Source organism: Nodosilinea sp. FACHB-141 (assembly GCF_014696135.1).
GTDB lineage: Bacteria > Cyanobacteriota > Cyanobacteriia > Phormidesmidales > Phormidesmidaceae > Nodosilinea.
The window spans coordinates 857,647-952,016 of the sequence record NZ_JACJPP010000007.1; the positions used below are offsets into that span (position 1 = coordinate 857,647).

Annotated in this window: 73 protein-coding genes, 1 tRNA gene and 1 pseudogene (1 of these 75 running past the window's edge); 26 read left to right on the forward strand and 49 right to left on the reverse strand. The window is 56.8% G+C overall.

Features of this window, described 5'->3' with window-relative positions; translation table 11 throughout:
• On the reverse strand, window positions 1–454 hold the 5' portion of the coding sequence (gene nadA, locus H6F59_RS07330) for a quinolinate synthase NadA (RefSeq protein ID WP_190696986.1). 509 nt of this gene lie to the left of the window's left edge; the window shows 454 of its 963 coding nt (coding positions 1–454); it begins with the start codon at window positions 452–454; its stop codon lies beyond the left edge, outside the window.
• A 225-nt stretch (window positions 455–679) separates the two neighbouring features.
• Window positions 680–1,429, reverse strand: a complete 750-nt coding sequence (locus H6F59_RS07335) for a response regulator (protein WP_190518099.1) — start codon at window positions 1,427–1,429, stop codon at window positions 680–682.
• 378 nt (window positions 1,430–1,807) lie between these two features.
• On the opposite strand from H6F59_RS07335, the gene H6F59_RS07340 reads away from it, so the two are divergent.
• Both H6F59_RS07340 and H6F59_RS07345 read left to right on the forward strand, forming a co-directional pair.
• Window positions 1,808–2,197, forward strand: coding sequence for a hypothetical protein (locus tag H6F59_RS07340; protein ID WP_190518097.1), 390 nt, complete (start codon window positions 1,808–1,810; stop codon window positions 2,195–2,197).
• An 88-nt stretch (window positions 2,198–2,285) separates the two neighbouring features.
• Window positions 2,286–2,582, forward strand: coding sequence for a hypothetical protein (locus H6F59_RS07345; protein WP_190518094.1), 297 nt, complete (start codon window positions 2,286–2,288; stop codon window positions 2,580–2,582).
• Here H6F59_RS07345 and nagA read toward each other — a convergent pair.
• Window positions 2,562–3,821: an N-acetylglucosamine-6-phosphate deacetylase gene (gene nagA, locus H6F59_RS07350; RefSeq protein ID WP_190696989.1), complete on the reverse strand. Its 1,260-nt coding sequence runs from the start codon at window positions 3,819–3,821 to the stop codon at window positions 2,562–2,564. The two genes, H6F59_RS07345 and nagA, sit on opposite strands and share 21 nt — an antisense overlap.
• Here nagA and H6F59_RS07355 point away from each other — a divergent pair.
• On the forward strand, window positions 3,820–4,251 hold the full coding sequence (locus tag H6F59_RS07355) for a VOC family protein (RefSeq protein WP_190696992.1): 432 nt from the start codon (window positions 3,820–3,822) through the stop codon (window positions 4,249–4,251). The two genes, nagA and H6F59_RS07355, sit on opposite strands and share 2 nt — an antisense overlap.
• Before the next feature lie 33 nt (window positions 4,252–4,284).
• Here the strand turns inward: H6F59_RS07355 and H6F59_RS07360 are convergent, their stop codons facing one another.
• The 4 genes and pseudogenes from H6F59_RS07360 to H6F59_RS26290 form a co-directional block, all read right to left on the reverse strand.
• A complete protein-coding gene (locus H6F59_RS07360; RefSeq protein WP_190696994.1) occupies window positions 4,285–4,680 on the reverse strand; it encodes a hypothetical protein in 396 nt (131 codons plus the stop codon).
• 150 nt (window positions 4,681–4,830) lie between these two features.
• Window positions 4,831–4,903, reverse strand: a tRNA-Glu gene (locus H6F59_RS07365).
• Window positions 4,904–5,032: 129 nt separating this feature from the next.
• The gene (locus tag H6F59_RS07370; RefSeq protein ID WP_190696998.1) at window positions 5,033–5,995 is read right to left on the reverse strand and encodes a sensor domain-containing diguanylate cyclase; all 963 of its coding nucleotides are present in this window, start codon (window positions 5,993–5,995) and stop codon (window positions 5,033–5,035) included.
• 558 nt (window positions 5,996–6,553) lie between these two features.
• Window positions 6,554–11,809 (reverse strand): annotated as a pseudogene (locus H6F59_RS26290) (choice-of-anchor I family protein); the annotation flags it as partial.
• Window positions 11,810–12,227: 418 nt separating this feature from the next.
• Between H6F59_RS26290 and galE the strand changes: the two are divergent.
• Window positions 12,228–13,226, forward strand: a complete 999-nt coding sequence (gene galE, locus H6F59_RS07380; protein ID WP_190697004.1) for a UDP-glucose 4-epimerase GalE — start codon at window positions 12,228–12,230, stop codon at window positions 13,224–13,226.
• A gap of 129 nt (window positions 13,227–13,355) precedes the next feature.
• Here the strand turns inward: galE and H6F59_RS07385 are convergent, their stop codons facing one another.
• The 9 genes from H6F59_RS07385 to H6F59_RS07425 all read right to left on the reverse strand — a co-directional run bounded on the left by H6F59_RS07385 (window position 13,356) and on the right by H6F59_RS07425 (window position 20,788).
• Window positions 13,356–14,306 (reverse strand): F0F1 ATP synthase subunit gamma, encoded by a 951-nt coding sequence (locus tag H6F59_RS07385; protein WP_190518080.1) that lies wholly within the window; start codon window positions 14,304–14,306, stop codon window positions 13,356–13,358.
• Between the two features lie 69 nt (window positions 14,307–14,375).
• Window positions 14,376–15,893 carry a F0F1 ATP synthase subunit alpha gene (atpA, locus tag H6F59_RS07390; protein ID WP_190518078.1) on the reverse strand — a complete coding sequence of 506 codons (1,518 nt, stop codon included), beginning with the start codon at window positions 15,891–15,893 and terminating at the stop codon, window positions 14,376–14,378.
• A gap of 73 nt (window positions 15,894–15,966) precedes the next feature.
• Window positions 15,967–16,524: an ATP synthase F1 subunit delta gene (gene atpH, locus H6F59_RS07395; RefSeq protein WP_190518075.1), complete on the reverse strand. Its 558-nt coding sequence runs from the start codon at window positions 16,522–16,524 to the stop codon at window positions 15,967–15,969.
• Between the two features lie 2 nt (window positions 16,525–16,526).
• Window positions 16,527–17,048 (reverse strand): F0F1 ATP synthase subunit B, encoded by a 522-nt coding sequence (locus H6F59_RS07400; RefSeq protein WP_190518073.1) that lies wholly within the window; start codon window positions 17,046–17,048, stop codon window positions 16,527–16,529.
• Window positions 17,049–17,114: 66 nt separating this feature from the next.
• Window positions 17,115–17,606, reverse strand: a complete 492-nt coding sequence (locus H6F59_RS07405) for a F0F1 ATP synthase subunit B' (RefSeq protein ID WP_190697007.1) — start codon at window positions 17,604–17,606, stop codon at window positions 17,115–17,117.
• Between the two features lie 114 nt (window positions 17,607–17,720).
• Entirely contained in the window at window positions 17,721–17,966 is a 246-nt protein-coding gene (atpE, locus tag H6F59_RS07410) for an ATP synthase F0 subunit C (RefSeq protein ID WP_190518068.1), read from the reverse strand.
• A gap of 161 nt (window positions 17,967–18,127) precedes the next feature.
• Window positions 18,128–18,877, reverse strand: a complete 750-nt coding sequence (gene atpB, locus H6F59_RS07415; protein WP_190518066.1) for a F0F1 ATP synthase subunit A — start codon at window positions 18,875–18,877, stop codon at window positions 18,128–18,130.
• Window positions 18,878–18,947: 70 nt separating this feature from the next.
• Complete coding sequence (locus H6F59_RS07420; RefSeq protein ID WP_313887141.1) at window positions 18,948–19,433, reverse strand: ATP synthase subunit I; 486 nt, start codon at window positions 19,431–19,433, stop codon at window positions 18,948–18,950.
• A gap of 128 nt (window positions 19,434–19,561) precedes the next feature.
• Entirely contained in the window at window positions 19,562–20,788 is a 1,227-nt protein-coding gene (locus H6F59_RS07425) for a bifunctional 2-polyprenyl-6-hydroxyphenol methylase/3-demethylubiquinol 3-O-methyltransferase UbiG (protein ID WP_190697009.1), read from the reverse strand.
• A 542-nt stretch (window positions 20,789–21,330) separates the two neighbouring features.
• On the opposite strand from H6F59_RS07425, the gene H6F59_RS07430 reads away from it, so the two are divergent.
• The 7 genes from H6F59_RS07430 (at window position 21,331) to H6F59_RS07460 (ending at window position 30,126) form a co-directional block, all read left to right on the forward strand.
• Window positions 21,331–24,549 carry a phycobilisome rod-core linker polypeptide gene (locus H6F59_RS07430; protein ID WP_190697012.1) on the forward strand — a complete coding sequence of 1,073 codons (3,219 nt, stop codon included), beginning with the start codon at window positions 21,331–21,333 and terminating at the stop codon, window positions 24,547–24,549.
• A 396-nt stretch (window positions 24,550–24,945) separates the two neighbouring features.
• The gene (gene apcA, locus H6F59_RS07435) at window positions 24,946–25,431 is read left to right on the forward strand and encodes an allophycocyanin subunit alpha (protein WP_190518058.1); all 486 of its coding nucleotides are present in this window, start codon (window positions 24,946–24,948) and stop codon (window positions 25,429–25,431) included.
• Between the two features lie 64 nt (window positions 25,432–25,495).
• Window positions 25,496–25,981, forward strand: coding sequence for an allophycocyanin subunit beta (gene apcB, locus H6F59_RS07440; protein ID WP_073606651.1), 486 nt, complete (start codon window positions 25,496–25,498; stop codon window positions 25,979–25,981).
• 250 nt (window positions 25,982–26,231) lie between these two features.
• Window positions 26,232–26,435 carry a phycobilisome linker polypeptide gene (locus tag H6F59_RS07445; protein WP_035986291.1) on the forward strand — a complete coding sequence of 68 codons (204 nt, stop codon included), beginning with the start codon at window positions 26,232–26,234 and terminating at the stop codon, window positions 26,433–26,435.
• Window positions 26,436–26,670: 235 nt separating this feature from the next.
• A complete protein-coding gene (locus H6F59_RS07450; RefSeq protein ID WP_190697015.1) occupies window positions 26,671–27,861 on the forward strand; it encodes an FtsW/RodA/SpoVE family cell cycle protein in 1,191 nt (396 codons plus the stop codon).
• Window positions 27,862–27,961: 100 nt separating this feature from the next.
• Window positions 27,962–28,705, forward strand: a complete 744-nt coding sequence (locus H6F59_RS07455; protein WP_190697294.1) for a cytochrome c biogenesis protein CcdA — start codon at window positions 27,962–27,964, stop codon at window positions 28,703–28,705.
• Between the two features lie 38 nt (window positions 28,706–28,743).
• Window positions 28,744–30,126 (forward strand): cytochrome c biogenesis protein, encoded by a 1,383-nt coding sequence (locus H6F59_RS07460; RefSeq protein ID WP_190697018.1) that lies wholly within the window; start codon window positions 28,744–28,746, stop codon window positions 30,124–30,126.
• Here H6F59_RS07460 and H6F59_RS26710 read toward each other — a convergent pair.
• Both H6F59_RS26710 and H6F59_RS07470 read right to left on the reverse strand, forming a co-directional pair.
• Entirely contained in the window at window positions 30,119–31,243 is a 1,125-nt protein-coding gene (locus H6F59_RS26710; RefSeq protein WP_190697021.1) for a DUF1517 domain-containing protein, read from the reverse strand. The two genes, H6F59_RS07460 and H6F59_RS26710, sit on opposite strands and share 8 nt — an antisense overlap.
• A 244-nt stretch (window positions 31,244–31,487) precedes the next feature.
• A complete protein-coding gene (locus tag H6F59_RS07470) occupies window positions 31,488–33,023 on the reverse strand; it encodes an N-acetylmuramoyl-L-alanine amidase (RefSeq protein WP_190697023.1) in 1,536 nt (511 codons plus the stop codon).
• A 368-nt stretch (window positions 33,024–33,391) separates the two neighbouring features.
• Between H6F59_RS07470 and H6F59_RS07475 the strand changes: the two genes are divergently transcribed.
• Window positions 33,392–35,803, forward strand: a complete 2,412-nt coding sequence (locus tag H6F59_RS07475) for a glycoside hydrolase family 9 protein (protein WP_242021298.1) — start codon at window positions 33,392–33,394, stop codon at window positions 35,801–35,803.
• Between the two features lie 226 nt (window positions 35,804–36,029).
• Here the strand turns inward: H6F59_RS07475 and folE are convergent, their stop codons facing one another.
• The 4 genes from folE to H6F59_RS07495 all read right to left on the reverse strand — a co-directional run bounded on the left by folE (window position 36,030) and on the right by H6F59_RS07495 (window position 40,062).
• Window positions 36,030–36,752: a GTP cyclohydrolase I FolE gene (folE, locus tag H6F59_RS07480; protein ID WP_190518053.1), complete on the reverse strand. Its 723-nt coding sequence runs from the start codon at window positions 36,750–36,752 to the stop codon at window positions 36,030–36,032.
• Window positions 36,753–36,834: 82 nt separating this feature from the next.
• On the reverse strand, window positions 36,835–37,572 hold the full coding sequence (locus H6F59_RS07485) for an SDR family oxidoreductase (protein WP_190518052.1): 738 nt from the start codon (window positions 37,570–37,572) through the stop codon (window positions 36,835–36,837).
• A gap of 303 nt (window positions 37,573–37,875) precedes the next feature.
• Window positions 37,876–38,856 (reverse strand): acetyl-CoA carboxylase carboxyl transferase subunit alpha, encoded by a 981-nt coding sequence (gene accA / locus H6F59_RS07490; RefSeq protein ID WP_190697025.1) that lies wholly within the window; start codon window positions 38,854–38,856, stop codon window positions 37,876–37,878.
• A gap of 153 nt (window positions 38,857–39,009) precedes the next feature.
• Window positions 39,010–40,062 carry a long-chain acyl-[acyl-carrier-protein] reductase gene (locus tag H6F59_RS07495; protein ID WP_190697027.1) on the reverse strand — a complete coding sequence of 351 codons (1,053 nt, stop codon included), beginning with the start codon at window positions 40,060–40,062 and terminating at the stop codon, window positions 39,010–39,012.
• 293 nt (window positions 40,063–40,355) lie between these two features.
• Here H6F59_RS07495 and H6F59_RS07500 point away from each other — a divergent pair, with 293 nt between their 5' ends.
• The gene (locus tag H6F59_RS07500; protein WP_190697029.1) at window positions 40,356–40,502 is read left to right on the forward strand and encodes a hypothetical protein; all 147 of its coding nucleotides are present in this window, start codon (window positions 40,356–40,358) and stop codon (window positions 40,500–40,502) included.
• A gap of 182 nt (window positions 40,503–40,684) precedes the next feature.
• Here H6F59_RS07500 and H6F59_RS07505 read toward each other — a convergent pair whose 3' ends face one another.
• The 5 genes from H6F59_RS07505 to H6F59_RS07525 form a co-directional block, all read right to left on the reverse strand.
• The gene (locus tag H6F59_RS07505; RefSeq protein ID WP_190697030.1) at window positions 40,685–41,572 is read right to left on the reverse strand and encodes an acyl-CoA desaturase; all 888 of its coding nucleotides are present in this window, start codon (window positions 41,570–41,572) and stop codon (window positions 40,685–40,687) included.
• A 357-nt stretch (window positions 41,573–41,929) separates the two neighbouring features.
• Window positions 41,930–42,862 carry a DUF6208 family protein gene (locus H6F59_RS07510; RefSeq protein WP_190697031.1) on the reverse strand — a complete coding sequence of 311 codons (933 nt, stop codon included), beginning with the start codon at window positions 42,860–42,862 and terminating at the stop codon, window positions 41,930–41,932.
• Window positions 42,859–49,377, reverse strand: coding sequence for a type I polyketide synthase (locus H6F59_RS07515; RefSeq protein ID WP_190697032.1), 6,519 nt, complete (start codon window positions 49,375–49,377; stop codon window positions 42,859–42,861). The genes H6F59_RS07510 and H6F59_RS07515 overlap by 4 nt, the downstream gene beginning before the upstream one ends.
• Before the next feature lie 24 nt (window positions 49,378–49,401).
• Window positions 49,402–51,678 (reverse strand): AMP-binding protein, encoded by a 2,277-nt coding sequence (locus H6F59_RS07520; protein WP_190697033.1) that lies wholly within the window; start codon window positions 51,676–51,678, stop codon window positions 49,402–49,404.
• Between the two features lie 188 nt (window positions 51,679–51,866).
• The gene (locus H6F59_RS07525) at window positions 51,867–52,049 is read right to left on the reverse strand and encodes a hypothetical protein (protein ID WP_199325630.1); all 183 of its coding nucleotides are present in this window, start codon (window positions 52,047–52,049) and stop codon (window positions 51,867–51,869) included.
• Window positions 52,050–52,278: 229 nt separating this feature from the next.
• Here H6F59_RS07525 and H6F59_RS07530 point away from each other — a divergent pair, with 229 nt between their 5' ends.
• Complete coding sequence (locus H6F59_RS07530; protein WP_190697034.1) at window positions 52,279–53,265, forward strand: ABC transporter ATP-binding protein; 987 nt, start codon at window positions 52,279–52,281, stop codon at window positions 53,263–53,265.
• Window positions 53,266–53,331: 66 nt separating this feature from the next.
• On the opposite strand, the gene H6F59_RS07535 is transcribed toward H6F59_RS07530, so the two are convergent.
• From H6F59_RS07535 to H6F59_RS07545, 3 genes are read right to left on the reverse strand one after another with little or no spacing between them, the layout of a single operon-like run.
• Window positions 53,332–54,780 carry a glycoside hydrolase family 13 protein gene (locus H6F59_RS07535; RefSeq protein WP_190697035.1) on the reverse strand — a complete coding sequence of 483 codons (1,449 nt, stop codon included), beginning with the start codon at window positions 54,778–54,780 and terminating at the stop codon, window positions 53,332–53,334.
• Window positions 54,781–54,833: 53 nt separating this feature from the next.
• A complete protein-coding gene (locus H6F59_RS07540; RefSeq protein ID WP_190697037.1) occupies window positions 54,834–55,244 on the reverse strand; it encodes a nuclease A inhibitor family protein in 411 nt (136 codons plus the stop codon).
• 1 nt (window position 55,245) lies between these two features.
• A complete protein-coding gene (locus H6F59_RS07545; RefSeq protein WP_190697039.1) occupies window positions 55,246–55,707 on the reverse strand; it encodes a peroxiredoxin in 462 nt (153 codons plus the stop codon).
• Between the two features lie 197 nt (window positions 55,708–55,904).
• On the opposite strand from H6F59_RS07545, the gene H6F59_RS07550 reads away from it, so the two are divergent.
• The gene (locus tag H6F59_RS07550; protein WP_190697041.1) at window positions 55,905–57,362 is read left to right on the forward strand and encodes a DASH family cryptochrome; all 1,458 of its coding nucleotides are present in this window, start codon (window positions 55,905–55,907) and stop codon (window positions 57,360–57,362) included.
• A gap of 523 nt (window positions 57,363–57,885) precedes the next feature.
• Here H6F59_RS07550 and ptsG read toward each other — a convergent pair.
• Both ptsG and ptsP read right to left on the reverse strand, forming a co-directional pair.
• Window positions 57,886–59,739, reverse strand: coding sequence for a glucose-specific PTS transporter subunit IIBC (gene ptsG / locus H6F59_RS07555; RefSeq protein ID WP_190697043.1), 1,854 nt, complete (start codon window positions 59,737–59,739; stop codon window positions 57,886–57,888).
• A 385-nt stretch (window positions 59,740–60,124) separates the two neighbouring features.
• Window positions 60,125–62,686, reverse strand: a complete 2,562-nt coding sequence (gene ptsP, locus H6F59_RS07560) for a phosphoenolpyruvate--protein phosphotransferase (RefSeq protein WP_190697045.1) — start codon at window positions 62,684–62,686, stop codon at window positions 60,125–60,127.
• Window positions 62,687–63,002: 316 nt separating this feature from the next.
• Here ptsP and H6F59_RS07565 point away from each other — a divergent pair, with 316 nt between their 5' ends.
• From H6F59_RS07565 to H6F59_RS07575, 3 genes are all read left to right on the forward strand, one after another.
• Entirely contained in the window at window positions 63,003–64,058 is a 1,056-nt protein-coding gene (locus H6F59_RS07565; protein WP_242021300.1) for an ABC transporter permease, read from the forward strand.
• Window positions 64,059–64,071: 13 nt separating this feature from the next.
• Window positions 64,072–64,374 carry a hypothetical protein gene (locus H6F59_RS07570; protein ID WP_190697047.1) on the forward strand — a complete coding sequence of 101 codons (303 nt, stop codon included), beginning with the start codon at window positions 64,072–64,074 and terminating at the stop codon, window positions 64,372–64,374.
• 83 nt (window positions 64,375–64,457) lie between these two features.
• A complete protein-coding gene (locus tag H6F59_RS07575; protein ID WP_190697050.1) occupies window positions 64,458–65,327 on the forward strand; it encodes a hypothetical protein in 870 nt (289 codons plus the stop codon).
• Between the two features lie 31 nt (window positions 65,328–65,358).
• Here H6F59_RS07575 and H6F59_RS07580 read toward each other — a convergent pair whose 3' ends face one another.
• The 3 genes from H6F59_RS07580 to H6F59_RS07590 form a co-directional block, all read right to left on the reverse strand.
• A complete protein-coding gene (locus tag H6F59_RS07580; protein WP_190697053.1) occupies window positions 65,359–66,543 on the reverse strand; it encodes a bifunctional sterol desaturase/short chain dehydrogenase in 1,185 nt (394 codons plus the stop codon).
• 131 nt (window positions 66,544–66,674) lie between these two features.
• Window positions 66,675–67,712, reverse strand: coding sequence for a hypothetical protein (locus H6F59_RS07585; protein ID WP_190518021.1), 1,038 nt, complete (start codon window positions 67,710–67,712; stop codon window positions 66,675–66,677).
• 69 nt (window positions 67,713–67,781) lie between these two features.
• On the reverse strand, window positions 67,782–68,561 hold the full coding sequence (locus H6F59_RS07590) for an RNA polymerase sigma factor SigF (protein ID WP_190518020.1): 780 nt from the start codon (window positions 68,559–68,561) through the stop codon (window positions 67,782–67,784).
• A gap of 688 nt (window positions 68,562–69,249) precedes the next feature.
• Between H6F59_RS07590 and msrP the strand changes: the two genes are divergently transcribed.
• Window positions 69,250–70,239: a protein-methionine-sulfoxide reductase catalytic subunit MsrP gene (msrP, locus tag H6F59_RS07595; protein WP_190697056.1), complete on the forward strand. Its 990-nt coding sequence runs from the start codon at window positions 69,250–69,252 to the stop codon at window positions 70,237–70,239.
• Window positions 70,240–70,243: 4 nt separating this feature from the next.
• Here msrP and cobW read toward each other — a convergent pair whose 3' ends face one another.
• The 5 genes from cobW to H6F59_RS07620 form a co-directional block, all read right to left on the reverse strand.
• Entirely contained in the window at window positions 70,244–71,299 is a 1,056-nt protein-coding gene (gene cobW, locus H6F59_RS07600; RefSeq protein ID WP_190697058.1) for a cobalamin biosynthesis protein CobW, read from the reverse strand.
• A gap of 88 nt (window positions 71,300–71,387) precedes the next feature.
• Entirely contained in the window at window positions 71,388–71,822 is a 435-nt protein-coding gene (locus tag H6F59_RS07605; RefSeq protein ID WP_190697060.1) for a VOC family protein, read from the reverse strand.
• Between the two features lie 83 nt (window positions 71,823–71,905).
• Window positions 71,906–72,550 (reverse strand): hypothetical protein, encoded by a 645-nt coding sequence (locus H6F59_RS07610; RefSeq protein ID WP_190697062.1) that lies wholly within the window; start codon window positions 72,548–72,550, stop codon window positions 71,906–71,908.
• 133 nt (window positions 72,551–72,683) lie between these two features.
• The gene (lepB, locus tag H6F59_RS07615; protein WP_190697300.1) at window positions 72,684–73,307 is read right to left on the reverse strand and encodes a signal peptidase I; all 624 of its coding nucleotides are present in this window, start codon (window positions 73,305–73,307) and stop codon (window positions 72,684–72,686) included.
• A gap of 74 nt (window positions 73,308–73,381) precedes the next feature.
• Window positions 73,382–78,883 (reverse strand): translocation/assembly module TamB domain-containing protein, encoded by a 5,502-nt coding sequence (locus H6F59_RS07620; protein ID WP_190697064.1) that lies wholly within the window; start codon window positions 78,881–78,883, stop codon window positions 73,382–73,384.
• Window positions 78,884–79,136: 253 nt separating this feature from the next.
• On the opposite strand from H6F59_RS07620, the gene H6F59_RS07625 reads away from it, so the two are divergent.
• Genes H6F59_RS07625 through murQ form a run of 3 tightly spaced genes read left to right on the forward strand, consistent with a single transcriptional unit; the run spans window position 79,137 to window position 81,446 of the window.
• Window positions 79,137–79,538 (forward strand): DUF3110 domain-containing protein, encoded by a 402-nt coding sequence (locus tag H6F59_RS07625; protein ID WP_190518009.1) that lies wholly within the window; start codon window positions 79,137–79,139, stop codon window positions 79,536–79,538.
• A gap of 11 nt (window positions 79,539–79,549) precedes the next feature.
• The gene (locus tag H6F59_RS07630; protein ID WP_190697068.1) at window positions 79,550–80,443 is read left to right on the forward strand and encodes a DUF4870 domain-containing protein; all 894 of its coding nucleotides are present in this window, start codon (window positions 79,550–79,552) and stop codon (window positions 80,441–80,443) included.
• Between the two features lie 52 nt (window positions 80,444–80,495).
• The gene (gene murQ / locus H6F59_RS07635; RefSeq protein ID WP_313887144.1) at window positions 80,496–81,446 is read left to right on the forward strand and encodes an N-acetylmuramic acid 6-phosphate etherase; all 951 of its coding nucleotides are present in this window, start codon (window positions 80,496–80,498) and stop codon (window positions 81,444–81,446) included.
• Here the strand turns inward: murQ and H6F59_RS07640 are convergent.
• Both H6F59_RS07640 and H6F59_RS07645 read right to left on the reverse strand, forming a co-directional pair.
• A complete protein-coding gene (locus tag H6F59_RS07640; protein ID WP_206755195.1) occupies window positions 81,443–82,009 on the reverse strand; it encodes a pentapeptide repeat-containing protein in 567 nt (188 codons plus the stop codon). The two genes, murQ and H6F59_RS07640, sit on opposite strands and share 4 nt — an antisense overlap.
• Before the next feature lie 454 nt (window positions 82,010–82,463).
• Window positions 82,464–83,195 (reverse strand): rhomboid family intramembrane serine protease, encoded by a 732-nt coding sequence (locus H6F59_RS07645; protein ID WP_190697078.1) that lies wholly within the window; start codon window positions 83,193–83,195, stop codon window positions 82,464–82,466.
• Between the two features lie 402 nt (window positions 83,196–83,597).
• Here H6F59_RS07645 and H6F59_RS07650 point away from each other — a divergent pair, with 402 nt between their 5' ends.
• A complete protein-coding gene (locus H6F59_RS07650; RefSeq protein ID WP_190697081.1) occupies window positions 83,598–85,103 on the forward strand; it encodes a hypothetical protein in 1,506 nt (501 codons plus the stop codon).
• 16 nt (window positions 85,104–85,119) lie between these two features.
• Here H6F59_RS07650 and H6F59_RS07655 read toward each other — a convergent pair whose 3' ends face one another.
• From H6F59_RS07655 to mtnA, 4 genes are all read right to left on the reverse strand, one after another.
• The gene (locus tag H6F59_RS07655) at window positions 85,120–85,743 is read right to left on the reverse strand and encodes a molybdenum cofactor guanylyltransferase (protein ID WP_190697085.1); all 624 of its coding nucleotides are present in this window, start codon (window positions 85,741–85,743) and stop codon (window positions 85,120–85,122) included.
• A gap of 12 nt (window positions 85,744–85,755) precedes the next feature.
• A complete protein-coding gene (locus H6F59_RS07660) occupies window positions 85,756–85,980 on the reverse strand; it encodes a DUF167 domain-containing protein (RefSeq protein WP_190697088.1) in 225 nt (74 codons plus the stop codon).
• Window positions 85,977–86,693, reverse strand: coding sequence for a hypothetical protein (locus H6F59_RS07665; protein WP_190697091.1), 717 nt, complete (start codon window positions 86,691–86,693; stop codon window positions 85,977–85,979). Before H6F59_RS07665 ends, H6F59_RS07660 begins: the two co-directional genes overlap by 4 nt.
• A gap of 107 nt (window positions 86,694–86,800) precedes the next feature.
• The gene (gene mtnA, locus H6F59_RS07670) at window positions 86,801–87,853 is read right to left on the reverse strand and encodes an S-methyl-5-thioribose-1-phosphate isomerase (RefSeq protein WP_397193123.1); all 1,053 of its coding nucleotides are present in this window, start codon (window positions 87,851–87,853) and stop codon (window positions 86,801–86,803) included.
• A 349-nt stretch (window positions 87,854–88,202) separates the two neighbouring features.
• Between mtnA and H6F59_RS07675 the strand changes: the two genes are divergently transcribed.
• Entirely contained in the window at window positions 88,203–88,892 is a 690-nt protein-coding gene (locus H6F59_RS07675) for a DUF2834 domain-containing protein (protein ID WP_190697095.1), read from the forward strand.
• 74 nt (window positions 88,893–88,966) lie between these two features.
• The gene (locus H6F59_RS07680) at window positions 88,967–89,632 is read left to right on the forward strand and encodes an SDR family oxidoreductase (protein WP_190697098.1); all 666 of its coding nucleotides are present in this window, start codon (window positions 88,967–88,969) and stop codon (window positions 89,630–89,632) included.
• A gap of 52 nt (window positions 89,633–89,684) precedes the next feature.
• On the opposite strand, the gene H6F59_RS07685 is transcribed toward H6F59_RS07680, so the two are convergent.
• From H6F59_RS07685 to H6F59_RS07695, 3 genes are all read right to left on the reverse strand, one after another.
• Entirely contained in the window at window positions 89,685–90,758 is a 1,074-nt protein-coding gene (locus H6F59_RS07685) for a tocopherol cyclase family protein (protein ID WP_190697101.1), read from the reverse strand.
• Window positions 90,759–91,103: 345 nt separating this feature from the next.
• Window positions 91,104–91,862 (reverse strand): M48 family metallopeptidase, encoded by a 759-nt coding sequence (locus tag H6F59_RS07690; RefSeq protein WP_190697104.1) that lies wholly within the window; start codon window positions 91,860–91,862, stop codon window positions 91,104–91,106.
• A 21-nt stretch (window positions 91,863–91,883) separates the two neighbouring features.
• A complete protein-coding gene (locus tag H6F59_RS07695; protein WP_190697107.1) occupies window positions 91,884–92,333 on the reverse strand; it encodes an NUDIX domain-containing protein in 450 nt (149 codons plus the stop codon).
• 601 nt (window positions 92,334–92,934) lie between these two features.
• Between H6F59_RS07695 and psaA the strand changes: the two genes are divergently transcribed.
• On the forward strand, window positions 92,935–94,370 hold a 1,436-nt coding region (gene psaA / locus H6F59_RS07700; protein WP_190697110.1), incomplete at its 3' end, for a photosystem I core protein PsaA.

A 94,370-nucleotide genomic window follows, 5' to 3' on the forward strand; every position in this document is an offset into this window, starting at 1 on the left:
CAGACGGCAGCTGCTGTACAATGCTGACCGCGTTGGAGCTAGTGCAAATAATGTCGCTCATGGCCTTGATGGCGGCCGTGCAGTTGATATATGAAATCACTAGGTGGTCAGGATGCGCGGCTTTAAACGCCGCAAAGGCATCGGGAGGGCAGCTGTCAGCTAAAGAGCAGCCTGCTTTGAGGTCGGGTAGCAAGACTTGCTTATCGGGGTTGAGAATCTTGGCAGTTTCAGCCATGAAGTGCACCCCGGCAAACACGATTACATCAGCACTGGTATCGGCTGCTTGGCGAGATAACCCCAAAGAATCGCCAATGTAGTCAGCTACATCTTGAATATCAGACTCTTGGTAATAGTGCGCTAAAACAACGGCATTCAGCTCTCGTTTAAGAGCATTGATGGCGTCAACCAAATCGTGGGTTGGGGATGCGGCAACGGGCGAAAGAGTTGTGAACACAGGGTTGGCAGGGCAGCATGAAAGGATTTCTGAATTATAGTCCAATTCACCAAAACTCGCCACAGCTGACTTTGGGGCCTATTTCTTTAGGCCGCCTGGGTACTCAACTAACCAGTCGCCCTAAGTGAATCCCAATCGCGATGCAATGGGGATTTAACCATAGTTTTATGGTGCTTGAGGCGTTGCTTTGGCTCTGCTAGCTAATTCAAGCCGCTCTAAACTGTCTCAACTCAAATAGGAAGAGGCTAAGGAGGCGCCAACCCGAGGGCTATGGCCGTTAGACTCGGCGGAAACGCGCTCAACATTGAAGCGATAGCCTACGTTGCGCACTGTTTGAATGATATTAGGCTGCCTCGGGTCAACCTCGATCTTCTTGCGCAGGGAGAGAATGTGGGTGTCGACGGTTCTAGGATTGTCGATCGCATCAGGCCAAGCGCGCCGCAGTAAATCGGTACGGCTCAGGGGAGAGCCGGCCGCTTGAGTCAGCACGTATAGCAGGCTAAATTCCTGGGGGGTCAAATCGATGTAGTCGCCGCGAAAGTTGACGCGCCGCTGCACTAGGTCAATGTTCAAGTCGCCATAAGTGAGAGATGCTGGCGCACTCATCAGCCGTACGCGCCGGGTTAGCGCCTCGACTCGGGCCAAAAATTCCTGCATGCCGAAGGGCTTGGTCATGTAGTCGTCGGCTCCGGCTCTTAGTCCGGTCACGATATCGGTTTCTGTATTGCAGGCCGAGAGAATCATAATCAGGGGTTGCCCCTGGCTGTGCAACCACTTACACAGCTCAACACCGTCCCCGTCGGGAAGTTGCGAGTCTAAAATGACTAAGTCTGGCTGTCGGCTCTGAAAAAGGTCACGAGTGCGGACAACATCTGCCGACTGAAAAACCCTGTAGCCAGCTTGCTGAAGATGCCAGCCCAGGAGCGATCGCAAATGGGGGTTGCCCTCAATAATCTGTACCGATACAGCGCCCACTGGGTTTCGTTATAAACGGCAAATTTTACTTGCTAAACATAGCAAAGGCCCCTAGGGGTTTTTGTAGCTAGGGTTACCCAACCATGACCTAGGGTGTGTGGCGAAATCGAGGGCTAATCGTACAGAACGTTATTAATAGCTGAATGGCCGGTAATTTTTGGCTCAATAATTTGCATAACTTAATTATAGTTTTGCTTTTGCAATGTGAGGGCTTTGGCATGCCTTTAGACAGACTAAAAAAAACGGAAGATTGAAATAAGTCTAAGTTTCTAAAATGGCGTGAAAACCCTAGTTTATAGTCCAAAAAAAGCGGCCTTATGTTGATAAACGCTGTTTTTGGACTAGCTAAGATGGAAGTCAATTGCGTCGTTTGCAGCCATGACCTTAACTCGTGACTATATCCTTGTGCTCGACCCAGAGTGTGATCACCGTGACGACGCTCATTCTTTAGAGACTGACCTGCAGTACCCCGTGTTTGTGGCTAGTTCTGCCGAGCAAGCGGTTACCCGCGTCAACCAGGGAGCACCCTGTCTCGTTATTTTGGTCGGCAATAATTTTCAAGATTGGTCACCACCGTTAGTGAATCACCTGCGACAGCATGGGCAGGCTCCTGATATGACGATCGTGGCTTTAACAGACTCGACCAGCCCGCAATGGAACTACAGCGAAGATACTCCAGGGCTAGATGGATTGCTGGTGCAGCCGCTCAGTATGGACATTTTGCGATCGCTAGTCGAATCTGCCTTTGCCCGCACTATTTGTCAATAAAGCGAGTAGCTATGCCCTTACATTTACCTAGTTTCAGCATTCCCTAGACCAACTGGGTATGCTGAAACTAGGTCAAGAGAGAGCTTCAATGCTGCCAAAGGTTTTGCCCGAAAATCGAGTTCAGGTATTTAAGTTTTGGTTTAATGGCGCCCTGCAGGATGGCACCCATCACTACAATGAACTGTACTATCGGGCCTTAACTGTCGAAGCCGACAAACGTACAAGGCTATATCACCTAGCCTGTAAATTTTCAGAGCAGCGAGCTGGGGCGTTGGTGTCTGTTGCCGAGGACCAGTGCAGCCTGTGGATTAGCTTGCGCAGCCAGAAAATGGCCGCTCAATTGCTTCAGCAGCGAGTGGCAGGCCTACCTCGTCCTCACATCTAAGGGTTCTGACTGTTTTTCCAGGTCTGTTGTAGACCAAGCCAGTACGCCTTGATCAATTACCCCTTTTACGGTGAACGTGTCAGCGTCAAATAGGGTTATGTTGGCCTGGTAGCCCGGAGACAATAGCCCAAGACTGTGGTCAACTCCGATGGCTCGGGCTGGGTACAGGGTCGCCATCCGCAGGGATTCTGCCAGGGGAATGCCCACTCGACGCACGCAGTTTTCTATGGCAGCTATCAGTGTCAGCGCTGCTCCCCCAAGGGTGCCATCGGCGGAGACGCACTTGCCGTCTCGATAAAACACTTCCTGTCCGCCAATGACGAAGGATTCTAGAGTAGTGCCTACGGGGGGTGTAGCGTCGGTAACGAGCACCAGATGGTCTTGTTTGATCCGATGCGCTAGATCTATAGAGCTGTAGTGAACATGGTGTCCATCCACAATGACGCCGGCATAGACATCGGACTGGCTCAGCGCCGCCCCAACCAGCCCAGGACTACGCCCTTGCCATCCAGACATGGCATTAAACAAGTGCGTGACCATGCCAACTCCAGCCTCAAATCCGACCAATGCCTCCTCAAAGCTAGCCTCAGAGTGCCCAGCAGATACCAAAATGCCTGCTTCAGCCAGCTGCCGAATGTATTCTGGGGAGACAACTTCAGGGGCCAACGTGACCAGCTTGACCACCTCTGGCCCAGCCTGGACTATGCGATCGATCATGGCCCTGTCAGCAGATCGAATATGGGCTTGACTGTGAATCCCTCCCCGCTTGGAGTTGAGATAGGGGCCTTCTAAATGGAGCCCCAAGACTTGATACGGCTGCTGTTGACGGTACTGAGCTACTAAGGCCATGGCGTCGTCCATCGCCTGGTCGGTAGTTGTGATTAATGTGGGCAAAAAACTCGTAGTGCCGCTCTGGAGGTTGGTGCGGTGCATGATTTCAAGGGTGTCGGCGGTGATGGCGTCATTGAACATCACGCCGCCGCAGCCATTGAGCTGTAGATCAATAAAGCTGGGGGCCACCGCCCAGCCCTGACCGTCGAGACAAGGTAAGTCTGACGGCAGTTGGGCCTCAGGTACAAGGTCTAAAATACGGCTACCCTTTATCACCAACGCGTAGTTTTGCAGCACCCTCCGGCCGGTGTAGAGAGTACAGTGGTTGAGGGCATAGCGAGGGTAGATGGCTTCTGTGGCGGGCCTAGAACTATTAGCGCTAGGCTCAGTCGTAAACCTAGAGGACATGGCAATGCTTCGCCCCTTTCATGTGGCGTTTCCAGTGTACGACCTGAACAGCACGCGTCACTTTTATGAAACCGTGCTGGGCTGCTCGGTAGGGCGCACGTCATCGACCTGGATTGACTTTAATCTGTTTGGCCACCAGATCACGGCTCATCAAGCTGACCCCCAATCCATCGTGTCTACTAATGCGGTGGATGGTCACAACGTGCCGGTTAGCCACTGGGGCGTTATTCTCACCCCGGCTGAATGGCACGCCTTGGCCGATCGCCTGCGCCAAGCCCAGGTAGAGTTTTTAATCGAGCCCTACCAACGGTTTGCGGGCGAGGTTGGGGAGCAGTTTACGCTGTTTATCACTGACCCCAGCGGTAACGCCCTAGAATTCAAGGCTTTTGCCCAAGACGAAAGCATTTTTGCCCCAGCTGAGGTGTCGTAAAGTGGGAAATATTACAGCTGATGAATTCTAGGCCTAGCGCTTCCAAGGCCGCCCTCGATAAATACCCTCGATTTTCTTGTCGGACAGCGGTGGCGGATTCTCGGGCTGACTGGCACTATATCGAATGCCTCGATAAATCAGCTCCTTGCTCTCAGATTCTAGGGCTGAGGAACTGTCTGTGATGCTTACTTCTGCCTGCTTTGGCTGAGGCGAAGTCGCAGTTTTCTGGGCACTCACATCGGTAGGCACTACGACACTGCCCACCTCGGCAACTGATTCAATGGCCAAAATTTGCCGCTGCAATCCATAGAGGGCGGCTAAGAGACCAAACAGCAGTAGCTGCCAAGGAGCCTCCACTAATCCCACGACAATTAGCGCGATCGCCGAGACAATGCCGACAGCGGTTGCTAGTAGCGTAATGAAGGTCATAGATTCCCCTCTGCAAAAGGTTGAACCCGTTGGGTGATCCTTACAGTACTGGAAGTGATAGAGCTTGTCACCTGACCTAGAGTCAGGTCTATACCGTAAAAAACAAAGCCTTGCAGTAAAAACTGCAAGGCTCTAGCGCTATTAAAGCTATACCCCCAGGGGAATTCGAATCCCCGTCGCCTCCGTGAAAGGGAGGTGTCCTAGGCCTCTAGACGATGGGGGCCTATTTTTCAACACTCCCCAGTATAGATAACAGGTGTGCCCTTGTCAAACTGGTTTGTGTTGTTGTGGCCAACGGTGGTGACCAGCTGAATATTACTATAACTGCCTGTGGCCACTTTTAATCACGTAGTTAATGGTTTTTTTGTTGGCTGGCAGGCTTGCAGCTGTACATGGCGCGATCGGCGTTAGCCCAGGCCCATCGCAGCCCTTGGCTAGGGTGGCGGCCCGCAATTCCCACCGTGGCATGAAGCTGGCTTTTGCCTAAGGCTTTTTCGAGTTGGTGTTTAATCAGTTCTCCCTCAACTAAAGGACACTCCACACAGAGCATGGCAAACTCATCGCCACCAGTGCGGGCGACGGTGTCCTGTTTGCGGGTGACTTGCTTAAGCAGCTCCCCAGTGCGCTGTAAAATCTGGTCTCCAGCGGCGTGGCCTTGGCTGTCGTTAATTGCCTGGAGACCGTCGATGTCAACGACGATGATGCTGGCGGGGTAGCCATAGATGGCACAGCGTTCTTCTTCGCTGTCTAAAAGCTGGTCCCAACCGCGACGGTTGTAGAGCCCGGTGAGCCCATCGGTCAAGGCTTCTGTTTGCAAATGCTCGGCTAGTCGTGCTTGCTCTGCGGATTTTATATCGGCGTGAAGAATGCGGCTGAGTAGCTGGGCCAAAAGCTCGATTAAGGGCAGCTCCTGCTGAATAGCTTGGGGCTGAGGCAAAGGGTCGATGGCGCAGAGGGTGCCAAATAGGGTGCCATCCTCTTTTAGCAGGGGTACGCCCACGTAGGCCCCAATTTTGACTTGTTGCCCAATGGGGGCTTCGGCGTAGGCCACTACCGCTTCAGAAGCGGGGGCAATGCGAGGGCCTTCTCCTTTGATCATGCGAGAGCAGAAGGAGTCAGACCAGCGAAAAACGTCTCCGGCTTTGACACCATAGCCTGTGTCGTCGGCTTGTAAGACAATCCAGTCTTCACCCTCAGTGCGCGTTACCATCCACAGGTCAAATCCAAGCCGATCGTGAAGATGGTTTAAAACGGCTAGGGCTGCGGTATTAAAGTCGAGCAGTTGACTAGCATCAATACTAGGTATAAATGTCATCAATGGCGCTTTTAAAGTGGATTCTCAAAGCTCTATTCTCTATCAAAATATTGCCCATTGTTCAGGTAAGTTATCAAGAACAGAATCTTTTAGGCGGGCTTGCCTAAGCGTTGAAATAATTAGTAGTTGAAGCTACAGCTTTGAGTGGTTTTTGTTTTGAAATGCCTACTCAAGAAGAATTGTGATTATCTATCAGCGCTAATTTGGGCTTAGGCAAAGGTGTAAAAGCGGTAGTCGAAGATGGGGCGATCGCCAGCATAGTTTGCTGCTTAGCGGTAAAGCTAATGACTTAAGTTAAAGATAGATATGCCAAATTGAAGAAATATTTCTCCTATAGTGTATATCTTGGTAATGGTGTAATGATTTGTTGCGATCGCCTAGATTTTAGAGCTGTTGCGCCTTGGCCAAATCTTCCTAATCTAGCCGAGGCGGGGTGCAGAACTGTGTTGTAACGGCAATACAAAAGCAGGCCCAAAAACTGAGCCTGCTGCTTTCAAGATTTACTTAACCAACCAATTAGCGGTTAGCTAATTGCTAACACTAAGTTGCTACTGACTTTCAGACAGATACGGCAACCTTCACAACGATGTCGTTAAAGTCATTGTCGCCACCGCCAAATAGATCCTCAAACCCGATCGCGCCATCGATAACGCGGATGTGCTCAACCCCATCGGCGTTGGCGCTGCCAAAGGCGAAGTACACCTCGTCAGAGTTGAATCTGTCCAAATTGCCGTTGGCGATCAGGAAGGGAGCGTAGAGGCTACCCCCCGCTACCGTAGACTCAAAGACCGACGTGGTTAGGTTAGCAGTGGTTAGGGCCACAGCCTCGGCGCGGTTGACCAGCGCCGCCTCGGTATACCCCGATTGACCGGGTGTCACGTCAGCACCACCATCACCGTTGAGGTCAATGCCGCCGTTGAGATCGGCAATCTGGTAGAAGCCCACAAAGTTGTCGAAAGCTGCCTCCCGGTTGACGGAGAAGGTAGTGGCTACATCCCCAGTAATGTCGCGCAGGTCAAGCAAAAAATCAGATACCTCCTCGCCAGGGACATCGGGTGCCAAGGCTTCGAGGGCACTGGCGTCAAACACCGTGGTGCTGCCGCTGACCTCGTTGGCCACAATCACCAGAGGGCTACCGTTGGGACTCTCGGCAGCGGGGATAAACACCAGTCCCTCAGCGCCTAGATCGCCAGCAGTGCCGGCTTCGGCATCGCCTGCAAAATCGCGATTGTTGACGAAATCAACGAAGAACGCTTCAGCAGGGTTGGTGATGTCGTAGGTCATGACGCCGCCAAGCCGCTCTAGGCCGATGAAGGCATAGGTGCGTCCATTGACCTCGCCAATAGTGACACCTTCGGGCTCAGGCCCTTTGTTGTCGCTGCGGCTGTCAAAGGAGTCGTTCTCAGCATTATCAGAGTTGAAATCGTCCGGAAAACGTGCGGCAATCAGCGTTTCAAACTCCGCGCCGCTGTCATAGACCAGGTTGCCCTGGGTATTCCAGATGGAGAAGGATCGGCCCCCAAAGGCGTAGAGTTCGTCGTAGTCGCCGTCGCCGTCGGTGTCACCCAGGGTGGTCGTCACGGTGAGGCGACCCAAAACCTCATCAGCCTGAAGTTCAGCGGCGTTGGGAAATGCTACCGGATCTAGGGCTAAATCCTTCACCCGCGCTTCTTCGGCCAAGGTGTCGTACTCACGGGCATCCCCCTCATTGGCGGTGACGATGTAGGTTTCGCCACCAGCTTCATAGAGGGAAATGGCATCGGGTAGATACAGGCCAAACACAGGGAGGTTCTGAATGTTGATGGCATCGTCGCGATCGCTGGCATCGAGACCGTTACCTCGCAGGGTGAGCAGCCCCAGAGTTGGCGTTTCCGCGTTGGGATCGGGGGTAAATGTGCCTGTGGCAGGGTCGATAGTAATACCTGCAACGGTAAAGTCGTTGTCATTGACAACAGCTAGGGTGTTGCTGTCGACAATGGTCAACCCCTCCACCTTCTCCACTGTGTTGTAACCCGCTGCCGCTAGGTCGACGTGCAGGGTTTTGTTGATGGGTTTAATCCCTGCTGCAGCTAGTTCTGCCGCAGTCATTTGATCTGCAGTCTTGCCGTCAATCGAGTCATCCAGCCCGGTAATATCGGTGGCATCACCCAGGCTAAAGCGATAGATCTTTTTCTGAATATCGCTCAAGGGGTCGCTGTCGATCGCATCATCATCCCGCTCTAGCACCAGAAATTCTCCATTGCCGATCGCCACAGCATCGCCGATTTTATCGGCCCGGCTATCCGTCTCACTCACCGCTGGCCCGTTGTCCATCTGGTAGAGAAACTGGCGCGTGGTTTGGGTGGTGGGGTCGAACTCCACAATTCGAATATTGGTCGAGCCGTTGAGTACGCCATTGCTCAGGGTGTCCGGGTTACGGATTGGACTTTGCATAAAGGCGTACACCTTACCGTCCTGGAAGGCAACCCCTTCAAACCCTCGGTTCTGGCGGCGTTGCGCCAAAACTGCGGGTAGTGCCTCGGTGCCAAAGGTACCTGCGGGTTCTCCGGCGGCAGCCGCTGTTCCTTCAGGCACGAAGCGATCGATCAAGACCCCGCTGCTGTCAAAGTGGTAGATCGCTGGACGGTATTCATCCACCATCCAGAAGGTGCCATCCGGGGCCGTAACAATGCCCTCCAGGTCTGCCCCTAGGGCATCGCGCTCCAGAACGTTGCCTTGGAGATCAACCGGCACTTCGTCGTTGTATGGCTGGCTGGCATTGTTGCTAATGGCGGTGTTGGGCAAACCAGTGAGCAAATCGCCCGGTGCCGCTTGCAGCTGAATGCGCTCGGTGAGGGCAAGGGTGCCGGTGCTGCGATCGAGCTCAAACCGGATGATTTCCGGTGCAAAGTCGGGCAGCAGAAAAGGACGGTTGATGCCGGTCGGTTCGCCGTTGGGGCCGCGGTCGGTATGGGTAATGAACTTGAGATTGCCGTTGTCAGCGTAGCCCTCAAAGGTGAGGCCAGAGAAGCCCCCTAGCGGAATCTCTTGGCCAGCAGCCGTGGTGCCTAAAACCGGCAGATCGGTGAACTCGTAGGTCTCTAATTTGGTCACTGTGGGCTGGTTATGGTTCTTCACACCCAGCGGCAGAATATCGGTGATAGTGCCCGATGCAGTGTCGACTACCGCCAAGGCATTGTTCTCCTGCAGCGCCACGTAGGCTGTGCTAGAGTCGCCAGTCACCGCAATGTACTCAGGCTCAACATCCTGGGCAACGGTGGCGTTGGGGCCAAAAATCCGCACGCCGTCGGCCACCAGGGCGTCACGCTGAGCGTTGAAGACGGTGAAGTCGGCGGTGGTGACATTGGCCTGCGTGAGGTTATCGACACCTCCAGACAGGTCGATGATGCTGATCGAACCCTCGGGGTCAATGGTGTAATCAGCGTTTGGTTCCCCTTCATTGGCTACCAGCACCCTAGTGCCATCGGGGGTAAAAGTCAGCATGTCGGGCAAAGCACCCACGGTAACGGCGTTCAAGAAATTGCCGTCGATGTCAAAGAACACCACGCTGCCGGGGTCGGTTTTTTCAGCGCTTTCAATGGCTACGGCTACGATACCGTTGCTAATTGCCACGCTGTTGGCCCCACCCCCGTAGGCCGAGGGGTCAATGTCAAACAGCTTGGTGGGGTTGGTAGGATCGCTAATATCCAAAACCTCCACGGATGGAACCTGGGCATTAACTACAAACAGCCGTTGGGAGTCCGGATCGTGGACCACGATTTCAGCGGCGCTGGCGTCAAACACTCCAGTCTTGTAGGTGCCCAAGGGTACCAGCAGCGATGCGGGATCGACGCCGGGTTCAGTGGGTTCAGTAGGATCCGTTGGATCGACAGGGCCAGCATCGTCAACCACGCCATCGCTGCGGAATGCCAGGTTTTGAATACGGCTGTCTAGCTCGCGGCCTGTCTCAGCGGCGGCAAAAGGCGTTTCTGCACCAAAATTGTCGAACAGATACTCCGCTAGAGCATCCTGCTCGCTGAAATCGGGGGCGAAGGTAGCGTTGCCTGTGGCCGTGGCCGTCTCATTCACTAGGTCAACCCGGCTGGTGGTGTCGCCCGTGGGGAAAGGATAGCCATCGCCTCCGTCAGCCAAGAAGCTGAGGGTTACCATGCGAAAGGTGCGGCTAGGGTCGCCCACAATCTCGCCGTTTTGCACCACTACATCAATGTCGGTGCCGTCTTCAGCCTCGATCGCCAAAGATTGAACGCGGTTACCGGGCTCAGCCGTAACATCAAAGCTAAAAGAAAACCCGCCAATTTGGGGGAACTGACCGGGAGACGCGCTGTCATTCAGGCTGCTGGCCGAAACGCCGTGTTCAACTAGCGCCAGCAGTTCCTCTGCGGTGACTGTGATCAGCGAGAGCGCGTTGTTAAACGACAGGGCATTGGCCACGTCGTTTTGAGAAATACCGCCGGCGGGTTTTACTCCAGGGATTTCTTCATTGGGCAACAGCTCAGCGTTGCCCGTACCGCCTGCGGGCACCAGCGTTTGGCCAATGTTGTTGCGGATGCCGCCGCCGTTTTTGAGCGAAATGACTGCCGCCGGGTCAACTTCCTTAGCGATCGCCAGGTTGGCATCGGCGGTGAGATTGCCGAGATTGGTTTCCTGGGTACGTACCGCACCCCGGTTGCCGTTGAGAAATACTTCGCTAACGCCAAACACGTTGCTTTCGGTGGCAATAATTGTCTCGCGCAGGGCAGCGGTGATAGCCGCGATCGCCGGATCCGCCAGTCCTTCACCGCCTACGGCGGCAACGCCTGCCTCGTCGGTGGCGTAGGCTCCGCTGACAGTTGGGTCGTAGCTCTCGGGCAGAAGCACGCCGTTTTCGTCGAAGTCCATCACCAGGCGACCGACATACTTGTAGTTGCCGTCGGTGTTGACTACGGCGATAGGGTTGCCGTCGGCACCGGTTTGAATAATAGGGTAAGCACCTTGGCTGGTATCGTTGGCGCGGGGGCGATCGTTCTCGTCAAAGAGACGAGTGTTGGAGCCACCGGCAACGATGATATCGACATTCGATAGCCGCTGGGCCAGCTCTTGCTCGATGGCAATCTGCTGCATGTGGGCCAGCAGCACAACTTTGTCAATGTCGGAGTTGGCGGCTAGCAGGGCATCGACATCGGCCTGAATTTCGGCAGCCAGGGCGTCGAGCTGTTTGGGTGTGGGGCTGCTATCAAAGGGCTGGGGCAGCACTGTGACAGTACCAGGGTTAGAGATGCGCACATTGACGTTGCTGATGGTGGGAGTTGTGGCCCCCACCACGCCGATACGCTCGCCATTGACCTCAATTACTGTGGAGGCGGCGATGCCGTTAGGTTGGGGAGCGGCGGCATCGGGCACGACTAGATCGGCCAGGTTGGCGTCGGTGCTGAAGTCGAGATTGCCGCTTAGGTAAGGAAACGCTGTTCCAGCAAATGATTCGTCGATTTCTGTAGTTGGATCGTCTTCGCTACCACCAATCAGATCGGCCACCAGAGCAGTACCTTGGTCAAACTCGTGGTTGCCAAAAGCGATCGCCTGAAACCCCAGGGCGTTTTGAATTAAGATATCGCCACGCCCGGCACCGCCAAACGCGTCAGTACTGGCATTGAAAAATACGCCAGGAATGTACGCATCCCCGGACGACAGAATCAGCGTATTGGCAAAGCCTGCTACGCCATCACCATCAATATCTTGATTTTTTAGAGCATTTAATACGGCTGAGAACCGAGGAGCATCGTCAAGGGCGGTAATATTGCCCTCTTGATCAGCGGCGTGGAAAAGTTGGAGCGTGAAGTCAGCCATGGATAACACTTGGGGGGCACATCGGGTAGCCAATGCTACGAAGTTATCTTCGGCCATTACTCACGGCAGCACTTAATGGCAAGGCTAAGTGGCTAGTAAGCTTTGATTAAAAATTGCTTAACAGACGAGCCTTTCAAGCGTCCTCAGCTGAGTTTTTGATGTTGCTGAATTGAAGTATGCGTATGAAGGGATAAATGGCCGTTTGCCCTTAGGAGAGAGGTTGCAGTTTTGATTCGTACCTATATTCAGCGACCCGAATTTTCATAAGGAAGCAAACTGCGGAGATAAAAAGTTAATGACCGGGGCCTAGAGCTAAGGACAGGCATCGGGCCACGCTTTAGAATGACTTCACCGGGATACCCGACACGCTAATGCCCTAGCGGCACCAAACAATCTAGAGAAATTTCCTATGACAACGGATCTAAAAACAATTTTGGTTACGGGAGGCGCTGGCTACATTGGCAGCCATACCGTCATGGCACTTCAGCAGGCTGGCTACAGAGTGCTGATTCTAGACAACCTGGTCTATGGCCATCGGGACCTAGTAGAGACGGCTCTGAAGGCTGAGCTAATTGTCGGCAGTACCCTAGACAAGGCGCTGCTCAAGGATGTCTTTAACCGTTACGACATCAGTGCAGTTATGCATTTCTCAGCCTACGCCTACGTTGGAGAGTCGGTAAGCGATCCCAGCAAATATTACGAAAACAACGTGGTGGGTACTCTATCGCTGCTCGATGCCATGGTTGAGGCGGGCGTCAAGACATTTGTGTTCTCGTCTACCTGTGCTACCTACGGTGTACCTCAGGAGATGCCGATCACCGAGACTCATCCCCAAAACCCCATCAATCCCTATGGCATGACTAAGCTGATGGTGGAGCGGATTCTGAGCGACTACGATAAGGCCTACGATTTCAAGTCAGTACGGTTTCGCTATTTCAACGCTGCTGGTGCCCATCCCAACGGCCTGCTGGGCGAAGACCACAACCCTGAAACTCACCTCATTCCCCTGGTGCTGCAAACGGCTTTGGGCAAGCGGGAGTCGATCAGCGTTTTTGGTACCGATTACCCCACCCCCGATGGCACTTGTGTGCGCGACTATATCCACGTCTGCGACCTGGCCGATGCTCACATTCTGGGATTGGAGTACTTGTTGGAGGGCGGTGAAAGCGCCGTCTTTAACCTCGGTAACGGCAGCGGTTTCTCGGTGCGAGAGGTGATCGACGCGGCAGCGCGTATCACCGGCAAACCCATCCCGGTGGTCGAGGTGGAACGTCGCCCTGGCGATCCACCGGCGCTGGTCGGCAGCAGCGATCGCGCCCGCAGCATTCTAGGCTGGAACCCCCAGTACGTTGACATTGACACTATTTTGACCCACGCCTGGGCCTGGCACCAAAAACGCCACGGTTAAGGATTTCTGCCTCGGTGGCTGCGCGAAGGTATTCCTGCAGTATTGCCAGAGGCGAAAGCTATCAGATGTACAAGAAAGGCCCCTCACAATTGTGAGGGGCCTAGAGTCGTGAATGTAGGTTTTATTGACTTAGTTGAGAGAGTTAGCCCCAGCAACTACTTCCAGAATTTCCTGGGTAATGGCGGCCTGACGGGCCTTGTTATAGGTCAGGTTCAGAGTCTTAGCCAGCTCCTTGGCGTTGTCGCTGGCGTTGTTCATAGCGGTCATACGGGCCGCTAGTTCGCTAGCAGCGGACTCCTGCAGCGCTCGCAGAATTTGGTTATTCAAGTACAGCGGCAACAGTGCGTCCAAAATTTGCACCGGATCTTGTTCGAAGATCATGTCCTGGGGAAACTCTGCTGGAGCTGGCCCTGCCATCCTCTCCCGCTCTACCTTAAAGACACCGCCTTTTGTGGTGAGCCGGAAGATTTCGTCGTCAGGTACCTCTAGCCCTTGGGGGTCAAGGGGCAGCAGGGTTTGAATCACCGGGCGAGAGCTGACCAGCGACACAAAACGGGTGTAAACTAGCTCTACCCGATCGACTTCGTCGGACAGAAATAGCGACAGCAGCTCGTCAGCAATGGTCGAGGCTTCGGACGCGATGGGAATTTGCTCTAGGCCAGTGAAGCTAGCTTCGATAGGCTGGTCGCGGCGCTTAAAGTACTGGCTGGCCTTGCGGCCCACCAAAATAAAGCGGTAGTTTAAGCCTTCGGCAGCCAGTTCCTGGGCTCGAATCTCAGCCTTGCGAATGACGTTGGTGTTGTAGCCGCCGCAAAGGCCGCGATCGCCGGAGATCACCAGCAGTGCCACTGTCTTCACCTCACGCTGCTTTAGCAGCGGCAGGTCGGTCTCTTCGAATCTGAGGCGGCTTTGCAGACCGTAGAGCACCTGAGCTAAGCGATCGGCGAAGGGGCGGGTAGCAATCACCTGCTCCTGGGCACGGCGTACCTTAGCCGCCGCCACCAGGCGCATAGCTTCGGTAATCTTACGGGTATTTTTTACAGACTTAATGCGGTCTCGAATCGCTTTTAAGTTAGGCATAGTGGATCCCTAAGGGGTCGTCGAGAGCCGGGGCGTTGGCTCATGCAACACCCCGGCTAGAACAGGAGGTTAGACTGCCGCCAAAAAGGCTTGTTTAGTTTCAGCGATCGCTTCTTTGAGCAGGGTCTCGCTCTCGTCGCCAAGTTTCTTCTCGCTGCGAATCAGCTCCGCAAACCTGGGCTTGTTGTTGCGGATATAGTCACGCAGAGACTTCGAGAAGGCCACCACCTGCTCCACAGGCACCTCATCCATAAAGCCGTTAATACCGGCATAGATGATCGCCACTTGCTCTTCCACCGGTAGGGGCGAGTACTGGGGCTGCTTCAGCAGTTCCCGCAGGCGCTGACCGCGCGCTAGCTGCTTCTGGGTAGCAGCATCCAGGTCAGAAGCAAATTGGGAGAAAGCTTGAAGTTCGTCGAACTGAGCTAGCTCCAGCTTCACCTTACCGGCCACCTGCTTCATGGCCTTGATCTGGGCCGCAGACCCCACCCGAGACACCGAAATACCAGCGTTGATTGCAGGGCGCAGACCTGAGTTAAACAGGTCAGAGGACAGGAAGATCTGGCCGTCGGTAATCGAAATTACGTTGGTGGGAATGTAAGCCGATACGTCACCCGCTTGGGTTTCAATCACGGGCAGGGCGGTCATGCTGCCCTCGCCCAGCTCGGGGCTGAGCTTAGCGGCCCGCTCTAGCAGGCGAGAGTGCAGGTAGAACACGTCGCCAGGGTAGGCTTCACGACCGGGCGGACGGCGCAGCAGCAGCGACATCTGGCGGTAGGCTTGAGCCTGCTTGGTCAGGTCATCGTAGATGATCAGAGTAGCTTTGCCCTTGTACATGAAGTACTCGGCTAGGCTGGCGCCAGTGTAGGGAGCCAGATACTGAAGCGGTGCCGGATCGTTGGCGCTGGCGGTGACCACAATGGTGTAGTCAAGGGCACCGCGATCGCGCAGCACGTCAACAATTTGAGCAACAGAAGAGGCCTTCTGACCAATCGCCACATAGACGCACACCACGTCCTCAGACTTTTGGTTGAGGATGGTGTCGATGGCGATCGCGGTTTTGCCGGTCTGACGGTCGCCAATGATCAGCTCGCGCTGCCCCCGTCCGATGGGAATCATGGCGTCGATGGCGGTAATGCCGGTCTGCATTGGCTCGTACACCGACTTCCGGGCAATGATGCCGGGGGCCGGAGACTCAATGAGGCGGGTTTCGGTGGTCTGCACATCGCCTTTGCCGTCAATGGGACGACCCAGAGCATCGACCACGCGGCCTAGCATGGCCTCACCAACGGGCACCGATGCAATTTTGCCGGTAGCGGTAACGGCGCTACCCTCTCTAATGTTGACGCCGTCGCCCATCAGTACCGCGCCCACGTTGTCTTCTTCTAGGTTGAGGGCGATACCTACGGTGCCGTCTTCAAACTCCAGCAACTCGCCAGACATGGCGTTCTCGAGGCCATAGATGCGAGCGATCCCGTCGCCCACCTGCAGCACTGTACCCACATTGGAGACCTTGACCTCCTGGTTGTACTGCTCGATCTGCTGCTTAATAATGCTGCTAATTTCGTCAGGTCTGATACTAACCATAGGACTTGCTCTGGATAAACCTACATAAACACGAGACGTCAGAGAAACTGCCCAATCAGGGGGCAGGTTGCCGCTAGGCGGATGTCGCTAGCTGCATGCCAATGCGGCGTAGCTGGCCCCGCAGGCTAGCGTCAATCACCTGAGAGCCAACCTTAATGATCAATCCACCAATCAAAGATGGATCAACAGTTACGGATAGCTCGACACTGTTGGCACCGGTCATGGCCTTCACGCGATCGCGAATAGCATTTTGCTGGTCGTCAGACAGCTCAACTGCCGCTGTAACATCGGCCAAAACCGTGTTGTTTCGCTCCCGCAGCAGGGCTTGGTACTGCTGAAGAATAGGCTTTAAGAACGCTACTCGGCTGCGGTCAACCAGCAGCAGCAAAAAACTCAGCAGAAAACCGCTCACTTTGCCTTCCGAAACCTGGCGTAGTACGCCCTTTTTAGCGTCGGCAGACATCAACGGACTCATTAAAAAGCCGGTTAGCTCTTTGGAGCTGTCCAGCACCTCCAGCAGGTCAGCTACCTCGACACCCACCTGGTCAATAGCGTTGTTGTCGGCGGCAACCGACATCAGCGCCTTGGCATAGGGGGCCGCAATCTCAGAATTCAGCGTAGTGTCGTTCATAGCTATTCTCCTTGGAGCAGGGCAATGCTGGAATCGACCAGTCGCCGCTGCAAGTCGTCATTTAACTGACCGGGTAGAGCGGCTTCACTGCGCTCGATCGCCAGAGCCGCAATTCGCTGCTGTAGTTCTCGCATCACCCGCGCCTCTTGAGAGGTTAGATCTTGGGCGGCGGTGGCCCGCATCCGTTCTACATCGGTTTGAGACTGAGCCAAAATGGCCTCTCGAGTTCGCTCCGCCGAGGTTTGAGCCTCGGTCAAAATTTTCTTGGCTTCTGACTGAGCCTGAGCCAGCTTTTGCTGCTGCTCTGCCAAAGCGGCAGCGGCTTCCTTCTTGCGCTGCTCAGCCTCTGCAATCGCCGTAGTAATAGCCGATTGGCGAGTTGATAGGGTCTTCCCTAGAAACTTGCCGCCAAAGTAATACAGCACGCCAATGATAATGACCAGATTAATTAGGTTAGTTTCTAGGATGTTGAAATCCACACCAAACCCACCTTCTTCCGCCGCTAATAACCAACCAATAGTCATATCCCTACTTTCCGTCAACGACGCGGGCAATTCCAGGGGTTAAATCACCCCGTCATCACCGATAGCTTAGGCCGCTAAAGAACCCAGCAGCTTGTCCAAAATCTGTTGGCTCAGCCCATCTACCTGCTGCTCCAGGGTAGCCATGGCCTGATTCTTCTGCTCATCTAGTTCCCGCTGCACTTGCTCTCGCTGGGCCTGGGCCTCTTGCTGAGCCGTAGCAACGGTTTGAGCCGCAATCTTTTGCGCTTCTTCCTGGGCTTCGGCAATCACCGCTTGGGCCTGGCGGCGGGTTTCGGCCAGTTCTTGCTGATACTGTTTGGCAATTTGCTCGGCTTTGGCCAAACGCTCTGCCGCATCAACTTGGTTGGAACTAATGTAACCGTCGCGCTCGTCTAAGACTTTGCCCAGGGGCTTGTAAAACAATACGTTGAGCGCTACCGCTAGCAGCACAAACTGTACGGCCATCAGCGGCAGAGTAGCATCTAGGTCAAAAAGACCACCGCCTTCCTCAACTGCCTCGGCGGTTTCAACCGCCAGTAACCAAACAAAATTCATCATTGTGGATATGCCCTTTCACTCGGCCCAGGGCCAGCACTACAAGGTGACATCGCGAATTTGAACTTCGACAGGCAGGGAAAAGTATTGACCCTTACCCTGCCCAGCGTTTCGAATCTACGAGAAGGGGTTGGCAAACAGCAGCACCAGAGCTACCACTAGACCGTAGATGGTCAGTGCTTCCATGAATGCCAAGCTCAGCAGCAGGGTGCCGCGAATCTTGCCTTCAGCCTCGGGTTGGCGAGCAATACCTTCTACCGCTTGACCAGCTGCATTACCTTGACCAATACCAGGGCCGATAGCTGCCAGACCAACGGCTAGAGCAGCTGCAATTACGGAAGCGGCAGCGATAATAGGATCCATGTCTTTACCTCGATTTGGAGAATCAACAACTCGTTAAACAGGTCGTAGACAACGCTCGATAGGCGTTTCTTATACTGCGGCCCTAAGACCACGTCGGCTGGCAGCACCTGCCCTACCAGCCAATATCAAACTGAATGCCCTCAAGAGGAAATCACTGAGGGTCATCCATGCTCTTCACCACCATGCCCCTCGATCGCCTCGCCGATGTAAGCCGCTGCTAGGGTTGCAAAGATCAGCGCCTGAATGGCACTGGTAAACAAACCTAAGACCATTACTGGTAGCGGCACGAAGAGAGGCACCAGCAAGACCAGTACAGCAACTACCAGCTCATCAGCAAGGATGTTTCCAAACAGACGGAAACTTAGGGAGAGGGGCTTGGTGAAATCTTCCAAAATGTTGATGGGCAGCAGAATGGGAGTGGGTTCGATGTACTTGGCAAAGTACCCCAGCCCGCGATTGCTAAACCCAGCATAAAAGTAAGCTAAGGACGTCAACAGCGCCAGGGCTACGGTGGTATTGATGTCGTTAGTTGGAGCGGCTAACTCACCCGACGGCAGATGAATTAACTTCCAAGGAATCAGCGCCCCTGACCAGTTGGAGACAAAGATAAACAGGAACAGCGTGCCCACAAAGGGAACCCAGGGCCGGTACTCTTTTTCGCCAATCTGGTTTTTGGCTAGGTCGCGGATAAACTCTAGAGCGTACTCCATGAAGTTCTGGAGGCCAGAAGGTACCCGCTGAATGTTGCGGGTGGCCAAGAATGAAACCAACAGCAGAGCGCCAATCACAAACCAGGAGGTCAAAAAGACCTGGCCGTGGAGTTTAAGGCCGCCGAGCTGCCAGTACAAATGCTGGCCAACCTCTAGCTTTGCCAGGACTAAGGGATGAATCATTAGCATATTGAGCGCCATCTCTTAAATCGACTTCTCCTTAAGACCTGCCAGGAAAAAGCATGCTATGCTTGGGAACCACCGATCTAGGTTAACCAGACGCCTGGGAAGATCCCGATGGTGATTTTGGCAGCACCGCAGTCCAGAGGGTGTAAGCAATTAACGCCCCCTTGTAGGTCAAAAACCCTAGAAAAACGGGTACGACCTGAAGCTGCTGCCACTCAGTAGCCACTAAAACCAAACCAACCACTAGGGCTAGTCGGCCGCTGCCTAGCCTTGAGCTTCCGCGCCCAATGTTGGCCACGCTTTTTGCCAACATCCTCAAGTAAACCACACCGCCGCACGCTCCTATTAAATAATTCAGAGCAATTGGAAGAGAGTAGGCTAGCCAAACGCTAAAAAAGATTACGCCGGTGAATGCCAGCGTGGTCAACAGCAGATTTTGCTGTAGCTGGTAGTACTCTTCCATGGCTGTCGCCGAAGCCGGAGGGAGACTTTGACCTTCGGTTTGACCGGGGTCTACTTCTGCCTCGACCTGCTCGACAGGGTCAGTGTGTTCGGAGGGCAATGGGGCCACGAAAGCGCCTAATCCTTAGCCGTTAAAGGGTTTCGCCTGCTTGGGCAGGCCGCATATGATCATATCACGGCAATAATACTTAATAGACGCTTCTCAAAAGTAAATCCGCTTTCCTCAGCCAATCTTGATCAAGTCTGCTGGGATGGTTTTAGTAAAATGAGCTGCCTCTGCTGCATCTGCCGTACTGCTTCAAGACTTGCCCCGCTTTGGGATAGCAGATCGGCAACGCTGGCCTGAGACTGATCAGCAGCGTGACCATTGTGACTGTCGCAGGCTTGTAGAAACTCAAACTCTGTCTGGTCTAAGGAGATGATCTGGTAGTTGTGGTCAAAGATGCTTTGGCTGGGCCAGCCTTCCATGCAAGGGTTGCGGGTGGGAATAGCGGACAGTAGAGCGGCGTCCTCGTCCCAGCTGAATTGTGAGTAAGGGGGGCGAGCTAGGAACCACTCGAAGTGAGTGATCTCAGGATCCAGCAGCTCTACTAGGCGATACTGATCTTTCTCAGGCAGCTGCTTGGCGCGATCGAGCAGGGCTGGATCTGATGCCAGCAGGCGATCGAGCTGCCAAACTTGAGGGTTGGAAAAACCGACGAATTCTAGACCCGAGGCGTCAATTAGCTCAAATAGGCTATCTAGGGTGTAATCAACCTCCTGCGGGTGGACGTACATGTCGGCAAAGCATTCATCTCGGTGGTTTTCCATGGCCCAGCGATCGCGCTCTCGCTGCTTCAATCGATTTCCCTCGGGCAGGCTGGCGAAGATCTGTCGCCCCACCTGTACGCCGTCGCGGTAGTCGCCGCGCTGGCTGCCTTGGACCAGGGCGATCGCCCGCTGCATCAGCGAGATTTCCCAGCGACCAATGGCGGCGTATACAAATAGATGAATAAAGCCGCCGGGAGCGAGCTTAGTGGCTAAGGCTTGGAGTCCTCGCAATGGATCGGGCATGTGGTGGATGACGCCGACGCAGTTGATCCAGTCGAACTCGCCCCCGATTTGATCGACGTCGTAAATGCTGAGTTGGCGAAACTGAACGTTGGTGGCCCCCGACCGGCTACAGCGCTCGGTGGCAGTGGCGATCGCCCGCTCACTTAGATCAATGCCCAGCACCTCAGTGTCTGGGTTGAGATGGCTAATGTATTCAGTACTCACCCCAGTGCCACACCCTGCATCCAGTACCCGCACCTGATTGGTGTTTGGGGCTGCCCCGGTGCAAAAGCTATGCACGGTTGGCCAGTACCAGCGCCAGTTGTACCCCGGTGGAGCTTCATCCAAAAAAGGTTCTGGCGGAAAAGGATAGGTGTTGTACAGGCTGGCCACTGCATCGCTGACCGCCTGGGTCTTTGTCGGGTCATCCATAGCTAATCTGTCGTTCAATTCACGTGGTTTGGTCAAACGCTAGAAAATCGCTGTCCTGCGATAGGTGCCTAGAAAAAACTCGTCCTAGGGGCTAGGGCTGTATCACCGGCGATCGTTACAGGTGATCAGCAGAGCAAGTCCTTCCCAAAAGAGGCTTTGGGGCTCCAGTTGCCTCAGCTTTATCACGAAACGTTACAAAACTTATCCGCCTTCTCAGGGGTGTAGTGGCCGTCATCTATGATGACCAAAGACATTTAAACGGCTGGATGTTACACAGTTTTTAATAATCTGTGTTGCTGTCCTGAAACGGTTTAATCTGATTCCAGGTTCAGCAAACAGCCCGCCATTCATAGATACCGCATTCAGTGCCCTGCTTGAATGCGTGGCTGGTGAGGTTAACAACGCTTTACCTTCAAGTGGGTTCAGTGATTTTACGCTGGTTCAGGGAGTCCTGAGCGTTGCCTAGTCCTACGCCCTTCAACCCGATTGATAGATTCTTTTTTGATGCCGTCATTGTCCGCATAGGGAGCCTTTGAAAACGCATGAGTGTTAAAGCAAGTGGTGGAAGTGCACCGGCGCGGCCCCAGCTCTACCAAACTCTGCCAGTGGCCACGATTTCCCAGGCCGAGCAGCAAGACCGCTACATGGGCCGGGGAGAGCTAGATGAGCTATCAGGCTTTTTTGGTTCTGGTCTTAAGCGGGTTCAGATTGCCGAAACCTTGACCCGTTACTCCGAATTGATTGTCTCCCAGGCGGCCAACCGCATCTTTACCGGAGGGTCTCCTCTGGCCTACCTGGAGCGAGTCGATAGCGAATCACCTATTGAAAAAACTCGGGCTGGCACTGTTTTAGACGAAACAGAGGCTTCCCGACTGGGCACCTCGACCTTTATCGAGAGCAGCAGTGGTGGGCTGTTCCAAAACCTATTCAATTCCACCCCCACTGGGCCTGTGCCCGCTGGGTTTCGCCCCATTAGCGTGTCTCGCTATGGCCCCAGCAACATGCAGAAGTCTCTGCGTGATATGAGCTGGTTTCTGCGCTACGTGACCTACGCCATTGTGGCGGGCGACCCCAACATCATTGCGGTCAACGTACGCGGCCTCCGCGAAATCATCGAGAACGCCTGCTCTTCGGCGGCAACGATCGTCGCCATTCAAACCATGAAGGCGGGGTCTCTGCGCTACGTGAATAGCGATCCAGAGGCTAAAGACATCGTTACCCAGTACTTTGATGTACTGCTGAGCGAGTTTAAGGCCCCGACCCCGTCAAACAAAGTACGCCAGCGCTCCTCCAGCGACCTGCAAGGTCTGGAGCTGCCTCAGATCTACTTCAACGCGGCTGAGCGTCGGCCCAAGTACGCCATGAAGCCAGGGCTATCGGCGGGTGAGAAGAACGATGTCGTGAAAGCTGCGTACCGTCAGATCTTCGAGCGCGATATCACCCGAGCCTACTCGCTGTCGGTCTCTGATCTGGAGTCGAAGGTGAAGAACGGCGAAATCTCCATGAAGGAGTTTGTGCGCCGCTTGGCCAAGTCGCCCCTATACCGCAAGAATTTCTACGACCCATACATCAATAGCCGTGCCCTAGAACTGGCTTTCCGCCACATTCTCGGCCGTGCGCCTAGCTCCCGCGAGGAAGTGCGCGACTACTTCTCCATCGTGTCTAGCGGTGGTCTGGCAGCTCTGATCGACGCCCTAGTGGACTCTAAAGAGTACTCCGACTACTTTGGGGAAGAGACGGTACCCTACCTGCGCGGTCTGGGCCAAGAAGCCCAGGAGTGCCGCAATTGGGGTCCTCAGTTTGACCTGTTTAACTACAGCGCTCCTTTCCGCAAAAAGCCGCAGTTCATTACGCTGTTTGCAGCTTACGAGCAGCCTCTGCCCGATCAGCACCCCTATGGTTCTGGCAACGACCCGCTGGAAATCCAGTTTGGGGCAATCTTCCCGAAAGAGACCCGCAATGTTAGCGCGACGCCTGCATTCTTCAATAAAGACACCCGCCGCATTCTGATTCACCGTGGCGCGGGCATCAACAACCAGTTGAGCAATCCCGCTGCCCGGCCTGAGAATCCGGGTTCGCTAGGGGCCAAGGTGTTCAAGCTGGATCAAGTTCCTAGAACCGGCAACACCCAAAACAGCGTACGTTACTCCGAAAGCTCGACCCAGACGATCATTAGCGCGGCTTACCGTCAGGTATTTGGCCGTGAGGTCTACTCGGGTCAGCGCTCTAAGGTTGCTGAGATCAAGCTGGAGAACGGCGAAATTTCCATGAAGGAATTCATTCGGGCGATTGCCAAGTCCGAAGCGTTCCGCAAGACCTATTGGTCGTCGCTGTACGTAATGAAGGCAGTGGAGTACATTCACCGTCGCCTGCTGGGTCGCCCCACCTATGGCCGTAAGGAAACCAACGCCTACTTCGACATTTGCGCTAAGAAGGGCTTCTATGCTCTGGTTGACTCGATTATAGACAGCCAGGAATATATCGAAGCTTTTGGAGACGATACCGTACCCTATGAGCGTTACCTAACTCCCAAGGGTCTGGCTCTACGCAGCATGCGGGCCGGTTCTCTGGCCGAGAAAGGCATGGTGCCTGTGGCCGATACCAGCGTTCCCCGCTTTGTGGAACTGGGTACAGTCACCGAGGATCGCGCCATCCCTGAGGTGCAGCGTCGTCTAAACCAGGGTGTTAATCGCCAGCGTCAGCAGACTAAGGTGTTCAAGCTCACCTCTCTGGCTGATAAGCCCAACCTCAAGCTGGTTACCGCTGCTGCCTACCGACAAATCTTTGAGCGAGACATTGCTCCTTATATTGTTAAGAGCGAGTTCACCGCCCTAGAGAGCAAGCTGGGCAACGGCGAGATCAGCATGAAGGAGTTCATTGAGGGGTTAGGCACCTCAACTCTATACATCAAAGAGTTCTACGCGCCCTACCCCAACACCCAAGTGATTGAGTTTGGTACCAAGCACTTCTTGGGTCGTGCCCCGCAGGATCAGGCGGAAATTCGCAAGTACAACCAGGTGCTAGCTAGCGAAGGCATTCGTGGGTTTATTCGCTCGATGCTCAACACCCCTGAATACGCCGAAAGCTTTGGGGAAGATACCGTGCCCTATCGCCGCTATCCCACTCTGCCAGCGGCCAACTTCCCCAATACGGAGAAGCTGTACAACCGGCTCACCAAGCAAAATCGCGACCTTATTGTGCCTAGCTTTGTCAGTTCCAAAAACACTGTCAATGTGGCCGATATGCCTTTGATGGCAGATGCGGTGGCCTCCCAGGCGGCCAATGCTGCGGAACTAGCTGCAACGGTAGGACGCTCCTCCGTAGAGGCTGACGTGGTTTCCGTCGCCCCTGCGGCTCGCCTCTACCGTCTACAAGCTGGGGCTAGCCCTGAGCAGATAGACCAGGTGCTCACTGCCGTTTACCGCCAGGTGATGGTGCTGCCCGAGGGAGAGATCCCAGCTGATTGGCGACTGCCTGAGGCTGAGGCGTTGGTGAAGGGCGATCGCATTACCCTGCGCGAGTTTATTCGCCAGCTAATTCAGTCCCCTGCCTATCAAACCCGGTTTGTCGCTGCCTACCCAGCACCCAAGCTCGTAGCCATTATGGGCCGTCAACTGCTGGGGCGGAACTTAGAGGATGCCGCTGAGTACAGTGCTATTGCAGCCCAACAGGGCGCTATGGCTGTCGCCGAAGCTATGCTCGGCTCGGCTGAGTACCTGCGCTACTTTGGTGAGCAGGGTGTGCCCTACCGTCGCGTCTAGACCGTTATCCAATAGGTGGGGGTGGTCTCAATCTCCCCACCTATTGATCAACAACTTGCTAATTAGCGGTTTTTTGGCAAAGGCATTGTCTCGTCAGTAGTTCTTCTTAACTCTGTTACGAAATATTAAAACCGGGTGATAATTTGCACCCGGTTTATAGTTTTTGAGGATTTAGGGTTTTCCCTGAGCCTCTAAAGTGCTGTTGCCGTCTGGCTTCAAGAAACTGAGGAAAACTGTTACAAAATATTTCGCGGCTTTGAAGAAGGCTTACGCAATACCGGACAATTAATCGGGAAGGCCGCCAGAACTGAGGTTCTTTAATAGAGTTAGCTCTGGCTCCGCACCCTTAAATGCCAGTTTCATACATCTGGTCATATTTTTCGGAGGAATCCATCAATGAGTATTGTCACGAAGTCAATCGTGAATGCCGATGCCGAGGCTCGTTACCTCAGCCCCGGTGAGCTGGATCGCATCAAGGGATTTGTCACCTCTGGTGAGCGTCGTCTGCGGATTGCTCAGGTGCTAACCGAATCCCGCGAGCGCATCGTCAAGGAAGCCGGCAATCAGCTGTTCCAGAAGCGCCCTGACATTGTTTCTCCCGGTGGCAACGCCTACGGTGAAGAGATGACCGCCACCTGCCTGCGCGACATGGACTACTACCTGCGTCTCGTCACCTACGGTGTGGTCGCTGGTGACGTTACCCCCATCGAAGAAATCGGTCTGGTGGGCGTGCGTGAAATGTACAACTCCCTGGGCACCCCTATCCCCGCTGTGGCTGAGTCTGTGCGCTCCATGAAGGCTGTCGCAACTGGGCTGCTATCCAGCGAAGATGCTGCTGAAGCCGCATCCTACTTCGACTATGTTGTCGGCGCTATGCAGTAGTCGCAGCTGCGCTACTCCGTCGATTCGTTGTTGAGATTACGTCAGTTCTAAGGAAGCTTCACCAATGCAAGACGCAATTACCTCTGTTATCAATTCCTCCGACGTGCAGGGCAAGTACCTGGACGGTTCCGCTCTCGACAAGCTCAAGGCTTACTTCCAAACCGGTGAGCTGCGCGTTCGTGCCGCTAGCACCATCAGCGCTAACGCTGCTGAAATCGTGAAAGAAGCCGTGGCCAAGTCCCTGCTGTACTCCGATATCACCCGTCCCGGCGGCAACATGTACACCACCCGTCGCTATGCTGCCTGCATCCGCGACCTGGACTACTACCTGCGCTACGCCACCTACGCCATGCTGGCTGGGGACCCCTCCATCCTGGATGAGCGTGTGCTCAACGGCCTTAAGGAGACCTACAACTCCCTGGGTGTACCCATCGGCGCTACCGTCAACTCCATCCAAGCCATGAAAGAAGTAACCGCTAGCCTAGTGGGTGCTGATGCTGGTAAGGAAATGGGCGTTTACTTCGACTACATCTCCTCTGGCTTGAGCTAGTCCAGGCTCATCCATTGCGCTTTGGCCGTAGGCCAGAGCGAACCTAGGCCAGAGTCAGGGGCGAGTGTTGAGGACACTAGGTTGTGCTGTATTGTCTTCCTGCTGTCCATAGCATTGGCTTTCGACTCTGGCTTTTCAGTGTTCATACCAAGTCCAGCTTGGAAGCTGTGTTTTCCTAACGGTAAAACTTCATTTTTGGACTTGGCTTTGGTTTACATCTGTCCAGTGATTAACAGGAGAGTTTTCGACCATGCGCATGTTTAAAGTCACCGCTTGCGTTCCCAGTCAAACCAGGATTCGCACCCAACGGGAGCTGCAAAATACTTTCTTTACCAAGCTGGTGCCCTACGAGAATTGGTTCAAAGAGCAGCAGCGCATTCAAAAAATGGGCGGCAAAATCGTTAAGGTTGAACTGGCTACTGGTCGGCAGGGTGCCAATACCGGTTTGCTCTAACGCGCCTACTTCAGCAAAGCGTCTGATAAAAATATTTACTGCTTTTTTCATGCTGCGATACGTGCAGGGTCGGCCTAGGGGTCAGCCCTGCCGTTGTGTTTTTGGGGGTACTTTCACGTCTCTAGGACATGCTCTACAGACTCGAAAATATACTCAGAATCTTGAGCGGCTTTCGATCCCCTCAGCTATACTGGGCCCTTGAAAGACTTGGCCCTTAGGCACGTGGGGTAATAGGGTGAACATTGCTCAGTTGGTTCCATGGATTGACCCCACGGTAGGCCAGTGGTCAGCGGAAGCGCGCTGGCTGCGTTGGTTGACCTTTGTCTGGCTAGGCAGCGGTCTACTGATATTGTTTTCGGCTTCCTATGCAGTGTCCGTGACGGAGCATGGCTATGGACTGCACTATGTGATGGTGCAGCTGCTGTGGGTTGCGATTGGTTTGGTAATTTTTAACCGTATTGTTCATACCTCCCTGGATCGGCTTATTCAGGGGTCAGGTATTGTGTTGCTGGTGCTGGTTGGTTTGGTGAGCCTAACGCTGGTGCCCTCCTTGGGTGTAACGGTGAATGGGGCTACTCGCTGGTTGCCTTTAGGCCCGTTCATGATTCAGCCTTCGGAGCTGCTCAAGCCCTGCTTGGTGTTACAGGGGGCGCGACTGTTTGGGCGATGGCCACAGCTCACTTGGCAAACGCGGCTTACCTGGTTGAGCATTTTTGTCGCTATTTTGGGACTGATTTTGTTGCAGCCCAACCTGAGTACAGCGGCTATTTGCGGTTTAACGCTTTGGCTAATTGCTCTAGCGGCGGGGCTACCCTATCTGTATCTGCTGCTAACGGCGGGAGGGGGCCTGCTAACTGCAACGGTAAGTGTTAGCCTCAAGACCTATCAGCGCCAGCGAATAATCTCGTTTTTGGACCCCTGGGCTGATCCAGGTAATCAGGGGTATCAGCTAGTGCAGAGTCTGTTAGCTGTTGGCTCTGGCGGGTTTTGGGGTCAGGGTTTTGGGCTGTCTCAGCAAAAGCTGTACTCCCTACCTATTCAATACACTGACTTTATTTTTTCGGTATTTGCTGAGGAGTTTGGCTTTGTGGGTTGCCTAGTGTTGCTAACGGTTTTGGGTGTTTATGCTTCTTTAGCCCTGTTGGTAGCGCTACGTCTGAAGCAACCCCTGCACCGTCTGGTAGCGGTGGGTGCGATGGTGCTGTTGGTAGGGCAAGCGCTGCTCAACATGGGTGTGGCTACAGGGCTGCTGCCGACGACAGGATTGCCCTTTCCGCTGCTGAGCTACGGCGGTAGCTCGATGGTGGCTAGCTTGGCAACGGCGGCGCTGTTGGTGCGGGCGGCGCGGGAGATTAATCTGGATACGCCGGTACCTTTACGACGACGCTGGTCTAAGGCAGGCTCTCAGGAGCCTCTGCCCCTGTGAGTGTTGGATAGCGGCAGTACGCTTTCTTGACGCAAAAATCTGAGAGCGGGTTGCAGGATTGTTACAATAGTGAGTGCCTTTGCGTCTCATTACCCCGCTGATGTTTGAGAGTCTGCAAATTTATTTATACGAAATCGCCCAGTGGGCCAATCAGCTGGTGAGTGATCAGCTCACTCAGGTGTCTTGGGTGAGCCTATCAGTGGTAGGGCTAGCGGGGCTCTTAACCAGCCTATCTCCCTGTCTGTTATCGATGCTGCCGATCATGGTGGGCTATATGGGCGGCTATGAGGAAGGTGAGCGGGGTGGTGCGATCGCGCGATCGCTCTCCTTCGCCCTGGGTCTCGCCACCACCCTGGCTCTGTTGGGCCTGATTGCTGGGCTCTTTGGCTACGTCTATGGTCAGGTGGCCTGGGGACTACCAATTGTAGTGAGCCTGGTGGCGATCGTGATGGGGCTAAATCTGTTGGGAGTCATTCCCTTAGCTCTGCCCGCTGGCGTTGGCCCCACCTTTGAAAATTTGAACTTACCGCCCTGGCTGCGGGCCTATGCATTGGGTCTCACCTTTGGCATTGTGGCGTCGCCCTGTAGCACCCCAGTGCTGGCTACCCTCCTAGCCTGGATTTCAACTACGAAGGATCCGGTATTGGGCGGTGCCCTGCTGCTGGCCTACGCCGTGGGCTATGTAACGCCGCTAGTGCTGGCGGGCACCTTCACTGCTTCTCTAAAGCGACTGCTGGATTTGCGTCAGTGGTCGAGTTGGGTGACACCGGCAAGTGGGGCTCTGCTACTGGGGTTTGGAGTATTTTCGCTGCTGTCTCGGCTGCTGCCGACCAGTTTGGTGTAATTGTCTGAAAACTATGTCACCCGTCTCTGAGGGATACTATGGCTCCGTCTGAAGCTCCTCAACCGACTTTCTGGGATGGGGTGCGCGACTACTTTAGACAAGATCTGCTGCCGCTGCTGGCAGATCTGCGGTTGGCAATTGTGCTGCTGCTGGCGATCGCCGCCTTTAGCATCAGCGGTACGGTCATTGAGCAGGGCCAGACTCTGGAGTTTTACCAGACCAACTATTCCCAAGATCCGGCTCTGTTTGGGTTCTTGAGTTGGAAGGTAATTCTTACCCTTGGTTTAGATCACGTCTATCGCACCTGGTGGTTTTTGGCGCTGCTGATTGTGTTTGGCGCCAGCCTAACCGCCTGCACGTTTACTCGCCAGTTCCCGGCTCTAGGGGCGGCTCAAAAGTGGAAGTATTATACTCAGCCCCGCCAGTTTCAAAAGCTGGCTCTGAGCGCTGAGCTAGCTGAAACTGACCTCGCCTCCTTGGGAAACAGATTGTCCCAAAAGCGCTATCGGGTGTTTCAGGACGGCAATCAGCTCTACGGACGTAAGGGCATTGTGGGCCGCATTGGCCCCATTGTGGTGCACGCCAGCATGCTGCTGATTTTGGTAGGGGCTATTTTAGGGGCCATGACCGGGTTTTTTGCCCAGGAGATCGTGCCCAGCGGCGAGACCTTTCAAATTCGCAATATTTTTGATGCTGGCCCCTGGGCTGAGGCCCAAATCCCCAAAGACTGGTCGGTGCGGGTGAACCGATTTTGGATTGACTACAGTCCTGAAGGCAATATCGATCAGTTCTATTCCGATTTATCGGTGCTAGACCGGACGGGCAATGAGATCGATCGCAAGACCATCTTTGTCAATCAGCCCCTGCGCCACAAGGGCGTGACCCTCTACCAAGCCGACTGGGGTGTGGCGGCGGTGCAGGTGAAGCTCAATAACAGCCCGGTGCTGCAACTGCCGATGCAGCAGCTCGAGAACGACGGCCCGCGCTTTTGGGGTACTTGGCTACCGACGAAACCCGATATGAGCGAAGGAGTGACTTTGCTGGCCAGCGATCTTCAAGGTTCTGTGCTGATTTACGACAACGCTGGACAGCTGATTTCCACGGTTCGTAAAGGCATGGTGGCAGAGGTCAATGGCGTTAGGCTCTCACTGGTAGATGTGGTGGGCAGCACGGGCCTGCAAATTAAGGCCGATCCAGGCATCCCTCTGGTTTACGGTGGCTTTGGCCTGCTGATGCTGGGGGTGATCATGAGCTACGTGTCGCACTCCCAGGTGTGGGCGCTGGCGCAGGAGGGCACGGTGTACGTGGGTGGCAGGACGAACCGCGCCCAGGTAGCCTTTGAGCGCGAGTTACTTTCCCTGCTAGAAGCTGTCTCTGCCGATTCTAACGAGGCCAAATTAGCTGAGGCTTCAGTTAGCTGATTTGGGTGAGGTCGGGGTAGGCGGCCAGCATTTGGTCATAGCTGAGGCTATCGCTGGCATCCTGGGGCGTCCAGAGCAGTTCGTAGACCAGCAGATAGTCGGGAGTGACGCCGCCGAGCCGTCTCAGAGCTGCCTGGAGATCGCTGGCAGAATGGATTGGCTGAGTGACAAGGGGCTGATCATCGGCGGTGCCCACGATTAGCGTTACCACGATGTAAGCCGCTGAGTCGGCATCAGGCTTAGGCTGGTAGGTTTGGCGGCTGACCTGGCCACCGACATTAACTAAGGTTTCGCGGCTGAATTTGCTGCGCTCGGTAACAGAGAGCTGCTCAAAGACCTGGGAGGCCTGGGCGCGGGAGCGAACGGTTTGGTTGGTAACCTTGGCATGGGACCAGTATTCGGGCGATCGCAGCAGGGCTAGCACCGTCTCTTGCAGCAGCCGATTCAGCCCTGGTTTAGTGCCAATGTCGCTACGGGCGGCGATAGTCTCTAACTCAGTCTGAAGATCGCGGGCCTGGGCGAGCAGCGCCACCTCGAGCTGAGTGATAGTGACGACATCGTTGGTCAGCTCGTTGCCGCTGTCTACAACTTGGATGCCCCGACCAAATCCACTAGCCCCCAACCGCATTAAATTTGTGATCAAGGGCAGAACCGTAAAGCCCAGCACCGCCAGCAAAAACAATAGACTTACATCGCCACCGATTGCAATGCCGCCGCCAGGGTAGCCGCCCACATAGCCACCGGGGTAACCACCCACATAACCGCCGGGCACCGGCACAATCACTGGACCGCCGCTAGGGTAGGAGGGATAGCCACCACCATAGCCTGGGCCGCCATAGCTCGGACCCCCTGCAGGGGGTAGCGCACCACCGCCGCCGGAAAAACCTCCTCCAGGTGAGCCGCCGGAGGGGCTGCCAAAGTCACCACCGCGAGCCCGGCCGCCCGATACTCCCTGAGGCGTAGTGCCGGTAGACAAAAGCCCCTGGGCTTCGGCAAGGCGAGCCGTTTCGCTGCGCCGCTCAACAAAAAATCCTAGGCAGCTCAGGGTTAGCATCAGCACAATCAGGCAATAGACATTGCGGTTGTGGTGGTCGGGCGATCGCGGGGCCTTGGCCATGATCCTTCTCCTGGTTGGACTAGGGGAGGCGGTACTGTACAAAAAGTTTTGGACAAACCAACGCGAAAATTTGCCCTATGGGCGAATCTAGCGTTCAAAGACCAGGATTTTATCACTGCCTTCCAGGGGCCCGCGCCCTCCGGTTTATCTATGTACCTAGGCAGAGTGAGGGCTTTAGCCTGTGGGTTGGTGGCTCTGTTGCTGTAGAGCGGCCGTGCCTAACCGAGCATCATTCACCGTGGCCTCAAGGCTGGCTACCTAAATAGTTAAGAATCCCTTGGGCAATGGACTGCCCCATCTGCGCCTGCCAGCGCGGATCGTTGAGTTTGGGGGCATCAAGGGCACCGGTCACAAAACCAATTTCAATTAGGGCCGCGGGCATAGCGGTGCGGCGTAGCACTAGAAACCGCGCCTGGCGGACGCCGCGATCGTTCATGGCCATGGTGCTCAGCACCTGGCGCTGGAGAGCGGCTGCCAGCACTTGCCCTGTATCGGAGTAGTAGTAGGTTTCGAGCCCATTCACCTCTGGGCGCTGCATATTCACCGCGTTGGCGTGGATGCTGACAAACACCGTGGCCCGAGCCGCTGTCGCCATATCGGCCCGGGGCTGCAAATCGACGGTTTGATCACTCTGGCGAGTCATCTGCACGGCAATACCCTGGGCCTGCAGCATGGCTGCTGTGTGCTGGGCCACCGCTAGCACCACCCCTTTTTCTTGCAGGCCGCCAATGCCCACTGCCCCAGGGTCAACGCCGCCGTGGCCTGGGTCGAGCACGACCAACACCTGACCTCGAGCGGCGGGGTTGGGAGTAGGCGTTGGAGCAACGACCGGCGCGGGAACCGCCGCTGCGGGTGGGCGGGATTGTGCGATCGGCGGCGGTGTCGTCACCGGGTTCAGCACGGGCAGCACGACCGTGGTGGGCGGGGCCGCAATTTGATTGGGGGCAACGCCGATGGGGGTCACCCAAATGCCACCGTTGGCTACGGGCGTGATTTGCCAATCGGGGCTAAAGCCATCGAGGGTGAGGGTGAGGCGAATGGCGGGTGGGGCGGTGGCAAACTGACTGATGCTCCAGCGATGAATGCCGTAGCGCCCCTGGGGCAGTGCCTCGGGGGTAAGGCCAGGGGCAATGGCCGCGTCTAGCAGGTCAATGACAATCTGGCGCGCCTGACTAGCATCGCGAGTGCGGTACACACGCACCTGAGGTGTAGCCCCAGCGGTGGGAATGAAAAAGCCCTCTGCGGTAGTTTGAACGCCGCGCAGTACGGTGGCCGTTGCCCTGACGGCGACGGTGTTGACTTGGTTGCGGCTGATCAGCGGCGGTAGCGGTTCGGCCCCAGTTGCTGTCAGCGGGCGGGGTCTGGCTGCTTTAGAAAAATCTGGAATGCTCAGGCCGTCAGCGGCTGCGATCGCCGGCGTCGAACCCGGGAGCTGCACCACCCACTGCTGGCTAGTCAGGCCCCACACCTTCACCTGCTTGGGGTCGAGGCTGTAGTTGGGGTTGAGCTCGAGTACCATGCGGGTGGTTTGGGCGTCGGCCTGGGTTACGCGTACCGCCGCGACCGCTCCGCCCACGAACTGATTGCCTAAGGCTTCTTCAGTCAAAATGCCCGGTAGATCGATGACCAACCGCTGAGGATCGCTGAGCCAGCTCACTTGAGGCTCTACTCCGCTTTCGGTAGAAAACACCAAACGGTTTTGGCTGGTGTCAAACTCCCAAGCTTGAAGCCGTGCGCTGGCTTTGGCCGGTAGGCTGCCAAACAGGCATACCCCAGCCACCCCAACTACTCCAGTAAAAAGCTGCCTTAGCCGCAATCGGGCCGATCTCCCACACACCACAGAATTCAGCCGCGCCTCTGAGCGATCGCAAACCGTTTGCGGCGCTACCCATTCTGCTCATGGGCTGTAGGTTCTAGTCCGCAAGCAGTGGTCCTTCAAAGGAAAAGGCTGAATCGGCTTAGATATTAGCTCACTTTCAATAAAGCAATAGCCCAATTGTTTAGCTGGGATAAAACTTTGGTACCGCTTGAAGATGAGACTTCACACTCACTGGCGCAGTTTGTACTATGGCCCTAGGGTTTGGCAGGGCGTAGTGAGCCGTTGCTCGCCTCGTTGCTGTGGTCACTTGCCCAGGAGAGCTGCTGAAAATGTTGTTTACTACTGTACGTCGCTGGCCCCGCCGGGCTGCGTTTTTGCTTGGGCTGCTGACATTTCTGATGGCCTGCACAGCCGGTAGTAACTGGTTGCCCAGCGCTAATTCGGCGCAGCCCGCTGTGACGGTAGCCGTGGTTAGCCCTGAGGTGATTGTGGTTTCCCTGCGCCAGGGTGCCATAACCCACGCTCGCCAGGAGCCCTACCGTCCTCAGCCCCAAGACAAGCTAGAAACTTCGGGTAACGACACTTGGGTGCTGCGGCAGGGGCAGGTTCTAGGTACCTTGGTTAGCGCTGATCAATCTGTGCTCTACGGCTTCGACAGCTATAGCGAGGAGCCTTTTAATGCCAATCGCGCCAGCCAACCACACGGCTATCGCATTCAGTCCCAGGGTGATCCTAGCTACCGGCAGCCCGTAATGCCGACAGAGGTATATCGCAAAAGCAAGCCTATAGACACGGCCCAGGTCAGCCGAGACAATCGCCGCTGGGCTATGGAGCATCGGTTCTACCTGCGGTTGCCCACGCCTCTGACCCTAGGGCAAACCTACCAGCTTCAGATCACGGGGCAGGAGCTACCGCCCTTAGCTCTGGTCTACCAGCCCGATCGCCAAATCAGCGAGGCCGTCCACGTATCCGCCCTGGGGTTTCGCCCCGATGACTCGCTTAAAGTAGGGTTTCTGTCGACATGGATGGGTACGGGCGGTGGGCTGAGCTATCCCGAAGGCCTATCGTTTCAAGTCATTGACGAAGCGACGAACCAGGTGGCGTTGAGCGGAAAGGCTAGCCGCCGCTATCGCCGTGAAGAGGTAGAAGATGGCCGCGATCGCACCTATACCCTCACCGATGTTGACCAACTCGACTTTAGCGCCCTCACCCAGCCCGGGCAGTATCGGCTCTGCGTAGACACAGTCGGCTGCTCTAACTCCTTTGCGGTGGCTGAAAATAGTTGGCAGCAGGCCTTTTATGTAGCGGCCCGCGGGTTCTATCACCAGCGCAGCGGCATTGCCCTAGAGCCGCCCTACACCGATATTGAGCGCCCTCGTCCCTTCCACCCTGATGATGGAGTTAAGGTCTACCAATCCACCACTGGGCTGATAGATACGGGCAACGGCCTCAACGCCCAGGGCACTGACGAGGGCAACTTTGCCAATCTGGTAAAGGGCAAGACCGATCAGGTAGTAGCCAACGCTTGGGGCGGCTACTTCGATGCCGGCGACTGGGACCGCCGCATTCAGCACCTGGATGTAGCTCGCTGGCTGCTCGAACTGCTCGAACTATTCCCTGCGCCCTTAGGCGATATGACGCTCAATATTCCAGAATCGGCCAACGATCGCCCCGATCTGCTAGATGAGGCGCTGTGGGGAGTCGACTTCTATCGCCGTCTGCAAACTCCCGAGGGCGGTGTACGCGGCGGCATTGAGTCGGCAGAGCACCCCAAGCGGGGTGAAACCAGCTGGCAAGAGTCGCTGCCGGTCATGGCCTATGCCCCCGACCCGTGGAGCAGCTATATTTACGCTGGGGTGGCGGCCCGCACGGCTAGACTGCTGGAAACCTATGTCCCCGACCAGGCCGGGGGCTATCGCGACAGCGCCCTGGCGGCCATGGCCTGGGCCGAGGCTCGTCATCAAGCTGGAATTCAGGCCCAGGAATGGCCCCGCCACCGTATAGAGACCGATCGCGCCCTGGCGGCCCTAGAGCTTTATAACCTCACAGGCGATCGCCTCTGGCACGATCGCTTTGTTGCCGCGCGATCGGCCATTCCTGCTGAGGCTCGCGGCGACTACCGGATTGCCACCCCCGAGCGAGAATTCAACTTTCTCTACAGCCGCCTACCCGCTGACCAGGTCGACGCAGCACTCCAGGCCGAGCTGCGGGCCTCGCTTTTGGCTGAGGCTGACGCCGCAGTGGAGACGGGAGAAACCACGGCTTTTGGCTGGACTAAGGTGCTCCCGACAACCCCCGTCGGCTGGGGCGACGGACTTGGGGCTCCCAAGGCGCAAATCTTGCTGCGGGCCCATGCGCTGACTGGTAGCGATCGTTACCTCAATGCTGCTCTGCTAGCCTGCCAGTTTTCCGCCGGGGCCAACCCCGACAACATGACCTATACCACCGGCCTGGGCCACAAGTCGCCCCAAAATCCCCTAATTCTTGATCAGCGTATTACCGGCGACCTGCTGCCAGGCATCACCCTCTACGGCCCCATTGACAACGACTTTTACGGCTCTGAATGGTTTTTTGATGTGCTAGAGTCGGTGGCGGTCCCCCCAGCTCGGCAGTGGCCTTCGGTGGAGACCTACTTCGACATCTACTACGTGCCCAATATCAACGAATTCACGGTCATGCAGAGTATGGGCGACACAGCCTACGCGTGGGGCTACCTAGCGGGACGCTCAGCCTCAAAATAGGTATTAAAAAACCGGGTTTTTGTTCGCGATCCAATTACTGGATCCAGCGTACAAAAGCCCGGTTTTTAAGAACTATCGCCTTGGTTAGTCTGCGAGCTATTGCAAGTGTCCATTGGATTAGGACAGGTTCGACGTAGGGGCATTGCACTGCAATGCCCCTACCAGAGGATTCCGCCTGTCAAGGTGTCCTGACTAAATCCAACTGCTGCAATAGGAGCCGGTCAGTTTAGAAGAACGAGGGCTGGTGACGGATCAGGCTAAGAAACTCTTCGCGGGTCTTAGAATCTTCTTGAAAAGACCCCAGCATGGCGCTGGTCACCGTCCAGGAGCCGGGCTTTTGTACCCCTCGCATCACCATGCACATGTGGCTAGCTTCCACCACCACGGCTACGCCCTTAGGGTCTAAAATTTCCTGCACCGCTTCGGCAATCTGGCGGTTGAGGCGCTCCTGCACTTGAAGGCGGCGCGAATACATCTCTACAATGCGGGCCAGCTTGCTCAACCCCACAACCCGCTGGTTGGGAATATAGGCCACGTGGGCACGACCCATAAACGGCAGCATGTGGTGCTCACACAGGCTAAACAAATTGATATCGCGTACCAGCACCATTTCATTGTGGCCTTCGTCAAAGATGGCTCCGTTGACGAGTTCCTCTAGCGACTGCTGATAACCGCTGGTGAGAAATCGCATGGCCTCGGCGACGCGCTTAGGAGTTTTGAGCAGCCCCTCCCGCTCAGGGTCTTCGCCCACCGACAGCAGCATGGTGCGCACCGCATCGCTCATGTCTTCCTGGCTAGTCTCGGGAATGGGGTATTGCTCGACCTCTTTCCGGTAGCTGTGGGTGCGATCGGGCCGGATTTCGGGGGTCTTACCTTTGAGTTCACCACCGTTAGTGCCAGTGCTGCTAGCAGCTTTGTCGTTCAGGCTATTTGAGGATGCGATAGTCATAGGGTTTCTAAATACTCTAGAGGTTCAACAAAATTGAGGCCACTCGCTGAGCTGGCCAGGTCACAACAGGGTAAAAAACTAGTTACAGGGCACCGCCTGCGGGCATTAGGGTGAGGTCTTCGATCACCGCCTCGGGGGGCAAGAGAATGGTGTGCAAAACGGTCTGAGCCACGATCTCTGGCGTTAGCATGGACGACCGATCAAAATCGGCCTGCACCGTATCGGTATCCCAAATCGGGGTGTTAACCGCCCCCGGTGATACCGTTACCACCCGGATGCCGTGGGTGCGCTCTTCTGCGGCTAGAACCCGCGACAGGGCCACAATGGCGGCTTTGCTCACGGTATACGCTCCCCAGTCAGGAAAAGCCGACCGGGCTGCAATGGAAGCGATGTTGACGATAGTGCCGCCACCGCCCTGCCGCAGCACGGGCAGCACCACCTGGATGCATTGAAAAACGCTGGTAACGTTCAAATCCATCACCTGTTGCCAGTCGGCTAAAGGCATGGTGGCTAACGCCCCCGTGTAGCCCATGCCAGCGTTGTTAACCACTACGCTGAGGGGGCCAAAGTCGGCAAGCACCGCGGCTAGTTGGGCCTGCAAACCCTCCACCTGAGCTAAGTCAACGGCATAGGCTTTTGCCAAAACGCCGTGGGTGCTCAACTCTTCCTGCACCGGCTGCAAAGTCTCTAGGGAGCGACCGAGCAGGGCGACGTCATACCCAGCTAACGCCAGGGCTTGAGCAATCGCTTTGCCAATGCCACGGCTAGCCCCAGTTACCAGGGCACGGCGCGGCAGGTCAGAAGATACAGGATTCTGCAATGGTAATTACCAATCAACAAGGAACTCAGAACAGCTAACGCCCTAGAATCGCCAGAGAGCCAGGGCAGACTGCCCTCAGGGAACGGCCCGTGGGCTAGGCACTTTTCCCATGTTAACAAATGTAAACACTTTATGAGCGCAGGCAGCGTCGACAAGCGTCTAAGTCTTTGCCTAACCTGTCGCTGACCTCAACCAAGAAAATGAACAGGCATTAACTCCTTGCCGGGGGAATAGGGCTCGAGCCATAAAGCACCGAGAATTTGATAAGCGAGGCAGGCCTTTTGAAGCCTAGGCCTTAGCACCTTAAGCAGCCTCAGCAAAGACCCCAATCTGGCGATACTTCTGATAGCGCAACTGCTGTAGGGCCGCTGGCGTTAGCTGAGATAGCTCGGTGACTTGCTTCACCAGCGCCTGCTTTAGAATGTCTGCCGCCTGAATGGGGTTGGCGTGGGCCCCACCCACAGGCTCGGGCAGGAGCTCGTCTAGTATGCCCAGCTGCTTGAGATCCCAGGAGGTGATTTTGAGAGCTTCGGCCGCCTCGCCGGAGCGACCCGCGTCTTTCCACAGAATGGCGGCGCAGGCTTCGGGACTGGCTACGGTGTAGACCGAGTGCTCAAACATCATCAGGCGATCGCCCACGCCAATCCCCAGGGCACCGCCAGATCCCCCTTCCCCAATGATGGTGCAGACAATCGGCACCGTGAGGCCAAACATTTCTCGCAGGTTGTAGGCGATCGCCTCACCCTGCCCCATCTCCTCGGCCTCATAGCCGGGGTAGGCACCTGGGGTATCAATAAAAGTAATAATCGGCATAGAAAAGCGATCGGCGTGACGCATCAGCCGCATGGCCTTGCGGTAGCCGCCGGGAGAAGCCATGCCAAAGTTTCGCACCACATTGTCTTTGGTGTCGCGCCCCTTCTGATGGCCCAAGATCACCACGGGTCTGCCCTCAAGCCGGGCAACCCCTCCCACCAGCGCTGGGTCATCTTTGCCCGAGCCGCGATCGCCGTGCAGCTCAAGCCAATCGTCAGTAATCGCCTGAATGTAGTCAAGGGTGCTGGGCCGACGGGGATGGCGGGCCACCTGTAGCCGCTGGGCCGGCGTTAGGTTAGAGAAAATCTCTTGACGAAGGTGGGTGGCGCGGGCCTCCAGCTGCCGCAGCTGGGTCGACACATCCACATCGTTTTCTTCCGCCAGTTCTCGAATCTGGGTAATACGGGCCTCTAGTTCAACCAGGGGCTTTTCAAAGGACAACAAAATCGACTTGCGCTCAGGTGGGGCCATAGCCAGGGAAGAAACAAATTATTTAACAGGCCAAATTGGGCTAGGAACGCCCTGGTCACCCAGAAAATTCTTGCCCGTCTGCTATCTAGAATACCAAGCCGCAGCCCCTCTGCTGAGGGTATACCTCCGACCCGATCAGGTGAGCGATTCCAATCAGGAGGTCTCAGTGACTAAAAGAGCCGTGTTGAGGTCGAGCAAGGGGTGAAACCCATGCCGCCGCGATGCCTGGCCGATTAAGTCCATCTTCTCAAGGGTGATTTGGTTGCGCCCCCACGAAAAATTGGTGTACCACTTCTCAAACTCCAGCAGCATGGCTTCGGCAAAACAGGCAAATAGCTGGCGTTCGGGCACGTCCAGGTTCACGATTTGCATAATCCGCCAGTCGATGTCGAGGGAGTGCTCGACAATGCCCCCCTTGAGCACATAGACGCCATCAAAGTTAAAGTGCTGCTCGAGGTTTTTGGGATAGCCGCCGTCAATCATCAGGCAGGGGCGTTTTAGGCGGTTGGGGTCAACCTCGACCCCCTTGGCCATGCTGGTCACCCACACCACAATGTCGGCCTTGGGCAGGGCGGTATCGAGATCCATGGCCAAGCCGCAGCCCAGCTCTTTTTGCAGCCGCTGAATCCGCTCTTGGTTGCGGGCAATCAGCAGCAGCTCTTTAATGTCGGTGCGAACGGTGAGCCAACGGCAGACGGCGCTGCCAATATCCCCTGTGGCACCGCACACCGCCACGGTGGCGTCAGAGAGGTTGATGCCCAGCTTTTGGGCTGCGGTGACTACCTGTTGGCAAATAATGTAGGCCGTGTGGGTATTGCCCGTGGTAAACCGCTCAAACTCTAGGGTGACGTTGCGCACCTGCTGAATTTGGTTGAGGTTGAAATTCTCAAAAACAATGGACGAGAATCCGCCTAGAGCCGTGATGTTGAGGCCGTGCTTTTGGGCGTGGGCCATAGCGTTAATGATTTTGCGCGTGGCCGCTTTGATACGCTTGGCGGCCAGCATCTCAGGTAAAAAGCACGACTCGATATAGCGGCCTTCGATCTGCTGGCCAGTGATGCTGGTGACCTTAATGGGGTCAAAGATTTGGGGTGGAGCGCTGCACCAAAAGTCTAGACCCTGGGTAGCGTATTTGGGATAGCCCAGGTCTTGGGCTACTGTCTGGGCATGATCAAGGCTGGTCAAATGTCCAATGAGGCCAAACATTGCAGATCTAGTTAACAAAAGTTGTGCGTTATAAAACCTGAGTGCAGGTCAACAATTCCACTACGATAAACTGCCCCCAGCCGGATTAAAACGCCCTGGTTGAAGAGGGAATAACTGTGCAATTCTTTATTTCCAGCTCTCTAAGGATTTGCACAGCAATTTGAATTAATTCTCGATCGGAGGGCAGGCATTTCGTCTGCATCGGCAGAGCGCCAGTCCTACTGGGTTTTACAAATCGGCAGGATGGCTAGAGAACAGACGATTTTCCATCGCTTGTTGAAGAGATCAGCATTTTGTGCCGTGGGCCTGGGCTCCTGAAGCCAGGGCAGGAGGACTCGCTGCGACGGCTGCTAGATGCGATCGCCGCTAACCTGGCTGCCACCTCCTACTTTCAAATCGCCGAAAGCCAGCGCCTCCACTTCTGCGCCTGGGGATTATAACTGACCGCGACTTTGGTCCCTGGCTCCTAATGGCCGACAACTACGATGGCCCCTATTCAGGCTATGTGCAGGAACTCATTGGCTTCAGTCCTGGCCTAGACGACCTGTGGAACCACTACCAAGGCTACGTAGGCTTAGGGCTGAAGCCCTGGGCACCGTCAAAGGGAGGTCTTACCCAAACCTCAAAGGGACGAACTGACGTAGGCAGGCTCTTGGTGCTTGGCACGGGCCAGCAGGTCGGTTTCAGCTGGCACTCTAAGTTTTGAGGCCAACCCAAAGAACTCCATCAGTTTTACGAACCTGAAGGTGGGGTCAGGTAAATAGACGACCTGGCCATCGCGAATAGTAATGCCCTGGCGGCTAGAGGCCTGAAAGGCATGGTGAAGATTGTGCCAGCCTTCGCCTAGAGTGAGCAGGGCCACCAGACTGTTGTTGCGGCTTTGATCGTCGGTGGCAAAGGGCTGGGCCCCAAAAATATGGGCCAATGAGTTGACCGTTTGCACGCCGTGGAACAGGAGCGTAGTGCTAAGAAAGAAAGCCCCTAGATACTCAAGCCCGCCAATGCCATAGGAAATTGCCCCTAGGGCGATGAGAGGAATGAAGTGCAGTCGATCAATCATCCGCAAGACCCGATCATTCTCCACGTCGCTGGGCAGCCTGGTGGGAAAGCACCGACGCGACAGTAGCCAAATGCCGTGAGACCACAAAAAGCCGCCAACGCCCCGGGGCGCAGTATGGGGAGAATGGGAATCTAGCACCTGATCGGTGTGTAGATGGTGAGCGAGGTGGTGAGCTTTCCACCAGCTAGGCCCCATCTGCCCAGCTGATGCCGCCACCACACTGCCTACCCATTTCACCCAAACCGGTGCCTGATAGGATTTGTGGGTGATCAGGCGATGGTAAATGCCGGTTGTTGCCAGCATGCGGATGCCATACAGGACTGCTATCCATAGCACCGAGCCCCAGGAAAGACCCGTTACAAAAACGAGTAGTGCTCCTAGGTGATAAATGGTCAGTTGGAGCGGCCCAACAAGATAGGACGCCAGCGTAAGTTGAGAGTATGGCCTCATTAGTTCCTTATTTGCCTAAAGGTGTAGTTGAAAATCTGTGGAGCCAGGGAGTAGTGGAACGCGAGCCTCTGCTACAGGCTTGCCCTAGCGTTTAATCAACCTGGAAAATACTGAGCATCCAGGCTGTAATTGTCCTGTTGTTTATTAGGTAAAACAGGTGTTTGAAAGGTCTGTGCTGGGCATCGGCGGCTGGGTCAGACTCAAGCCAGATTCGTACTGAGCGCAGCCAAGGGAGATTTCCCTCGACCTCAGACTGGCTTAGATTAGCTCAGACTGGAGCAGAGAATTGGCGTTTGCCGCTCTGGTAGAGCAGACTGGTTTGCCTAAACGCTGCCACTTGGCAGGCACCAACATATTCTAGGTTACTGAAAATTGAATGGCGGGTTTGGACATGGCCATGGCCGCTGGGGTTTTCGGGTGCACCCGCAGGATGTAGACCCCCTGTTCGGGCAGGGGCTTGGTGGTGTGGTTGTCAGTGACAAGGGGGTACCAATCCATGGGGAAGCAGTCGCGGCTGTAGAGGCTGAAATAGAGGCTGTGGGTATCTCGCAGCGTCGGGGGTAGGTCGATAGTGAGCTGTTCCCCCCGATCCAGTGCGCCGTAGAAAAAGTGGGTTTCTGGGTTAGGAACGGGCAGAAAAATCGGTTTGACCACCGATCGCGGCAACCACTGCATCCAGCGCAGCAGGGGGTAGACGTAGAAGTTTAGGGCGCTAAACAACAGGCCTCGACGGGAGGCCAGCCCGCGATAGAACTGGTTGAAGTCAGGCGGGGCCGATCGCGTTTCTGACGCCAGGGCGGGGTTGCCATCGACGGCGATCGCGGGCAGCTGCACCGGGTTGCGCCAGTCGTAGTGGCGCAGCCCCACCAGATAGCGCCCTGGGGGCAGGGTAATGGTAGCGGTGTCTTGGTCGGGGGGCACCGTGAGGGAGCTGATGCTGGTCAGGGTTTTGTAGCCCTTGAGGGTGTAGACTACCGCCGTCCAAGTGGGGGCCGACTGCCAGAGCGATCGCACATCCAGCGTGATTTCAGACTGCACGGTAAAAGGACCTGCGATCGCAATCAGCGAATGTAGATTCCACCGGGCCCGGCTCATGGTCCACAGCAACTTGAGGGGCGACTTTAAGAAGTCTGCCGATATGACCTGCCAGTCGGCCTCAACCTTGGTATCGGTGGGATTGTAGTAGCGGCTGATCAACGTCAGAGTCGCCTTTACCACTCGCGAAAAGCCATAGGACAGTAGCCCTAAAGGAACTTCCCACAGTGCAGCCATCTGGCGAATTAGGGTCATGAAGAGGGCTCAGATAAGGTAACCGACACCTGGCCCTCAGAGGCAAGGGTGGCGTGGATGATACGGGCTAGCCCCCCAGGGGTTTCTAGGGGCAGGTCATGCCCCCCGGCCAGAGAGACCTGATCGGCCTGGGGCAGATTTTCTTGCAGAAACGCCAGATCTTCAGGGCGGTTGAACTGGCTGCTCTGGCCAAATATTACCGTAGTGGGCCGCTGAATTCCCTGCAAAATCTGTCCATAGCCTTGGCGATCGAGCAGACCACCGCTCAAACTCAAGGTCGTGCGGCTTTTCAGTCGAGGATCGCTGCGCCAAATCACCCCCCCTGCCACCGTCTGAGTTAGACGCTGAGCCATAGCCTCGGCCATAGGCTGCGACAGATAGGGCTTTAGGGCCAGCAACCGCTGGGTGGCGGTAGCCACTGAAGCGATCACGGTGGGTTGGGAAGAGTTTGCTAGGGCATCGAGATGGGCCATCAACTGGGTGGCGGGTTCGAGCGATGGGCCAGGGGCGGGCACCACTGGCTCGATCAACACTAAGCGCTGTACCCGTTCAGGCCGCAGACTGGTCAAAATAGCCCCCAGCACTGCCCCCATAGAATGCCCTACCAGCACAAAGGGTTGGGTACCTAGCGTTGCGGTCAAACTGTCGAGATCACTGAGAAAATCGAGCAGTTGGTAGCCGCCATCGGAGCCAGCATGGGCCGAACGGCCATGGCCCCGCAGATCGGGGGCGATGACATGGTACCCCTGGTCAGCCAGGGTAGTCGCTACCCCATCCCAGGCTGCTCCGTGCTCCAAAATACCGTGGAGGCAGACCACCTGTGGCCCATTCTCTGGTCCCCAATGGCACAGGCAGCACGGGCGACCTCTGAGCAGGATCTCTTCCTCTCGCATTGCCCCCAAGGGAACGTAGTTGGTAGACAGAGGGGCTGGCTCTGCCAGCAATGGAGCGGAGGCTGGGACTACCGCCTGTTCTTGGGGCAGAGGATAGTCAAACTGCGCTGCCAGGGTTTGACTAGTGGTGCTCAGGCGATGGGGCAGTTGAATGCCCTGCCAAATCTTGGCCAAATGGGCCTCGATCCGGCTGCGCTGACGGAAATTGGGGTCATCCACCGCCATCGACTGGGCCGTGACCCCGTCTGTCATGCGTCGCCCCTCGTAGGGGGTGAGCACCGCCGGGTCAAAGGGCAGGTCTAGAAAGGTGCACAATCCTCGCATCGCCGGTTCTGGATCGACGACCAGGTCTTCGTAGCGCAGGGTGTAGTGCCGCTCCGGATCTAAGGAGCTGGCAAAGGTGCGAATGTTTTGGTTACAGGCCTGCCACACCTGCTCCGCCAGCCGATAGGGATCATCGGGCTCCAGATCAAAGATCTTGTACATGCGGTTATGCACAAAAGAACTGATGACCGAGTAGGGATGACGCACCAGATGAATGTATTTGGCCCCCTCAAATATCTGCTCGGCTCGTTCCAGGGTTTCTAGACTGAGGCTATAGGTGGGAGATTTGTCGACCAATAGCCGCCCCCCGGCCATCTGCTGAAGTTTGTCATACACCGCTGGCACAGTGGTGTGATGCTGTCGCCATTCGCTCAGCAGGGTTTCGGCCTGCTCAGCATTCACCTGTAACAACTCCATCACAGCCCGTTGCAGACCCTCTTGTAGATAGCTGTAGCCCAAGGCCGCACCCTGAGCCTCTAAGGTGTTAAACGGCAGCAGGTGTAGCTCAGGGGGGCAAAACAACCCAGGATGGCCCGCTAGCATCACCCGCAGCAGGGTAGATCCTGACCGGGGCGCCGATAGCAAAAAGACCATGGGCGGGTTGCGGCGCGTCGGCAGCGGTTCTAGCGGAGCCGGCGACTGCCAGGGGCTCTTAGGCAGTTCCGTGACTGTTTCTTCTGGGAACTCTGCCGGCGCTAGACTTGGGCTAGCCTCAACGCTGGCAGCAGGACGATGCACCCGCACCAGTTCCCGAGCGATGTAGGACGACAGCGCCGCTACCGTGGGATGGGCCAGCACCTCCCGGGGGTATAGCACCAAATCCAGGTCTTGCTTGCACAAGGCCAGCAGTTCCATGGTCATTAGTGAGTCGATGCCTAGCTCCATCAGGGGTGCATCCAGCGGTACTTGCTCGGATAGCCCCATCACTGTTGCCACCTGGGCCTGCAAGTAGGTTTGCACAGTGGCAATCTGCTGGGCCTCGGGCAGGGCCAAAATCTGCTTCAGGGATGGCAGAGCCTTCTGAGCGTTGGAAACTAGGCCAGCTTCCTTATCCGACTTGGCTGGAGCTGTCGTTTCCTTTGTCCCAAAAGCCGAGACAATGGCCGGGGGGCGATCGATAGGCAGATATCGGAGCAGGCGAGGCCAGTCTAGGTGGGCGATCGCTACCGTTGCAGGCGTCTTAGCTGCCAACAGTCGCCCCAACCACTGTAATCCCTCGGATGCTGCCAGAGGGGGCATACCCCGCTGAGTCAGAGCAGTGGCACTTTGGCGGGTAGCCATTCCTGCTCCCTGCCAGGGGCCCCAGTTAATGCTGAGGGCAGGGAACCCTCGCTGGCGGCGGTAGTGGGCCAGCGCATCTAGCCCAGCGTTGGCGGCCCCGTAGTTGCCCTGGCCGGGAGAACCCAACACGGACGTAATTGACGAAAACAGCACAAACCAGTCCAAGGCAAAGGTTTGGGTGAGCTGGTGCAGGTGCCAGGCTGCCTGGAGTTTACCGGGCATTACCTGGTGGAAGTGCTCGGTGGACTGGTTGGCCACAAAGCCATCCGCCAAGACACCCGCCGCGTGAAACACCCCTCGCAACGGGGGCAACTGTTGCTGAATGCGATTGAGTAGGGTGCTCAGGGCGGCGCGATCGCCCCCATCCACCGCTTCCACCCACACCGTAGCTCCAGCTTGGCGCAGAGGAGCCAGGGTTTTCTCCAAGTCTAGATCGCTGCCCCGACGGCTTGTGAGCACCAAGTGACGGGCACCCTGCTTTACCAACCACCCAGCCAATTGCTGGCCCAGAGCGCCGGTACCGCCGGTAATCAAATAGGTTGCCTCCGCCTGGATGGGCGGTGCCCCAGATTCTAAGACCGGTTCAGAAGCCACCTCCATCGTCTGTAACCGGGGCACCCAGCTCTGCTGCTGGCGGAGCGCCACCTCATCTTCTCCTTGGGGGTTATTTACATGGGCCACCAGGTGGTCTAGCCAGGGGGCCACATCCTGCTCTGACGCGGCTCCCTGGCTGGGCAGATCTACTAAACCGCCCCAAAACTCTGGATGCTCTAGGCGCAAACTGCGTCCTAGACCCCATAGCAATGCTTGGTGGGGGGAGGTGACGACATCGGTGGTATCTACCGTCTGGGCTCCTTGGGTCACTAACCAGAGCTTGGGCATAGCGGGGCCAGACTGGTGAGCCAGCGCTTTTACCCAGTGCAGCACTGGCCCAGTCACGGCCTCAGGGTCTAAATCACCTTCCGGGGCCAGCACCAGCAGGGTGGTAATAGCCTGGGGCTTTAACGCCTCCAACAGGGGATGGAAGGGTTGCTCTGCGCCCAGCAAGACTTGGTAATGGTCGGGCTGAAGCGTGGCAAAGCGATCGCCCGCTGAGACCTGAATTGGCGTAATTCCTCGCTTCTGTAGGGCCTGGCTGAGGTTGGCCCACAGGGCATCGCTGGCTCCCCAGATTAGCCAATGGTCTCCATCGGCACGAGGGGCTGAGGCGATCGCTTGGGGCTGCCAGGTCAAGCTGTAGGCGGCACTAGGGACAGGCTCAGGAGCGCTGTCGATCACTGGTGCGGCGGCGGTACGGTTGGGCAACGCCAGATCAATCCAATAGCGCTGGCGCTGGAAGGGATAGGTGGGCAAGGACAGCCACTGGCGCTGGTAAGGGCAATCGAAATTGGCCCAGTCAATGGCGAGTCCCGTTTGGTAAAGGTGGCCCAGGGTGGTGAGCAGGGTATGCCAGTCGGACTGCCCTCGGCGCAGGGAGGGCAGCCAGGTGTGATGGCTGTGGGCCACACAGCGTTTGCCCATGGCGCTGAGCACCGGGTGGGGGCCAACTTCTAAGAACTGGGTGTAGCCCGCCTGGTGCAGGGTGGCGATCGCATCGGCAAACCGCACGGGCTGACGAGCATGGCGTCGCCAGTAGCGGGCATCTAGCGGCAAATCGGAGCCGACAAACTCCCCGGTCAGGTTAGAAACCAGGGGTATGGTTGGGGCGCGGAAGCGAATGCCCTGGGCGCTCTGCTCAAACACATTGAGGATAGGATCCATCAAAGCTGAGTGGAAGGCATGAGACACCTGCAGGGGTTTGGTGCGAATGCCCTGGGCGTGGAGGTCCTCTACTACGGTCTCTAGATCGCTCTGGAGCCCGGCAATAACGGTGTTGTCAGGGCCATTGAGGGTGGCTAAAGAAACTGTGGGAGGCAGAGCTGCTGCTACCGTATCGGCATCGGCAAACACCGCCACCATGCCGCCGTTGGCGGGTAGGGTCTGCATCAGCCGACCCCGCAAGGCCATCAGCCGCAGGCCGTCTTCTAAGCTAAAGACTCCGGCCACGCAGGCGGCCACATATTCTCCAACGCTGTGCCCCATCACCGCTGCCGGACGAATGCCCCAGGATAGCCAGAGCTGGGCCAGAGCATATTCCAAGGCAAACAGGGCGGGCTGGGTGTAGCCAGTTTGGTGCAGGGGAACCGTGGGGGAGTCTTCCTCAGGACCGTCTTCGCCAAACAAAACACTCTGGAGCGACAGGTCTAGGTAAGGTTGCAGCAGTTCGTCGCAGAGGTCAATGGCGGCTTTAAACACCGGCTGGGTGTCGTAGAGCTGCCGACCCATGCCGACATATTGCGAGCCTTGGCCGGTGAAGAGGAAGACGACGCCGGGGGAGGTGGAGGGATGGGTAGGGTGGGAGATCGGGGGAGAGTATTGCTCGAGAGCCGTAACTAGGGAGGGGAAATCTTTGACGAGGAGGGCGAGACGATGATCGAAGGCGGTGCGGCCAGCATTAACGGTGTGGCAAAGGTCGCCCAGGTTGGCCTGGGGCATCTGGGCGAGGGTCGTGGCCATGGTTTGGGCGTAGGCTTGCAGGGCTGGCTGCGATCGCGCCGATAGGCAAAACAGGTGCAGGGGCCGATCGGTCACTGAGTCGGCGGCGAAAATGGGGGCAGCCTGGAGGGCGACGTGGGCATTGGTGCCGCCAAAGCCAAAGGAACTTACCCCGGCGATCGCCATGTTTTCGGCCTCGACCCAGGATTCGCGCTGTTGCTGCACCCGCAGGGGCAGTTGGTCAAAGGGAATGTATGGGTTGGGGGTGTGGAAGTGCAGGCTGGGCACCAGGGTGCGATGCCTCAGGCACAGGGCGACCTTGATCAAGCTGGCTATGCCCGCTGCCGCCTCGGTATGGCCAATATTGCTTTTCACTGAGCCGAGCCGCACCGGCTGCTCCAGTTGCCGAAAGGGGCCAAACACATTCCCTAAGGCCTTGGCTTCAATAGGGTCACCCAGCAGGGTGCCAGTGCCGTGGGCCTCAATGTAGTCCACTTGGTTAAGGGGAATGCCTGCCCGCTCGTAGGCGGTCTTGACCACCGCTTCCTGCGCGGCTGGGTTGGGAGCAGTGAGGCCATTGGTGCGGCCATCCTGATTGGTGGCGCTGCCGCGGATCAGGGCATAAATGCGATCGCCATCCGCCAGGGCTTGACCCAGGCGTTTGAGCACCACGGAGCCCACCCCTTCTGAGCGCACAAAGCCGTTGGCCGCCGCATCAAAGGCTTTGCACCGTCCCTCGGGAGACAGCGCCGTCAGTTTGCTGAAGCCTACAGTAACGGTGGGGGTCAGCATGAGGTTGACGCCCCCGGCCAGGGCCAAGTTACTTTCCCCATTCCACAGACTCTGGCAGGCCAAATGCACCGCCACCAGCGATGACGAGCAGGCCGTATCAACGGTCAGACTCGGGCCTTGCAGGTTGAGCAGGTAGGATACCCGATTGGCCACCATCGTCGAGGCTAAACCTGTGGCGGTATAGGTGCCCACCACCTCTGGCCCCTGCAACAGCATCTGGCCGTAGTCTAAGGTCGAGGCCGCCGCAAACACCCCCACTGGTTGCCCGCTCAGGGTTTGGGGCACAATTCCGGCATCCTCTAGGGCCTCCCAGACGCTTTCTAAAAACAGCCGCTGCTGGGGGTCAATGTAGGGGGCTTCACGAGGGGTAATGCCAAAAAACGCCGGGTCGAACTGATCAACTCCATCTAAAAAACCGCCCCAGCGACAGTAGGTTTTACCCGAGGCCTGGGGGTCGGCATCGTAGAGCGCATCGACATCCCAGCGATCCGCAGGCACCTCCCGAATGGCGTCTTGCCCCTCGGTCAACAACCGCCAATAGGCCTGGAGATTGGGCGCCGCCGGCAACCGACAGGCCATCCCCACTATGGCAATGGGTTCTGGTAGCCCTCGTTTGCGCTGCAACTGTAGCTCCAACAGCAGCCGTTTCTCTGGGGAAAGGCTGCTAATTCGCCTTGCGAGATCCTCCACGGGCTAACTCCCACGCTCCACTAATTAATGACTCTGTCTGCCCAGCAGGGTTTGCACCTCTGCATCAGACAACAATTCTAATTCTCTTACGATTTGTTCCAATTCTCTATGGTCGACGGCCTCGACCAGTGGAGTGGCTACAGTAGCACGGTCCTGGGCCGTGGCCAGATAAATCGACAGCGCCTCTATGGTCGGGTATTCATAGGCCAAGGTAGGTGATAGAGACACTCCTAAGGTCGATTCCAAAGCTTCGGCTAGCTCAACTGCCGCCAGGGAGTCAAGCCCGTGCTCAGCCAGGGGTTGGCGCACATTTAGGGTGTGCTTGGGCACGTTTAGGGCGTTGGCTAGCCAGCTCAGCATCCAATCGGCGATCGCATCGGGGCTATTCAAAGGCGATGCTGCCGGGCTGGCTGGGCTGGCTACGGCGAGTGCCTTGGCGTCTACCTCAGGCTGATTTGAGTTTTCCGCAGCGATCGCCTCGTCATCACCGTCGACCGGGGCTTCAGCGATCGCCAAGGCCTGACTGGTCTCTGCCGTAGGCCAGCCGTAGACTACGTCAAACTGACCGGCTAAAAACATCGACCGGCACAGGTGGCGCTGCACCTTGCCGCTAGAGGTTTTGGGCAGGGCGTTGGGCTTGAGCAGGGCGATCGCCCCCACCTGCAACTCGTGGTCTTCGGCCACCCGGCGGCGCAGGGCGGCAAAAATCGCCTCGGGGTCAGCAGTACGCAGGGCACTGCGCTCCAGTTCATGGACGATCACCAAATGTTCAGTGTCATGCTCCATAACTGAGAACGCGGCTCCGCTGCCCTGGCGCAGAGCTCGATGGGCTTGTTCTGCCGTAGCCTCAATATCCTGGGGATAGTGGTTACGGCCCCGAATGATGATCAAATCCTTTAACCGACCGGTGACGTAGAGGTCATCGCCATGGAGAAACCCTAGGTCGCCCGTGCGCAAAAACGGTCCCTCAGACCCATCGGCCAGGGTAGCTTGGAAGGCTTCTTGGGTAGCAACCTCTCGCCGCCAATAGCCCTGGGCAATACTGCGCGACCAGCGCACCCAAATTTCGCCGATGGTGTTGGGGGGGCAGGGCCGGTGGCTGTCGGGATCCACAATAGTCACCTGATTGGGGATGGCCGGGGGGCCACAGCTGACAATGGGGCGAGCTGCGTCGGCATCGGCGGCAGAGACCAACGTGACCTGATTTTGCTGCAGGTCGGCGGCCTTGAGAATGAGGTGCTTAGGCTCGCCCTGCACCGCCTCGCCAGTGACCAGCAGGGTGGTTTCGGCCATACCGTAGCAGGGATAAAAGGCTTGGGGACGAAAGCCGCTGGGGACAAAGGCCGCCGCAAATTGGGCCAGAGTAGCCTGGTGTACTGGTTCGGCTCCGCTAAAGGCCAGCTGCCAAGGGCTGAGGTCAAGGGCGCGCCGCTGCTCGGGAGTGGTTTTGCGGACGCACAGGTCGTAGGCAAAGTTTGGCCCGCCGCTGGTCGTAGCTTGATAGTGAGAAATCGCCTCTAGCCAGCGCACAGGTCGCTGTAAAAACGAAACCGGGGCCATCAGGGTCATCTCGGCGCCGACGTACAGCGGCTGCAAAATACCCCCCACTAGCCCCATGTCGTGATAGGGCGGCAGCCAGGAGACCCCTCGACTGGCAGCGGTATTGCCAAAGCAGCGGCCAATCAGCTCAGAGTTGTGCAATAGGTTGTCGTGGCTGATCATCACCCCCTTGGGCAAGGCCGTTGACCCCGAGGTGTATTGCAACAGGGCCAGGGTGTCGGCTTGGATGGTCGGAGGCCGCCACTGCTGGGCCAGGTCAGCTTGTAATCCGTCGGTGCTGAGGCAGTAGAGCGATCGCAGCTGGGGGGTCTCGGCCAATCGCCGCTCTAGCTTTTGCAGGGTGGCGCTATCGGTCAGGGCTACGGTGGCCCCGGCATCCTGCACCATGGCCTGGATGCGATCTAAAGAGCGGTTGGGGCGCGGGGGGTAGGCTGGAACCGCGATCGCCCCGGCGTAAAGGCAACCAAAAAATGCGGCAATGTAGTCTAATCCAGCGGGATAGAGCAGCAGCACCGGCTGGTTTAGGCAGTTAAGGTCTTGGAGCAACACTGCAATGGCCTGGGCCCGCTGCTGCAGAGCGCTGTAGGTAATCGTCTCAGCGGTCTCAGGGGTGCCCTCCGCCAAAAAACGGTAGGCTGTGCCCTGGGGAGTCTGCTCAGCCCGTAAGGCCAATAGCTCCACAAAGGTTGCGATCGTTGTTAAGGGCTGTAGCGACGTCTGATTCAGTGTTCGTTTCAACATATCCACAGCCCTGAGAAACTTAAAGGAGGAGTACCCCTGCCAGCGGTAGACGAGGACTGCCTAGGCGCCCTATAGAATACCAAGAGAGGTATCCGATTACCTAGGCTTAACCCAGCAACGATCGCCCTGCCGCTCTCAGCTTTGGACCCGACAGACCGCTCAACCATTGCTATAACCTCTGCAAAGCCCTAGGTGATGAGTTCCAGAGCTGGCTCTACCACCCCTATCAGGGTAGACAGGGGAGCGGGCACCATGTCGCCGCGAAAGTCCAGAATTTGAACTAGCACAAGGTAACCAACCGCTAGCAGCAGGGAGATTACCCCGGTGATCACCGCTACCAGTTTTGAACGATCTATCTTAAAGCGATCCATAGAGTAACTTAGGAGCAATTTATCAATTTAAGGAGTAAATGAGACCTCAGCTCAGCGTATTCCCTGCGAAGCCTGTCTTGACGCTACAGGCCGTAAGGTACTGGCCTCATGTGTTCAGCCTGACACAACGGGAGCTGAATCGACCCCTGGCAAGGGAGAGGTTTTCGAAGGGTATTCTAAGGATGAGTCCTTTAATGATTGTCGTCTATTTGGTCTTCGCACGGTTTCTATGAGCGCTCCATTGTTACCGATTGATCCTATCCAGCTAGACAACCGTCTGCCAGACAATCGCGCCGCTGTGGTGCAGACCGAGGGGCTAGGTAAAACCTATCGCACTGGGTTTTGGCTTAACCAGCGAGTGACTTCCCTCAAGCAGTGTTCTCTCACGGTTTACCAGGGTGAGACCTTTGGTCTGCTGGGCCCTAACGGGGCGGGTAAGACTACGCTCTTGAAGATTTTGCTAGGCATTATTCGCCCAACGGCGGGTCAGGCCACGCTGCTGGGTCATGCTTTGGGCGACAGCGCTGTAAAACAGCGCATCGGCTATCTGCCTGAAAATGCTTACTTTTACGACTTTTTGACCGGCTGGGAGTTTCTGCAGTATACCGCTGGACTATTTGGTCTGTCGCGGGCAGCCCAGCAGCGCCGCATTGTGGAGCTGCTCGATCTGGTGGGTTTACCCCAAGAAGCGGCGAAGAAAAAGCAGCTGCGCCAGTACTCGAAAGGGATGCTCCAGCGAGTGGGCATGGCCCAGGCCTTGATGAACGACCCAGACGTGGTGTTTCTCGATGAGCCGATGTCAGGGCTTGACCCCACCGGGCGCTTCCAGGTGCGAGAAATTATTTTGGCCCTGAAGCGGGAGGGCAAGACGATTTTTTTTAACAGCCACATTTTGTCGGATGTGGAGGTGATTTGCGATCGCATCGCCATTCTTGATCAGGGTGAGCTGATCGCCAACGGTAGCCTAGACCAGCTGCTGGGCACCGCCGACCAATATGTAGCAAAGGGTCGCGGCGGTCGCCTGGCCGAGCTAGAACCCTGGCTCGATCAGATGACGGTTCAGGGTGATCTTTGGCAAGGCCATGTCAAAGGCAATCCCTACGAGTTCGCCAAGCAGATTTCCTTAGTAGACGGGCACCTGATTGCCCTGCAGCAGACCCGCCCAACGCTAGAAGAGTTTTTTATCGCCCAAATTCGCCAGCGGCGGGGCGGGTAAACCCTCGGAGCGGTGGCTCTGGATAAGACAATTGCCTTATCCAGAGCCGATAGGATTTCTTTTGCCTTACTCCACTGTCACCACCACCGCCGATCGCGAGGGCAGTGTTAGGCTGTCCTGGGTCCAAGTGGCTCCGTGGTAGGTAAAGACTTCATGGACGGTCTGCCCCTCAGAGATTAAGGTATCGGTCGAGATCGGGGGTGCGCTCCCTTCACCAGCGTTGAGGACAACGATGATGCGATCGCTTCCCAGCGTGCGGCTAAACCCATAAACCTGACCCTCGGCGTGCAGCACGTCGTAGGTACCGGTGCGCAGGGCGGCGTGCCGGTGGCGCAGCGCAATCAGCTCTCGGTGAATGGTCAACAGATCGAGGTGCCACTCTTTTTCAGGGGGAAAGGTGCGGCGACAGTCGGGGTCTAGCTCGCCCGGTAGACCTACCTCATCGCCGTAGTAAACGCTCGGCGCTCCCGGAAAAGTAAACAACAGCAGCGTGGAGAGCACCATGCCGGCGTCATCCCCGTTGACCACCGAGTGGATGCGGGCGACATCGTGGCTGGAGAGCAGGTTGAGCTGGGTCAGCTGAATCTCCCAGGGGTAGAGCTTGAGCAGCTGCTGAATTTTGTCGGCATAGCCTGCCGCATCCAGGGCAGGGTAGGGATAGTAGTGGGGCTTTTCGACTAGATCCATGCGGATGCGATCGCCCGCCGTAAACGCCATCGTTGGCCCCGTAAACAAGTAGTTCATCACCCCGTCAAACTGGGTGCCGTCGAGCCACTGGCTGGCATCGGTCCACACCTCGCCCACAATGTAGGCCTCAGGGTTAATGGCCTTGATGCGATCGCGAAATTCTTGCCAAAAGCCCTCGGTTTTGATCTCAAAGGGCACATCGAGCCGCCAGCCATCAATGCCCTGGCGCACCCAGTGCTCACCCACCCGCATTAGGTATTCGCGCACCGCTGGGTGGTCGTGCTTAAAGGCCGGCAGGGCTCGGTTGTCTACCCAGCTGCGGTAGTTCGCGGGCTGCGATCCATCGTAGGCCGACAGCGGCCAGCCCCCCACCTCAAACCATTCCAGCCAGGGGGAGTTGGGGCCATTTTCAAGAATGTCGTTAAAGAAGAAAAAGCCCCGGCTACAGTGGTTAAACACCCCGTCTAACACCACCTTGATGTCTTTGGCGTGGGCGGCTTCTAGCAGATCAAAAAAAGCCGGATTGCCTCCCAGCAGCGGATCGACCTGGTAATAGTCGTGGGTGTGGTAGCGGTGGTTGCAGGCCGACTGGAAAATCGGCGTCATGTAGATGGCGGTAACTCCCAGATCTGCCAAATAGTCGAGTTTTTCGGCTACCCCCCAGAGGTCTCCGCCCTTGTAGCCAAAGGGTGTCGGCGGCGATTCCCACGGCTCTAGCGTCACGGCCATCGCCGGGTCATCGAGATGCTGCTGGGTCCGGGCAAACCGGTCGGGAAAAATCTGGTAGAAGACCGCGTGCTTCACCCAGTCTGGGGTTTGAAAAGCCATAGATGCCTTGCCTTGGTTGCTACCGTTAGGCTACCGTCATCTGACCGGAGTGGCTACGTCTCTACAACGTGGGTGCATGCCCCTAGGAAGCAACCGCTAGAATGCCGCCCTAGTAGGTATACCGTCACATTGCCCTGGCCTACGCGAATGCTCTGGAGGTCTTCCAGGTGGGTTTCTAGCACATCGCGGAGATTGGCAAATTTTTGCGCCAGGTGGCCGCCCTGCTCACTGGCCCAGTAGGGGTTGTTGAGCACTGGCCGAAAAAACGTTTCAGCGGGCCGAATTTCGAGACTCTCCTCGCCCGCCAGCTTTTGAGCCAAAGCCTCAGTACTGGGCAGAGGGTCGGCGTAGATCACCAGGGAGACTAGGGCATCGCTTTCGCTGGGATACCAGAGACCGGCCATCGCCGCTTCGATAGCCGATAGGGAGATCGCCAATTCGTAGTGCTCGGGTTGAAGTTCCATATCAGGCGGTTTGTAGGGTTTTGAGCGTGCCCATGGCCTGGTCTACATGGCCCTTAGGGTTGAATTGGGAATTAAAAATATGCCGTACCTTGCCGTCTTTGTCGATGATGTAGGTGACTCGACCGGGCAGTAGCCCCAAGGTGGCGGGTACGCCGTAGGCCTTGCGCACCGCAGAGCCGCGATCGCTGACCAGAGTAAAAGGCAGATTGTGCTTATTGGCAAAGGCTTTGTGCGAGTCGGGCGAGTCGCTGCTGATGCCGATTACCTCAGCCCCCACGGCGACAAAGTCTTCATAGCTGTCGCGAAACGAGCAAGATTCTACAGTGCAGCCAGGGGTGTCATCTTTGGGATAAAAGTACAGCACCACCGCCCGCTGCCCCCGAAAGCTGCTTAGGGTGACGGTCTCGCCCGCCTGATTGGGCAGCGTAAAGTCAGGGGCAACATCACCTACTTTGATGGCCATAGATGCAAATCTCCTGCACGGCAATTGATAGTTCTTTAGAATACTTAATAAAGGAATTCTTCGCTCAGCGAATAACTGCCGACTAACTCATCAGTGGGCATTGGCGGAACTAAGGCCAGAGGTTTTAGCTCAATCCTCAACCGCCGACTGTACCCTCCCTTCCCCATCACTCCCCACCCCATCACTCCCACTCTTCCATGCCCACCCTTGTCTGGTTTCGCAACGACCTCCGCCTCCATGACCACCAGCCTCGCGACGAGGCGTTGCGGGCCGGACAGCCGATCATTTCCCTCTACTGTTTTGACCCGCGTCAGTTTGGCCAGACCGCCTTTGGTTTTCCTAAAACAGGAGCCTACCGGGCGCAGTTTTTGCTAGAGAGTGTGGCCGATTTGCGGCGATCGCTTCAATCCCTGGGCAGCGACCTCGTTGTGCGCGTGGGCCAGCCCGAAGACGTGATTCCAGAGCTGGTGAAGGCCCACGGCGTTGAGGCCGTCTACTGGCATGAGGAAGTTACTGCTGAAGAACTGCGGGTGGAGCAGGCGGTGGAAACCAAGCTGGCGGCCATGGGCTGCAAAACAGAGGTGTACTGGGGGGCCACCCTCTACCATCCCGACAACCTGCCCTTTGCCATTGACCGCCTGCCAGAGGTATTTACTCAGTTTCGTAAAAAAGTGGAGCAGCACAGCAAGGTGGATGTGGCTCTACCTACGCCCCCGAAACTGTTACCCCTGCCCCAAGTTAATCCCGGCGCCCTGCCCACCCTAGCGGACCTTGGCATGGAGGCCCCAATCCATGACAACCGCGCCGTGCTCACCTTCGAGGGAGGCGAAACGGCTGGTCTGGCACGCCTCAACCACTACGTGTGGGATGCCGACTGCCTCAAGACTTATAAGCAGACCCGCAACGGCATGGTGGGAGCCGACTATTCCTCAAAGCTGTCGGCCTGGCTGGCGATGGGCTGTCTCTCGCCCCGGCGGGTGTACGAGACGGTGCAAGATTATGAAGCGGAGCGCATTCGCAACGACTCCACCTACTGGCTGGTTTTCGAGCTGCTGTGGCGCGACTACTTTCGCTTGATCTGTGCCAAGCACGGCAATAAAGTGTTTTACCCCTCTGGTCTGCGGGGGCTGTTGATCGACTGGAAGCAGGACTGGCCTCGCTTTGACGCTTGGCGCAACGGTGAAACCGGCTTTCCCCTGGTGGATGCCAACATGCGCGAGCTGGCCCACTCTGGGTTTATGTCGAACCGAGGGCGGCAGAATGTGGCCAGCTTCCTCACCAAAAACCTAGGCATTGATTGGCGTATGGGGGCCGAGTGGTTTGAGTCGCTGCTGGTCGATCACGACCCATGCAGTAACTACGGCAACTGGAATTACACAGCCGGAGTTGGCAACGACGCGCGGGGCTTTCGCTATTTCAACATTCCCAAGCAAGCGAAGGACTATGACCCCGACGGCCTCTACGTGAAGCACTGGTTGCCAGAACTAACCAACGTCCCTGCGGCCAAGGTGCACGAGCCGTGGAAACTTCAACCGGTGGAGCAAAAGCGCTTTGGGGTTATCCTCGGTGTTGACTATCCGCGCCCGGTGGTAAATTTGCAGAAATCGGTGCAGGCTAACGAAGCGATTTACAATGCCGCTCGCGAAATTGGTTAGGAGTTTTACTCACTCTAAGCTGTAACAATCTACCGATAAAAAACTGGCAGACCACTACTCTATAGCCCCTAAAAAGGTTGAGACAGGCCGGTTTCTTTGCGCTCGGTGGAGGCTAAACGGAGCACGGTAACGCTGCTCCACAATTTACTTAAACGTAGTCTGTGTAACGGCGGTCAATGTTGAGCTAACATAAACTTTATGCAGTGTTGACAATGTCATAGTTCACTAACTGATGCTGGCGGGTTAAGCCCAAAAGATAACGTTCATGACTAGAACAAAAGCACCACTAACGCATTTCCATAAATCAAACCGTTAAATCAAAACCTTAAATCAAATCGTTGAATCAGCCATTTAACCTAATAACCTCAGCTTTGGACGGCTGGGGTTTTTTGTGGCGATTTGTGCTGCGCCAGTCACATAGCCCTAGCGCTATTGCGGTTGATGAAACGCTCATTCGCTATGAATTTTGTAGGGCGTAGGAGCGATCGCAATCCCCTACGCCCTAATGGTCCAACAGATGAACCTACACCTTGGCCGCTAGTCGCTGGGCGATTTCATCGGCGTACTGGTCGGCGTTGAGCCCAGTTACCAAGTGCAGCACGTCATCCTGTAGCCGCATGATGCCTTGCACCCCAGCGGCCTGAAGCGCAGTTTCGTCAATGGCAGCGGGGTCGGTGACTTCTACCCGCAGGCGGGTCAGGGCAACGGAGTCAACGGTGCGAATGTTGTTGGCACCGCCTAAGGCTGCGATCGTGGCCTCGGCTTTTTGGGCCGCTTGGGGGTCAAAGGAAATTTTGACCGGATCGGGAGTGGTTTCATTCACAAAGCCTGTGGCAGGTACTTCCACAATGTCGGCTTCAGGGCCAGCGGTTTTGAGGTAGTCGGCCATGTCGGTCTTGAGGTTGTCAGACTGAGGGCCAAAAATAGCCTGGGCATTTTGCCCCATTTGCAAAACCCCAGAGGCTCCTAGGGCCTTTAGGCGGGGGACGTTGACCTTCGCCATATCATCCACGCTGATCCGCAAACGGGTAATGCAGGCATCCAAGTTTTTGATATTGCTGCGACCGCCAAAGGCCAGCACCAAGGCCTTTGCCATTTCAGCTTTGTCGCCAGTGATGGCGGCGGTGGATTCATCCACCTCCACATCCTCTTCGCGGCCTGGGGTCATGAGGTTGAACTGGCGAATGGCAAAGCGGAAGATGAAGTAATACAGGGCGACAAATACCGGAGCCAGGGCTGGGATCAGCCAGACCCGCGTCCCCAAACTGTTGAATAACACAAAGTCGATCAGCCCGTGGGAGAAGGTGAAGCCCATGCGCCCGCCCAGGGTGACAAATAGCCAGTCGGCGAACCCTGCCAGCACGGCGTGAATGGCGAATAGCTGGGGGGCGACAAATAGGAATGAGAACTCAATCGGCTCGGTAATGCCGGTTAAGAAGGAGGTCAGAGCGGCAGAAATCATCAGACCGCCGACCTGCTTGCGGTTCTTGGGTTTGGCACTGTGCCAAATGGCGATCGCCGCTGCCGGCAGCCCAAACATCTTGAACCAGTAGGCCCCACCCAAAATTCCTGCCGTTGGGTCGCCTGCAAAGAAGCGCGCAATGTCGCCCCGCACGGTCTCTCCAGTAATCGGGTCTTGGAATGAGCCAATCTCGAAGAAGAACGGCACGTTCCAGACGTGGTGCAGACCAAAGGGAATTAGCAAGCGCTCGATAAAGCCGTAGAGAGCAACGGTCAGTGGCACGTTGCCGCCCTCCGCTGCCGCTTGGGCAAAGCTGTTGATGCCAGCCCCAATGGGCGGCCAAATCACGCTCATCACCAAGCCCGTCAAAATGGCAGCAAAGGCGGTGATGATCGGCACAAACCGCTTGCCCGCAAAAAAGCCCAGGTAGCGCGGCAGGCTGATGCGAAAGAATTTGTTGAACATGTAGGCGGCGATGCAGCCCATAATCAAGCCGCCAAACACCCCCGTATCTAGCGTGGGAATGCCCAGCACTGTCTTGGTCTCCAAGCCCATGCCGAGGGCGACGGTACCCAGGGTGGCGAGAAACACCACGAAGCCGACGGTGGCGGCCAGCGCCGAGACGCCGTCGTTGCCGGTGTAGCCGATCGCCACGGCGATCGCAAAAATCAGCGGCAAACTGGCAAAAATTGCGTCTCCAGACGTTTTCATAATGGCGGCCAGCCACTCCGGCAGCCACCAAAACTTCGGATCGCTGAGAACGCCCTGCTCAATCTGCTGAAGCTCGATCAGGCGAGCGCTGCCTAGGCCCAGCAGTAGGCCCGCCACCGGCAGCACCGACACGGGAAGCATGAGCGACTTTCCCATTTTTTGCAGCAGCCCGAAGGCGTGGTTCCAGGTTTCTTTGATTTTCATAGGGGTGGGGGGTGTAGAGGTAGGGGGTGGGAGGGTAGGGGGTGGATGGGTGATGGAGTCGAGGTGAAGGGGGCAACACAGGGTTTATGTTTCTCACCGATCCGTTGGCAGAACAGAGGTTTAAACCGATGATCAGCCGCTCCTTTCCGCGAGGTGAAGGGCGGCGGAACGCCCTTCGAGAAGGGGGCCTGGGGCCAGCGAAATGGCCCCAGCGGCAGGCTTGGCTTTCGTCATTAATCGTGCGCCACGCTTTCCTGCAAGTAGTTGATCTGAATACTGCGTAGCTCATGGTGGGCGGTGCCCACCCTACGGTGCGAGTTCTCGAAGATGGTGCGGCGGGGCAATGTGGAATGGCATTGAGAGGACCCAGGCCGCCGAATGCACTCTACACCTCTTCTAAGGGCACCAGATCGCGCACTTGGGCGGCAGAATCCAAATTTAACGCCTGCTGCGCCAACTCCTGACAGTGGGAATAGCTCAAAGCCCGTACCTGGGCCTTCACCGCCGGAATCACGGGCACGCTGACGCTCAGTTCCTTCACCCCCAGGCCCATCAGAATAGGAACGGCTTGGGGGTCGCCTGCCATGCCGCCGCAGATACCTACCCATTTGCCGTGCTTGTCAGCCCCCCGCACCGTCAGGTCAATCATCCGCAGCACGCTGGGGTTGAGGGCATCGACATAGGGAGCCAGCTTGGGGTGACCGCGATCCATGGCCAGGGTGTATTGGGTGAGGTCGTTGGTGCCGATGGAGAAGAAATCGACGTGCTGAGCAAAGCGCTCCGCTGACACAGCGGCGGCGGGCACCTCGACCATAATGCCAATCTCAATGGGCGGAACGCCCAGCTTTTGACGCTCCTCTTCCATCACCGCTTTGGCCATCTCCAACTCCTCCATGCGGGCAATCATGGGGAACATCACCCGCGCTTTGCCAGCGGTAGAGGCTCTGAGGATGGCGCGAAACTGGGTACGCATCAGCTCGGGGCGATCGAAGCCCAGGCGAATGCCCCGCTCGCCCAGGAAGGGATTTTCCTCGTGGGCCATAGGTAGGTAGGGCAGAGGTTTGTCGCCGCCCACATCCAGGGTGCGAATGATCATGGGGCGATCGCCCAACACCCGCAAAATGCCGGCGTAGATCGCCTCTTGCTCATCCTCTGTGGGGGCCGAGCTGGCCTCCATAAACACAAACTCTGTTCTCAGAAGACCGACGCCTTCGCCGCCCACATTGAGCGATGCCTCAGCGTCTTTTTGGCTGCCAATGTTGGCGACCACCTCAATCTGCTGCCCATCCTGGGTGATGGCGGGCGCAAAGGCATGCTCCAGATCCTTCGCCTGCTTGGCCTTTTGGCGGGCAATGCGATTTTGGGTTTGCTCCAGTTCGTCTACAGAGGCGTTGAGCCTCACCCGGCCCTTGGTGCCGTCGAGAATTACTGGAGTGCCGTCAGCTAAGTCTAGAATGCGGGGTTCGATACCGGCGATCGCCGGTATGCCCATCGACCTGGCCAAAATCGCTACGTGAGAAGTAGCCCCGCCCGCCACCGTGGCAAAGCCCACCACTCGGGCTGGGTCAAGGTTGGCCATATCCGAGGGGGTGAGGTCTTCGGCCAGCAAAATGCTGTTGGCGGGCAACACCAAAGCCTCTGCCTTGACGCCTGTGAGAATGCGCAGCACGCGATCGCCCACATCGCGCAAATCGTTGGCCCGCTGGGCTAGCAGCTCGCTCTTGAGCCGGGCTAGGGTATCAGCCTGGGTCGTGTAGGTCTGCTGCCAGGCAAAAGCGGCGCTCTTGCCCTGGTCGATAGCGCTGGTGGTGCTGTCAATCAGTTCTGGGTCTTCCAGCAGTTCTTGGTGGGCGGCGAAGATGGCGGCTTTGCTGGGGTCGCCCTGGCCATGCACCTTGGCGCGCAGGCTCTCAATTTCGAGCGCCGCTTGGTCGATCGCTCTGGCAAGCTTGCGGTGCTCATCCTTAGGGCTGTCTGCGGTTTCGTCAATGCGCAGGGCCTGTCGCTGCTGACGGTAGGTGTTGCCCACCGCTACCCCAGGCGAGGCGGCTACGCCCAGAATAATATTGGGGTCGTCGCTCTTGGGTCGCGGGGCCGGGGCGGAAATATCGGCTTGGGCAACACTGGCGGCAGCGGTGGTCACGGGTGCAGCACCCTCTTCGCCCAGGCCATCCCGCAGGGCTGTGGACAGGTCTGCGATCGCCGTGGCTGCGTCGGCCCCGGTCGCCTCCAGCGTCACCGTCTCACCCCGACCGATCTCCAACCCCATAATTGCGACCACGCTGCGGACGTTGGCGCTGTCGCTGCCCCGATGCAGGCGAATAGCCGACTGATACTTTTTCGCTAGCTGAGCCAGCACCGCCGCCGGTCGGGCATGCAGCCCCACCGGGTTGGGAATGACAATGGCTTCGGAGGTCATCGTGTCCCCGGTCTCGGCCTTGCTAGCGGTTGTTTCCCCCACTAGCACCAGCTCCAGCACCATATTGCGGGCGGCGTTGACCATACCGTTAGCGGGTCTAAACTCGGCCACGCGATCGCTGTTGGTCACCACAATTTGGGTCAGCAGGCTGCGGGCGTGGAGCGCTATATAGTCGGCGTCGAACTCAATTAGGATGTCGCCGGATTTAACGCGATCGCCCACCTTTACCCTGGCCGTAAACCCCTCACCCTTTAGAGCTACGGTATCTAGCCCAATGTGCATCAAAATCTCAATGCCCCCGGCGGTCTTCACCGTGACTGCATGACTAGCGCTATGAATTTGCAAAATATCCCCATCGCAGGGGGCTAGCAGCACCTGACTGGTTGGATCAATAGACACGCCATCGCCCACCATCTTTTGCGCAAATACTGGGTCAGGCACGGTGTCTATCGGAACCACCAGCCCCGACAGCGGGGCCGTTAAAACCAGACTGTTAGTTTTGGTTGGGGGGGCTTCAAGGGCTGTCATAGGTAGGTCCTGAGAAAAGATTAGTTTTGATCGGAGTTCAATTTCGGGACTGCCAAATGATTTTGGGGTGTAGCAAAATTCGGTCTGAGCCGGTCAAAGGCATGGTGTTGAGCGTTGCCTTTTGAGGGGGAATATAAACATCAAAGATGATGGCCACCCTAGTGGGTTCAATTCAGCAATCTAACGTTGCAAAGTAGTCGGGTAAGTATCGGTTTTGTTAGGTGCGATCGCGCCTAGCACCGTCAGCATCGATAAGGCTGGGCGCGATTGGTTTAGAATCACCACAGATAACCCTTTAATCTCTGTGCATTTGGGAATGGCCCAGTCTTCTACTCCTCGCCGCCCTTCAATCAGCCCCTGGGAACGTCTGGTGGTCTTTGCCAACAGTGAAACCGTCCTCTATGTGCTGAAGCGCATCTTGCAGGCTGCCCTAACGCTGCTGCTGGCCTCGGCCCTAAGCTTTTTTGTAATTCAGCTAGCACCGGGCAATTTTCTCGATCAGTATCGCCAGAGCCCGCAGTTTTCGCCCGAGACCTTGGCACAGCTAGAGGCCCAGTTTGGCCTCGATCAGCCAGCTTGGCGGCAGTACCTCAACTGGCTCTACCAGGTGATCTTCCACGGCAACTTTGGCCTCAGCTTTGCCTACCAGCGCCCGGTGGTCGACCTGCTGTGGGAGCGGGTACCCAATACTCTGTTGCTCGCCTTCGCGGCTTTTCTGGTTACCTGGCTAATCGCCATTCCCATGGGCATCGTCAGCGCGGTCAACCAAAACCGTCCTGCTGATCGCGTGTTGCGGGTGCTGAGTTATCTGGGGCAGGGCATGCCCAGTATTGTGACCGGCCTGCTGCTGCTGTTTTTTGCCCAGAGTGTGGCACCGCTGTTCCCCATTGGCGGGCGCACCAGCATCATCTATGACGACCTCAACTGGTTTGGCAAGATCGTCGATGTGGGCTGGCACCTGATCTTGCCGACTCTGGCCCTTAGCATCACCAGCTTTGCTGGACTTCAGCGAGTTACTCGTGGTCAGCTGCTCGACGTGCTGCGCCAAAACTACATTCAAACCGCCCGGGCTAAAGGGCTGTCGGAAAATCGGGTGGTCTACGTCCACGCCCTACGCAATGCGGTCAATCCACTGATTACGCTCCTAGGCTTTGAGTTTGCGGGTTTGCTGGGGGGCGCATTCATCACTGAAACCTATTTCAACTGGCCTGGTCTGGGGAAACTGACCCTCGAAGCGGTGCAGGCCCAGGATTTGTATCTGGTAATGGCGAGTCTGATTATGGGGGCGGTGTTGCTGATTGTGGGCAATCTGCTGGCCGATTTGGCGCTGAGCTTTGTCGACCCTCGTATTCGCCTGTCGGATATTAACTAGGCGGCAAGAAAATATGGTGTCTCAGCTCTACTATTTGCTGCGATCGCGCGCCGACGGCAGCTACCTAGTGGCCCGTCCCCACGGTGGTGGTAGCCCCGATCAGCCGCTTCCTACGGGGTTTCTGCTAGTGTTTACCGCCGACTACGATGCCCTCAGCTATCTCAACGCCCATGCCCCCGAGCTGAGCGACAAATTTGCGATCGAGACCATCACCGCCTCCAGCCTCAAACCCTTGCTCAACCGCTGGGATTTTCAAGGTTTGGGCATGGTCAATGACCCCCGCCTGCCCCAGGTCGAGTTCTTTAACCGCAGCTAACCAGGGCTTCCTCAAAACCAAGAAAAAGTCATCGCGGCACAATAGATCAATAGCTGATACCCCCCATTCCAGCCATAGCAGCCATGGCCAATAGAACGCAATACCTGCTGGAATTAGTCCGTCGCAACGTTAAACCGTACATCGCTAACCCAAAGACCAAAGCCGTTATGGTCACAGGTTCAGTGGCAGAGGGACGGTGTGATGAGTATTCAGATTGCGATGTGATGCTGTACTACGATGAGCTGCCTACCGATGGTGAGTTGGCTCTGGCACGGCAGCACAATCAAGGTGCAGAATTAATTGAATTTTTGGGCGATCGCCAGTCGGGTGCGTTTGGTGAAACCTTTCGGGTACATGGGGTTGAATGCCAGTTTGCCCATACTGCGATCGTCCAGTGGGAAGCAGAAATGGCCACCGTTCTGGAGAAGTTTGAGATTCAACCCGGCATCATGAAAATGCTGCACGGCACCCTAATTGGCATGCCGCTCTACGGGGAAGCCCTCATTCAGCAGTGGAAAGACAACATCGCTAAGTATCCTGACCAACTCGCCCAGGCTATGGTAGAGCACCATCTCAGGTTTTTCGCCCTTTGGGGCATGCAGCCCAAGCTTGCTCGGCGCGATGCCACCCTCTGGTATTACCAAATTCTGGTTGAGTCTGCCCAAAATATTCTCGGCGTGCTGTCGGGCTTAAATCGTCTGTACTTCTCAACGTTTCAATTCAAGCGCATGGGCACCTTGATCGAGCAAATGGAGATCGCCCCTCAGAATCTTGCAGTTCGTCTAAAGGGTTTGTTTTACCAAGAGGAACCTATCGCAGCGCTTAACCTGGAATCCTTGGTACAAGAAACTGTAGCGCTAGTCGAGGCTCACATGCCTCGGATAGATACCACTTTTGCCAAGCGACAGCTAGGGTGGAGACAGCAGCCGTGGCAGATTATGTCAGCCGATTAGAACCCATGCAGAACTGGCGCTTCTGTAGCTGTCAGCTTCCCCCGTGGCGAGTAAAGAGCCTGAAGTAGAGTCCCTGACTCAATTCCTTTATGGGAAACAACAGGTAGGTTATCGGGTTGATAGTGACGATGATGTTGCGCACGTTGCGCTTGGCTAAGGCCACTACCGCCCAAGCTACCCAATCAGCAGACATCACCCCAGTTGGGTTGAGGTTGCTCTTGAACGGCCCCAGAATCACCTTGCGCACTACGCAGGGGGCATCGAGCCGTCGCAGACTAACCAGGTCGCCCATCAGTCGTTTAGACGTTTCGTACAGTGGGCTAAAGGCTGGGTTGACCTCGGCTTCGGAGGTGTTGACCCAGACTTCCTTAGTAGCCCGTTGGGGTGACGTTTCCACCGTGCTGAAGAAGACTTCCATCAGTCGCCAGCCAGAGAGGGCGTTAGCCTCCAGGGAGGTTTGAATGGCCTCTGGGGTGCGATCGCCGTGCACATTTAGCCCGTGGTTCAGAATCAGAATGTCTACCTTCTTGAGCGCCTCGCGCAGGTCGGCTTCAGCCCCAGGCTGCCACTGCCAGCAGGGAATGCCCTCCTCAAAGGTGGCGTTGGCAGAGGTCGTTAGGGCAATGGGCCGGGCTTTCTGACGAACGAGTTCGTTGAGCAAAGCACGGCCCATAGTGCCCGACGCGCCGGTTACCGCCACGGTTTTGCCTTTGAGAGAAACAGCAGTGCCCATCAGCTTGTCTAGACCGGTAAAGTAGCCGGCGAAGTAGGCATTGGTGTCGTCGAAGTGATGCCGCCAGTGATAAGTGCGGTTGACTCGCCAGTTGCCAGGAATCGTGGTGAGTTCGCCGGGTTCGTGGGTGAGGTCGGTGGTGAGTAGCCAGCCCTGGGATCGCGCGATCGCCGCCAGCAAAAATCCCAGCCCATACAATGACCCTAGCCACAGCCCAGCGATGCCCGTAGAGATCGCTAGACCCGCCAGTGCCCCAGTCATAACAATGGCTTCGGGAGTGTCGTTATAGAGCTGAGCCTGGCGGTAAAGGTCGGGGCTAACGGGGCTAAAGTCTTTTTTATAGGCCCGATGATGCCAGTTGTGGAGGCGCATGAGGGGCGGCCAGTAGTGGCTGACCATATGATAAATATCGCGCACCGCCTCTGCTATTAGGATCGCGATCGCGCCCCACAATCCCTGCCAAATCACCGTTTCAAGCGGCATATAAAAATCCACACCACATCGAGCAATTCACATTCTGACACGACTTGCTCCGGGGTGCAGGCCTCTGAACAATAGCAAAGCCCAGAGGCGACCCTCCGGGCTTTGCTATTGCTTGGGATTTAATCAAACAGCTAAGCCGCAGGTTCTTCGGCTGTAGCAGTCGGAGCACCAACTGGGCGCGATACTTCAATGCCGTTTTCTTCTAGCACCACCACTGGATCGCTACCGCGCATGTCAATGCGCTTGACCAGCACCTGACCGTTAGAAACTCGCTGACCTGCCTTGACATACTGACTACCAGCCGAGGTTTGTACCACAGCAAAGTTTTCGTTGCCGATGGTCATCACGCCGGTCACCAGCACGGCTTCCGCGAGGGCGGGCTTTGGAAGTTGAGGCAGAGGTGCTAAGGCCGCAGGGGTTGCAGAACGTCTAGCACCAGCGTTGCCTGCAGCGGCTCCTGACCCGCCTGACGTCGTACCAGCTGCGCCACCAGCGCCACCAGCTCTAGCCACAGCGGACCCAGCGCCGCCACCAGCACCAGTACCTGCCCTGCCACCAGCCGCAGTAGCACCAGTCCCACCACCCGCAGTAGCACCAGCCGTAGCTGTGCCACGGGTCGCGCCTCCTACTGGCGGTGGTGGGGCAATTACCCGAGGCGGCGGCGGTGGTATGGGCACTATGGCGAAGGGGTCGGTACGGCTGTTGTTAATTTGCTGAAGGCGCTCGTTGGGGTCGGTAGACTGAATCAAATCAGCCCGAGCAATGGGCGAGAGCTGAGGTGCAACGGGCACCAGCGGCTCGGCAAAGGCTTCTTGGGTAGCTACCGGCTCCTCAGGTACGGGCACCGACTCCACCGGAACTTCTTCAGCGGGAATGCTCTCTTCGGCAGGGGTACCAGCCTGCTGGGTTCGCTGGGCAATAAAACTACCCAAGAAGGGAATTGACGCCAGCATGGCCAGCAGACCACCTAGAAATATCATGAGGCTGTTGCGGGCCCACTTGCGGCCTCGAAACTTAGCCCAAAAGACTAGCAGCGCAAAGGGGATAAACAGTGACAGCAAACCCCACACGGGGCTGACCTTAAACGCGTCTACAACGCCAACAAGGCTGCCCACAGTAGCCAGCACAGCGCCAAGAATAAACAAGACTAAAAACGCGATCGCCCCCATGGCTGAGCCTCCTTGCTTCCTGAGCCGATGTTCCTAAACGATAGCTCAATTCCGAGGATGCAGAGCGTTTTAGGCGGTTTCATCTTCGTTAGACACCATAAGCACCTGTAAATGCTTGAGCCCTTGCTTCACCCGGCGCGATACGGTAACGGCGCTAATCCCCATGCGCTCGGCGGTTTCTTTTTGGGTAAGGTCGTAGAGAAAGACAAATTCCAGCACTTCGCGGGTGCGGTTCTCAAGCTGGTGCAGAGCCTGCTGAAGGCGAAGTTGATCTTCTTGAGCCAGCTGAAAACTTCTGTATTTGAGGTCGGGCAACAGGTCGCCTAGACAGCCTGATTCTTCATCTTGTACTGGGGCGTCGAGGCTCAGCAGCGATCGATTGCGAGTGGCCAGCTTGACATCTTGCCACTCGGCTATCGAGATATCGAGGGCTGCAGAAATTTCGGCATCGTTGGGCAGACGACCCAGATCGGCTTGCAGTTGGCGAATAACACGGGCCGACTGGCTTTGCAGTGCCTGCCACCGCCGTGGGATGCGCATAGAGGTGCTTTTGTCGCGCAGGTAGTGCTGAATTTCGCCACGAATGTAGGGAATTGCAAAGGAACTAAAGGCATAGCCCTTGCCCATGTCGAAGCGTTCGATGGCGCGAATCAGCCCCAGGCTACCCACCTGCATGAGGTCGTCAAAGGTTTCGTTAGATTGTTGCAGCCAACGGTAGGCCTCACGGCGGACTAACCCAATGTTGAGCTGCACCAGTTGATTGCGCAAATTGAGATCGGGATTGCTTTGATAGAGCCGCAGCAGTTCTAGGGTGCTGCCTTTAGCTTGAAATCGGGAAGTGGCGACCATGGCGATCTCAGGAAGTGGTGAATCCAGTTGGGTAAACCGAGAACTATGCTGCCTGACGGTAAGGCCCTAAACGGTAGCAAAGGTAGTTGGGAAGGCGGCAAAGAAAACCTTGCTACTCTCGACCAGCTGCTCTCTGTTAACGACAAGGCAGTGCATCACAGGATCGTGTGCTCGTGATATAAGCCTAAGGGCCGACGGAGGCGACCACAATGGCGTAACTACGGATACCTATGGACTCGCCTCATCAGTATAAGAGCTGGCGATTCTGTTCTAAAGTCTTCCTGCTTGAGTACTTCTTGCCAAGGCTTTAATGGGCCGATTTGGGGTGCTACCCTCAAATTTTGTTGGTCGCCAAGCCTTGCTCCCCAATGGTTTCAGCCTCGTTTACATAATTTCTACGGCTCTGTGAACTTTTGGCAAAGTCTGCCAGATCTTACGGAGGTGGCTAGGCAAGTCTAGTCGTTGGTTAAAATTTGAGTCTTGAACTTATGCCTGGATAATTAAAACAAAGACCCGTGTTTTCCCTGGGGTGGGTCTCGAAGCGTTACATAAGTTCGGAGTCAATGCTTAGTTTAGGTTCGGTGCAGCGATGCCTTTCTCACTCCAAATTCATCTAGGTCCGGAAAGGCGATGTCAAAATAGGCTTTAGGCTGGCGATCGCCAGTTTGTAATCCTAGGGCTCATCGCTATGGTTTTCTTTCGGTCTCGCCCCGGCTGGCAGCTACCAGAGTCGCGAGTGACTGCTGAGGGGGTGTTTTGGCAGCGACGACGGTTTATGAAGTCGCTGATTGGCGCCGGAGTCGGGTTTGCAGCTGCTTCAGCAGGGGCCTGTCAGCGATCGCCCACCATGGATGCAGACCTAGCTAATACCCTAGGAGAACCCCTAAATGGGGCGAGGCTCAACGGTGCCTTTGCCGATGCTGGACGAGAGCCGACGCCACAGGTGTATGCCAGCCGCTACAACAATTTCTACGAGTTTGGCGGCAGCAAAGATATTTGGGCGAGTGCCCAGGCTCTGCCAACTGACCCGTGGAGCGTAGAGGTAACAGGATTGGTCAAAAATCCTCAAACCTTTAGCCTGGATGACTTAACCCAGCGCTTTGCTTTAGAAGAGCGCATCTACCGATTTCGCTGTGTAGAGGCCTGGGCTATGGTTGTGCCCTGGATTGGTTTCCCCATGCGATCGCTGATGGCGGCCGTGGAGCCAACCTCAGCGGCTAGGTACGTGCGGTTTACTTCCTACTATGATTCGGCGGTGTGCCCTGGCCCCAGCCTGGGCTTTGCCCGCAACCTGCCTTGGCCCTACACCGAAGGGCTGACCGTGGAGGAAATGGCTAACGATTTGGCCTTCTTTGCGGTCGGTGTCTATGGGCGCACCCTGCCTAAGCAACACGGCGCTCCAATTCGCATGGTGGTGCCCTGGAAGTATGGCTTTAAGGGGGCCAAATCGATTGTCAAAATTGAGTTTGTGGCCGAGCAGCCCGCCACCTACTGGAATACGCTAGCCCCCGATGAGTATAAGTTTGAGGCTAATGTGGAGCCCGATGTGCCTCACCCACGCTGGTCGCAGGCTAAAGAGCGGTTGATTGGAGAATCGACGGCAATGTTTACCTGGGAGCAGCAGCCCACGGTGATCTACAACGGCTATAGGGAGTATGTGGCAGAGCTGTATGGGTAAGGGGTTAGGCGGCGATCGCAGCCCGAATCACCTCTTCGTCCAGATCCTTACCAATCACGACCAGCCGGGTTTGGCGAGGCTCACTGGGTTGCCAGGCCCGGTCAAAGAAGGAGTCAAACCGCTGACCAACGCCGTGGACTACCAGACGCATGGCTTTGTTAGGAACGTCAACGAAGCCCTTGATGCGGTAGATCTCATGGGTGGCGGCGAGGGTTTCTAACCGCTTGACTAAAGCCTTGGGGTCAAAACTTTGATCGAGCACGATGGGGATGGCGATGATGTCGTCGTCGTGGTCGTGATCATGTTCGTGGTCGTGGTGGCTGGGGCGGCTGTCGAGGTTGTCTTCGACGGCGGAGTTAAAGCCCAGCAGCAGGTTGGGGCTGACGGGGCTGCTGCCCTCGCCTCCGGCTAGACCCAGTACTTTAACGGAGTGGGGTAGCTGCTGGGTGAGCCAGGTTTCAATGCGGGTGCGGTCGCTCTCACTCACCTTATCTACCTTGGTCAACAGCACTAGGTCAGCGCAGTTGAGCTGGTCTTCAAACAATTCTTCTAAAGGCGTTTCGTGGTCGAGGCTGTCGTCGGCCTGGCGCTGAGCCTCAAGGGCGGGTAGGTCGCCCACTAGGTCGCCTGCAGCTAGGGCTTCGCAGTCGACTAGGGTAATGACGCTGTCAACGGTGGCGGCGGTGCGAATTTCGGGCCAGCGAAAGGCCTGCACCAGGGGCTTGGGCAGGGCGAGGCCAGAGGTTTCGATCACAATGCAGTCGATCTGGTCGCGGCGGGTCATCAGCTGCTGCATGGTGGGCAAGAACTCCTCCTGCACGGTGCAGCAGAGGCAGCCGTTGGTGAGTTCGAGAATGTTGGTTTCGGGGGCGATCGCTTCCCCATCTTCGTCACACACCTGGCAGCTGCGCAGCAGGTCGCCGTCGATGCCGACTTCGCCGAACTCGTTGACCAGCACGGCAATGCGCCGACCCTCAGGGTTTTGCAGCAGTTGGCGGATTAGGGTGGTTTTGCCTGCCCCCAAAAAGCCGGTAATGATGGTGACTGGAATTTTATGCATAGCCTTTACATTGCGCCGATTCTCAAGCTATCACGGCAACAGCCGGGTAGAGAGAACAACTTATATCGTGGTTCAGCAGTGGATCGGATTATTCGGCATCCCCCACCTGCTTTTGGTCAACCTCGCCAAAGATGGCGCTGGGGTGGCAGTAGTATTTAAACTCCAGCAGGTTAAAAAATGGATCCTGTAAAAAGAAGGTGCGGTGCTCTAGGGTGCTGCCTGCAAAGCGACGCTTTTCGCCCTGATAGAAGTTGAGCTGCTTATCCTTAGCCTGGTGCAGCAGGGCTTCCCAATCGGACTCGGCCAAAAAGACTAGGCCAAAGTGGCGAGGATAAATTCCCTTTTGTGGAGCCAGATCGGCGGTGGTGTGGGCCACCAGCTGGTGACCACGGAGGTTGAGAATGAGGGAGCTGGCCGTTTCTCGTCCTGGCTGGCAGCCCAACCCGGTGACGTAAAAGTCTTTTGCTGTGGCAATGTTGGTCACTGGAAAGGCCAGGTGAAACAGAACGGCAGCAGAGTCCATAGGGTTAGCGGGTGCAATTTGAGGTGATGGGCCGCGATCGCCCCGAGTCCAGCTACAGCGTCGCCATTTTTGCTGCGCGCAGCCTACGGCATCCCAGAAACGGGAACCGACTCGGCACCAGGATCCGTGCCGGAATCGACCGCCTTGAGCAGGGCCTTGAGGGCAGTGTCTTCAGCTTGACTAATTTGCTGGTCTAGCAGAGCGATTTGAATAGCCTTTGACAGCACAAAGGCAGCTACTTCAGGTTCGAGTTGCTCCACCAAGAGAGCCATCGGCATGGGCACCTTTAGGGCTGAGTGAATGCCCATCAGCAACGATTCTTCCATGCCCATGGCCACTAGTCTGGGACGCAGGGCAGGCCAGTCTGCGAGGGGGTCTTGTCCGCTGGCATGGAGAATGGAGGCCAACAGCCGCTGCACCTTACTCTGTTGGGCCGGGGGCATAGCGCTGTAGGCAAGGGTATCGACGGCGGGGGTAGCGTCTACATCTCGGTTGAGGTTGTCGAGAATTTGCTGCCACTCAGCCTCGCTACACTGCTCTGGCTTGCCGACGCAGAGCGATACCTGAATGCAGTTGCCGTTGGTTTGCAACTGAGTTACCTCGGCGTGAATGCCCAGATAGCCTAGCCACTGCGACACCATGCCCACTAGCTTGCTGTTGGCCGACTGGGCTTGGGCCAGCATTTGCACTTGGGTACGCACCAGGGGGCGAACAAGCTGTACAAGCATGGAGCTTTCCTCGCGATCGCGTGATCTGAAGCCGCTTTGATCTTACACAACCCCTTGAGCTGTGGTGGTAATGCAGTATGCCATTGGGTAGCGAACTAGCGGTCTGAGTCACGACAGGAAGGATGCCTGCTCCTTAGCTGACGGGGCCAAGGCGATCGAGGGGCCAAAACCGGAACCGGGCGCGGCCAATGATGTTTTGCTGAGGGAGCCCGCCCCATACGTGGGAGTCGTTGCTGTCGTTGCGGTTGTCGCCCATGACAAACACCTGCCCTGAGGGGACGGTGACGGGCTCTAACGTGTAGGCCGGTGCTTCAAGGGTGTAGTCCTCTTGCAGCGGTTCGCCGTCAACGATCACCTGTCCTTGGCGGACGGCGATGGTCTGACCGGGTTCGCCAATCACTCGTTTGATAAAGGCCTGACGAGTCTCGTATCCCAGCTGGGCAAGCTGCGGCGGTGGCGCAAACACCACGATGTCGCCCCGGTGAGGAGACTGCCAGCGGTAGCTGATTTTTTCGACCAGTAGGCGATCGCCGATGTGCAGCGTCGGATCCATCGAGTTGGAGGGAATGTAGCGAGGTTCAGCGATTAGCACCCGCACCGTGAGGGCTATTGCTAGGGCGATCGCCAGTACCCGGATATTACTCCACTGCCCGGTCCACAGCGATCGCCAGCGGGCCCAAGCTGAAACCTCCGCTGGCGGTGCTTTATCTTCAGTGGGGGGATTAGGTGGGGCAGGTTGCGGCAGCTTAGGATTCATCAGGTTGTCGTTGTCGCGGTATGGGGCAGCAATGCTTTTTCCTTTCACCTTAAAGCCCAGCGTTGCCCTTGAGCTCAAGGCTGAAATCGAAATTCTACAACTGCGCCGGTGTTTTCATTGAACTGCTCGTAGCTAGTAATACCCCGCACCGTGATCTGGTCGTTGATGCGATAGCGCACGCTAAACACGGCGGGGGTAACATTAGTAAATACTTTTTGCACTGATACCGAGATACTGGGTGAAAAATTAAAGCCAATCTCGCCGCCAATATCGATCGTACCTGTCTGCTGCCCCCCGGGTGGCGAGGCCGAAAACAGGCGTAGCTCGGTGCGATCTAGCCCCGATCCCAGCAGATTTTGCAGGTTGTTGAGCAGAGCCGATCCCGCAAAAGCCAGCAGGCCTTGGAACCCATCGCCGCCGCCTGACACGCTACCCAATGTGGATTCAAGCGCCGCCAGTAGCCCACCGCTGAGCAAGGCAACAATCTCACCCTCGGAGCGGGGTGGAGTACTGGATAGCTCTACCCCCTGCAAATTCACTACGCGGCTAACGCGGCCGTTGACGCTGGCGCGAATGCGTACAGTCTGCACCCCAGCCTGGGTGAGACCCAGCTGGTCGATGCGAGACACGCTAATCTCGTTGCGGGGGAAGGGGGTGGCTACAGCTAAGGCATTGCCAGCCGCAGCGCTATCGGGCACTGCTGCTGATAGGTTGGCTACTAAGTAGGGGTCGATGGTTTCGTCGAGATCGCTGAACTCGGCGTAGTTCTCATCACCTGTGAGGCGAAACTCGGTGGTCAGTAGGTTAATGCGGCCCGAAGGTAGATTGATCCGGCCATCGGGTCTGATGTTGGGGACAGTACCCATCAGGTCTAGCGTACCTTCGGCCCTCACATCCACAATGCCGGGGACGGCCAACCGCACATTCTCAGCCAGCACCAGCTTAAGGTCTTCTAACACCGGCGGAATGGGGTCAAAGATGCTGGGCTCTGCAGTAGATGCAAAGGTGGTGGAGGTGCCTCCCCCGACACTGGTATCGGGCAGGGTGAGCAGCCCGTTTGATAGTTTCACTTCGCCATAGACCAGGGGCGGCAACAAAAAGACGCTGCCATCGACAACAACGTTGCCATCGACGCGGCCCCGATAGGTGCCAGCAGGGTTGCGCAGGTCAAGAGCAATGTTGTCGAGGGTAACGCGGAAGGGGTTTTCACCCGTCGGCACTGGCGTACCGTCATTCTCTTGGGCCGTGCGGGTGTCAAATAGCCCAGGGGCCAAATCTTGCACTGAGGGCAGCAGCTTGAGGTTGCCCTCAGCCGTTACCTTGCCGTTGCTAAAGTCGCCCTCTAGGTTCTGGAACGCGAGCACGAGGCCGTTGGTGTAGACAGAGTTGCCGCGGATGGTATCAAGGCCTTCGAGCACGTCAATGCGGCCCTGGATATTGGTGAGGGGCTCGGACAGGCTGCGGGAGCTGATGGTGACGCCATCAAGGTTGGCATTGCCGGTCACATTGAGGGTGGTGAGGGCTTCCTGAACAGGCTGGTTGACGGGCCAGCGCCCTTGAACGGCTAGGTCGAGGCTGGCTGGGCCTGACTCCCAGGTGATGGCGCGGGTGAACAGATTAACCAAGGCAAAGCCCTCGTCGCGCACTCGCAGGGAAATATCGACCGTATCGGTTTCAGGCTGTTGCCGAAGACCGGGCAGAGGCAGGGGCACAGTGGCCACCAGCCGCAGCGGGTCGACTTGTTCGTCAATGGCGACTCGGCTGATCAGGTTGAGGCGGGCGTCTTCGTACCGGAAGTTGGCGGTGGCTAAATCAATGGCGTTGCGGTTGATGGTGGCTTCGTTAACCGCCAGCTGACCGCGCACTTGGGGGGCAGCCAGGGTGCCAGTGAGGGTGGCCCCCAGGTTGACTAGACCGTCGAGGTTGTCGGGCAGGCGTAAAGGCTGGCGCAGCGCGTTGATGGGCACATTACTCACCTCCAGACGCAGCGTGCGGGCCACGGGGTCATCAGGACGCAGGCTAAAGTCGCCGTTGAGGGTAGCCAGCCCTACACCCTGCTGGGTGGTCTCTGAAAAGTCGGTGAAGTTGGAGCGCAGGCTGACCGGCTCGAGGCGAATGATGCTGTCTTGGTAGCTGCCCTTAGCAATAACTTCGTCGATGCGATAGGTGGCACCGTTGCTGCCGTCAGCATTGCCCCAGACCCAATCAGCGCCGGCCAGGTCGAAGGTGATGTTGAGGCTGTCAGGCACGATGCCATTGGCGGTCACTTTGCCCGAAAAATTGCCGACAAACTCGTCGAGGGGAGGCAGGGTGGCGGTTTCGCCCTGGGCCGCCAGCATATCTTTGAGCTCTTGCACTTCGGCTAGACGGCGGAGCTGATCGAGCAGGCTGGCGTTGCGATCGCCCACGGTCTGCACCTCCTCTAGCGACGCCAAATCGGCCTCAGTAGCCGGGCGATACCACTCGGGGGGCTGCAACACGTTAAAGCGAAAATCGGCCTGCTCAAAAATCAGCAAGGTTTTGAGCAGGTCTTGAATTTGACCATTGTCAACCACGAGCTCGCCGTTGATCTGGGGCTGGTCGCCTAGGGTGTAGGTGCCGCTGGCCAGGTAGCGGCTGAGCCCTGAGGCCGATTCGAGCACGACCCCGGCTAGACCAATGACGTTGTTGGCGTAAGTAACGCTGCCTCGCAGACGACCATAGCGAGTAAACTCAGCCGGACGCTCGGGGGCTGTGGGGTCAATGGCGACGGTGGTGGTTTCGTTGGGCAGCCTCAGGTAGCCAATGCTGGGGTCTTCCACATCGAAGGTGGCCTGTAGGGTGGGCTGCCGCAGGTTGGCGACAATTTCGGCCCGGCTGATCAGACCGCTCACGGTGCCGATGCCGTTCACGCCAGCCTGGGGCAGGCGGAGGTCGCTCAGGGGCAGATTTTCGACGGTGGCGTAGAGGTTGTCGCCTCGGGTGTAGCCCTCGGCCAAGGCCTCGCCGCTGCGGATCTCGAAGGCTAGATCGCGTTCGCCCCCAGCGCTGGCTACATAGACGCGATCGCCGCCGCCTGTCAAATCAACCGCCAGTGCGCCGCCCTGGTTGTAGCTAACTGGGCCGCTGAGGGGAGAGGCAAAGGCCAGATCGCCCGCCTGTAGCCCCACTAGAGAGGCATCGCCGCTAAGGGCTAGAGCACCGGGACGACCGCGTAACCGTCCGTTAAAAAAGGCATTGCCCGTCAGGGGAATTACCTGGGGCACGGGCAGCGCCGCCAGGCTGAAGTTATCGGCGTTGAGGTTGAGATCGAGGTTGGCGATCGCTGGTGCTCCCGGGCCACTGAGCCGCGGGGTAATAAATCCATTGGCCTGAATTCCTGTAGTGTTAGCCTGCCGCACCAGGATCGACTGCCCGTTCCAAGCTAGGTCGGCGGTGAGCGGGCCGCGCACCTGGGCGAGCTGGGGCGAGCGGGCTGCCGCCGTAGCCAAGCCGTCTGAGAGCACGAGCTGCCCCTGTCCCCTCGCCCCGGCCAGGGTGAAGTTGTCGGTGCTGCCGGTAAAGCGAAAATTGCCGTCAGCGGTGCCCTGGAGGTCGGGGGCAAAGGCCGCCATTTGCAGATCTTGGCCCTGCAGGTTAGCGCTCCACTGGCCGCCCGCCAGACTTGCGTTAGTGAGCAAGGTGCCGCCCCTGGCCAGGGCGATCGCGCCATTGCCCTGACCCCGCACCCCTGACAGACCAGGATTGTCTAGGGTGCCTGAAAGCTGAGCGGTGCCGCTAGCCACCCCATCGAGCCCAGCCCCCAAGCGGCTGAGCTGCACCCCCTGGCCCCGTAGGTCAGCGTTCCACTGCCCATTGGCGAGCAGGCCATCGCCCGCTATGGTGCCCCCCGCCACTTGCACAAAGGTATTGGTGAAGCGGACCTGGTTGCCCGCCAGTCTAAGGTTGCCCTGGGCTGGGTAGTTGCCCATGGGGGCGCGCCAGCTGGCCGTGCCGACGAGCTGGTTGACGGGGCCAGCGATCTCAGCGTCAAAAAATACCGACCCTAGGGCCACCCGGTCAGACAGTCCGTAGGCTTGGCCGATGGTGTCGGCGGGAATGCGATCGCCCGCTAGCGCCAGCGTCAACCGCCCCGGATCGCCGAAGGTAAAAACGCCGCTGCCGGTCAGGGCACCGCCCCCGACGGGCACCGCCAGAATGTTATCAATTGCTAGGTTGGGCGATCGCAGAATGCCTGTGGCCCTGACTTCGCTAAAGGCCACCCGGTCAACAGTGACTCGGTCCTGGGAGATCAGCTCGGTAGTCAGCACCGGCTTGCCCAAAGGCCCAGTCATGGTAACGTCGGCCCCAAAGGTGCCGCTGGCCTCTACTGGCAGACTTCTGTCCAGCAGTTCAGAGGCCTGAGCTACGGTAAACGGGTTGACCTGGCCGCTGAGGTTGTAGCCCTCATCTAAGTTGAGGCTGCCCCCAGCGCGGGCGGTCAGATCGCCCATGCTGGCGGTAGCATTCTCAAATTCGAAGGTGCGGCCCCGAAAGCGCACGTCGCCCTGAGCATTTTGCAGGGGCTCGGGCAGAATGGGGTGGACTACGCTGCCCTCCTCTATCCGAGCCGTGCCTACGACGTTGGTAGGGATGCCGCGACCGCTTTCAATATCGGCCTGCCCACTGATTACGCCAGCGGGAAACTGCACCGGTAGGGGCTCCTCCAGAAAGGAGTCAACCAGGGGCATGATGTCGGTGGTCCGAGCCTTCTGGGTGCGCAAACTAATATTGGCCCGTAGGCCAGGGCCAGGCGCCTCGGTTGGGTCGACCGGAGAATCGGCGGTTTCGCTGGGGGTCTCTTTAGGCGGTGGCAGTAGCACCGACCCGGTGAGATCCAGGTTGCCCCCCTGGATGGATTCACCGCTAAGTTTTAAGTCAAGCTGCCGAGTTTCGATCGGTGAATCAGGAGCCTCGGGTACCTCAATGAAAGTTTCGTTGAAGTCGAGCTGGCCCTGCAAGTTTTCGATCGCCACCCGCACCGGCTCAACATCCCCCTGGACGTAGGGCACCATGGTCAACTGAGAATCTTTGACGTAGAGCCGATCGAGATTCACGTTGATGAAGGGATCGCGCTCCGGATCGCGTTCAGATAGCTCTAGGTCTAGGTCAAACCACTCGCGTTCGGCATTCTGCTCCAGGTAAAGCTCTCCCTGCTCTAGGGTCACCGTGAGGGGCAGTTCTCGCCGCCACAAATCCCACAGCTTAAACTGCACCTCTACCGCTGCCAGTGACAGACTATCGGGATCCGTTGGTGTTGGTGGAATTTTAGATGGCCCCAGCCGCACCCCCGATAGACCTACCCGTTCCACCGGTCCCAGTTCCACTGGGCGTTCAAGGGCCTCCGATAGCTCTCTGGCCAGTAAGGGCACGAGATTATTTCGGCTCCACAACCAGCCCCCGAGCGCCGCTGCACCTCCCAACACCAGCAGCGCGCCCAGCAACAGGCCCGCTGTAAGCCAACGGCCGCTGCCGCCCGCCTCCGGCTCTTGAAAGGTCTCCGGTTCTTGAGAAGTTTCTGGTTCTCGAGAAGGCTCTGGTTCTTGAGAAGGGGTCATACCCGTTTACGCCACCGCAGAACACCCACCAATAGTAATGAACTCCCCGCTTTCTGCCTACCACTTCCGATGAACTTAATGGTCGGTGCTATCTGTAGTGAAACTACTGGGCTCGATCGCGAAGAAACCTGAATCGCCCAGCTTCAGTCACCTAACTGGGATCTTCAAGCCATAGACGACCACTGAGGCAGCTTTGTTCGCGGGGCAGCGGCCCGGTACAGTAAATAAGTAATGCTGTTAGCGAGATAGGGCCATGGTGGTGTACGTGCTGTTGTTTAATGCCCGCACCGACAACGAGGGTATTCATGCCGAAACCATTAACGGGCAGAACATAATCTTGATGTTTGAGCATGAGGACGACGCCATCCGCTATGCCCTGATGCTGGAGGCTCAAGACTTTCCAGAGGCCACCGTGGAGGGGTTCGACCAGGCTGAAATTGAAGAATTTTGCGAATCTGCTGAGTACGGCTATCGCCTGGTACCTGAGGGCACCCTGGCGGTACCCCCCGATCAAACCCTCGAGGAAATTACCTGGGACCCCGACGATCCCGATGCCGTTGCTCCGCTGGCCGACAGTGCTCCGCCCACCGACGATGGCGGCCTTTCTCAAGCCGAGCTAGACCGCATGCGCCAGCAGCTTGAGAAACTGCTCTAGGGTCACGAGCAATGTCAACGCCTACCTCAACCCTGATTGCCCGAGCCCGCCAGGGCGATGCCCACGCGATCGCCCAGTTACTGACTCCTTCTTTGTCCGCCGGTGTGGTCGCTCGTGGCCAGTGGCGGGGCACCATGCTCCACCTCGATTTAGAAGCTGAGACGGCTATCCCTCAAAACCTGGTGGTGCCCCATATTCGCCGTGGGCTGATGCGCCTGGGGTTAACTTGCCCCATAGATGGCGTGTGGGTCAGCGGGCGACAAACCGGTGCTGACACCGCCGACTGGCAAGAATGCTTCAGTCTCACGGGTGCGTTCAACCCAGCGGATGCTCAGGCGGCTGGAGCGGCTGAGGATGCTATCAGTGCAAGTCCGCCTGCTGCCGCGGAGAACGCTGAGTCAACAGCACTGCTACAGGATTTTTCGACTGAGGAGTCGGATCCCCCGCCGGTCGTCAGCACGCCGCCAGCGCATTCCGCTTCAGACAAGGACAGGGAGGGGATGCCAAACGCGACCCTAGTCGCGCTGACTCACTTGGTGCCGCTGGTGAGCTATCTGGCGGTTGGTGGCCAGTGGCTAGGGGGATGGCCGCTGTTTTGGGGAAGTTCGTTTTTGCTGCCCTGGCGGTTAGTGGCACCCCTAGCGCTGCTGTTAGCTAAAGGCGCGGGATCTGGGGCAAATCCCAATGCTGCCTTCGTTCAGAGTCAAGCCAAAGCGGCTCTGAACTTTCAGCTAACGATGCTCATTGCTTGGATCGTGACCATTGCGCTGATGTTTGTTTTGGTAGGCTTTTTGCTGGTAGTGCCCCTGGCCCTGATCGAAATCGTCAGCTGCATTGTGGCAACGACTCAGGCCGCTGAGGGCAAGCCCGTCCGATATGCGATCGCCATTCGGTTTGTGCGCTAGACCCGCCATCCCTTACATTAGCGGCATTGTATATGCCTTCTGGATGCTGCCTGTGACCGCTAATTCTTCCCTTGCTAACCCTGCCGACCCCGCCGATCGCGGCCACCTGCTGACTGAGCAAGCCAACCCCCGCAGTGCCCAGCTCGATCGGCTCAGCGCGCTGGAACTCGTTGATTTGTTTAACGGTGAAGACCAACGTACCCTAGCGGCGATTGCTGGGGCTAGGGAAGCGCTGGCAGCAGCGATCGATGCCGCTAGCGAGGCGCTGCGCCAGGGGGGGCGGCTGTTTTATGTGGGCGCAGGCACCAGCGGTCGTCTGGGGGTGCTCGATGCGGCAGAGTGCCCGCCCACCTTTTGCACCCCGCCTGAGCTAGTGCAAGGCATTATCGCCGGAGGATCTGGGGCGCTAGTGAAAAGCTCGGAGGGGCTGGAGGATATTGCTGAAGACGGGGCAGCGGCGATCGCCGAGCGCGACGTGCAGTCCCACGATGTGGTGGTGGGCATCACCGCTGGGGGCACGACGCCCTACGTCCAGGGGGCGATCGCCGCTGCGAATCAACGCGGTGCCACCACCGTGTTTATGGCCTGCGTGCCCGCTGACCAGGTGCCCACCGAAGCCGACATTGACATTCGTCTGCTGGTTGGCCCAGAGCTGCTGGCAGGCTCGACCCGGCTCAAGGCGGGCACAGCCACCAAAATGGCCCTCAACATTCTCTCGACGGGGGTGATGGTGCGCCTGGGCAAGGTTTACGGCAACCGCATGGTCGATGTGGCGGTGACTAATACCAAACTGCGCGATCGCGCCCTGCGCATTCTCTGTGATCTGACCGATCTCGACCGTGAGGCCGCCGCTGGCCTACTCGATCGCAGCCACCAGCAGGTCAAACTGGCTCTGATGATGCACCTAGGCAACCTCGATGCCCAGGCGGCGGCTGAGCGCTTAGCTCAGCACCAGGGGCAGCTGCGGCAGGCTTTGACTGACAGAGCCGAGGGAGAGGCCTAAACCTTGGAGGACAGCTCGGGGTGAGGTGGTTCGGCTTCGTCTAGCCAGGCGCGATCGAGGCGAGTGCCCTCAAGCTGGGCAAGCCCTAGAGTTGTATTCCGCAGGTTGGCGCCAGTGAGGTCGGCACCGCGCAGATCGGCGTCTGTGAGGTCGGCACCGCGCAAATCGGCGTAGCTGAGGTTGGCGTTGCGCAGGTCAGCGCCAATGAGAGTGCTGTAGTGCAGGGTGGCCAGGCGTAAGTCGCTACAGCGCAGGTTAGCCCCCGTTAGGTTGACCCGGCTGAGTTCAGCTCGAATCAAAACCGCACGAGCCAGGTCGGCACCTTCGAGATCGGCATTTTCTAAATTGGCGCGCCACAGATTGCAGCCGCCCAGTTTAGCCCCGGCCAGCATGGCCCGGTGTAGATTGATCGATGCCAGATTGGCCTGGCCCAAATTGATACCGGGCAACTCTAGTCCAGGCATCCATGCTTCGTGGAAATCGAGGTGGCTAAAATCGCGGCGACCAGCGGCATACAGGTCTAATACTTGGTCCATGGTTACGGGGATGGATTGAGAATCCATAGGACTGTTACTACCCATCGACACTACTCCAGCCGGTTCTGCCGTTCGGGCAGATGATCGCTCACCCGCTTTCGGATGACCTCAACACGTTGCTAATTGCTACACATTTGTAAACTAATGTAACAACTTCTTGTCCTCGTGGCAAGCGCAGCAATAGATGCCGACCTTGGCTACAAAAGCTGTCGGCAACTTGAAATCTGCAAAGCGCTTTAATCCACTTTGCTTGTCTGCATATCTAAATGCCCACAGGCAGACTAACCCGGCTGAAGGAATCAATCAGCCAAAATTATTGCTGTGGTCTTTAGTGGCCTTCGGCTTTGGCAGAAGCTTTAGGGGCAGTTGCTCGGCAGGGCACTCTTCCTGTGTTGGAGCCTTGGGCCAAAGGGTGAGAAGGCCGACTTTGCCAAGTTCACGGGGCTTGCCCAACTGATGCTTTTCTACCTCCGCTAAGCAACTACTCGGCGCTTGGTGTCTCAGCGCCAACCTCTAGACTAGGCTGGCTAAACAGACCAAATACGGGGCCCACCAGCGCCCCAATGGCAAAGCCGCCGGCGTGGGCCCAATAGGCAATACCGCCGCTTTCCATACCGATCATGGCCGGAGCCCCAAGGCTGGCGAAGCCGTAGAATGCCTGCTGCACAAACCAAATGCCCAGATAAAATAACGCCGGAATTCTCAGCGGTAGAGGAAAAGGCCCTAGGGGTACCAGGGTGAGAATGCGCACCTCTGGGAAACGGAAGATGTAGGCCCCCATGACGCCCGCGATCGCGCCGCTGGCCCCCAAAGACGGAATCTCTGAACCCATGGCAAAGAACCACTGAGCTAGGTTAGCCAGCACGCCGCACAGCAGGTAAAACACCAAAAACCGCCCGTGCCCCATTTGGTCTTCGACGTTATTGCCAAAGATCCACAGGTAGAGCATGTTGCCGGCCACATGCAAAAAGCCACCGTGGAGAAACTGGCTGGTGAATATGGTCACCCATTCTTCAGCGTTGGGGGCTGAGACTCCCGTAGTGAAGCTAGTGGAAAGTTCGTCGGGCACTAAGGCCCAGCTGTGGAAAAAATCGGTTAATCCGTAGGCGGGCAAGCTGAGCTCATAGACAAAAATGGCTATGTTGAGCGCAATCAGCCCGTAGGTGACGTAGGGCGTACGCTGACCTGGGTTGTAGTCTTTTAGGGGTACCACCAGTGACCTCGCAAATAGTGCTGGAGACAAAGACACTATTACAGAGTGTTCAAAAAATGAAAATCTGTCTCTGGTTGGCCTTTGCGCCAGAGCTAGCGGCCTGCCGGTAGCAGAATGAACTCGGTATGTGGTGCTCGTGAGGCAATTGTCGTTGCGCCTGAAAGCCACCTGGATTTTGAATGCGGGGTTTGAGAATGCGATCGCTGGCGACCGACACAGATAGCTAAACTCAGAAGGAGCATGAAACCTGCTCTCACTATCCGTTTTGGGCAAGGGTATGGAGGTGAAGATCCAATGGGAATGCTGTCTGCTCAGCGACACAATTTTCTACACTGGGATGAGGGGCTGGGGCACAGCACTATTTCTAGGAACTACCATTCGTCACCACGCCCTCGAACAGCCATGACTAAACTCTTCACTTCTCGCGCTGGGTTAGTGATATCGCTGTCGTTGGGCACGCTGCTCTCCTGCTGCATTGGCCCTCCTGGCCCTCAAGGCATGCCCAAGGCTGGCAACGGCGAAGCGGCGGCAGCGGTGCCCGCTGACCCCTGGCATGGGGCCATTGGTGAAGCCAACCGAGCCAGCCAGCTAGCGGCAACCGCTGCGACCGCTGCCCAATGGCAGCAGGTGGCCGGGGCCTGGGGGCGATCGCTGACCCTGCTGCAAACCATCCCTGCCGATGACCCCCGCCATGTCTTTAGCCAGCGCAAGGCCCGCGAATATCAACAAAACTTGCTGCTGGCTTACCAAAAAGCCGATCAGCAGGGGCTGCCCCGCGCCTTTCCGGCCTTAGGCAGCGATGTGCTCGATGAGCAAGCCAGCCTTTACCGGGCCTACGTTGCGGCGCAGGGACCGCCAGATGTGCTGATTGTAGGCAGTTCGCGATCGCTGCAAGGCATTGACCCCCAGGTATTGCAACAGGCGCTGGCGGTGGAGGGCTACCCTGGCTTAAGGGTTTACAACTTTAGCGTTAACGGCGCCACAGCCCAGGTGGTGAGCTTTGTCACCCGGCAGCTGTTGGCCACCGACCTGCACCCTCGGCTAATTGTCTGGGCTGAGGGCTCCCGCGCTTTCAACAGCGGCCGGCTTGACCGCACCTTTGCCGAAATTTTGGCGTCTCCAGGCTATGCCGCCGTGCAGGAGGGCGCGAAGCTGACTCTGCAAGCCCAAACCCCTTCTGCCTCTGCCCCCGAGGATCTCACCGAGGCGTCCGCTGAAGCTGGCGCGTCCTCTGAAGACAACGAGGATTCTGAAGCTGAAGTGTCTGAACCAATCTTTGAAGATGGGACTGAGCCCGCTGAAGAGTCTGAGGAAGCCGCTGAAGAATCTACTAAAACCCCCGACAACGCTTCAGAAACTTCATCTGAAACAGCCGTCGCCAGCTATGGAACGGTACCGCTGACCGCAATTAATTCTCAAGGTTTTTTAGCTGTTAACGATCAGTTCAACCCAGCGGTGTATTACCGTCGCTTTCCTCGGGTGCGCGGCCAGTACGACGATGCCTACCGTGCCTTTCGCTTGGAGGGGGTGCAGACATTATCTTTGGCAGCGATGACCCAATTTTTGGAGAGTCAAGGCATTCCATTGGTGTTTGTGAACTTGCCCCTCAGCAACGACTACCTAGACGAGGCACGTACGCCTTACGAGCGCCAGTTTCAACGGTTTTTGCAGACCTGGGCTAACCGAGGTGCCTTTACTTTGGTGGATCGGTTAGAGGAGTGGCGCTGGCAGTCTCACCTATTTGCTGACCCCAGCCATGTCAACCGCTACGGGGCGCGGGAGATGGCCCGACTGCTAGCCGCCGAGCGCCGCATTCCCTGGCCCCAAGCCGAGTCGCCTGACGAGGCCGATACCCCAACTGAAGCTGAGACGGAAAGCTCTGACAATTCGTCTCCACCAGGAGAGTAACCACCGTGGGACAGCGCTAGGAATCCTTGGTTTTTTGCCACTCGGCCAGCTCGCTGGGCGTGTTGACGTTGACGAACATAGCTTCATCAATGTCGGGGATGGGGGCGATCGCCTGCTGATCGAGCCAGGCTTGCAGCGATCGCTCGCCGGTCGCCGCATACTGCTCTAAGGCATCCAGCGCGGCGACCCGGTAAAACCCACACAGCGGTTCCCAGCGGTGCTGACGTTTGGGCAGATAGGCCAGGTATTGTAGTTCCAGTTTGGCCAATTGATTGCGCCAAGCCGTCAGTACTGCTGCCGATAGGTTGGGCATATCGCAGGCCAAGACCAGCACCCATTTGGGTGGCTCTGGTTGGGTTTTTAGAACGTTTAGGGCTGTTATGAGCGCCATCAGCGGCCCCTGAAACGTGCCGGCTTGGCCTGGACTAGGAGTTTCTACGATAAAACCGATCGCATTGGGCAAGGTAGGGCGATAGCGATCGGGCCAGGGAGTAACGACAGACACGCGATCGGTACACTGCAGCGCAATCCGGCAGGTGCGCTGAATCAGCGTTTCTTCACCAATTGGAATCAGGCCTTTGTCGCGCCCCATCCGCGAGCTGCGGCCCCCCGCCAAAATCACGGTAGCCAGGAAGGTCATGTCATCGAGGCCCTACGCATCAATTTCGACTCGCTTAATGCGGGCCGTGTGTCCCGACCTAATGTGTACCTGAGTTTTGGGAATATCCAAGCCTTGGGCCAGCAGGACAATTAGCTCTTGGTTGGCCCTACCATCCTGGGGTGGGGCTTTGAGGTGGAGTAGCCAGCTGCCATCGTCGAGATGGACGGCTTTTTGCTGCTTGGCGTTGGGTTTCACCCGCACCGTCAGCACCGTCATGCTTTGTTCTGGGCTATGGCACCCTGGGCAACCTTGCGCAGCCGGGCGGCATCGGCCCAAACCAGCCCCTTAAAGAAGTAGATGATGCCGGTGAGAAAGGCTAAAACCATATAAAACAGACGAATACCCCAGCCAGCCCCGTCAAAAATCATGGAGAACACGCCTGGCTCAATGCCGCTGAAGCGGGTGAGCTCGGAGCGAAACCACTTTTGGTCTTCAACCATGCGCTTGAGCTCAGCCACGGTGGCAGGCAGAATGGGCATCCGGGTCGTTGTGGTGTAATAGCCCCAAAAGCCCTGGCTGCCGCCTTCGCTGGAGAGCGCTTGGTTGGCCAGCGCCGTAATTTCTTGGCGAGACAGGCCTGACTCGGCGGTAAGCTGACTGAGCCATAGGTGATGCCGTAGCCAGTAGCTGCTAAAAAACACCAGCGGCAGCACTATAACCAGGGCAATAGACTTAATCACCACAGAGGTTTTGGCGGCCAGGTGACGCGAGGCTGCCCCCAGCCCAAAACCCAAAAAAGCAAATAATATAATGACGCTCAGCTCGACAATCTCAAGGCTTTTGAGCCAACCACCCAAAATGGGAATGGGGTGCAAAAATGCCTCCGCTGCCCAAGTAATAAAAAACCGTGCTGCCAAGACAGCCGCAGTAATGGCAACAACCGTCAGCAAATACCGAGACACATTGGCTGAGGGGCGCGGGATGGGCATGGTTAGGAATGACGAAAACAGGGCGGGGGCAAATAATGCCCTTAATCATAATGGTGATTCGATATCTGGCTTTTAATCGAGAAGAAAAGTTAGTTATCTAGATGGTACTAAAGCTGGCTGACTCTCTCCAGTTGATGAGACGCAAAGGCTCCTTTTTCGGTCACGATCGCGGTAATTAAACCAGCTGGAGTAACGTCTGAGGCGGGGTTGTAAAATTCTGCGCCGTTGGGAGATGTGACGCGATCGCCCAGTTCGTAAATCTCCTCAGGGGGGTGTTCTGCGATCGCCATCCCTTCCCCACTGGCGATCATGAGATCAATGGTCGATGCCGAGGCTGCCACCACAAACGGAATGTTGTGGGCCTTGGCCACCAGGGCTAGGCTATAGGTGCCAATTTTGCTGAGGGTGTCGCCGTTGGCGGCAATGCGATCGGCGCCGGCCAGCACCCCGTGGATCAGCCCCCGCTGCATGCAGTGGGCCGCCATGCTGTCAGTTACTACAGTTACCGGAATGCCTTCCTGCACACATTCCCAGGCGGTGAGGCGCGAGCCTTGAAAGGTGGGGCGGGTTTCGGCAGCGTAAATGCGCTCTAGGCGGCCTGCTTGCCACAGCGATCGCATAATGCCCAGCGACGTGCCATAGCCCGAAGTCGCCAGCGCTCCATGGTTACAGTGGGTCAACAGAGTTAGCTTATCCGGGCTCTGGGGCAACACCGCAATGCCGTAGTCGCCGATGGCGTGACACAGGCTAAAATCCTCTGCCTGCATCGCCTGGGCCTCGGCCAAGAGCTGACCCCTGACCACCTCAATGGCGTCGCTGGAGTGGTGGGCCACCGCCAGCATTCTGTCTACCGCCCACTGCAGGTGGGCCTTGTCTGGCCGGGTCTGCTTAAACTGGTCGCCGATCGCCTCCAAGCGTTCCCAAAAGGCGATCGGGTCGTCGGTGTGAATCTCGGTCGCCCCTAGGTAAAGGCCGTAGGCGGCCGCTAACCCCATGGCCGAACCGCCCTGGACAATGCCAGAACGGAGCGATCGCACTACGTCGTCGCAGCGGCGAATTGACACAATGTTGTAGCGCTCCGGCAGCTGCCGCTGGTCGATCAACACCAAGTGATCGTCTTGCCACACCACCGGATAAACGTGGGTATCGCTAGGGGCCATCATCACAGTTTCGACGCAGTAAAAGGGCAGCCGTACAGCCAATGACATTCAGTATGGGGGTTTCTGAGCCCCTGTCAATGCAGTTACCCTCCGTGAAGTCAGGGAGCAAGTCGTGGACTAGTCAGTCCCGTCTATCGGCTACCACTGCTGGGGCTTGTCCCATAGCCGGCGAGATCTGGGTTGAGACAGCTTAAAGCGCCAAGATTCAAGCCTGTCGGGGAGGTTTTTTACTGTCCGCTCTTCTGTTTTCGTTCTTTTGCCTTACCTCAATTCCTTTATCTGGAGAGAGCACAAGGTGCTTGGCCTATTCCACGATCAAAATCTGGCTCTAATTTGGCGAGAAGGGCGTATGGTAAGGCGATTGCTGCTAGCGACGATTTGGATTGGTTTTTTAGGCTATATCCTTTGGCTGGCCCCGCTCGATCAACCGTTCACTTGGTCATTTGCTCATAACCTGGTGACATTGCAGTGGGGCGAGGTTAACGCCTATCTCATGGTCATCTTTTGGATGATGGGAGTTTGGCCGATGATCTATGCCTGCCTAATGTTTGCTGATGGCCAGACGCAGCCCTTTCCATCTTGGCCGTTTTTTGTGGTGTCAAACTTAGTTGGAGTAATTGGTTTGATCCCTTACTTGCTAGTGCGACAGCGCAACTCAGCCTTCTCTGGTAAAAAAGATTTTTGGCTCGACCTGCTAGACCGACGCTCTACCGGGGTTGCACTGCTGCTCACCACCCTAATGCTGTTCACCATTGCGGTTACGGTCGGCGACTGGAACGACTATGTGACGCAGTTTCGCAGCTACGCCTTTGTTCATCTAATTTCCTTAGACTTTTGCCTGATGGGGCTGATCTTTCCGCTGACGTCGCTGATTGACGACGATATGCAGCGGCGAGGGGTCTACCGAACCGAGAGGGTTTGGGCGATCGCCCTGGTGCCCTTGTTTGGCCCATTGATCTATCTGTGTTGGCGACCGGCACTGCTCAACCTACCGTCCACCCAAGAAACGCTCAGCAACGGTTTTTCTAGGGCTCTGTGATACGTTTTTGATTTAGCTGATGCATCCTTGGCCGTTTTAGCCCGCCAACGTTGAACCCCCTCAGAATTAACTCTATGGCTACCTATGTGATTACCGGCGCAAACCGCGGCATTGGCTACGAATATTGTCGGCAGCTTCAGCAGCGGGGCGATCGCGTCATTGCCGTATGCCGTCAGCCCTCCGACGAGCTAACCACCCTGGGGGTGCAGCTAGAAACGGGCATCGACCTCACCGATGAAGCTGCCGTCGCTGACCTGACCCAGCGGCTCAACGGCACCGCGATCGATGTGCTGATCAACAATGCTGGCATGGCAGAGCGCGTCACCCTAGACAATCTGGATTTTGACAGCATTCGGCGGCAGTTTGAGGTGAATGCGATCGCCCCACTGCGGCTGACGTCGGCGCTGCTGCCCTATTTGGGCCACGGGGCAAAGGTGGCAATCATGACCAGCCGCATGGGGTCGATCGCCGACAATACCTCCGGCGGCTCTTATGGCTATCGCATGTCGAAGGTGGCACTATCGATGGCGGGCAAGTCGTTGGCCCACGACCTCAAGCCTAAGGGCATCGCCGTGGCAATTTTGCACCCAGGACTGGTGCAGACCCGCATGACGGGGTTTACCAATAGCGGCATCACCCCAGAAGAGTCGGTCAAAGGACTGCTGGCCCGCATCGACGAGCTAACCCTGGAGAATTCCGGCACCTTCTGGCACTCGAATGGAGAGGTATTGCCCTGGTAGCTAGAAATGCTTCTGACTCTAAATCTTTGTCGGGAGCTATATTCCAGCACCATTACTCCTTGACCCAGGGCCCATCCCAGGGGCCGCCACCGGTTTCTAGCCCGGCTTGGGTGCTGGTGGCGGCGATTACTAGATCCAACTCGCTGCCCCGCCGCTGCCAGAGCTTGAGGCTGAGGTCGCCCAGGGCCGTGTCGCGACAGCAGAAGGCCATACCGTTGTGGGTTGGTGCCCGCAGTGGAATCCCAGGGAGATCGGTAGTGCCAATAACTTCAACCACATAGTCAGGACGCTCGCACTGCATGTGCCAGTAGCCCCAGGGGGTTATGTGCCAAGTGACACGAGCATTCCAGGGCACAAACTCGTAAAATTTGCCGCCGTGGTGAATCCCCACCATCGCTACCGACTCCATCCAAGTCAGCACCTGGCGGCGACCGCCCCCAGCGGTGAGGGCGAGGTCAGGCACACCATCAAAGGCGTTGCAGTTGAGCCAAAACCACTTTTGCGGAAACGATCGCCCCCAATTTTTCTCGCTATAGGTAGGGGCATTGGCGAACTCATACCGCTGCCCCTGCCACTCAATCCACCCCGTGGCGTGGCCGTGGGCCATGAGAATTTGCCAGCCCGGCTCAAAGATTGGCAGGCTAGAGAGCAGACCCGCGGTGGATTGCTGAGGTTGGCCAGTGCTACCCCAGCCATAGACTGGCTCGGTGTAATACTGCCAAGCCACGGGTCCTAGAACAGGATCATTCAAACAACCCTGATGCCAGGTTGCCGTCACCTGATAGCCTTCCGATATTTGATCCTTAAATTCTGACGATGACAGCAGGCGAGGCTGAGTTTTGGTTTTTCCCCGCCAGTGGCCTAGCCCCAGACCCTCTTCCCAAGCCCAAAATTGCCCCACATCGGGAAAAGTGCGCCAAAAGTAGCTGTCATCCGGACCTAGAATTTGGGCCGTACCGCCGCTGTGAGGCTGTCCGCCGATATGGCCTTCAATGGAGTACATGAAAGCAAAGGTGTGGCGAGCCTCCGGCAGCGTAAGCCGAAAATACCAACCTTCGAAGAATCGGTTGTCTTTACCATCCCAGTGGTAGCCACTGTGGGGAGTTTGAAGGGGGTGAAGGGGCATGGGGAGTGAGTGGATGGGTAGGAGGGTGGATGGGTGGGAGAGTAGGAGAGGTTTAGTTTTGAGTATTGGATTTTGAGTTGAGTGATCGAACTTTTGATTGCGTATGTGCCGATAGCCTAGAACACAGTCTGAGATCTAGGGGTTGTGCCGCCCACAGGCACATTTGCAGAACATAGGTTTAAACCGATGATCAGCTAGTCCTTTCCGTGGGGTGAAGGGCGGCGGAACGCCATTCTCGATGGGGGTCTGGGGCCAGCGAAATGGCCCCGGCGGCAGACTTGGCTTTTATCAGATATCTGTCACACAACCCGGTGCTTGAAGATCAGCTTTGATCACAAAAATCTTTTAGTCTTCGACCCAGCGGGGAACGTACTGCCACCCATCGCGAATCTCGTCCCGAAACCGCTGATGCCCTGGTTGCTTTTCCTCCACCAGCTGCCAAAAAGCGGCGGAATGATTCATATGCACGGTGTGGCACAGCTCATGAACGAAGACGTAGTGCACCAACTCCGGGGGCAAAAACAGCAGCTTGTAGTTAAGGCTGATGTTTTTGTTGCTAGAGCAACTGGCCCAGCGAGTCTTTTGTCCGCGTATCGAGATGCGGCTAAAGGGCAGGTTGATCACAAAACTCAGCTCCCGCAGCCAGGGGGCAAACTCAGCGCGGGCCTTGCGGCTCAGCCACTGGCGCAGCAGGTCGCCGCACGCGGCACTGTTGTCAATGGGGCCACGCAGTAGCAGGGTTTGGGGGCCGCTTTGGGTCATCGCTAGGGTGCGGGTGGTGGCGGGTTGATAGTTAACCTGCCAGGTTTGATGGCGCGATCGCACCTCGATCTGCCCCGGTTTCTCCTCAAAATGGTTGTCAGTCAGCCCAGCCGTCTGGTGGGCAAGACGCTGGCGCGACCGCCATAGCCAGTCGCGTCGCCGATACAGCAGCTCAGGCACCTGGTGCTGGTCGAACCCCTGGGGTACCACGACCTCGATCTGGCCGTTGAGATGCACTTTGATGGAAACATGGCGGGCGCGATCGCTCTCCCGAATGCGGTAGTCGGGCAGCACCGCCGTCTCAGGCGAGAAAAGCTCCAGCTGTTCAGACGAGTCAGCCATGGGCGGCAGGAACACACTATGTTAAATAGCCTGTTCTATCCTACGGTGCTCTAGAAAAGACAGCAAAATTTGCCGGTGCGGTGGCCCCAACGGGCGCTCTTCACGGGCGCGAGATGAGAACCGCTGGCCCTGATGAATATCATCAACACTCCACAGCCCCAAGTCCAAGCCCTCGGTCAGCACCAGCTGCTCCACCGGCACCACCAGCGGCCCGTGGTAGACGTGGCGTACCACGGTTTCATCCTCCACGCGCTCAAACAGCGATAGCTGAGGCGCAATATAGCCAATTTCTTCCTCTAATTCTCGGTACACCGCCGCGTCGGGGTCTTCGCCGGGTTCAAGGTGACCCCCAAAGAATGCCCAATGGCCCGGCCAGGCAATGGTGGGGATATCGTCGCGCAGCTGGAGGAGGAAGCGATCGCCTTGGTACAGGATGGCGATCGCCACTTCAGGCTTAGTCGTACGGAGCATTACTCACCTATTTCTCACGCTCTATATACATAGAGGTCGATCTCAACCTCATTCTCCGCCGTCTTCATTCCCTACCGACCCGAGCCGCGGCCTTCGTAACAGGCTGAGGCGTCAAATGTAACGCTGCGCTTAACATTATTGTTGCCGAAATAAATACTGCTGGTCATAGGGATGCCTCCTGAGTGGTCATACCACCAGCTACATCGCCAGTACTCAGGATTTCGGAAATTCTAGAGTCTCTACAACCTGCTAAAGATCAAGGGTTGAGTATCAATAATTAACATTAGTTAATAGAAAGAGGGTGCGATCGCCAATTTGGAGGTATCGATCCGTGTATTTATTGAGTTTTGTTAATAGAACCCTGATCTAGTGATCAATTTTGTGATCAGAGCAATTCTGGAAGCCTCATGAATCAAGGGCTTTCGCAGGTTGAATTATTGTAAACCTCAGTCAAAAAGCGTCAAATCGCGAGACTATAATGCTCAAGAGCAATCACCGCCTAAGTATCGATTGTGCCTTTGGGCCATGGCTCACTTGGGTATAGTTCGACCTAAAGCGATTGATTCTCCATTTGCTTTTGTCTAGAGAGAGGAGAGTCTCCATGACAACTACCCCGCGGGAGCGGGAGGCGAAAGCCAAGGTCATCGTAGATAAGGATCCAGTACCTACTTCCTTCGAGAAGTGGGGTAAGCCGGGTCACTTTGATCGGACCTTAGCTAAGGGACCCAAAACCACCACTTGGATTTGGAACCTTCACGCCGACGCTCACGATTTTGATAGTCATACCAGTGACCTAGAAGACATTTCGCGCAAAATCTTTAGTGCGCACTTCGGTCACCTAGCCGTCGTCTTTATCTGGCTCAGCGGCATGTACTTCCATGGCGCTAAGTTTTCAAACTACGAAGCCTGGATGACCAACCCCACGGGCATTAAGCCCAGCGCCCAGGTCGTTTGGCCCATCTTTGGCCAAGAGATCCTCAATGGCGACGTGGGCGGTGGTTTCCACGGTATTCAAATTACATCTGGTCTATTTCAGTACTGGCGTGCTGCGGGCTTCACCAACGGCTTCCAGCTCTACTGCACCGCCATTGGGGCGCTGGTGATGGCGGCTTTGATGCTGTTCGCCGGCTGGTTCCACTACCACAAGCGCGCTCCCAAGCTGGAGTGGTTCCAGAACGTGGAATCGATGATGAACCACCACTTGGCAGGCCTGCTCGGTCTAGGCTGCCTCAGCTGGGCCGGTCACCAAATCCACGTGGCGCTGCCCATTAACAAAATGCTGGATGCCGGTGTGGCCATACAGGATATTCCCCTGCCCCACCAGTTCATCCTGAATAAGAGTCTGATGGCTGACCTATATCCCAGCTTTGCTGAGGGTATAAAACCGTTCTTCACCCTGAACTGGAATGTCTATTCTGACTTCCTTACCTTCAAGGGTGGTCTGAACCCCTTGACCGGTGGCCTTTGGCTATCGGATACGGCTCACCACCACCTGGCGCTAGCCGTGCTCTTCATTGTTGCGGGTCATATGTACCGCACCAACTGGGGCATCGGCCACAGCATGAAGGAGATTCTAGACAACCACCAGGGCGACCCACTGCTGTTTGGCGGTCGGGGCCACCAGGGTCTGTTTGAAGATCTGACCACCTCCTGGCATGCTCAGCTGGCGGTCAACCTGGCCATCTTGGGGTCGATCACGATTATTGTGGCGCACCACATGTACGCCATGCCTCCCTACCCGTACCTGGCTACCGATTACCCCACTCAGCTGTCGCTATTTACCCACCACATGTGGATTGGCGCCTTCTTGATTGTGGGTGCTGGGGCCCACGCCTCCATCTTTATGGTGCGTGACTACGATCCGGCGGTAAATAGGGATAACGCGCTCGATCGCATGCTGCGCTCCCGCGATGCCATTATCTCCCACCTCAACTGGGTGTGTATTTTCCTCGGCTTCCACAGCTTTGGTCTATACGTCCACAACGACACCATGCGTGCCTTGGGCCGTCCCCAGGACATGTTCTCGGATACCGCCAT

Bases quoted from the DNA above. Each gene is read 5' to 3' on its own strand.
- H6F59_RS07655 (WP_190697085.1), bottom strand. From the start codon at position 85,743: ATGACCTTCCTGGCTACCGTGATTTTGGCGGGGGGCCGCAGCTCGCGG.
- H6F59_RS07665 (WP_190697091.1), bottom strand. From the start codon at position 86,693: ATGCCCATCCCGCGCCCCTCAGCCAATGTGTCTCGGTATTTGCTGACG.
- H6F59_RS07385 (WP_190518080.1), bottom strand. From the start codon at position 14,306: ATGCCTAACTTAAAAGCGATTCGAGACCGCATTAAGTCTGTAAAAAAT.
- atpB (WP_190518066.1), bottom strand. From the start codon at position 18,877: ATGGCGCTCAATATGCTAATGATTCATCCCTTAGTCCTGGCAAAGCTA.
- H6F59_RS07445 (WP_035986291.1), top strand. From the start codon at position 26,232: ATGCGCATGTTTAAAGTCACCGCTTGCGTTCCCAGTCAAACCAGGATT.
- H6F59_RS07510 (WP_190697031.1), bottom strand. From the start codon at position 42,862: ATGACCCTAATTCGCCAGATGGCTGCACTGTGGGAAGTTCCTTTAGGG.
- folE (WP_190518053.1), bottom strand. From the start codon at position 36,752: ATGACTATCGCATCCTCAAATAGCCTGAACGACAAAGCTGCTAGCAGC.
- galE (WP_190697004.1), top strand. From the start codon at position 12,228: ATGACAACGGATCTAAAAACAATTTTGGTTACGGGAGGCGCTGGCTAC.
- H6F59_RS07620 (WP_190697064.1), bottom strand. From the start codon at position 78,883: ATGACCCCTTCTCAAGAACCAGAGCCTTCTCGAGAACCAGAAACTTCT.
- H6F59_RS07610 (WP_190697062.1), bottom strand. From the start codon at position 72,550: ATGCTTGTACAGCTTGTTCGCCCCCTGGTGCGTACCCAAGTGCAAATG.
- H6F59_RS07575 (WP_190697050.1), top strand. From the start codon at position 64,458: ATGGCCAATAGAACGCAATACCTGCTGGAATTAGTCCGTCGCAACGTT.
- H6F59_RS07590 (WP_190518020.1), bottom strand. From the start codon at position 68,561: ATGGTCGCCACTTCCCGATTTCAAGCTAAAGGCAGCACCCTAGAACTG.
- H6F59_RS07690 (WP_190697104.1), bottom strand. From the start codon at position 91,862: ATGGCTGACTCGTCTGAACAGCTGGAGCTTTTCTCGCCTGAGACGGCG.
- H6F59_RS07680 (WP_190697098.1), top strand. From the start codon at position 88,967: ATGGCTACCTATGTGATTACCGGCGCAAACCGCGGCATTGGCTACGAA.
- mtnA (WP_397193123.1), bottom strand. From the start codon at position 87,853: ATGGCCCCTAGCGATACCCACGTTTATCCGGTGGTGTGGCAAGACGAT.
- H6F59_RS07550 (WP_190697041.1), top strand. From the start codon at position 55,905: ATGCCCACCCTTGTCTGGTTTCGCAACGACCTCCGCCTCCATGACCAC.
- apcA (WP_190518058.1), top strand. From the start codon at position 24,946: ATGAGTATTGTCACGAAGTCAATCGTGAATGCCGATGCCGAGGCTCGT.
- H6F59_RS07530 (WP_190697034.1), top strand. From the start codon at position 52,279: ATGAGCGCTCCATTGTTACCGATTGATCCTATCCAGCTAGACAACCGT.
- H6F59_RS07520 (WP_190697033.1), bottom strand. From the start codon at position 51,678: ATGTTGAAACGAACACTGAATCAGACGTCGCTACAGCCCTTAACAACG.
- H6F59_RS07460 (WP_190697018.1), top strand. From the start codon at position 28,744: ATGGCTCCGTCTGAAGCTCCTCAACCGACTTTCTGGGATGGGGTGCGC.
- ptsP (WP_190697045.1), bottom strand. From the start codon at position 62,686: ATGACAGCCCTTGAAGCCCCCCCAACCAAAACTAACAGTCTGGTTTTA.
- H6F59_RS07405 (WP_190697007.1), bottom strand. From the start codon at position 17,606: ATGATGAATTTTGTTTGGTTACTGGCGGTTGAAACCGCCGAGGCAGTT.
- H6F59_RS07340 (WP_190518097.1), top strand. From the start codon at position 1,808: ATGACCTTAACTCGTGACTATATCCTTGTGCTCGACCCAGAGTGTGAT.
- H6F59_RS07650 (WP_190697081.1), top strand. From the start codon at position 83,598: ATGACTAAACTCTTCACTTCTCGCGCTGGGTTAGTGATATCGCTGTCG.
- H6F59_RS07400 (WP_190518073.1), bottom strand. From the start codon at position 17,048: ATGACTATTGGTTGGTTATTAGCGGCGGAAGAAGGTGGGTTTGGTGTG.
- H6F59_RS07475 (WP_242021298.1), top strand. From the start codon at position 33,392: ATGTTGTTTACTACTGTACGTCGCTGGCCCCGCCGGGCTGCGTTTTTG.
- H6F59_RS07355 (WP_190696992.1), top strand. From the start codon at position 3,820: ATGGCAATGCTTCGCCCCTTTCATGTGGCGTTTCCAGTGTACGACCTG.
- H6F59_RS07640 (WP_206755195.1), bottom strand. From the start codon at position 82,009: ATGGATTCTCAATCCATCCCCGTAACCATGGACCAAGTATTAGACCTG.
- atpH (WP_190518075.1), bottom strand. From the start codon at position 16,524: ATGAACGACACTACGCTGAATTCTGAGATTGCGGCCCCCTATGCCAAG.
- H6F59_RS07430 (WP_190697012.1), top strand. From the start codon at position 21,331: ATGAGTGTTAAAGCAAGTGGTGGAAGTGCACCGGCGCGGCCCCAGCTC.
- H6F59_RS07565 (WP_242021300.1), top strand. From the start codon at position 63,003: ATGGCCCAGTCTTCTACTCCTCGCCGCCCTTCAATCAGCCCCTGGGAA.
- H6F59_RS07455 (WP_190697294.1), top strand. From the start codon at position 27,962: ATGTTTGAGAGTCTGCAAATTTATTTATACGAAATCGCCCAGTGGGCC.
- H6F59_RS07360 (WP_190696994.1), bottom strand. From the start codon at position 4,680: ATGACCTTCATTACGCTACTAGCAACCGCTGTCGGCATTGTCTCGGCG.
- H6F59_RS07585 (WP_190518021.1), bottom strand. From the start codon at position 67,712: ATGGGGGCGATCGCGTTTTTAGTCTTGTTTATTCTTGGCGCTGTGCTG.
- atpE (WP_190518068.1), bottom strand. From the start codon at position 17,966: ATGGATCCTATTATCGCTGCCGCTTCCGTAATTGCAGCTGCTCTAGCC.
- accA (WP_190697025.1), bottom strand. From the start codon at position 38,856: ATGGCCCCACCTGAGCGCAAGTCGATTTTGTTGTCCTTTGAAAAGCCC.
- nagA (WP_190696989.1), bottom strand. From the start codon at position 3,821: ATGTCCTCTAGGTTTACGACTGAGCCTAGCGCTAATAGTTCTAGGCCC.
- H6F59_RS07525 (WP_199325630.1), bottom strand. From the start codon at position 52,049: ATGGATCGCTTTAAGATAGATCGTTCAAAACTGGTAGCGGTGATCACC.
- H6F59_RS07675 (WP_190697095.1), top strand. From the start codon at position 88,203: ATGGTAAGGCGATTGCTGCTAGCGACGATTTGGATTGGTTTTTTAGGC.
- H6F59_RS07495 (WP_190697027.1), bottom strand. From the start codon at position 40,062: ATGTTTGGCCTCATTGGACATTTGACCAGCCTTGATCATGCCCAGACA.
- H6F59_RS07685 (WP_190697101.1), bottom strand. From the start codon at position 90,758: ATGCCCCTTCACCCCCTTCAAACTCCCCACAGTGGCTACCACTGGGAT.
- H6F59_RS07545 (WP_190697039.1), bottom strand. From the start codon at position 55,707: ATGGCCATCAAAGTAGGTGATGTTGCCCCTGACTTTACGCTGCCCAAT.
- H6F59_RS07695 (WP_190697107.1), bottom strand. From the start codon at position 92,333: ATGCTCCGTACGACTAAGCCTGAAGTGGCGATCGCCATCCTGTACCAA.
- apcB (WP_073606651.1), top strand. From the start codon at position 25,496: ATGCAAGACGCAATTACCTCTGTTATCAATTCCTCCGACGTGCAGGGC.
- ptsG (WP_190697043.1), bottom strand. From the start codon at position 59,739: ATGAAAATCAAAGAAACCTGGAACCACGCCTTCGGGCTGCTGCAAAAA.
- H6F59_RS26710 (WP_190697021.1), bottom strand. From the start codon at position 31,243: ATGGCCAAGGCCCCGCGATCGCCCGACCACCACAACCGCAATGTCTAT.
- H6F59_RS07605 (WP_190697060.1), bottom strand. From the start codon at position 71,822: ATGGACTCTGCTGCCGTTCTGTTTCACCTGGCCTTTCCAGTGACCAAC.
- H6F59_RS07570 (WP_190697047.1), top strand. From the start codon at position 64,072: ATGGTGTCTCAGCTCTACTATTTGCTGCGATCGCGCGCCGACGGCAGC.
- lepB (WP_190697300.1), bottom strand. From the start codon at position 73,307: ATGAATCCTAAGCTGCCGCAACCTGCCCCACCTAATCCCCCCACTGAA.
- atpA (WP_190518078.1), bottom strand. From the start codon at position 15,893: ATGGTTAGTATCAGACCTGACGAAATTAGCAGCATTATTAAGCAGCAG.
- H6F59_RS07535 (WP_190697035.1), bottom strand. From the start codon at position 54,780: ATGGCTTTTCAAACCCCAGACTGGGTGAAGCACGCGGTCTTCTACCAG.
- H6F59_RS07630 (WP_190697068.1), top strand. From the start codon at position 79,550: ATGTCAACGCCTACCTCAACCCTGATTGCCCGAGCCCGCCAGGGCGAT.
- H6F59_RS07425 (WP_190697009.1), bottom strand. From the start codon at position 20,788: ATGGATGACCCGACAAAGACCCAGGCGGTCAGCGATGCAGTGGCCAGC.
- cobW (WP_190697058.1), bottom strand. From the start codon at position 71,299: ATGCATAAAATTCCAGTCACCATCATTACCGGCTTTTTGGGGGCAGGC.
- msrP (WP_190697056.1), top strand. From the start codon at position 69,250: ATGGTTTTCTTTCGGTCTCGCCCCGGCTGGCAGCTACCAGAGTCGCGA.
- H6F59_RS07345 (WP_190518094.1), top strand. From the start codon at position 2,286: ATGCTGCCAAAGGTTTTGCCCGAAAATCGAGTTCAGGTATTTAAGTTT.
- H6F59_RS07625 (WP_190518009.1), top strand. From the start codon at position 79,137: ATGGTGGTGTACGTGCTGTTGTTTAATGCCCGCACCGACAACGAGGGT.
- H6F59_RS07505 (WP_190697030.1), bottom strand. From the start codon at position 41,572: ATGAGGCCATACTCTCAACTTACGCTGGCGTCCTATCTTGTTGGGCCG.
- H6F59_RS07370 (WP_190696998.1), bottom strand. From the start codon at position 5,995: ATGACATTTATACCTAGTATTGATGCTAGTCAACTGCTCGACTTTAAT.
- H6F59_RS07540 (WP_190697037.1), bottom strand. From the start codon at position 55,244: ATGGAACTTCAACCCGAGCACTACGAATTGGCGATCTCCCTATCGGCT.
- H6F59_RS07660 (WP_190697088.1), bottom strand. From the start codon at position 85,980: ATGACGGTGCTGACGGTGCGGGTGAAACCCAACGCCAAGCAGCAAAAA.
- H6F59_RS07580 (WP_190697053.1), bottom strand. From the start codon at position 66,543: ATGCCGCTTGAAACGGTGATTTGGCAGGGATTGTGGGGCGCGATCGCG.